Below are 113,310 nucleotides of genomic sequence, written 5' to 3' on the forward strand. Positions count from 1 at the left end.
TGCAGGCGCTTCTGCAGCAGCGTCAGTTCGAACAGGCTCATCGTCACCTGCGAGTCGGTGGCGTGGCCCATGCCGACGACCACGACCTGGCCGCCCTTGGCGGTGAGACCGAGTGCGGGGCCGATGATGTCGCCGGTGATCTCACCGACGGTGATGACGGTGACGTTGGCCATCTGGCCCCAGGTGATCTCGCCGATCACCGGTGCGGCCTCCTCGATCGATGCGAAGACGTGCGTCGCGCCGAACTCCTTGGCCTTCTGCCGCTTGAACTCGACCGGGTCGATCGCGACGACGAACCGCGCCCCGGCGTGTGCTGCGCCCTGGACGGAGTTGATGCCGACACCGCCGACACCGATGACGACCACGGTGTCGCCGAGCTTGGTGCCGCCGATTTCGGTGGCCGAACCCCAGCCGGTCGCGACACCGCAGCCGAGCAGTGCCGCTTTCTCGAGCGGGATGTCCTTCTCGATCTTGATGACCGACGCCTCGTTGACCGTGACGTACGGCGCGAACGTGCCGAGCAGGCACATCTGCAGAACCGGGTCGCCGTTCAGCGTCGCGCGGTAGGTCTTGTCGGAGATCGCCTGGCCGGTGAGCAGGCCGGCGCCCTCGTCGCAGATGTTCTGCATGCCTTTGGCGCAGGCCCGACAGCGGCCGCAGGCGGGGATGAACGCGAGGACGACGTGGTCGCCCTCCTCGAGACCCCGTACTCCCGGGCCCACCTTGGTGACCACGCCCGCGCCCTCGTGACCACCGAGGACCGGGAAGGACGGAAGCGGTGTCGCCCCCGAGCGCAGATGCTCGTCGGAATGGCACAGACCCGAGGCCGCGAGGCGGATCTGCACCTCACCTGCGACGGGATCGCCGAGATCGATCTCCTCGATCTCCCACGGCTGGTTGATTCCCTTGACGACTGCTGCCTTCGTCTTCACCCGGAGCCTCCTGAGCCGAAAGTGTGTGTGACGTGCGTCACGGCATTCAAACACTTATCGGACGTTAGAGCAACGGGTGCGGATCTCTTCCACAGGGGGCAGTTACCCGCTACATTGAGTAACAGACAACTTCTCGTGAAGGGCTTCAGCCATGATTCACGTCCGCCACAGCGCCGTCGCAGACATCCCCGTCGACCTCGCGTTCTCCTACGTCGACGACTACCGGAACGTCCCCGACTGGATGTTCGGGGTGACCCGCTTCCAACCCGTGGGCGAGCAGGTCTCCGGCCTCGGTGCCGTCTACGACTCGACCATGCGGATCGGCCCCAAGGATCTCGACTCGCGCGTGGAAGTCGTCGAATGGGAACGCAATCGCGTGATCGTCCTCGACTCGATCGCCGGATTCCGCGCCGCGTCGTCGTGGACCTTCACGGACCTCGGCGACGCGACGCGGCTCGACGTCGACTTCGGTTACCGGCTGCCCGGCGGGATCGCCGGCCGCACACTCGGCATGCTCATCGAACCGATTGTGGGAACGGCGATCCGGCAGACCGAGCACGCGTTGCGCACGCGGCTCGGTCAGCTCGTCTAGGACCGGAATCAGAAGTTGCCGCGCGCGGCCTGCTCCCGCTCGATCGCCTCGAACAGCGCCTTGAAGTTGCCCTTGCCGAAGCCGAGCGAGCCGTGGCGCTCGATCAGCTCGAAGAACACTGTCGGGCGGTCGCCGACGGGCTTGGTGAAGATCTGCAGCAGGTAGCCGTCCTCGTCGCGGTCGACCAGGATGCCCCGCTTCTTCAGTTCGTCGATCGGCACCCGGACCTCACCGATACGGGCGCGTAGCCCCGGATCGTCGTAGTACGCATCGGGAGTCGCGAGGAACTCGACGCCCTCCTCGCGCAACCGGTCGACCGCAGTGAGGATGTCGTTGGTCGCCAGGGCGAGATGCTGTGCGCCCGGTCCGCGGTAGAAGTCGAGGTACTCGTCGATCTGCGAACGCTTCTTCGCGATGGCGGGCTCGTTGAGCGGGAACTTCACGCGGTGGTTGCCGTTGCACACCACCTTGCTCATGAGCGCCGAGTAGTCGGTCGCGATGTCGTCGCCGATGAACTCCGCCATGTTCGTGAAACCCATGACGCGGTTGTAGAAGTCGACCCACTCGTCCATGCGTCCGAGTTCGACGTTGCCGACGACATGGTCGAGCGCCTGGAAGATGCGCTTGGGCGCACCCTCGCGCTTGCGGTAGGTCGAGGTGCGCTCGACGTAGCCGGGCAGGTACGGACCGTTGTAGCGCGACCGGTCGACGAGCGTGTGCCGCGTGTCGCCGTAGGTCGCGATGGCGCCGATGCGGACGACACCGTTCTCGTCGCTGATCTCGTAGGGCTCCTCGAGGACGGTCGCCCCCTGCTTCCGGGCGTGCTCGATGCACTTGTCGACATCCGGGACCTGCAGGGCGATGTCGACCACGCCGTCACCGTGGAGGCGGTGGTGCTCGATCAGCGGGCTGTCCGGATCCACCGCACCCTTGATCACGAATCGCACGGCGCCGCTGCGCAGTACGTAGGCGTGGTGGTCGCGGTTGCCGGTGGTGGGTCCGGAATAGGCGATGAGTTCCATGCCGTAGGCGGACTGGTAGTAGTGCGCCGTCTGCGTGGCGTTTCCGACCACCCACACCACGGCGTCCCAGCCGCTGACGGGGAAGGGATCCCGTTCGCTGTCGTACTCCACGAGACCGACCAGGCGCCGGAGCTCCTCGGCGTCGAGCTGAGCGAGTCGTTCGCTGTCGGTCAGGGTGTATTCCAGAGTCATCGCTGCAACCTCCTGCCGCTCACTGCGGCACAGTCGTTGTGTCGTGTGTCACCAGGAGAAACCCACCTGTCGGTGCGACGCAACGTCGCCTTCGGGAACTGGTCCGACTGACTGGAATCCGCCGGAATCCGCACGCTCACCTATACAATCGGACTAGTTTTCGGCGCTCGATGGGAAGGAACCGCGATGCGCGAGCCCGTGCAGCTGGACGAATTGGATTTCGCTCTCCTCGAGGCCCTGCACGCCGACCCGAAGATCGGCGCGCTCGAGCTGTCCCGTCGGTTGAAGGTCGCGCGCGCCACCGTCTCGGCCCGCCTGCGACGCCTCGAGGACACCGGGGTGATCGCTGGCTACGAACCCCGGATCAACCTCGCCGCAGCAGGTTTCGATGTACAGGCGTTCGTGACGATGGAGATCGTGCAGGGCGCGCTCGAAGACGTCACCGAGGTCCTCGAAGGCATCCCCGGTGTCCTCGAGGCGTTCGCCACCACCGGCGCGGGCGACGTCCTGTGCCGGATCGGAGCCGAATCACACCTCGGTCTCCAGCAGACCCTCATCGAGCTGAACCGCTCCTCGATCGTCGCGCGGTCCACGAGTGTGATGGTGCTGTCGGAAGTGGTGCACTACCGGGCGATGCCGCTGCTGCGCACCCTCGAGCCGGAACGATCCGCGAAGGCACCGGCCTACCGCCGCTGAACCGATCACGTCCACAATCCGTCTCCGACTAGCCGGATTGCACAGAAAAAAGCGCTCCGGGCATCCGGACCCTCCGCACGCTGCACAGTTCGATGAAGCACAGTTGCGCAGCATTTGTTACTGCCGTCACAGTCTTTCGCCATGAAGAACCTGCTGACGCGATTCGAAGAAAAAGCCCCCGAGATCGTCTTCGAGTGGCACGACACCGAGACCACCGCCCGGGGTTGGGTCGTCATCAACTCGCTGCGGGGCGGCGCGGCCGGCGGCGGCACCCGCATGCGCCGCGGCCTCGACCGGCGCGAGGTCGAGTCGCTGGCGAAGACCATGGAGATCAAGTTCACCGTCTCCGGACCTGCGATCGGCGGTGCCAAGTCCGGCATCGATTTCGATCCGTCCGACCCCCGCAAGGAAGGCGTGCTGCGCCGCTGGTTCGCGGCCGTCACTCCCCTGCTGCGGGCCTACTACGGCACCGGCGGCGACCTCAACGTCGACGAGATGAACGAGGTCGTTCCCCTCACCGAGTCCAACGGCTTGTGGCACCCGCAGGAAGGTGTCGTCAACGGACACTTCGGCAAGGACGAGCGCCAGCGCATCCAGCGGGTGGGCCAGCTGCGACTCGGCGTCGCGAAGGTTGTCGAGGACGCGCGGTTCACCCCTGCCACCAGCACGAAATACACTGTCGCCGATCTGATCACCGGTTACGGCGTCGCCGAGTCGGTCCGTCACCACCAGCTCGTCTATCGGGGCACCGACCTCGCCGGCAAACGCGTCGTGGTGCAGGGCTGGGGCAACGTCGGCGCCGCTGCTGCCTACTATCTCGCTCAGGCCGGCGCCTCGATCGTGGGCATCATCGACCGCGACGGCGGCATCCTCGCACCCGAGGGTCTCTCCTTCGATGAGGTCCGTACCCTGCTGCTCGAGCGCGACGGCAACGCCCTGCGCAGCGACCGCATGATCCCCTTCGACGAGGTGAACGACCGCATCTGGGATCTCGGAGCCGAGATCTTCCTCCCCTGCGCCGCGAGCCGCCTCGTCACCCGCGAGCAGGTCGACCGCATGGTCGCCGCGGGACTCGAGTCGATCGCTTCCGGCGCCAACGTTCCGTTCGCCGACGACGAGATCTTCTACGGCCCCACCTACGAGCACGCCGACAAGTCCGTCGCCGTGATCCCCGACTTCATCGCCAACTGCGGTATGGCCCGGGCTTTCGCCCAGCTCATGGAGGGCGACGTGGAGGTCTCCGACGCCGCGATCTTCGGCGATGTGTCCACCACCATCGAGACGGCACTGCGCCGCTGCCACGACCGGTCGACCGAGCTCACCGGGCTCGCCGCGACCGCCTTCGAGATCGCACTGGACCAGCTGGTCCCGGCCGGGGAGCGCATTGATGACTGACACCCTGGCCACGGCGACGACCAGCGCCCAGAGCACGGCCGGGACGACGACCGGCGCCCAGAGCACCGCCGGCCTGCATCGTGCCATGCGGCCCCGCCAGCTCGTCATGATGAGTCTCGGTGGCGCCATCGGGGCCGGCCTGTTCGTCGGGTCGGGGGCGGGTATCGCCGTCGCCGGCCCGGCGATCCTGATCTCGTTCCTGGTGGCGGCCGTTCTCGTCGTGTTCGTGATGCGCATGATGGGCGAGATGGCCGCGGCCAACCCCGCCAGCGGTGCGTTCTCCGAGCACACCGAGAACGCGCTGGGCCCTGTCGCGGGGCGGACCATCGGGTGGTTGTACTGGGTGCAGGTCATCATCGTGATCGCCGCGGAGGCCACCGGCGCCGCCGCGATCACCGCGGTGGCGCTGCCCGGCATCCCCCAGTGGGCGTCCGCGCTGTTCTACATGGTCGTGCTGACGGGCGTGAACCTGGTCGGCGTCCGCCGCTTCGGTGAGGTCGAATTCTGGTTCGCCGCAATCAAGATCGTCGCGATCGTCGGCTTCCTGGTGATCGGCATCGCGATGATCGCCGGGTGGATGCCCACCTTCGAGACGACCGGCTTCTCCAACCTCACGGCGCACGGCGGGTTCGCCCCCACCGGTATCGCCGGTATCGCCGCCGGCCTGCTCATCGTGGTCTTCGCGTTCGGTGGCACCGAGATCATCGCGATCGCCGCCGCGGAGACCGCCGATCCCCGTCGCAACGTGGGCCGCGCGGTGCGCACCCTGGTGTGGCGCATCCTCGTGTTCTACATCGGGTCGGTGCTCGTGATGGTGACGATCCTGCCGTGGACCTCTGAGGATCTCGCGACCGGTCCGTTCGTCGCCGTGCTGCAGGCCGGGGCCGTCCCGGGCGCCGCCGCGGTGATGACCGTGATCGTCGTGGTCGCGCTGCTCTCGTCGCTGAACGCGATGCTGTTCAGCGCTTCCCGGATGATCTTCTCGCTGTCGCACCGCGGATCGGCGCACCCCGTCTTCGGGCGGCTGTCGTCCAACGGCGTTCCCCGCAATGCGGTGCTCGCCTCGGTGGCGTTCGGCTTCGTCACGGTCGGACTGAACTATCTCTACCCCGACCGGGTGCTGCCGCTGCTGCTCAACGCCGTCGGCTCCACGATCCTGGTGCTGTGGACGTTCGTCGCGGTCTCGCACCTCGTGCTCCGTCGTCGCGCACGCCGCAACGGCACCGAGGATGCACTGCCGCTGAAGATGTGGGGCTTCCCGTACCTTTCGTACGCGACGCTCGGTCTGCTGGCCGGCATCGCGGTGCTCGCCCTGTTCGACACCGCTGCCCGCACGCAGCTGCTCGCGACCGGCGCGTTGACCGCAGCGATCGCCGGTACCTGCACGGTGCTGGCACGGCGACGCGCTGCGGCCGGGACGGCTCGGGTCGAGACGGTTCAGGAGCGCCAACCGTAGGGACGCGTGATTATCTCCATGAAGTGACCGGCGGGGTCGAGGAAGTAGGTTCCTCGACCCCCGTCGTTTCTGTTGATGCCGTGCGCCGACTGCCGGGGATCGGCCCAGTGTTCGATCTTCTGCTCGAGGATCCGGGCGTAGATCTCGTCGAACTCCTCCTCCGACACCAGAAATGCGTAGTGCTGCGGCGGATACTCCACATCCCGTGGCGGTTCGGCGAAATCGAGGGTGACGCCGTTGGCGAGTTCGACAGCGAGGAAGTGCCCGGCGGGCACCGGATCGGGCAGCCCGAACAGGGTGGTGAGGAAGTAGGCCGAATGCTGCTTGTCGTCGGCCGCGACGATGGTGTGGTTGAACGCAATACTCAAGGAGAACTCCTTGTGGTCCCGCGCCTCCATGCCTGACGCAGTCCGTCATCGACACGCGACGCTGCGTCCAGAGATACCTTCCGTGCCGGAGGGATGCAAGCGATGAGTTCTCCGCGCTTCCCGGGTCTGTACTCGGCGACAACCTTCGAAAGGGGACGACGATGAAGCTCACGGTGACGACCTTCGTATCGGCCGACGGTGTGGCCCAGGGACCGGGTGGCCCCGACGAGGACCGCAGCGACGGCTTCGACCGCGGCGGTTGGGTGGTGCCGCTGTTCGACGAGGACACCGGCAAGTTCATCGACGAGGTGTTCTCGAAGGTCGACGCATTCCTGCTGGGCCGGAACACCTACGACGTCTTCGCTGCGTCGTGGCCGAACTCCACCGATCCCGACGATCCGGTGGCCCGTGCCCTCAACACCCTCCCGAAGTATGTCGCCTCCACGACGCTCACCGACCCCGAGTGGCAGAACACGACCGTCCTCGAGGGCGACGTGCCCACCGCGGTCGCGGAACTGAAGAAGCAGCCGGGACGCGAACTGCAGGTGCACGGCAGCATCCGTCTCGTGCACACCCTCTTCGAACACGATCTCGTGGACGAGTACCGCCTCATCACGTTCCCGGTCGTCCTCGGTCAGGGGCGGCGGTTGTTCCCCACCGGGGGTCGCGATACGAAGTTCGATCTCGTCGAATCGCGCACCACCTCGTCCGGTATCGCCATCACCGTGTACCGGCCGGCCGGACGACCCGAGTACGGACTCGCCGAAGTCGAGTGACACGACACCAGGGCGCGGTCAGGAGTCCTGGCCGCGCTCCTCGCGTTGCGTGGCCTCGTAACCCGGTGTCCGATGAATCCCGTTACGTCACCGGCCTCACTCTCACCGTTGACGCCGGTAGTACGCTGAGCAATCGGGCGAGTGGCCGAGCGGGTTCTGTCGGGGAATCCGCTCGGCCACTCCGTTATTCCTCGTCGGGTACGAAGATGTCCTCGATTAGACGTCCGAACAGGCGCGCGATGCGGAACGCCAGCGGAAGGGAAGGGTCGAATCGTCCCTTCTCGATCGAGATGATCGTCTGTCGCGAGACGCCGAGTTCGTCGGCGAGCCTCTGCTGCGACCATCCGTTCTTCGCGCGCAGGGCCGCGAGCGAGTTGCGCACCCTCAGCCTTTCCGACGCTGCACGGCGTAGCGCACACCGAACGACGCGAAGGCCACGAGAATGACCGCCATCAGCGCGTGCAGACCCGCGACCTCGATCGGAGCGAACGCCAGAGCGGTACATCCCAGCCCCGTGACGAGAAGGATGTCGGTGAAAGCGCCCGAGGCGGCTTTCTCGTACCAGGACGCCTCGACCGAATCCTCCGGCCGGTCCGCGGCGCCTTCGAGGGTCGACCGATCGACGAGGAGCACCCACGACAGGCCGACCAGCGGAGACACTGTCGCCAACGCCACGGCGATACCCGAGACGACAGGATGCTCCGGCACCAGTTCGAGTGCTGCCCCCACCACTCCGAGTGCCCCCGCCGCCACCATGCCGAGGGCGATGGCCGGCGGTACGGCGGCGATCCACCGCGACCCCACCCGCACCTTGCCCCACTTGCTCCGCGCCACCGCCGAGCCGGCACTCCCGCCGTCCATCACCGCTCCCTTCACAGTAAAGCACGCTTTACATGTAAAGGTAACTTAACAGCGTTCTCGGCGCAGCGGAAACGAGGGGTTCCGTTCGGCCGGGCAGGTGTCATGATGGATCGAGCAGATCGAGACGCCACGAGGCGAAGGGACTGCCATGGGCCTCTACAACGATCACGTCGTACCGCGACTGGTGAACATCGCCTGCGCGCCGTCGTTCACCGAAGCGAACCGGAAACGAGTGTGCGCCGGCCTGAGCGGCCGCGTCGTCGAGATCGGATTCGGATCCGGTCTCAACGTTCCCTACTACCCCACCACCGTCGAGTCGGTCAGCGCCGTCGAACCCGCGGACCTCGGATGGAAGCTCGCACGTCCGCGCATCGAGGACTCCCCCGTGCACATCGAACGATCGGGTCTGGACGGTCAGTCACTCCCGTTCGAGGACAACACCTTCGACAGCGCACTGTCGACGTGGACCCTGTGCACCATCCCCGATGCCGACGCGGCTCTGCGCGAGGTACGTCGCGTCCTCGCACCGGGTGGCACCCTGCACTTCGTCGAACACGGACTCGCTCCGGACGAGAACGTCCGGCGGTGGCAGCACCGGCTCGAACCGGTCCAGAAGCGCGTCGCGGGTGGCTGCCATCTGACACGACAAATCGCCGACCTCGTCCGCGGTGCTGGGTTCGACATCCGCGAACTCGACACCTTCTACGAGGAGAAGACACCGAAGTTCCTCGGTGCCCTGTCTCTCGGAGTGGCGACACCGGCCACGTAGAGGTTGACAGCTACTACAGCGATCTTTGCATACCTCGGCGGACAGATGCGCGGTGTCGACATCGAGTATGTGTCCGCTATATCCGCGAAGATTGCATGCATGCCCTCGGACATTCTGCCACTCACCATACGCACGCTGCTGAAGCAACTCGACCTGGTCTGGCTCTTCACGGAACAACACGTGCTGCCACGGATCGACGAGGCTGCCGTGCACTGGGAGCCGTCGTCGAACTGCGTGGGCGTTCGACGGGTCGACGGGCGTCTCGTCGCCGACTGGCCGGACGAAACGGCCGAGGCCCTTCCCGAGCCCACGATTGCGTGGCTGCTCTGGCACATCGAGTGGTGGTGGACGAACACCGTGGCGGTCTGCAGTGGGGGAACTGCGGTCGGGCCGGACGCCTACGAGTGGTCCGGCTCGACCGACCGCATCCGGACTCTTCGCACTGAATGGGTGACGCTTCTCGAGAGTGCCGACATCGAGAAGACGATCGTCGGACTCATGCCCGAACCTTCACCTCTGTGGGAAGTAGCCGGGTGGGTCAACTTCGAACTGGCGAAGAATGTTTCGGAGATCAGTCAGGTGCTGACGCGGAAGGCGAATACGCCGGGTTGATACTTCCGGCGCTCACGCTGCGACGATGCCCGCGACCGGAATGCGCGCGTCGACCGCCTGCCGGAAGTTGATCATCGCGCGTTCGAGGTGGTCGCGGTTCGTCACGAGTACAGCGCCCGTGGCTCGCCGTTCGAGCAGAACGTCGTTGGTGAAGCGTGCGTTCTCGACGGTGGAGGTCGACTGCGATTCCTCGGTGATGCGTTCGGACGGGATGCCCCGCGCGACCAGCCAGTCCTTCATGGCCTGAGCTTCGGTGACGCCGTTGCGCGGGACGCCACCGGTGACGACAATCGGCGATTCCGGATAGCGTTGCGCTGCACGGAGAGCCGCTTCGAGCCGTTCTTCGAGCACGGGCCGGATCTTGCCGTCCTCGGTGAGTCCGGCCCCGAGCACGACGAGATGTGTACCCCGCGGGTTCAGGTCGAGCATCAACGGAAAATGCGGTGTCAGCTTCTCGAGCTCGGTGCACGCGATGATCAGCGCGTCGATGGTTCCCTGGCACAGCGGGGTGACGGACAGTGCACCGTTCACGAGGGTGTCGATTGCAGGAGTCGCGGCTGCCTGCCCCGTCGATACACCTACCGCGGCTGTGGCCGCGACTGCGGTCGCCACCACCGTGCGTCGCACAGCTCCCACGCGAGCCCCCTTCTTCCCGGATGTCGGCCGTGCCGCACTGTGCCATCTCGACGCGCACTTGTGGGAAGTTGGGGCTCGACGCGAAGAAGTCTCACCATATGCCGCGTCGGATTCGATGACGGCTGACAATCGGTTTTACATCCGCGCCGCCGTTCTATCCATGAACAAGCGCGACAATCGTTGCAAGAAACGCTATTCGGACGTATCGCTGCGTGCGGGTGTGGTGTGGGTCAGGACGCACTGCCACTTCCCGCCTCGCCTGACGAGCACGTCGGTGGTCCATTCGTCCGCGTCGAACTGCTCGCCCGCAAAGTGCGCAATGTTCGTCACCCGGGCCGTCAGGATCGCGGTGTCCCCGTGGACACGCACTCGAATCTCCCCGACCGTGTCCATCGCGGAATGGGTCAGCTCACCGGAGGCGACCAGCGACAGAAAGCGTCGGCCCGATTCCGTGCCGGATTCGGAGACCATCACCCAGTCGTCGTCCGTGAACTCGGCGATCCGCTCGGCGTCGTTGGACGACGATGGCCTCGGCCCACCCCCGGGCGAACGCGAGCAGTTCGGTCTCGACCTCGTCCTGGTTCGGATCGGACACGACGCCTCCCTCGGGTGCGCTTCCCATGCTCCCAGGGCAAGCAAGAGCAGAACGTGTGTTCGAGTTGACGACTTCGCACACCCGTGCGACCATCCCTCCACCGACCTGAAAACAGGTCGACCCCGGCAGGTGCGCCAACACCGGACCGGGGTCTGGGCACACGACAGAAGGAAGCTGTCATGCACCGTAGGGTGGAGTCTATCCACACGCCTTCGAGAGGCGTATTCCAGCAACGAGCCGCGAGCGCGTTCGTCCGCGCCGGCCGACACACACCCGCTCCCCCGGGTTCACGCCCGACGTCCTGACTTTCCAGCCCTCCGATCCACCGTGATCGGAGGGCTCGAGGCGTTTCACCTGCATCGTCGCGCACGAGGGCCGTTCCGGTAACCGAGGCGCGTCGACGCAGCTCGTCGCTCGTCTCCCACAGTCCGACGTCAGCGCACCGACGCTGCGAGCCGGGGCCGTTCCCTGTCTCGAAACCGACTGGGCACCAGTATCCCTCGTCTCCACAGCTGGTGGTGGAGCACCCGATCGTGCGGGTCGACACGAACGACCGGGTCCAGTGCGAGCCGCACGTCCTCCGCGACGTGGGGCTATCCGTGCTGGCCGAGACGGTCTATCGGGGCATGGCGACCGGGCAGCCTTGGGGAAGGGGACGACGACTCAGGGACCCGAAGGGTCTCCGATCGGTCGAGGGCAGCCGCCCGCAGGGCGCCCGATTCGTTCCCGATCGAATTCATCCTCGTTGCGCGAACCCCGGGTGGAGTGCTGTGATCGAAGCACGGGTCTACGGGAGGGGCCGACGTGACCGGCGTCGAAGAGTTCGAGAACCTGCGTCCACTGTTGTTCGCCATCGCCTACCGCATCCTCGGGAGCGTGACCGAAGCCGAGGACGCGGTGCAGGACACCTGGGTGCGATACGAAACCTCCGGCGCCGAACCGGATTCGGCCCGAGCATTCCTGTCCACCGTCGTCACCCGGGTATCGATCAACATGCTCGAATCGGCGCGGGCGCGGCGCGAACGATATGTGGGCGAATGGCTGCCGGAACCGATACTCGAGGAGCCCTACGACGATCCGGCGCGCTCGGCCGAACTGCGGGAATCGATCTCGACGGCAGCGCTGGTACTGCTCGAACGTCTCAGTCCGCTCGAACGCGCCGTCTTGGTGTTGCGCGAGGCATTCGGATTCGGTTTCTCGGAGATTGCCGAGATCGTCGACCGCTCCGAAGCGGCGTGCCGGCAGCTCGCGGTGCGGGCGCGACGCCACGTCGATCAAGGTTCGGCGCGGTTCGACACCGACCCGCAGGCGCACGAGCAACTCACCGCACGATTCCTCACGGCGTTCCAGGATGGCGACGTCGACGCCCTGCGCGATCTGCTGGCCGCCGATGTGCAGCTCGTCGCCGACAGCGGTGGCAAGGCACCGGCCATCCGCAAGATCGTGGTCGGTGGCGAGAAGGTCATGCGGTTGCTGGCCTCGTTCGTCTCGCCCATGGGCCAGCTCGGAATGTCGCTCGAATCCCGCGAGATCAACAGGCTCCCCGGCCTGATCGTGCGGGACGCCGAGGGTGCCATCGTGCAGGTCATGACGTTCGACGTGACGGACGGGAAGATCGGCGCGGTCCGGGTGATGATCAACCCGGACAAGCTCGCCCATCTGGGGCCAGTGGCCGATGTGCGGGTGCTCGCCCAGAAGCTCCGTGACCTGCAACGACCCTGAATTCTGCCAATTGTTCGGCGTGGCATGTCACAAACGACAAGGCTGTCCGGTCCTACATGACGAGGGCTCCCGACGGAGCCAACGAACGGATCGGAGAAGCCATGTTCAACACACGCCCCCGTGTCGTCGTCATCGGCGGTGGATATGCCGGAACGGTCGCTGCCAACCGCATGAGCAGGAAGGCTGCGGTCACCGTCATCAATCCGCGGCCGCACTTCGTCCAGCGAACCCGGTTGCACCAGTTCGCGGTCGGCAACCACCATGCATCCGGCGACTACCGCACACTTCTGGCGAAGGGAGTCGACCTTCTGGTCGATACCGTGACCCGCATCGAACCCGGTACGCGCACCGTCCATCTCGCATCCGGCGGAACGGTCGATTACGACTACCTCGTCTACGCCGTCGGAAGTACCGCCACGAGACGGTCCACCGTTCCTGGCGTCGAGGAATTCGCTTTCCCGGTGGCCGAATTCGAGTATGCCGAACGCCTGCAGTACGCGCTGAGCAGTCTCGAACCGGAAGCCGTCGTCACGGTCGTCGGTGCTGGGCTCACCGGGCTCGAAACAGCCGGCGAGCTGGCCGAACAGGGACGTCGCGTGCGCCTCGTGTGCAGCGGTGTCATCGGTCCGATGCTGTCCGAGAAGGCCCGTGCGGCAACCTACGAACGGCTCGCGGACCTGCGGGTCGAGATCATCGAGAACGCGCGCGTCACCCGCGTCGGACCCGACGGCTTCACGCTCGACGACGACACCGTCCTCGAGAGTGCGATCACCGTCTGGACCGCCGGATTCGGCGTTCCCGAATTGGCCCGCACGAGTGGTTTCAGGACGGATGAACTCGGCCGGATCCTCACCGACGAAACGATGACCAGCATCGACGACGACCGTGTGATCGCCGCCGGCGACTGCGCGGCACCGTCAGGAGAGCCGGTGCGGATGGCATGCCAGTCCGCCCTGCCCACCGGCCTGGCTGCGGCCGACACGGTTCTCAGCCGAATCGCCGGTGAAGAGCCCGCGAATCTCGATTTCGGGTTCAACGGCGTCGGTGTGAGCCTGGGCCGACACGTCGGCGTCGTCCAGTTCCACGAGCGGGACGACACCCCGAAGGAACAGGCATACTCCGGCCGAATCGCCTCGACCATCAAGGATCTCGGACTGAAGGCCGCGATGGCGGGCCTGCGGGTCGAGGCCCTACGGCCGGGAACGATGGGATTCCTCAGGGGCGGCCGGCATCCGTCGAACACCGCCACCACCGAGGATCTCTCCCGCACGGAGCAGCCGATGGCCTAACACCCGCTGAATTCACCCTCTTTCAGAACCGACAGCACTGGGTCGCCTTCACCGATCGATGCTCCCACCGAGGGAGTCTGGTCGACGACGACCCAGTTCCTGTCCCATACTTGCGCGCGTCCCTGACCGGTCGCGTCGACGCTCGTGGAGTAGAACACGCCGGCGGCCTGGATGGTGTCCTGTGCCGCTTGGAGATCCATGCACACGACGTTCGGCATCACGGCAACGGACGCCACAGCAGCGACCTGCGTGGTGGAAATCCTCGTTGCGGGAGCGGTCTCCGGAGCGACGGTCCGCGCCGTAGTGGCAGCCGACGTCGTCGATGGCGTGGTGGTCGTCGGTGCAGCGGCACGAGGAGCGGGTTGCGGGGTGGTGCTCGCGTCGTCCTTCGTGGGCGAGTCCAGCCCGTCCGAGATGTCGTTGATGATGCCCATGAAGACGAGCAGCCCGGCAACGGCAGCGGCGATAACGACTCCGCGGCGGATCCTCGCAGGCTTCGGCGGCGCAGGCGGCGGCGCCATCGCGGCCCGCACGTCCCCCGCCAGGAATGCGCGGTGACCGGCTTCGGCGCGGGCGGCGATCGCGTCCTGTTCGGCCTTGATCCGCTTGCGGCGGTCGCGCAGGGGCTTGCCCATCGCGAGATATCCCAGGCCGGCCGCGAATGCCACGAACAGGATCGCGTCGGCCACGTTGCCGTTGACTACTTCCACGATCGCCAGCCACAGCGTGATGGCGGCGAACATCCCCGCTACGACGCGCAGGTAGGGGACGACGAACTTCATGTTTCTCCTTCAACCCGACACCAGGCCCCGTGCGCCGCTGCTTTCCCGACCGCACACGCGCTGAATGCCCTCCTGAACTGGTGTCGGAGCGTCACCCCTCGTCGTTACCACGCCCAGTTGTCGATTTCGGTGGGTTGAGCCCCGGAATCCGGGGGCAGATCCACCCAAGTCGGCGAAGCGTCCCTGTGACGGTTGACACACCCTGTTCGTGAATGTAGTTTCATGAGAATTGAATACTCATTCACTCGCAGAGAATGACCGTTCGATAAGGCTCCTACCTGCAGCGATGAAGGGGATCCCATGACCGACTTCGAAGACATCACCTACGAGATCGACGGCGCAGCCGGCATCATCACGATCAACCGGCCCGAGCGCTACAACGCCTTCCGAGGCAAGACCGTCGAAGAACTGATCAAGGCGTTCCGCTCGGCCTGGGCCGACAGCCGCGTCTCGGCCATCATCCTCACCGGCGCCGGCGAGAAGGCCTTCTGCACCGGTGGCGACGTCAAGCAGCGCGCCGAGACCGGCGACTACGGCCCCACCGAGAGCGGCATGTTCGAGATCGGCTACCTCCACAAGCTCATCCGCGACATCCCCAAGCCGGTCATCGCCGCCGTCAACGGTGTCGCCGTCGGCGGCGGGCACGTCCTGCACGTGCTGTGCGACCTCACGATCGCGTCGGAGAACGCCCGATTCGGCCAGGCCGGACCCAAGGTCGGCTCGTTCGACGCCGGTTTCGGTTCGGCCTTCCTCGCCCGTGTCGTCGGCGAGAAGCGTGCACGAGAGATCTGGTACCTGTGCCGCCAGTACGATGCCGCCACAGCCGAGCGCTGGGGCCTCGTCAACTGGGTTGTCCCACAGGACAAGCTGCTCGACGAGGCCAAGGCCGTCGCCGCCGAGATCGCAGAGAAGAGCCCCACGGCCATCAAGTTCCTCAAGCAGTCCTTCAACGCCGACACCGACCACCAGGCCGGCCTGAGCAACCTCGCGATGTCGGCACTCGACCTGTTCGGCAAGTCCGACGAAGGACTCGAAGGAGCGAAGGCGTTCGCGGAGAAGCGTCCTGCCGACTTCGCGAAGTACGTCAAGGCCTGACCCGAGTTCCCCAGACCCGTAAGGACATCCCATGAGCAACATCGCACTGGTCACCGGCGCCGGATCCGGAATCGGCAAGGCCATCGCTCTCGGTTTCGCCGCGCAGGGTGATCGCGTCGTCGCCGCCGATCTCGACCTCGCAGCCGCCGAAGCCACCGCCAAGGAGTACCCCCAGCTGATCACGGCACTGCCGGTCGACATCTCGGACCGCGCCCAGGTCGACGAGCTCCGCGACCGCACCCATGCCGAGGTGGGCGTGCCCAACGTGATCGTCAACGCCGCCGGCTGGGACCGCACCGACCAGTTCCTGAACGCCACACCGGAGTTCGCCCAGAAGGTCGTCGCGATCAATTATCTCGGCCCGGTGAACATCTGCAGCGCTTTCCTGCCCGGCATCATCGACGCCGGAAACGGCGGTCGCGTGATCAACCTCGCCAGCGATGCAGGTCGCGTCGGCAGCTCCGGCGAATCCATCTACGCGGGTGCGAAGGGCGGCGTCATCGCCCTCACCAAGTCGCTCGCCCGCGAGATGGCCCGGCACAACATCAACGTCAACTGCGTGTGCCCCGGCCCCACCGACACCCCGCTGTTCCAGGCCCAGGAAGAGAAACTCAAAGCTGCTCTCATCAAGACCATTCCGTTCCGGCGGCTCGCGCGACCCGAAGAGGTCGCCGCACCCGTCCTGTTCTTCGCATCCGAGTCCGCATCGTTCATCACGGGCCAGGTGATCAGCGTCAGCGGCGGCCTCACCATGGCCGGCTGACCGACATCCTCAGGGGAGATCGAATCATGAGCGCGTCGTACAACGCCCGGGCCTACCGGGAGTACTTCGAGAACGACTTCACGTATCTCAACGGCTTCCGGCGCAACCTGGGACGGTACGGGAACCGCGTTGCCATCACCGATCCCGACACCGGAACCCGGTTGACCTACGCCGAACTCGGCGAACGCGTCGACCGAGTCGCCACAGGTCTGGCCGATGCAGGTGTGCAGGCCGGGGATGTCGTCGCCTACCAGCTGTTCAACAGTGTCGAATTCGCTGAGCTGTATCTCGCCACTCAGGCCGTGGGCGCGGTGGGTTCGCCGATCAACTTCCGGCTCGCCTCCGGCGAAACATCGTTCATTCTCGACAAGTCCGCACCCACGGTCTTCGTCTACGACACCGAGCTCACCCCGATGGTGACGGAGGCGCTGGAACGTTCGGCGCACACGCCGAAGGTGATCGTCGCGGTGGGTGACGGCGACCCGGTCTCCGTTCCCGGCGCCACCGTCGTGCGGTACCGGCACCTGGCGGCCGATCGGGTCGCGCTCCCGCCGCTGCACCGGACGGTGTGGGACGAGACCACCCGCCTCTATACCTCGGGCACCACCGGCATGCCGAAGGGTGTGCCGCTCAACAGCATGATCGAGATCTTCAGCGCGCACGACGTCATCATGCACTTCCCGTTGAGTCCCGAGGACAAGACGCTCAACATGACGCCGTGGTTCCACAGGGGCGGCCTGTACTCCGGAGGACCCAACCCGGTCTTCTACATCGGCGGAGAAGTGGTGCCGCTGCGCACCTTCGACGCCGACCGCGTCCTCGACCTCGTCGCCGAGCACGGCCTCACCTTCCTCATCGGAGCACCTACCAACCTCGCGATGCTCGCGACCGCGCAGGAGGCCCGTCCACGCGACCTGTCGTCGCTGCGCGGCATCGTCACGATGGGTGCGCCGCTCGAACGCGAAGCCGCACTGCGATACCAGCAGGTTCTCAACCCGCGGATCTTCAACGGCTACGGCAGCACCGAAGGGTTCTGGAACACCTTCCTTCGCCCCACCGATCTGCCCGAGCATGCCGGCACCGCGGGCCGAGCGTGCACCGACGACGACGTGCGCGTGGTCCACATCTACGAGGACCGACTCGCCCACCACGACGACGTCGTCGCCAAGGACGGCGAAGAGGTCGGAGAGGTGATCGTCCGCTCCCCCAAGGGTTCGAACGCCTACTTCGACTCCCCCGACCAGGAGAAGGCCAAGTTCAACAACGGATGGCTGCACATCGGCGACCTCGCGACGTGGGATGCCGGGGAGTTCGTCACCATCGTCGGACGCAAGGACGACATGCTCGTCTGCGGTGGGGAGAACGTCCATCCGGTGCAGGTCGAGGAAGCGCTCAACTCGCATCCGGGTGTGTCCGACTGCCTCGTCGTCGGCGTGCCCGACGAGCGCTGGGGACGCATCGTCGTCGCATACATCGTCGCCGGAAGTTCCGATGTCACGGCCGACACGCTCGACGCGCACTGCCGTGAGCATCCGATGCTCTCCACATTCAAGCGACCGCGTGCCTACCGGTTCGTCGAGTCGCTGCCGGTCTCTGCCACCGGAAAGAAACTGCACTACAAGGCAACCCGAACGGCAGCCGACGAGTTCGCCGCAGGATTGTTCACCGCACCCACCGACTCGAGGATCACCCGATGAATGCACGCCTCGAATACGAGACCGAGCACCAGCAGTTCCGGGAGGTCGCACGCGACTTCGTGCACAGCAAGATCACTCCCGTGCACGAGGACTGGGAGCACGCGAGCTGCCTCGACCGGTCGTTGTTCACCGAGGCCGGCAAACTCGGACTGCTCGCCTTCTCCGTCGACGAGAAGTACGGCGGTCCCGGTGTCGACGACTTCCGCTACAACGCCATCCTCATCGAGGAGGTCAACCGCGCCGGCAACGCCGCAGCCGGCATTGCGTTCTCCCTGCAGAACGACGTGGTGCTGCCCTACCTGACCGAGCTGACCGACGACGAACAGAAGGCGCGGTGGCTGCCCGGCGTCGTCCGCGGCGAGACGGTGCTGGGTATCGCCATGACCGAACCCGGCACCGGCAGTGACCTCACCGGCATCCGCACCTCCGCGGTGCGCGACGGCGACCACTACGTCGTCAACGGAGCCAAGACGTTCATCTCCAACGGTCAGAACGGCGACCTGTTCGTCGTCGCGACCCGCACCTCCGACGACCCGCACAAGGGTCTGACGCTGCTGGTCGTCGAGGCCGACACCCCCGGCTTCTCCCGCGGACGCAATCTCGAGAAGATCGGTCTGCACGCCCAGGACACCAGCGAGCTGACGTTCACCGACATGCGGGTGCCGGTCGCGAACCGGCTCGGCGACGAAGGTCGCGGCTTCTACCAGCTGGTGCACAACCTCCCGCAGGAACGGTTGTCGCTGTCCATCGGCGCGGTCGCAGCCGCCGAAGGCGTCCTCGCGCAGACCCTCGACTACGTCCGCGAACGGAAGGCCTTCGGGAAGCCGGTGTCGAGCTTCCAGAACACCCAGTTCGTGCTCGCCGAGCTGGCCACCGAGCTCGACATCGCCCGCACCTACCTCGACGATTGCATCGCCGAGCACGTGGCCGGGCAGCTCACCGCCGCCCGCGCCGCGCGCCTGAAGTGGTGGGCCACCGAACTGCAGGTGCGTGTCGCCGATCGTTGCCTGCAACTGCACGGCGGATACGGCTACATGCGCGAATACGGCGTCGCACGCGCTTTCGTCGACGCCCGCATCCAGACGATCTACGGCGGAACCACCGAGATCATGAAGACGATCGTCGCGAAGGATCTCGGGATCTGACGACCGTCCCAGCTGCACGATTCACACCGCTGAGCACTCGGTACTGTGAATCGGACCGAAAAGCGACGAGGAGCCCCTATGACCACCGACCACGATGCACTTCCCGTGGAAGAGGCCGTGCGGGCAGTTCGTACCAGTTCCCGCCGCAAGCAGGTCCTCGACGCCGCCGTGCAGGTCATGCAGCGCACCGGTTTCCACCAGATGTCGATGCAGGCGCTGGCCGACGAGGCCGGTGTCAGCGTCGGACTGATCTACAAGTATTTCGGCGGCAAGGAGGAGATCCTCCTCGCCACCATCGTCTCGATCCTCGACACCTTCCGCGACCAGATCGAACCTGCGATGGAGGCCGCCGGCGACGACCCGGTCGAACGGCTCGCCGCCGGCATCCGCCGCTACATCGAGATCGTCGACGAGAACCTCGACGCCACCGTCCTCACCTACCGGGAGAGCCGCACGCTCGACGCCGACGGTCGCGCCCGGATCAAGGAGCTGGAGGTCGAGACGTCGGCGCCGCTGCGCTCCGCCCTCGATGACGGTATCGCCGCCGGAATCATGGAGCCCATCGACGTCGACCTGATGGTGTTCGACATCCTGTTGCTCGCCCACGGGTGGGCGCTCAAGCACTGGCATTTCGGGTCCATCTACACCCTCGACGACTACATCCGACTCCAGACCCGGCTGGTGCTCAACACGACCCTGAAGGCGGAGCGGTGTGGGGAGTACGCGCACTTCCTCCGATAGGCACGTCGTGTGCGCCGCGCATGATGTGTGTCAAATATTGTGACACGCCACGTAGTGACCTTCCGCTATTTCGCGCAGCGACGGTTCCTCCGCCGTGCAACGGTCGGTCACCAGTGGGCACCGCGTGCGGAATCGGCAACCGGATGGTGGATCGAGGGGAGACGGAAGGTCTCCCTCGATGAGAGGTACCGCCTCGGATTCGCTGAGCAGAATGTCAGGATCGGGGATCGACGCCAGCAGCAACTGCGTATACGGATGCAACGCCAGGCGTTCCATCTCTCGGCTCGGCGCGATCTCGCACACCTTGCCGAGATACATGACCATGACTCGGTCGCTGATGTTCTTCACCACCGCCATGTTGTGGGCGATGAAGATCATCGTAAGCTCGAACTCAGCCTTGGCCTGCTCGAGGAGGTTGAGGATCTGGGCCTGCACCGAGACGTCCAGGCTGGACACGGGCTCATCGCAGATGAGAACCTTCGGCCTGAGCATCATGGCGCGCGCGATGCACACCCGCTGACACTGACCGCCCGAGAGCTCGCTCGGAAGCCGTTCCCACACCATGTCCGGATCGAGCCCGACCGATTGCAGCAGGTTCCGACCCGATCGATAGAGCCACTCGTTGTTGCGCTGGCCCCACATGCGGGCGCCCTCCGTGACGAGATGCTTGACCTTGCGGCGCGGATTGAGCGACGAGATCGGATCCTGCATGATCATCTGCATTTGCGCTCGAATCTTACGCAGCGCCGACGCGCTCAGCGTGGTCAGCTCGATTCCGTCGATCTCCACCCTGCCGGACTTCGGAGCCGGCAACTGCAGAACGGCGCGCCCGGCAGTGGACTTGCCGCAGCCCGATTCACCGACGATACCGAGCGTTTCGCCTTGGAGCAGGTCGAAGCTGATGTTCGAGACGGCATGTACCGTCTGTCCCCGCCCGACAGGGAACTCCACCACCATGTTCTCGACTGCGAGCACAGGGTTCTCGTTCTTGCGTAGGTGCGCAACACCACTACCGGCCATCAGATGGTCTCCACTTCGAGCTCGAGATCGTTGGTGTCGGCGGCTCCCGGCGCTCCGAGGTCGCTCACAGCCACACCGCCCAGAGGGAAATGGCAGGCCACTTCATGCGGGTGGCGGGCCCCGACGGTATCCGGAGTGGCGGTCAGGACCGGCGCCACCTCCCGGCAAGACTGCTGCACGTACTTGCACCGGGACGCGAAGGCACATCCCGTGGGTGGCTCGGTCATGTCCGGCAGGCCGCCGTCGATGGGCTCGAGGCGGGTGTGCGGTTCCTGGTCGAGGCGAGGCACTGCCGCCAGCAGGGCCTCGGTGTAAGGATGTCGCGGGCCGGCGAACAGCTCTCGGGTGGGTGCCATCTCGACGATCCGTCCCGCGTACATCACCGCAACCCGGTCCGTCTGTCCGGCAACAACTCCGAGGTCGTGGCTGACCAGGATAGTGGCCATCCCCAGTTCGGTGCGCAGCGAATCGAGCAGCTCGAGGATCTGCTTCTGGACGGTGACGTCCAGCGCGGTCGTCGGTTCGTCTGCAATGGTCAGCTTCGGGTCACACGCGAGTGCCATCGCAATGACCACGCGCTGGCGCATACCGCCTGACAACTCGTGCGGGTACTGGTCGATGCGCCGCGCAGGTTCGGGAATGCGCACCTTGCGCAGCAGTTCTATCGCGCGTTCGTTCGCCTGGATCTTGCCCAGGCCGAGGTGCGTGCGAAGGGACTCGGCGATATGGGTACCGATCCGCTTGAAGGGATTGAGTGCCGACATCGGGTCTTGGAACACCATCGCGATGTCCTTGCCCCACAGCTGCTGCTGCTCCTTACGGGTCAAAGCCTGCATGTCCCGGCCCATGAAGCGTACCTCACCTGTGACGGTCGTACCGCCACCACTCGATACCAAACCCATGATCGTCTGTCCCAGAACGGATTTACCCGATCCGGATTCACCGACGAGGCCGAGCGTCTCCCCGGCGTCGAGCTGCAAGGAGACTTGCTCGACCGCCCGGAGTTGCCCGCGCTTGGTGCGAAACCTGGTGGACACCTTGTCCACCGTCAGGATCTGTTCGTTACTGCTCACAATTTCACCTCCCGAGCGCCCCCGGTCTTCCTCTGAGCTTTCTCGCCGACCATATTGAACGAGAACACGGTCAAGAAAAGGAAGAAGCCGGGTACCAGCACGACGTACGGATACTGCTCGAAGACGTTCCCCTGCCCTTCGGAGATCATGTTGCCCCACGTCGGGGACGGTGGTTGAATGCCGAGCCCGAGGAAGCTCAGCGATGCTTCGGCAACGATCATTACCGAGATCATCACCATGCCGAGCGAGGCCAGCGGCAGTGCAACATTGGGCGCTATCTCACGGAGCATCACTCGCAGCTTGGTCGCTCCCATAGACCTTGCGGCAAGCACGAATTCGCGTTGAGAGTACACAAGGGTGTTCGCTCTGGCGATACGGACCATACTGGGAATTGCCAGTATGGCGAGAGCTAGCGCAATGTTTCGCAGATTCGGTTCGAGCACCGATGCGAGCGCGATCAGCAGGATCAGAGCTGGTACCGCGAGCAGCGAGTTCGTCATGACGCCGATGATGCGGTCGACATTGCCCCCGAAGTAGCCTGCGACGATGCCGATTGCTCCGCCGATGACCATACCGATCAGCACGGCTGCCACAGCAACGATGAGCGACGACCGGGCACCGTAGACGGAACGCGCGAGCAAGTCGAGACCAAAATTGTTGGTTCCTAATGGGTTGGACGAGAACAAGTTCGGTTCGGCATAGCTCTCGGCGGCGAGGGTCTTGGTAGTGTCCTCGTGCTCGGCCAGCGGTAGCAGTGGGGCGAACAGCGCCGCTGCGATGAGAGCCGCCAACCATACACAGGCCAGGACGAAGGTCAGGTCGAAGTCCGCGCCGAACCGGGCCAGCCCGAGCCGGCGCATCCCCATGTACAGCGCGACCAGTCCGACCACGAAGAGTACGGTCCGGACACCGATGATCAGTAGAGGCGCCAGACCGATTCCGGTGGCGACGACGCCCACCACGGTCAGAAACGCTCCGATCCGGTACAGGTTGCGGCGTTCCGCGAGATCGGACGCGTCCGCCAGTTTCTCTACGTTCGCGGCGTCGAGCACGCGGCCTGTGGTGGCCGGCATCTCGATTTCGTCGGTTGCGGTCTCAGACATGGGCTCGCCGGCTCCTTGGGTCGAGGTATCCGTAGGCGATATCGATGACGCCGTTGGCCACGACGTAGATGACGGCGATAACCAGCACCGCACCCTGCACCATCGGCATATCACCCTGCTGCGCCGCGCGGACGATGAGCGAACCCATCCCGGGCAACGAGAACAGCGTCTCGACGATAACGGTGCTGCCGATCATCGAACCGAGGACGACGCCGAGCATCGTGATCAGCGAGAACGACGACGGGCGCAACGCGTCGCTGAAGAGTAGCCGAGTGTTGGACATACCCTTCGCCTTGGCGACGAGGATGAACTTTTCCCCGAGCGTCATGACCAGGTCGCTGCGAAGAATTCGGGTGAACATCGCCATCTCCAGCAGGCTGATGGCGATCGCCGGAAGGATGGCGTGGTACAGGTTCTGCCCCAACCCCTCCGAGATGCGGACCCACTGGGACCGGGGGAACCATCCCAGGTGATTCACGGCCAGCATGATCAGCAGGAGACCGGACAGAAAACTCGGGATCGACAGCACACCGAATGTGCCGGCCCCGATCGCGCGATCGATCCAGTTGCCCTGGTGACGAGCGGAGTACACAGCCAACGGCACCGCGACGACGATCGCGATGACCAGGCCCATCAATGCCAGTTGGAGACTGACGGGCATTGCCTCACCGATGCTGTCGATGACCGGCCCCTGTGGGGGAACTATGGAAGTTCCGAGATCGCCCTGAAGCGCACCCGACAACCAGTGCCAGTACCGAGTCAAGAAGGGATCATCGAGGCCCATCTCGGCGCGCACCCGCGCATAGTCCTCGGGCGCATAGCCCTCACCGAGTATCGCGACCGACGGATCGCCGGGGATGAACGATACAAGAGCGAACGTGCCGAGGCTGACGATGCAGAGCACCACGACCAATTCGATCAACTTGTCGATCACTGTTCTCACCATCGCGTTATCCCCTCCTCACTGTATTCATGGGGTCCCAATTTCTGTGTTGGCATGACTTTGTGCCCACCACACGGAATCGCAGGTGATCAGGTTTTCCGAGCCGAACGAGCCCGGCTGTACCCGGCGTAATGCCGTGCGTTCCCGTTCGTACGGAGCGAAGTTCTTCCCGGCCGAGCAACTCCGGAAGTTGCAGCTGTGGTCGCTGTCACCGAGGCGATGTTCACTCATGGCCCCTACAACTATTGCACAGCCAAGCCTCGATTGTTACCGTCGCCACATCGAAAGTGGTGCGCCGAGGCCGGCAGAGCGGCAGAAGTAGAGACCACTGACGCGGTCAGGCCACGCGCGCCACTACCCGTCAGCTCAATCTTTCTCTGCGCGCGAAGTATTGCCCTCGACAGCCGGGTAACGCAACACACGCACCAACCCGGTGACGACGGTCCGGTCCGCACGCAGGCGGCTTCTCCTAGCTGGGCGTACCACCTTTCGCACCGACGAGCAGTGTTCCAAGAGCATGGAGGCAATCAGTGACGATCAAATACTCGAGGTTCGGCAGGCTCCTGTCGACCATGGCGGTGACCGCCGTCGTCCTGGCGGGTTGCGCCAACACGACCGCGGGCGAAGACGACCAGAGCGGACAAGCGGACTCCACCTCGGTGCCGCGTGGAGTCGTGGGCGACCAAGGCGATCCGGGGACACCCACCAAGGGTGGAACGCTGAGCTTCGCCTCGTACTCCCCTGTCACCAACCTGGACCCAGCGAAGACTCAGGGAGCGGGCCCCACCGGGGGCACCGAAATGGCAGCCGTTTACGACGTGCTCATGCGATACGACGCGGATTCGCAAACGTTCGTGCCTCAGATCGCGCAGTCTCTCGAAGAGAGCGCAGATCGGTCGACATGGACCTTGACGTTGCGGCCCGACGTACGGTTCAGCGACGGTACACCTTTCGATGCCGACGCGGTGGTTGCCAGCATCGAGCGATACAACGACAATCGAGGACTCTACTCACAGCTGTTCACCGAGATCGTCCAGAGCGTCACCGCGAAGGACTCCAGCAACGTCGAGTTCAAGCTGAACAGAGCATGGTCCAACTTTCCCGCCATCCTTTGCTACGGGCACGGCATGATCGTGGCGCCTTCCGCACAGCAGGGTGACACCTTCACGCCTATCGGCGCCGGACCCTTCAGCGTTGTCAAACTACTACCCCAGCAAGAACTCGAATTGAAAGCCCGGCCCGACTACTGGGGTGGGGAACCCAATCTCGACGGTCTGAAGTTTGTCGCCGTTGCCGGTGAGCAGGCAAAAATCGAGACACTGAGGACCGGTGGCGTACAGGCGATCTACCTCCGGAACGCCGCCACCGTCAATGCCGCGAAGGAAGAGTTTCCCGGATTCATCGAGGCTCACAGCCAAGCGATGATCGGACAGATCAACCAAGCACCAGGGCGTCCCGGCGCGGATCGACGGGTACGTCAGGCGATGGCCTATGCCCTCGACCCCACAGTCCTCAACCAGCGAGCCCGGGACGGACAAGGCATGCCCGGTACCGACCTGTTCCAGCCGTGGTCGCAATGGCACGGCGCGGAAACCGGCGTCACGCCCGAAGCCGCCAGGGCCGAGCAACTGGTCGACCAGGCGAAGAAGGATGGATTCGACGGCAAAGTCACCTACGTCAGCATCAACGACCCCGATGCCCAGAAGCTCGCATTGGCTATACAGGCACAACTCAATTCGGTCGGATTCGACACCTCGATCGAGTACACCAACAGCGCACCGGACATGATCCGGCGTGTCTACGTCGACCGTGACTTCGACCTTGCGCACGGCGCATACAATGCCTCCGACATCGACCCCGAGATCCGCATGTTCAATGCGATGCACAGCAAGGCGAACAACCTTGTGGGTCTTGCAGACCCGAAGGCCGACAGCCTCCTCGCTGCGCTACTGTCCGCTCCGGATGCCGAGACGAAGAAGCAGGCAATCAACGACATCCAGACGTATGTGAACGAGAAACAACCGTTCCTCGCATGGGGAGCCAGCAGTACCTACGTTGCGTGGTCCCCGAACGTCTTTCGAATGAATCCGTCGATCGACCACATCATGTTGTTCGACAAGGCGTTCATCCGCGACTGATCTCGAACATTCCCTCGGGATCTGACGGACGATGGGGCAATCCGGGCCTGACATTCGAGATGTACCGCTGCAGAGAATGATTCTGCTTTCGTAGGTGACGCAAGGACGCCCGGTCTCCTGCCTACCTCGATGGTTGATCACGCGCCCTTTGCCGAGCGGGCCGCGCTCGGGTAGTGACACACGACTACCCGAGCGCGGCCTTCTCGTCGAGAAGATGCCTGCAACCCCGGGTAGTTCGCCCTCCACCTCATGAGCACGCAGACCGTTGCGGCCGCCCGACTGACTCTGCGAGCCGACCGCATCTACCCCATGAGTACTGCCGGCACTGGCACGACAGGACAATTCGCAATCGATCAGCCGGCCGCATCTTCTCTCTTCGCCTGACTTTGCTCGAGAAGAGCCGTGTACTCCTCGAAAAGCTCGACGAGCAATAGGCGGCGAGCAGGGTCCATCGGGTCCAGCGTTTCTCGCATCACACGCCGGCGCTCCTCGACGAAGCGCCCGACGGCCGCCTCTCCGCTCGGGGTACATCGAAGGACGACGTACCTGCGGTTGGCGGGATCGGTATAGCGCTCGAGGAGCTGCATCTCAACCAGAGGGTTGATTGCGCGTGTGACTGTCGAGGGGTCGAGTCTCAGCTTCGCGGCAAGCTGATTCATGTGCATCTCGCCGTGTTGAGCCACCACTTCCAGAGCGTCGATCTGTGCGACGCCGAGTCCCTGACCATCCACCGTGTACAACTTTGTCTGGTTCCACTCCCGCCGCTTCGTATGCAGAAAACGGCGGGTCACGTCGATCAAGCGGTCTCCGATAACCGCGGGTTCACTCTCGGACTGCAAGTCGCCCCATACCGGCGTGGTGATCCGATCGGGCACGAGCTCCTCGGAGTTCGGCGGAACAGGCATTCTCGTATCTCCTCAACACGTCGACTCCCACGCCTCTTGCGTGCCATTCTACTGCATGCGCTCCCCATAGTGGCTCTCTGCAACTGTTGCATCTACAAGTCTTGTATGTGCATCGAATAGTCGTTAGCCTGGGCACACACCGCGATCACCCCACCGCCGCAGCGTGGGGGCCGGGCTCACGACAGGAAGGAGGCAGCGGGTGTATCTACGAATGTCGGAGAAGACCGACAAGCTGCGCCAGGAGCTTCGCCGGTACTTCGATCTCCTACTCACAGACGAGGTCCGTGCCGAACTCCGGACGGAAGGCGCGGCCGGTGGCCCGACCCGCAGCCGGGTATTGCGGCAGATGGGCAGCGACGGCTGGCTCGGTATCGGATGGCCGACGGGCTTCGGCGGTCAGGGCAAAGGGCCGGACGCGCAATATGTCCTCTTCGACGAGGCATATCGCGCCGGAGCACCGCTACCGATGGTCACGCTCACCACGGTAGCCCCGACACTCATGGCCAAGGGTTCGGAGGACCAGAAAGAGTACTTTCTTCCCCGAATTCTTCGCGGAGAACTGATATTTGCTATCGGTTACACGGAACCGGCCGCCGGCACCGACCTGGCATCGTTGCGCACACGCGCAGTTCGCGACGGTGACGAGTACGTCATCAATGGGAACAAGGTGTTCACGTCCGGAGCCGACGGCGCCGACTGGATCTGGCTTGCAGCCCGCACCGACCCGGAAGCGCCCAAACACAAGGGCATTTCGTTGATCCTCGTACCGACCAGTTCGAACGGGTTCTCGGCAACGCCGATACACACGGTCGGCGGAGGGACGACGACCGCGACCTATTACGACAATGTACGGGTTCCGGTCACGAACGTCGTGGGCCAGGAGAACCGCGGCTGGGAAATGATCACTACCCAACTGAATCACGAGCGCATCGGTCTCGCAGCACTCAGCGGCACGTGCGAAGGGATGCTCGAGGACACCATTGAATGGGCCCGATGCGCAAAGTCGCCGGACGAACGCGCGGTGATCGAACTCCCCTGGGTCGCAACCAAGCTTGCGGAAGCGTATGCCCGAGTACGGGCCATGCAATTGCTGAACTGGCAACTCGTGGACGCGACCGGAGATCGATCTGCACTTCCCGGAGACGCATCCGCCGCCAAAGTGTTTGCCACCGAAACCGCAGTCGACGTCTATCGCATGCTACTCGAAGTGCGTGGCTCGACCGCGATGCGCATCACGGAGCAACCATGGCGGAGCGACTCCGGACGACTCGCTCTATTGAATCTCTCTTCACAGATCAACACATTCGGCGGAGGCGTAGCAGAGATTCAACGAGAAATCGTTGCATGGAACCGACTTGGCATGGCACGGAGGACTCGATGACCGGGCGCAGCATGGACTTCTCGTTCGACGACCAACAACAGATCGTTCATGAGCTCGCAGTTTCGGTGTTCGCGAAGCACAGCACCGACAAGCGGGTTGCAGAACTCGAACGCGCCGGCCAGGCGTTCGACAGCGAACTATGGACTCGTTTGATCGACACGGGGCTGCTGGATGTCGCCCTGCCCGCCGAGATCGGCGGCGGTGGCCTGGGCACGGTAGGACTGGCGATTGTGCTGGAACAACAGGGCAGACATCTCAGCCGAGTCCCCCTCGTGTCCACGTCCACCGCCGCGTCTTCCCTAGCGGAATTCGGTGATGTAGACGTCCCGGTCCTGCCGTCGATCCGGGACGGTAGTGCCCGCATCGCAGTGGCCTTGTCCGATCCCTGGGGCAGCGTACGTGCCGAAAGGCATGACGATGGCTGGGTTCTGAACGGGAGCCTACCTCAGGTCTACATGGCGGGATCGTGCACACACGTCCTCGTTCTCGCTGACGACTCACAATGCACTCGAACATTTCTGTTGTCCCTCGAGTGCGACGGACTCGAGATCGACCGCTTCGAAGGCATGAGCCGTAACATCCACGCCTCCATAGACTTCAACTCTGTTCACGTCGAAGATCGCAATCTCGTCGGCCGCCGATCACACTCCGGAGACCCGGCACGGTGGATACGCACCCGGCTGCTGACCGGGATCGCGGCGCTCCAGTTGGGTCTGTGCGAAGAGGCAGTGAAGCGCACCGCGGAGTACACATCTACCAGGGAACAGTTCGGCCGGCCTTTGTCGACCAATCAAGGGGTGGCAATGCGGGTGGCCGACGCCTATATCGACACCGAAGCCATCCGGTTGACGATGTTGGACGCAGCCTGGCAACTCGACCAGGGTGAAGACGCAGCGACAGCCGCTCTGGTGGCGGCATGGTGGGCACGTGAAGGTGGTGTCCGTGTAGTGCACGCGACCCAGCACCTTCACGGCGGTATGGGCGCCGACGTCGACAACCACATCCATCGATTCTTTCTTTGGGTTCGAGAACTCGACATTGTCGCAGGGCCGGCGCCCGCCCTGCTCGACGAGCTCAGTGCCGTCCTCACCGCAGGGATCTGAAGATGACCGATCCCAGAATGGTAGCCACGAAAGGAGTTCTGTTGAATCACGATGCACCGTTGACCACGGCGGACTTGCTACGGAGGCGAGCGGCGGATGACCATTCCGCCCTTCTTTTCGAGGACTCGCAGTGGTCGTGGCGAGAGTTCGTCGCCGAATCGAGCCGACGAGCGCATTTGTTCCAGAACCTCCATGACCCTGACCGGCCCTTTCATATCGGCATCATGCTCGAGAACGTTCCCGACTACCTGTTCGCAATAGGCGGTGCTGCCTTCGCGGGCGGGACGGCGGTCGGCATCAATCTGACTCGAAACGGTGAGGAACTGGCCGCGGACATCCGCTACACCGATTGCGAGATGATCATCACCGACAGCGTTCTCGTAAGACGCCTGGAGGGTCTCGAACTCGGGCTCCGCCCGGACAAGATCATCCTGATCGATTCGTCGGAGTACAGCAGTCGACTCGACTCGTATCGAGACCACGGAATACCGGATGCTCCTGCAGCACATGACCCACAGACACAGTTGTTGCTACTCTTCACTTCCGGATCCACGGGAAATCCGAAGGCAGTAATTTGCTCGACGGGTCGATTTGCGCGCATCGCATCGCGTGCGCACATGAACCTCGGGCGCGAGGACGTCTCCTACAACGCCATGCCACTCTTTCACGGCAACGCACTCATGGCGTGTTGGTCGAATCCTCTGTACACCGGCGGAACATTTGCGCTGGCCCGAAAATTCTCGGCTTCGCGCTTCGTCGACGATCTTCTGAAGTTCAAGGCGACGTACTTCAATTATGTCGGCCGCGCTCTTGCGTATGTCCTGTCCCAACCCGAACGTCCCGAGGAGAAGCAAACCTTCCTCAAATTCGCATTCGGCACCGAAGCGTCGAAAGTCGACCGTGAGGAGTTCGAACGTCGCTTCGGAATAGTTCCCACGGAAAGCTACGGAGCCAGCGAAGGCGGTCTCGCGATCATCAGAACAGCGGACACGCCCGAAGATGCCTTAGGACGTCCCCGAGACGACATGAGGGCAGCAATCCTCGATCCGGAAACGCTCGAAGAATGCGCCCGCGCCAGATTCGATCGGAACGGTCGCCTCCTGAATGCAGACGAGGCCGTCGGCGAGATGGCGAACCTGACGGGCGCCCGACAATTCGAGGGCTATTACAAGAACCCCTCGGCTGCCGACGAACGTATCCGAGGAGATATTTTCCTGACCGGCGACCTCGGATACTGCGACGAGGACGGCTACTTCTATTTCGCGGGCAGGGCCGGGGAAAAGTTGCGGGTCGACAGCGAGAACTTTTCGGCTGCGCCGATAGAGCGCATCCTTTCACGCCACCCTCAGGTTGTTCTTGCAGCAGTGTATCCAGCTCCCGACGAACGGACGGGGGACCAGGTCATGGCGACACTGCAAGTCGCGGATCCCCGACGCTTCGACCCGGGGGAATTTGCTCAGTTCCTGGAGGACCAACCCGACCTCGGAACCAAGTGGGCTCCTAAATATGTCCGAATCGTCACCGATGTTCCCGTCACCGCAACGCGCAAGATCAACAAAGTGCAGTTGCGCAACGAATTGTGGTACGTGGACGATGTCATCTACTACCGGCCGTCCGCAGATCTGCAGTATCGACTTCTGACACAGAAAGATGTGGACAGAATATCGGCAGACTTCGACAAGAACAGTCGAGCCAACCTTCTCACAGCTCTGCACACATCCGATTATGCGCAGTCGAGGCGGAAATGATGGACCAAGATCGTATGGAAAAGGAAATACTCCTGATCATCAAGTCGGGCGACGCACGGATCGCGGTTGCGCGGGATCCGGTGAACCGACCCATGATCCACCATCTGTGTGACGCATTCGGAGACCGGAATCCGGTATATCTGAGCCGCAAAGCGGCGGAAAAAGCAGGGCACCCCGATGTCGTGGCTCCGCCCAGTGCGCTACAGGTGTGGAACATGCCCAACCCCGGCGAGACCGATGCGTCGCCTTCCAATGGTGTAGAACGTGTCTACAGCCTGTTACGTGAAGGCGGTTTCGCAAACGTGGTCGCAGTGAACTGCGTGCAGGAGTACGCGCGATACCTGGTTCCGGGCGATGTGCTGACCTGTGCCGAGAAGGTCGAACATCTGTCACCGCGGAAGTCGACGAAACTCGGTTCCGGCTATTTTGTCACGACTCTCACCACCTACACGAACCAGACAGAGCAATTTGTCGGTTCGATGCGTTTCCGAACATTGTGGTACACCAATGAACAAGGCAGAGAAGATGATTGATGCGCTCCGACCTCGTCCCCCGATCAATGGTGACAATCGGTTCTTCTACGACGAACTGAAGGCCGGGAGGGTTTCTGTTCAAGGGTGCAGCTCATGCGAAGAATTGCGCCACCCGCCAGTGCCCATGTGTCCCAGCTGCCACTCGTTGGACTGGTCGCCCAGACAGATGTCGGGCGAGGGCGAATTGATCAGCTACGTTGTAATGCATCATCCCATTGTGCCGCCTTTCCAGGACGGGTACATCGTTGCCTTGATCGAGTTCACCGAGGGTCCACGTTTGGTGATGAACCTGGAAGGAATCGCGGAAGACGACATCGAGATCGGCATGAAAGTCGAGGTAACCGCACATGCGGTAGACGACGAGTTGACATTGCCGATGGCGTCACCGTGCGCGTAGCCATCCGCCATCGAACCCGAATAGGAGTACTCCCGTGAAGAGCTACCGAGCCGGTGATCGTCTTCCCGCCTCCGACGTTCCCGTTACGACGTACCTCGTGATCGCCGGTGCCATTGCCACACGAGACTTCCAGCCTGTTCACCACGACCGCGATGCTGCCCTAGCGGCTGGCACGAAAGACATCTTCATGAACATTCTGACGACAAACGGCCTCGTGGGCCGGTATATCACCGACTGGGCGGGTCCCGAAGCGCGATTGAAGAAGCTCGATATCACCCTCGGAGCACCGAACTTTCCCGGCGACTGCCTGACATTCACAGGGCACATAGACGAGCTCTCAGAGGACGGAACGGCTCGCGTGTCGATAGAGGGTCGAAACGCCTCAGGGGTCCACGTGTCGGGAACTGCCGTGCTGGCCCTGGACAGTAGCGAAGTGACTGCACATGCATAGCATCGTCGACAAGACAGCGATCGCCGGCATCGGAGCTACCGAATTCTCCAAAGCATCGGGGCGTTCCGAGCTGCAACTTGCCCTCGAAGCATGCAAAGCGGCTCTCGATGACGCTGGGATTTCACCGCACGAAGTCGACGGTATGGTGACCTTCTCGATGGACACCAACCCGACGATCGAGGTGGCTCGCGGATTGGGGTGCAAGGAACTGTCCTACTTCAGTCTGGTCGACTACGGCGGCGGGGCCGCTGCAGGTACCGTGCTACATGCTGCGATGGCAGTCGCGACAGGCGCTGCCGAAACGGTTCTGTGTTACAGAGCGTTCAATGAACGATCCGGCAAGCGCTTCGGTAGAGCTATGAGCGTGGAGGGATTGGCACCGGACGCCCGGTCGGCGCACTTCGGTTGGTACGTCCCCCATGGGCTGGTCACCCCCGCGTCGTGGGTTGCGATGCTGGCTCGTCGTTACATGCATGTCTCCGGCGCGACCAGCGAGGACTTCGGACGCGTCGCGGTAGCCGACCGCCGCCATGCAGCGACGAACCCGAACGCATGGTTCTATGAAGCGCCCATCACATTGAAAGATCACCAATCCTCGCGGTGGATAGCCAAACCGCTGCATCTTCTGGACTGCTGCCAGGAGTCGGACGGTGGTCAAGCTTTCGTCATCACCAGTCTGGAACGGGCACGCGACCTCGTGTCCAAGCCGGCTGTCATCCGTTCCGCCGCACAGGGGTCGGGATACGACCAGCACTCGATGACGAGCTACTACCGAGCCGACAAGGACAGGTTCCTGCCCGAGATGGGCGTCGTGGGTAGACAGTTGTGGTCCGATACCGGGTTGGGCCCGAAGGACATTCAAACAGCGATCTTCTACGACCACTTCACACCGTTCGTGTTGTGCCAACTCGAAGAATTCGGCTTCTGCGAACGAGGGGATGCCAAGCATTTTGTTCGTGACGGTGAAATCGAACTCGGCGGCAGCCTCCCGATCAATACGCACGGAGGTCAATTGGGTGAGGCCTACATTCACGGCATGAACGGCATCGCGGAAGGTGTTCGGCAGGTTCGCGGGACGTCGGTGAACCAGGTCGACGGAGTAGAGAATGTGTTGGTAACTGCAGGTACCGGCGTTCCCACAAGCGCCCTGATTCTCGGAACCGACGAGTAGATCGACGTGTTTCTCCGCCGTGTCGTCGGCTGGTGGGTGCCGACGACACGGTCATCTGCACACGATTCCTTGCAGATGCATGAGGTCGACTGGTCGCACCACTTGTCATTCCGACCCGAATCCCGATGCCGGGCGGCCGAATACCTCACGCAGCATCGGCAGGAAGTGATCGATCGGCAGTGTCGGGTAGGCCGGGTCGAAGGACACCTGATCCCATTCGGCGCAGAAGTGGGCACAGGTATCGAAATAGGGAGAGCCACGGAATTTTTCGCGTGCATTGGTATCGAGCCCGAGCCGGTCCCAGTAGTGGTAACCCTGGAATATGCCGTGGTGCTGGACGACCCAGGTCGATTCCGCATCCAGGTATGGACGGACGATCGACGCTGCCAATTCTGCGTGATTCGCCGGGGCCATGGCGTCGCCGACGTCGTGCAGCAGGGCGGCCACGACCAGATCTGTTCTGGCGCCTTCGCGGAGAGCCCTGGAAGCCGTCTGCAGCGAGTGCTCATAGCGGTCGACCTGGTATCCCAGCGTCGGTCCTTTGAGGGAGTCGAGGAGGTCGATCATGGTGTCGACCAAGCGATCGTTGAGGAACTTCTTCGACTCGGTGAAGATGAGATCGATGTCCTCCTTCGTCGACTCGTCCATTCGAGTGAAGCTGACAACGCGGTTCGGCCGGCCGATCTCGGTCACAGGGATTCCCTAAGTTCGTAGGTGCAGTTACTTCGTGAGAGTTGCGGTGAGCTGTAACCCGGGCGGGCCTGGCGAGGCTGCATAAGGTTTGCCCACTCTCGAGGGGGCTTGAAAGGACTGACCACCCGACCTGTCTGGACACCTCGGACCGCTGAGTGAGATCTGCGAATGATCGCTTGTTCAAGGAAATGCCGGCGGAGGCGTCCATCGGGGCCAGGCCGGAACACAAGCGAAAACGAGGAAATCCGATGACCGGTTCGCAACTCTGGGCAGGAGTCGACGTCGGCAAAGAACACCACTGGATATACGTACTCGACACCTCCGGGACGGTGGTGCTGTCGCGGCGATGCGACAACGACGAAGCAACGATCCGTGCGGTGATCCGTTGCGATCCCGCCTCTCGCGTCTACTATCAGCGCAAACGTGCCGAAGGTAAGCGTCCCGTCCAGGCCACGATCTGCCTGGCTCGGTGGCGCGTGGACGTTCTCTACGCGCTGCTCCGCGACAACCGCACCTGGCAACCGACTGTGCCGGTCACCGCGGTGGCGGCTTGACAGGATCATTGAGAATCCTTTCCTTGGCGAATACAGCATTGCGGCCCACTGACGTGCGCTCTTCCTACTGCCGCCGCGACCCTGCCGCAACGGCTTTCCCTCTCATCGGGTCGAATTCTCGTGGCGACCGATCGCCGACACCGGTATATGGGCGCCGGTCGTCGGCACGGATTCTTCAGACACCAGGAACGCGGCGGTCCGGGCTACCAGGTCGGTTGTCACCCACGCGGACCGGTCCGCGTTCGGTTGCGAATTGCGGTTGGCGGGGGTGTCGATCACCGTGGGCAGCAAGGCGTTGACTCGTACTCCCTCGGCGCGGTACTCGGTGGCCAGCACGTCGACGAACGCGAGCAGTGCAGCCTTCGAGGTGATGTAGCCGGATGCTCCCGGGAACGGGGCGCGGGCAGCTGCGCTGGAGATACACACGATCGACCCGCCACCGTTCGCGATCATGTGCGGCAGCGCGGCCCGGCTGGCCAGGAATGTCGGGCGTACGTTCAGGCGTAGCTGTGCATCGAAATCCTCGACGCTGGTTTCGTGGACTCGTCCGCCCGTCGCAAAGCCACCGACCAAGTTCACCAACCCACGCAGTGGTGCGTCGGGCCGCGAGGCTGCCACCTCGACCGCGCGACCGACCGCTGCTTCGTCCAGCGGGTCGGCTCGGACCAGCTCCAGCTCGCTGTCGGCGAGCCCGGCCAGTCGTCGATCGGCGTCCCCGGAACGAGACGGCACCACCACGCGCCAGCCGTCGCGCAGCAGCCGTTCAACGACTGCCACTCCGAGACAGCCTGTCCCACCGGGAACGAGTGCGGTTCCGGATGAATTCATCCTGGCGCACCTTTGCCCGCCGACTCGAGGCGGCCGACGCTCGCCGCAACCTCGAGTTCCCCGGCGGCGAGCGCCGCCAGAGCCAGTTCTCGAACCTGCCCCTTGGCCAGCTTGCCTCCCGAGGATCGAGGTATCTCGTCGACGACGAGTAGATACTCGGGCAGGTACTCCTTGGTCATCCCGTGCTCGACCAGATGCGCGTTCAGGCCGGGAAGGGTCAGCCGGGCAGCGGAACTTCCGCTGATCACGGCGCAGAGCCGTTCACCGAAAACGTTGTCGGGAAGCCCCACGGCCACCGCCATCTCGACATTCGGGTGGGTCTCGATTTCCCGCTCCACATGAGCGGCGGAGATGTTCTTCCCTCCCCGGATGATGATTTCCGCCTTGCGGCCGACAACCGTGAGATAGCCGCTGTCGTCGATGGTGACCAGGTCTCCCATGAGCAACGAGCCGTCCGGTGCGTAGAGCTCGTCGTTGGCCGCCGGGTCGTCGTAGTACCCCATACTCAGAAGTGGCCCCGTCCCACCCGGCTGTCCCGGTCCGCCACTCGCGGTGATGTCCCGTCCCTCGGCGTCGTACAACCTAACGGTCATCGACGGCACTATCCGTCCCGCGGTCGTCAGCCGCTTCTCCCGAGGGTCCTTGGTCGTCGTGTAGCTGAACGCGCCACTCTCGTTGGATCCGAAGAACTGCAGCACAGTGGCGCCGGTCCGGTCCTCGAATCGCGCTGCATCGGCGTAAGGCACCGCCTCCCCGCCGGTGAACATGACCCTCAGAGACGAAAGGTCGACCTGTTCCGCCAGATCGGACGCAAGCAGCATGCGAAATTGCGTACTGACGCAGAACAGAACGGTTACCCGTTCTTCCTCGATCTTTCGCACCATCTCTTCGGCGGAGAAGCGAGGCAACAACACCGCGGGTGTCCCGAGCAAGGTCGGCGCGAAGTGGCTCGTCCACAGTCCGAATCCGAAGGGGGCAGGGACAGCTGCGAGGAAAACGTCGTCAGGCCCGAGTTCGCCGGCCTCGATGGCCAGCTGAGAGAAGTGCATCCAGCGATTCTGGAACTGCACCACACACTTCGGCAGGCCGGTGGTCCCCGAGGTGGAGTTGAGCATCGAGACATCGTCCGGGCCGAGGGCACGCGGACGCACGAGGTCGTGCGGGGCGAAATCGATAGGGACCTCACGCCAGCTCCCGGCATCGAACCGACGCAGCGTCTGCACCTGCCCGTTCCCGATGACGAAGTGTATGTGGACCGACAACCCGGCCGTGAGCAGGAGCTTCCCCAACTGCTCGATGTCGCGACCACGGTCGTCTGCCCTGGTGATCAACGCGACCGCACCGGAACGGCGGAGCAGGTGCGTGATCTCGGCGTCACCGGCACGTGCGCCGATGCCCATCGCCACGAGACCGGCACGCTCGGTTCCTACCAGCGCCGCGTGTACGTCGGCGGTGTCCGGAAGGAGCACTCCGACTCGCTCTCCAGGCTCGATCCCGGCGCCGACCAGTGCTGCCGCGATCGCGTCGGCGTAGACGTCGTAGTCGCGCCAACTCGTCCGGTCGATACCCGCGATGAAGGCCGGCGCGGCGGGAATCCTCTTTGCGTGGTCGGCCACCACTTGACCGAGCGAGCGCGTACCCCACCAACCGGCTTGTTTGTAACGCGCAGCCACCGCGTTGTCCATCGTTACCTCCCGGGCCCGAACTCATGATCGTGTCGGCCATCACATGACGGCCGGATCCCACGGTAACGCCTTCGTGGCGGGATTATCAAACAATTGATTGGCTTTCCAATCGATCGATTGATTCGGTCGACGGCAACCGCTACCGTAATGCTCATTCGTGATCCGCCTCACACCGCGGTGCCCACCGTGATCGGCCCACCCCCAATGGGCCCCGTCGGCCTCACCCGGACGAAATGCACTCCCCGCAAAAGAGATTGGACAGCATGGAAACCCTCGACTACGACGCCACCACTTCCGAGCCATCAGCCACCGACCACCTGCACTTTCACGAGGCCGGGGACGGTCATCCGCTCGTGCTGTTGCACGGGTCGGGCCCGGGAGTCTCCGGCTGGTCCAACTTCTCCAAGAACCTGCCGGTCTTCGCGCGCAACTTCCGCACCATCGTCGTCGACATGCCCGGTTTCGGTGCGAGTCCGGATATCGAGTACGACCGCCCGTACCCCGAACTCGCCGCGGAGTCGATGATCAGGTTGCTCGACGACCTCGGTATCGAAAAGGCCCACCTTCTCGGCAATTCCATGGGCGGATGGGTTGCGCTCGAGACGGCGGCGCTCGCACCCGAACGCGTCGAGCGCCTGGTGTTGATGGGCCCCGGCGGCCTGTACGCGCCGCTGCTCGGACCGATGATGAGCGAGGGCGCCCGATGTCTGAACGCGTTCCTCGTCGACCCCACCCGTGAGGCGCTCGAGGCCTGGGTCCACTCGATGGTCTACGACCCGGCGACGATCACACCGCAGTTGCTCGACGAACGCTGGAACAACGCCACCGCTCCCGGGGCTATCGAGCGGATGCGCGCGGTCATGGCGTCGCTGGCACTGCCCGGCAAGGCGCCGTTGTGGGCACGCACGGACGAGATCCCACACCGGACCCTGGTCACGTGGGGCCGCGACGACCGCATGCTGCAGCCGGACGGCGCCCTGTTCGCGCTCCGCCGCATGCCCAAGGCGGACCTGCACATCCTCGGCGAGTGCGGCCACTGGGCCCAGATCGAACGCAAGCACGACTTCGAGGCGCTCACCACCGACTTCCTCACCCGTTGATTCCCCTCTGACACCGAAGGAGTTTCCTCACATGGAGTTCCAACACACCGCACTGGACACCGCCCTCGCCGCAGGCGACCGCCTGAAGGCACTCGAGGCGGAGTGCACCGAGGAGCGCCGTCTCGCGGCGGACACCGCGAAAATCCTGCGCGACGCGGGCATCATGCGACTCATCCAACCCAAGCGTTACGGCGGGTTCGAAGCCGATCCGAGGGTCTTCAACACCGCGATGTACGAGCTCGCGCGGCTGTCAAGCTCGGCGGGCTGGGTCACCGGTGTCGTCGGCGTCCACTCCTGGCACCTGGGTCTGTTCGCGGATCAGGCACAGAAGGACGTGTGGGGAGAGAACCCCGACGCGTGGATCAGTTCGTCCTACAGTCCGGCCGGCACCGCCAAGATCGTGCCGGGCGGCTACGAACTGACCGGGCGGTGGGGATTCTCGTCGGGCAGCGACCACTGCGACTGGGTCTTCCTCGGTGCGATGGTCACCGACGAGCAGGGGAAGCGCACCGGGCAGCACATCCATCTGCTGCTCCCCCGCGCCGACTACACCATCGACGACGTCTGGTTCATGTCCGGGCTCGCCGGCACCGGCAGCAACGACATCGGCGTCGACGGCGCATTCGTGCCCGAACATCGCACGCACGACGTCGTCGACCTCTATGCGGAGCGCTATCCCGGGAATGAGGTGAACACCGCCGGACTCTTCCGGTTGCCCTGGTACACCCTGTTCGTCAACGCCGTCGCAGTGCCGTTGATCGGCATGGCCCGCCGAGTGATCGACGAAGCTGTCTCGATCCACAAGTCCCGCTTGATGACCGACGCGTCCAAGATGCCGCACGCGGCCACACTCGCACGCCTGACCGAGGCAGACTTCGAGGTCGACACCGCGTACCGGATCCTGCAGTCCGACCTCGCCGACGCCTTCGGCGCCGTCGAACGCGGTGAGCCGGTCTCGATGGCGATGCGTCAGCGCACCAAACGCGATCACATCGCGGCCGTCGGGCTCGCGGTCTCGGCGGCGGACAAGGCCTACCAGGTGGGTGGTCCACGGTCGATCGCGCTGTCGAGTGCCCTGCAATCCGTCTGGCGCGACGTCCACGCCGGCCAGCATCACGCCATCAACCTGCCGGACATCGTCAATTTCGAGTACGGCCGGTACATGCTCACCGGCGAACCCGGCAATCTCTACTGATCTCGAGGAGTACACAATGCCTGTTCTGTCACTGGGATACCTACGGCTCAACGTCGAGTCGGCGGAGCGGTGGAATACCTTCGTCCGCGATTTCATCGGCATGATGCCGGTCGACGGCCCGTTGCCGGACTCACTGCACTACCGCATGGACCACTACCCGCCGCGCCTGGTCGTCACCGAATCTGCCACGCCGGGACTCGAGGCCGTCGGCTTCGAGGTCCTCAACCGCTCCGACCTGAAGGATCTGGTGTCCCGGGTCGAGGCCGCGGGCATCGAAACCCGTGCCGGCACCCCCGAGGAGTGTGCGCTGCGGCAGGTCACGGGCTTCGCCACATTCGACGACCCGTCCGGCAACCGTGTGGAACTGTTCTACGGGCCGGTGCTGAGCCATCGGCGTGTGGAGCTTCCGCACGTGTCCGGCTTCGTCACCGGCGATCAGGGCATGGGACACGTCATCCTCAACTGTGTCGACACCGAAGCGGCCTACGAATTCTACGTAGGCGTACTGGGATTCGCCGAACGCAACTCGCTCGCGTTGCCCGGCGGCACCAGCTACTTCCTCGGCTGCAACGTGCGCCAGCACACGCTCGGACTCAATCCTGCCGCGGGCCCTGCGCTGCTGCACTTCATGGTGGAGACCGTCGACCTCGACGACGTGGGCAAGGCTCTCGATCGCGCCCACGATCTCGGAGTTCCTATGATGCAGTCGCTGGGCAAGCACACCAACGACCGGATGCTCTCGTTCTACACCTATTCCCCCGAGGGTCACGCCACCGAGATCGGATGGGGTGGTGAGCGAATCGAAGACGCGGCCCCGACCTACCGGATCACCGAGGGCGCGGTGTGGGGCCACCGGTACACGCCGCCGCCGGCGGGAGCGAAGGGTCTCCCGCAGTGACGCGCACCGTCGACGGCGGGGCGCCGGAGGGCGGCACCGCCGCCGTCGCGGAGGACACCCATCGGTGGACGCCCCGGTTGGTCGCGATTCTGATCCTCCTGATTCTCGTCAGCGAGATCATCCCGGTGTCCGCGGTCCTCGCGGGTACCGCATTGCCTGCCATCTCGGCCCAGTACGCGACGGCACAGGCCGGCTGGACCATGACGATCGCGTTCCTCACCGCGAGCATCGCGATGCCATTGGTAGGCAAGCTCGCGGACATGTACGGCAAGAAGCGCCTGTTGATGATCGTGCTCGCCATCACTCTCGTAGGCTCCCTGCTGTCCGCGGTCGCGTCGAGCTTCCCGATGTTCCTCCTCGGGCGGGCGCTGCAGGGTGCGATCTTCTCGGTCGCCTTCCTCTCCTATTCGCTGATTCGGGATGTCTTCCCGGAGAAGATCGTGCCGTTCGCGGTCAGTGTCACCGTGACCGGCACCGGTATCGTCGTCGTGCTGCAGCCGTTCCTCGCGGGTTGGCTCATCGACAATCACGGAGTCGCTGGCGCCTTCTGGTTCGTCACCGTCCTCACGGCGATACTGGCGGTCGCCGCACTGCTCGTGGTTCCGGAATGCCTGGTGCGGTCGACGGATTCGCGTCCCGATCTGGTAGGTGCGTTCTTGCTGGGCAGCTCGGTCGCTGCCGTTCTGGTCGCGGTGAGCTCGGCGCCGCAGTGGGGCTGGACCAGCCCCGGAACCCTCGGTCTGCTGGCAGTCGGGTGCGCGCTGTTCTCGGCCTGGATCGTGCAGGCGGGCCACGTCCCCGAGCCGCTGGTCGATCTGCAGCAATTGCGACGTCCGGCGCTGCTGTACACGGTGCTCGCCTCGGGCCTGGTTTACGGCGTCGGCACCACGGCCAGTTCGATCCTCGCGATCATGGCGATGACACCTCGCGAGACCGGCGGCGACTATGGATTCGGCATGACGGCCAGTGAGTTCGCGATCTTCGGCGTGATCAACGGAATCGGCATCGTCGTCGGCGGGTTGATCGTCGGGCTCACCGTACGGCGACTCGGAGCGAAGGCGCACATGGTCGCGGCGGCGGTCGCCATCGCGGTCGGCGCGCTGACGATGGGCCTCGGTCGGGGCGACGAACTGCTCGTGCTCACCGCGACCGGCCTGGCCCATCTCGGTGTGGGGCTCGCGGGCGCCGCGATCCCGAACCTCGTCATCGCGGCGGTGCCACCCGAACATCAGGTAGTCAGCTCCAGCCTCACCGAAGTGAGTCGCACGCTGATGGCGGGGGTCGGCACGACCGTGGTGTTCGTGATACTCAATGCGAACATTCAGGCGGTGGCCGATGGAATTCCGTTGTACGGGGGCATCGGCTTCCAGTGGGCCTACATGTTGATCGCCGCATGCGCACTGCTCGGTGGCCTGGTGGCAACGCAGCTGCCCGGAAGAAACGATGCACCATCGGTCTGCCCCCCGCGCAGCATCGGCACCGGACCCACCGCCCGAACGACCGAGTCTTGATCCTCATGGAGGGGTCAAGTCCCCAGAAGTGGTGTAGCGCTGCGTGACCCCGTAGGTCTCAGGCGCTGAGTGCAGGCATGGTGTCCGCTCTCATCTCGCTGTCGGTGTCGGTGACGGTGTTCAGACGGCATCGAGCCAGCACGTCGAAGCCGAGATAGCTTCGGCCTTCGAGCCATTCGTCGGTCTGTTCGGCGAGCACCGCACCGACCGGACGGACGATCGCGCCCCGATTCGGGAAGATCCCGACCGCGTCGGTGCGGCGCCGGATCTCCTTGTTCAGCCTCTCGGTGGGGTTGTTCGACCAGATCTGACTCCACACGTCCTTCGGAAAGGCGGTGAACGCCAGGATGTCCTCTCGGGCCTGCCCGAGATGCTCGGCCACCGCGGGGAGTTTGTCGTCGACGTAGTCGAGCAGCCGACCGAACTGGGCGTGCACCGACGTAGCATCGGGCTGGTCGTAGACTTCAGTGCTGCATCGCCTTCACCGCCGGCCACATGGTCTTCGGACAGATCGACATGAGATTGGCTGCGTAGTGCGTTCGGCAGCGTTGCCACACCGTGCCGGGCAGATTCGCCGCGATCGCCTCGCGCAGACCGACATGCGCATCGGAGGTCACCAGGCGGACCCCGCCCAGGCCTCGGGCGACCAGGTCGGCGAAGAACTCGTTCCATGCTGGTCCGGTCTCACTGGTGGCCACCCGCATACCGAGCACCTCACGGTGAGCGTCACCGTTCACACCCGTCGCCAGCAGCACGACGGCACCCACGACACGGCCGCCTTCGCGCACCTTCATCGTCAGCGCATCCGCAGCGACGAACGTGAACGGCCCTGCGGTGTCCAGGCGCCGATGCCGAAAATCGTCGACGATCTCGTCGAGCTCGGTGGCCATGCGCGAGACCTGCGACTTCGCTCCCCTAGCACTGCGTGCAGGGAGGTACCCCCAACGAGTCGATGCCGAGGGTCTTGACGAGCTTGTCCATCCGGCGGGGTCGAGACCTCGGCGAGGTAGCAGTCGGCAACCACGGTGATCAGGGCGGATTCGGCACGCTTACGGCGTTCGAGCAGCTATTCGGGAAAGTAGGTGCCCGTGCGCAGTTCGGGAATCGCGATGTCGACGGTGCCGACACGGGTATCGAGACTGCGGTGGCGGTAGCCGTTACGCCGGGTGGTGCGCTCAGATGAGCGCTGTCCCCATTCGGCGCCGACGACCGCGTCGGCGTCGGCCGAGAGCAGGGCGTTGATGATGGTCTGCAGCAACGTGCGCATCAGATCCTTCAGATGCTTCGGCCAAGGCCTCGCCAAGCAGGCCGGCGGGGTCGACAATGTTCGGTGCGGTCATCGTGATGCTCCGATCGAGAGTGCTGTGGAAGGTTCACTCGAAAGGATCACGCGGTGGCCGTGTCTCGTGGAGGCGAATCCGCCAACGAGACGAGGACCGCGTTACACCACTATCCGGGACTCAACTCATGGAGGATCCGCCGGGCGGGCGGTGCGCCGCGCCGTCGGCGAATGTTCGGGATGACAGCGGCCGATGTGGCACAGGTAAGCCGCGACGAACCATCCTGGTGGGCACCGAGGTGACAACCGTGGGCCACAGGTAAGTTGCCTAAATTTGGTAACTTTATTCATATGGATTACAGGGGCAGAAGGACGTGACAGCGGTACCTGCACAGGGACGGGACGGGAAATCGCAGAGTCCCGATCCGAGCAGCCTGCGCTGGCGGCGGCTGGCCGAGATGGTGGCAGACCAGATCCGCGAGCGCATCCTGCGCGGCGACCTGAACGAGGGGGACCTCCTGCCGAAGGAGGCCGAACTGCGCGAGCAGTACCCGGTGAACGTGCAGTCCCTGCGTGAAGCCCTGCGCATCCTCGAAGCCGAGGGTCTCGTCCGTGTCCGTCGCGGTAACCGGGGCGGAGCCGTCGTGCACCGACCCACCCCCGGAAATGTCGCATACAGCCTCTCGATGGTGCTCGCGATGTCGGGGACGGACATCGACGACGTCGGCCGCGCTCTCCACGAGGTCGAGCCGATGTGCGCGGCCCTGTGCGCGGAACGCGAAGACAGGAGCACCGAAGTGGTTCCGGTCCTTCGCGCGCTGCACGAGGAATCCCTCTCGAAGATCGACGATCTCGTTGCCGCGACCACGCTCTCGCGACGGTTTCACGAATCCGTGGTGCACCTGTGTGGAAACCGGTCGTTGATCGTGCTGGCGGGAGCCCTCGAAGCCCTGTGGTCGAGCCACGTGACGGGTTGGGCCAGCGAGCGAGCGAACCCGGAGAGCATCCCGCCGGCCGAACGAGCGCAGGCGTTGGCCGTGCACGGCCAAATCCTGCAGTGCATCGAGGACGGCGACGCCGCATCGGCGCGGGTGATCGCGGCCCGGCACCTCCGGGACGTACAAACCTATCCGCACGACCCGGAACGACCTGCCGTTGCCCTCGATCCCGCGGTCGCGCGGGACCGCTTGTTCTTCGGTTGAACGGGCCCGGCCGGACGGCCGGTCCCGTTCAGAATCCGGTCAGAAGCTGTTCGGGTCGTCGATCACGCTCTGTGGCACCGGATGACGGTACAGCTTGGACGCGTTCTCCCAGGTGATCTTGCGCAGCTCGTCGGCGGAGAGTCCCTTCATGGACTCGCTGACGACCTCCATGGTCCGCGGCCACAGGCTGTCGCTGTGCGGGTAATCCTCCTCCAGCAGGATGTGATCGATGCCGATCCGGTCGCGCAGCACCATCGTCGACGGGTCCTCCACGGCGCAGAACCAGAAGTTCCGCTTCAGCACGTCCGCGGGGGAGATGTCGATGCCGTCCCACGTGCCGTACATCGACGAATACGTGGTCATGTGGTCGAGGCGGTCGAGAAGTGCGGGAACCCAACCGATTCCACCTTCCGACATCACGATCTTGATGTTCGGGAAGCGTACCGGGATCTTCGAGAACAGCCAGTCGACGGTCGCGAACATGGCGTAACCGAAGAACAGTGTGCCGGACACGTCCGGCGGGGCGTCCTCCGACGTGCTCGGCGACGTGCTGGACGAGCCGATGTGCAGGTTGATGACGGTCTCGGTCTCCTCGCACGCCCGCATGATCGGATCCCAGTGACCCGAGTGCACGGACGGCAATCCCAAGGCATGAGGACCCTCGGAGAAGGTCACTGCCTTGAAGCCGCGCTCGGCGTTGCGGTAGATCTCCTGGGCACCGATCTCGGGATCGAGGAAGTAGGGGATCTGGCAGGGGATAATGCGGTCCGGGTACGGGCCCGCCCACTCCTCGAGGTGCCAGTCGTTGTAGGCGCGCGTCGCAGCGAGTGCCAGTTCCTGATCCTTGGTGCTGAGCTGCAGACGCTGGCCGGCGAATCCGGGGAGAAACGACGGGAAATTCAGGGACGCATACACACCCGAGAGATTCATGTCCTTGACACGGTGGTGGATGTCCCACGAACCGCGGCGCATGTCCTCGAAGCGCTGCGGGTCGAAACCCCACTCGTCGACCGGGCGTCCAACGACCGCGTTGAAGCCGACGTTCGGGATCTCCTTACCGTCGTACACCCAGATATCCGCACCGTCCCGGTGAATGACCTTGGGTGCCCGGTCGGCGAACTTCGCCGGCAGGCGACCCTCGAAGGTGCCCTTCGGCTCGACGATGTGGTCGTCGACGGAGATGAAGGGGAAGGGCCGGTGCGCCTTCTCCGGCTCGGGCAGGAAAGTCACCTTTCCCTTGACGTTCTGGGTGAAGTCGGTGTTGTGGATCAGTTCGTCGAGATTGGCCATCTCGCACACTCCTCAATTGTCGGGGGTCGGCGAATCCGGCTGCGCTACTCACGCAACCGTAAATGCTTGGGATACAGACGTTGTCAGTTGAGAACGTCGAGATCGGCTCGGACCAGCTTGCGAACGGCGCCGGCCCAGTAGACACCGGCCGCGCGCTCGACGAGCGCCTTCTGCATCGCGACGCGAATGCTTTTCTCGATCGGTAGTGGGTCCTTGCCGAGCAGCAGGATGTCATACGCCAACCGGCAGAACCGGTCGATCGAGGCCGCGCGGTAGACCGCGAGTTCGATCGTGTCGGCTGTTGTGATGATGCCGTGGCTGGCGAGGATGACGTTGTTACGATCGCCGATCTGGTCGGCGAGGCCCCGGCCGAGTTCGGCGTCGTTGATCTCGCCCCCGTACTCGTCGACCAGGGACAGGTCGTCGTCGTACAAACTGCCGGTCTGGTGCGCAATCATCGGCAGTACACCGACGGCGGCCAGCAAGGTCACGTAGTACGGGTGGTTGTGGATGACCACCCGGGCGTCAGGACGACGCCGATGCAGTTCGGTGTGGATGTGGTAGGCGGGCGTGACATCCCACTTTCCCTCGATCACAGCACCGTTCGCGTCCACGCGACACACGTCGGAGGCCTTGACCTCGTCCCACCACAACCCCCACGGGTTGATCAGGAGACTGTTGTCGTCCCGATCGGCCCAGGTGATGTGGCCGGCCATGTTTTCGCTGAAGCCGTCGTGCGCCAGGATCCGGAACGCGCAGGCGAGTTTCTGCTCATTGCTGAGTTCGACCCCGATCGGGGGCGTGGCACGCGGTCGCCACTCACCCATCGAATCGGGACCACCCCCGATCGCAGTCGATTCGTCGTACACAGTCACAGCGCCTCCAGGGGTGAGATTGGGGTCACAAAGTCGGACATGGCGAACTCTAACTTACAAAAGTTACGAATGTAAGCCGCCCTTCAGGCGATGCTCTCATCTTCGCGGACAACACCAGTGGGCCTCCACCCACGACCTGCGCAGGCCTGCATTCTTCCGGCCTACACCCACTCCGCCGAGCGGTCCGAATCGGTAGAGATTCACCCCCTACCCTAATGAACCGGGAACCAGCCAACCGCTTGATTGACATCGTTCGCGGATCGTCCTAGATTTGTGACGAGCGCCATACGGCACCCCGCCCCTCGGCGTTTCATGCCCCCGACCGCACTCCGAATACGGTCAGGTGCGAAGGCCGAGGGCCCCACGACGGCACTGTGTCCCTCGAACTGCCCTCGCACACCGCGCGCCTGCTCCTCCATCCCCTCAACCCCACAGCATGCTCCCGACAAGGAGAACCGGCATGACCGCTTCGCCAACGCAGAACGACCCCTCGGGAAGGCCGACGCCGCCGAGCCGGCCTCGGGCCAAAGGCCGCGCTCGGATGATCATGGCCGTCAACATGGGAAACACATTGGAGTGGTTCGACTGGACCGTGTTCGCGATCTTCGCGGTCTACTTCTCCAACCAGTTCTTCAACTCCACCAACGAGATATCGAACCTGCTGTCGACGATGGCGGTGTTCGCGGTCGGGTTCGTGATGCGCCCGATCGGCGGGCTGCTCTTCGGGCTGGTCGCCGATCGCCGCGGCCGCAAATTCGTCATGGTGCTGACTATGACCCTCGTCGCAGTATCGAGCGTCCTCATCGCGATCGCGCCCACCTACGAGCAGATCGGTGTGTTCGCATCGTTGTGGCTGCTCGTCGTCCGCTGCGTTCAGGGTGTCGCACACGGTGGTGAGCAGGGCGGTTCGTACACCTACATCGCCGAGGTGGCACGGCCGGACAACCGCGCGCTGTGGGGTACCACCGTCATCATGTCCACCGTCGGCGGAACGGTGCTCGCCACCCTCCTGGGCGCGTTGATGCGGACCGGGATCGACTCCCAAACGATGGCCGACTGGGGCTGGCGGATCCCGTTCCTGATCGGCGGTGCACTCGGCTTCTTCGCACTCTACCTGCGCCGTGGCCTCGAAGAATCCGAAGCCTTCACCGATCGGGCCGCCGAGGCCGTGAGCGCGGGGGCTCCGTCGTCGGTCCGCTCCGCGCTCCGCGACATCTGGGCGCAGCGCACCTCGATCCTGCGCGTCGTCCTCCTTGTCGGCGGCACATCGGTCTTCTCGTACACCTGGTCGGTGAACGCGCCCGCGTACGCCATCAGCTTCTACAACGTGAACGACAAACTGGCAATGTGGGCCGGCGTGGTCGCCAACGTCGTCTTCATCTTCGCTCTGCCGCTCGCGGCACTGCTGGCCGACCGGTTCGGACGTCGTCCCAACAACATCGTGTGGGGACTGCTGGTGGCCCTGCTCGCCTTCCCCCTGTCCGGCATGCTCGACGACTCGGCCGTCACCCTGGTCGTGGCGATGTCCCTGGCGCTCGTCATCCAGGCACTCGCGGCCAGTACGCAGGTCGCCTGGTTCGCCGAACTGTTCTCCACGAAGTCCCGCGCGGCGGGTACAGGAATCGCCGTGTCGCTCGCAGCCGCGATATTCGGAGGTACTGCGCCGTACCTCAATTCGTGGCTGACCTCCCGCGGCACGCCGGACCTGTTCACCTTATACGTCATCGTGCTCGCACTGGCTGTCGCCGCCGCCGCCTACTTCACTCAGGAGACCAAGGGCCTGGCCCTCACCGCGGAGAAAGACGCCCCAAACGAAACCACCGTCCGCTCTACCTGACCGCCGCGGGCCGACTCACACCGATCACCGACACCGACACCGACACCGAAAGAAACTGACATGGTCAACAACACCCGTACCGTCGAATTCTCCCGGATGGACGACGCCACCGCTGCGGAGATGGAACTGATCCGGGACGAGGCCGCCATCCATCGACGCGACCACTGGCTAGGGACGGTGGTGCGTCTGCTCGAGTCGATGAAGGGCTACACGTTCGGTTACCGCGTCGATCGCTACGAGCATTCGTTGCAATCCGCGACCCGCGCGCACCGGGAGGGCGCCCGTGTCGATATGGTGATCGCCGCACTGCTGCACGACATCGGCGACGATCTGTGCCCGGACAATCACAGTGAGGTCGCCGCCGCGATCCTGCGACCGGTACTCGACGACGAGGCGGTGTGGATTGTCAAGCACCACGGTGTCTTCCAAACCTACCACTACGGTGACAAGCTCGGCATTCCGACCGACAGTCGTGACCGGTACCGGGACTCGCCGTATTTCGACAGCTGTGCCCACTTCTGCGCAGCCTGGGACCAGGAGTCGTTCGACCCCGACTACGATTCGGAACCTCTCGAGTTCTTCATGCCGATGCTCGAGGAGGTCTTCTCCCGCCCACCACGCGCGTGGGGTGACCAGAACCTGGTGTGGTCGAAAGAACCCGTCGACGATCCCTCGGGCGGCAATGCCGCCGAGGGCGACATCCGAGCGTCTGCGGTCGAATCCGCAACGGCCGCATCGTCGAATTGATCGCATCATGAGAGTCAAGACCGTCGACGTATTCACCTGCCGGGAAATCCTGCGGATCCGGTCCGGAATCGAACAGTACGCGTTGCCGGAAGGGTTCGGTGAGTACTACTGGGCCGAACTCCTCAGGGACTGTTCCGAATCCGACGCCCTCGAAACCACCTGGGCGCATTACCGCACGAGCACAAGACCCTTGACCCCGGCAGACATCCTCGGGCAGGTCGAGTCGCGACGCGCGGCCCGGGTGGCAATGGTTGCGAGGGTCGCCGATGGTCTGCTCGGCGAACGTACACGGTTCAGCTGGACCGCAGAGCAGCTCGCCCAGTGGAAGTCCACCTTCGAAACCGAGATCGGCAGAGGAGCGGATGTCGAGGATGCGCGCGAGTGCGCGGACAACGACGTTTGCGGTGCAAGTGATTCAGGCGATGATGCCGCCGCAGAGATCGCTCGTCCGATAGCCCTGGCCCCTCCCCCTGCCGACTGTGCCACGCGACGACCCCATTCGGGAGCGAGGAACTCGTCGCCGCCACCCGCGGTAAACAGCCCTGACCCGCTGATAGCCTCGTGGCGGCACCTACACGAATCGTCCGCATACGAGAGGTAAACAGTGACAGCCAGCCGGCGTCAGATGATCCTGGCCGAATCGGCTCGGTTATTCTCCGAACGAGGGATCTCGGCCACCACGATCCGCGAGATCGCCGATGCGGTGGGCCTGAACTCCGGGACTTTGTATCATTACTTCGACTCCAAGGACGCAATCGTCTCCGAGATCCTGAGGAGTTTTCTGACAGACCTGGTAGGCAGTTACAAGAGCGCCTTGACCAGCACCGGAACGGCCCGCGACCGCCTCGAGCTCATGGTCCGGGTCTCCCTGAAAGTCGCAAACCAACACCCGTACGCTACGGAGATCTATCAGAACGAGTTCGACAACCTCGGTGCACTTCCCGAGTATGCGGAGATCGCCGGAGCCGTAGAGTCCTCCCACCGGGTGTGGTTCGATGTTGTCGATGAAGGCGTGCGTGGCGGTGAATTCAAGTCCGGTATCGACGTCTTCGAATTCCAGCGGATGATGCGAGAGTGCGTCTTCCAGTCGGTCCGGTGGCACCGGGACACGCTCGCCGCCGACATCGAATCTATAACGGCTACCGTCACGTCGGTGTTCCTCGATGGGTTCGCTCCGGAACGTACCGGCTCATCCGATGCGACGACGCCACCATCGTCGACGGATGCGCGGCGCGAACCGGTACCGGCTACGAGTACCGGTCCGGAGCCCCCCGCCGACGCACTGGACGGCCTTCGTTCCGAACTCGACGAACTGCGCTCCGACATGCGTGCCATGCAAAGCCTTATGAAGACGTTGTCCACAGAGCACGACACGACCGATGCCACCACTACCGAAGGTCCTACGGACAGGTAGAACCCTCGGCCCACACAGTCATCAGCCTCGACCAGCCCGTTCGATGGACCGGACGAACCGAGCACACGACTCGATCGAAGCGACGGAGACGCTGTGGTCGGGGTAGATCAAGGGCCAGGTATGACCTTGATCCGCAACCACTTCCAATGTGCAGGTGACATTCGACGTCGCGAGTGACGCGGCCAGCCCGAGTGCATCACCGACCAGTGCCTCGCTGCCGCCGACCTGGATCAGCGTGGGAGGGAAGCCCGCGTGGTCGGCCAACAACGGCGAGGCGAGCGGGTCGCTTGCAGGGGCACCCTGCAGGTAGTCCTCGCGCGCCGACTCCGCCGTCGTCAGCGGGAAGAAGACGTCGGGCGCGGTCTCGTAGAACGGCGACGAGCAGTGCAGGTCGAGCCACGGCGACAGCAGCATCAGCCCGTCGGGAGTGCGCAGACCGCCCGCCTTGGCGGCGACGATCACCGCAGCGCCGAGACCGGCGCCCGCCGAGTCACCGGCAAGGACGAGCGGTCCCTCCGCCGCGGACGTAAGTGCCTCGTAGACCGCGACGGCGTCGCGCAGACCGGCCGGGAACGGGTTCTCCGGCGCGAGCCGGTACCGCGGCAGGACGACAGTGGCTTCGGCACCCGCCGCGATCTTCGCCGCGTAGGCGTTGTATGCCTCCGGGCTGCCCATCCGGTATCCGCCGCCGTGCAGATAGAGGATGGTAGCCCGGTCGCCGGCCCGGACGGTCCGGCACGGCACACCCGCGAATTCCGCATCGCCCGCCGTCACTCCCAGCGCGGGGTCGATCTCGGTCGCGGCGAACATCGCGCGGCGTTCCAGCAACTGCGGGCTCGCCTGCGTACCGGTCCGCTCGGCGGGTAGCGCATCGTGCACTGTCGGCATGTCGTCTCCCCTGTGGTGTCTACAAACAGTGGTGTTCTACGAAAGGATGCTCACGAGTGGACTGTCTCGACGAGCTTGTCCGGGTGGCGGGCGGCGATCGTCCGGCGGATGCCCTCACGCCAATCCACCGTGCACGGCCCGGTGATGGAGGCACGCAGCGTGGTGTCCGCGATGGATCCGCGCAGCGTTCCCTCGATGGGAGCCACGTCGACGACGGGCTCGACCCCCATCAGCTCACCGGCGTAGGCTGCCCACTCCTGCACGCTCACCGGTTCATCGCCTCCCCAGTTGACGATGAGAGCAGGTGTGGAGGCCGCCTCGAGCAAGGCACCGACCTGGGTGTTGATGTCGTCCTCGTAGATCGGGCTGTACATGCACGGATCCCAGCGGGTGGTGATCGGCCGACCGTCGGCGATGGCGTCGACATGCATGGCCGGGAGTCCCCCGTTGGGGCCGTACGACGCGTTCATCCGAGCGATCGTCACCGGGACACCGAAGGCGCGGGCGGCGAACCGCGCGGTGGCCTCCTGGCTGATCTTCGACATCGAGTAGGTCGGGGTGTGGGTGCTGTTGCACTCGCCCAGCGGTGACTGTTCGGTGAACAGGTACATCGGGTCATCCTGCGGGCGGTAGACCGAATGGGTCGACATCACGAGTGCGCCTTGGGCGGACCGGCAGTGCTGCAGGAGAAGTCCGGTGCCTTCTGCGTTGGCGCGGATCGCGGCGTCGTAGTCCCATCCCGGAGCCAGGCTCGCCGCCAGATGTACGACGTACGTGAAATCCTCGGGTACACCGTCGAAGTCGCCGTTGCCGAGATCGCAGGTGACCGGGATGATTCCCGCGTCGGTCACCCGCTGCCGGTCGTCGGGCCGGCTGTACCGCGCCAGTCCCCACACCTCGTTCTCGGCCGCCAGCGTCCTCGCGATCGGGAACGCGATCTGCCCGGTCACCCCGGTCACCAGGATCTTCTCACCGCTCAACACGGGTCTCACCACAATTCGTCGGTGTACTTGTCCGTACCGACCACGGTCGGGACGAACGGCGATGCGAAGGTGACCTTGCCCGCACCCGACTTCTCGATATCCGTGGCGTAGTCGACGATGTGCTGCCAGCTCGCGGTCGGCTCGTCTTCGAGAAACAGCATCTGAAGGATGCGGTCGGTGGTTCCGCCGTCGTTGCCCATCTTCATCGGCACGTTGTGGTCGGAGGGCCAGGGCTTCATTCGCCAGCTGCTTATCAGATCGACGGCACCCTTGCCGACCAGGGTCTTGGCCGGTCCGTTGTCGATCATGTCGATCGCGGCGGCGCGGTCGAGGCCCTCTGCTGGTTCGATCATCACGGTGACAAGGCCGCCGTAATGGTGATCGTGTGCGAGTTCGAGGGGGACGCCGTCCTCCTGCGCAGAGACGGTCGAGTCCGGCAGGTACTGGCCGGTGTGGACGTGCTCACGCTCGGCGAAGCCGCGGCCGGCGGCGTACAGTTCGCCGACCTGCTTCTGCGCCCAAGCGTCTGCAACTTCCGCATCGGGCTCGTGTACCCAGTAGATCGCAAGGTACGAACCCTCCTCGGTCTTCGTCGCGACCGGTCCGGTCTCCGGGAAGCGCAGGTCCTTCAGAGCCTTCGTGGCGACCCAACGGCTGCCGGTGAACCAGCCCGGACCGACCATGCAGCCCGAGTAGCGGTGATCGCGCTCGTACCAGCGGTTGTACTCGACTTCGTGGCCGCGCGACGGATCCACCATGGTGAACAGTGCGTAGCCGAGTCGCACCGGAGTCAACGTCATTACTCTCTCCTACTTTCGTGAACCGGACGCACGGGCAGCCGAGAGGTCGGCTGCCCGCGGCCCTCGAGAATTCCTGCCGGTATGCCGCCGGCTCAGCGGGTCGCAGCGATGCCGTCGAAGGTGTCGTCCTCGCGCCACTTCTCGAGCATCTCGAAATATTCGTAGCCGGGTCCGTACAGACCGCCCGCAAGGGTGCTGCGCTTGTCGTCGACACGGCCCTCGTTGTTGTAGTGGCCCGGAGTGCACGAGAGGTTCCATTCCCGTCGCATCTCCGCGTGTTCGGCAATGGTCGCGTTCCAACCTGCCTCGGCCTCGGCGGTCGGTTCGATGGCCCGGATGTCTTCCTTCAGGCACTTGCCGACCATGTAGACCATGTGCCGGGCCTGGTTGTCGATAAGATTCGAGATGTTCGAAACCTGGGTCGACTGAACGAATCCCAGGAAGAACAAGTTCGGGAAGTCCTTGCTGAGGAAGCCGTGGTAGGTGCTGGCGCCCTCGGCGAACTTCTTCGACAGCCGGTTGCCGTCGCGGCCCAGCACGTCGTAGCCGGCCTTGTCGGTCCAGGTGCGTCCCTGCTGGAAGCCCGTCGCGTAGATGATGAGGTCGACCTCGTACTCGCGGTCGCCGACGACGATGCCCTTCTCGGTGATCCGGTCGATCGGCGTGGTGGAGGTGTCGACGATGTCGACTGATTCCTTGTTGAACACCGGAAGGAAGTCGTCGCTGAAGCCCGGCCGCTTGCACATGGTGCGGTAGTAGGTCTTGAGTTTGGCTGCTTTGGCCGGATCCTTGACGATGGCGTCGACCCGGTCGCGCAACATCTCGTTCCACTCGTAGTCCGAGCGCTCCATCGCGTCCATGTACTGCTCGAGGGTCGGTTCCGCACCGCCGGCCTCGTAGATCTTGCGCATCTGGTACTTCGCGAACTTGATCCAGCCGTCGTCGACGTCGCAGTCGACGGTGGCGCGGTCCATCGCGCACTTGTCGAAGGAGACACGACGCTCCTTCTGCCACCCTGCGGGCAGCGCCTTGAACCATTCGAGGTCGGTCGGGGCGTTCTCGCGGGGCGCGATCTGGCTGGGCGTGCGCTGGAAGACGACCAGCGACTTCGCATGCTCGGCCAGGTGCGGGATGGCCTGGATGCCGGTGGCACCGGTGCCGATGATGGCCACGCGCTTGTCGCGGAGACCGGTCAGATTTCCGGTGGTGTCGCCGCCGGTGTAGCCGTAGTCCCACCGACTGGTGTGGAAGCTGTGGCCGGCGAACTTCTCGATGCCCGGAATGCCGGGCAGCTGGGGGCGGCTGAACAGGCCGCTCTGCGTGGAGACGAAGCGGGCGCGGAACACATCGCCGCCGTCGGTGCGCACCGTCCACCGCGCGGTGTCCTCGTCCCATTCCATCTCGGTGACCCGGGTCTGGAACAGGGCGTGCTCGTACAGGCCGAACTGCGTGCAGAGGGACTGGGTGTAGGCGAAGATCTCGCTGCCGCGCGTGTATCGCTCGGTGGGGATGTACCCGGTCTCCTCGAGGTACGGCAGGTAGATGTACGACTCGATGTCGCAACGCACGCCCGGGTAACGGTTCCAGTACCAGGTGCCGCCGAAATCTGCTGCGACGTCCAGGATCTTGAAATTCGTGACACCGATCTTCTTCAGCTCGATGCCGGTACTGATGCCCATGAAGCCGGCGCCGATGACGAGCATGTCCAGGTCGGCGGTCTGCGGCGGCGTCGTGCGCGGACCGTCCGCGTGCGGGTCGGCGTCGTAGTCCGCGAACTTGCCTTCGAAGTCGATCGCCTGGAAGGTATCGGCACCGGTGTTCGGCAGGCGCTTGTCACGCTCTTCGGCGTACTTCGTGCGGAACCATTCGAGGTCGTCGACCTTGCGCTTGGGTTCCCAGAGGTGTGGATCGCGTGTGGTGTCGGGGGCGGTCATGAAAGTCCTTTGGTCGTGACTACGTCGGGATGTGCGGTCCGGCGATGGAGGAGGTTCGTCGGCCGTGACGCATTCAGCGATGTATCGAGGGGAAGCCGTGATCCGGCGCAGGTCCGGTCACCAGGGGGTACCGGCAGGGATGTGCATGAGCTCGACGCGGTTGCCGTCGGGGTCGGCGACGAACACGAACTGCGGTGCGGTCGGATCGCTCAGACCGGCGCGGGTCTCCGGCACCAGGGTGCCGCCGAATTCGCACAGCGCGTCGGCTGCGGCGTCGATGTCGTCCGCGAAGAACGACAGGTGGGTCATGCCCAGATGGTTACGCCGGGTGGGCGGGGTGCCGATCACGCCGGGCTGCCGGTAGGACAGCAGTTCGATGCGCAGGCCGTCTTTCTCCAGGAAGGACGAGGTGAGGCTGCACGGTGCATCCACTTCGGGGATCTGCTCGTCGATGTCGTATTCCATGATCTTGGTGAAACCCAGTCCGTCGCAGTAGAAGCGAAGACTCTTGGCGAGATCGGAGACACACAGTCCGACGTGGGAGGTGCGGTAGGTGTGTACGGCAGCTTCGGTGTTCGCAGTCATCCGGGGGTCCTGTTCGTGTGAGGGGGTTCGGTCAGCCGACGGCGACGGGGGTGACCGGGCTCGCCGTGCCGCCGGTGATCTTCAGCGCGCCGATGGTCAGCAGGAACTCGTAGCACCGGTCTGCGGCGAGTTCCGCGAGGTTCATGTTCTCGACCAGGTAGATGCCGTGCTCGACGAGCAGGATGATGTGTCCACCGAGGTAGACGTTCTGGTCGAAGGGGATGGGCTCGATCGCGGCGTTGTCGGAACCGACCAGCGCGACGTCCTTCTCGGCGAGGAAGGCGGCAGCTTCGAGGCCGATGCCCGGCTGCGGCATCATCTCGCTCTGGTTGACCAGGTAGTCCTCGAGCCATCCGGTGCGGATGAGCACCAGGTCGCCGGTCTGCAGTTCGACACCCTGGTCGTCCAACGCCTTCTGCAGGTCGTCGACGGTGATGACGTAGCCGGGCTCGAGCAGGTCGACACCCTTCGACGCCGCGACGTCGATGAGGACGCCGCGGCCGGCGATGCCGCCGACCTTGTCGATGCTGCACTTGGCCGCACCCGAGTACGGGGTGACCTGGTCGGCGGGGTAGCCGTTGTAGATCTTGTTCTCGGAGTACACATGGCACAGCGCGTCCATGTGCGTCGAGGTGTGCGACGGCATGACGAGCTGGTCCTCGTTGGCACCGACGCCGGGGACACCACCGTTGGCGAGGGCCATCGCCTCGTCCTGATGGTTGGTGAGGGTGAGGCGCTGCGGGATGCCGCGGTATTCGAGGTTCGGCACGCCCGATCGCTGGATCGGAATGCTGAGACTGTAGGTCTTGCCCGTCTTGGGCAGGCGGAGGGCGGCGAGGACCCGCTCCGGCGTGAGGTGGTTGAGGGCGCCCAGCTCGTCCGCTTCGCCCCAACGGCCCCAGTTCGACTTACGCGTGCTCAACATCGACTCCTCAACATCAGGTCCTCGGTAACGAGGTGCAGGGGTGGTTGTCGGTCGCTTTCGGGATATGCCGGACGACGAGCGAATCGGATTCGTGAGCGACGACATCTATCCGTACGACTTGTGACCGGACTCACTGTAGCCATCGGCTACGTTTGCGTCAACAACTCCGCCGAATTTTCGATTGCCTTCGATCCGGTCCGGAATATACCGATCACCTCGGCGGGCGGGCCCGCGAAATCGCGACGGCAGGTGAGCATTTAGGAACCCGACGGTTTCGTGCGGTGGAATCTTTCCGTTGACAATGTCGGATCGGTGTGAGCACGTCGGACCTGCCGGGGGGGGGACGACCGGCGTCAACCCGCCAGCGGCCGGAGGATCTGCTCCCCGAATCCCGCGACGAATTCCGACGCACTCTCGAGCGACCGGGCATCGGCATGCACACACAGGTGCGTGACACCGACCTCCGCCAGTTCGTCGGCGCGCTCGACGAACCGCATCACGGAGCGGGAGTCGGCGACATCGACCGGTGGGGCCTCCACCTGGATCGAGATCTGTGCCGAGTCCCGGCCGGCACGGAGCAGTTCGTCCCGCACGCGCCCCACGGCGCGACGCAGGCCGTCGACGCCCGTCATCGATGCCGTCCGAACGGAGGAGGTCATCTCCTCGGACCCGACGACCGGGCACCACCCCTCCCCCGCCGTCACCACCCGCCGGATCGCCGCACGACTGTTCCCACCGATCCACAGCGGTGGATGCGGTTGCTGCACAGTACCGTACAGACGCATCTCCCCCGTCCCGCCGAAACCGTTGCCGGTCACTGGTGTGGACGGCGACATCCAGATACGGCGCAGGGCGTCGATCGCTTCGTCGAACAGTGCGGCGCGATCGTCGAAGTTCACGCCCAGTGCCGCGAACTCCGACCGCAGGTATCCCGCCCCCACCCCGACGACCAGACGTCCCCCGGACAGCAGATCCAAGGTCGTCAACGCCTTGGCGGCGAGATACGGATTGCGGAAGGGCAACACGTAGAGGTTGGTCATCAACTTCAGCGACGTGGTGGCCGCAGCCGCATACGCCAGCGCAACCGCAGGCTCGAAGCTGTCGTGTCCGCCGGCGTCGAACCACTTCGCAGACGGTGCCGGATGATCGGCGAGACACAGTGCCTCGAAACCGTGATCCTCTGCGCCCCTGGCGATCCGGGCGAGCACGGCGCCCTCGCGGAAGCAGGGCTCCGCACCCGCGACGTCGCCGGGATACTCCAGAGTGAACTTCACTTCGGAGGAGAGTGCGTTACTGCGCGTCGGTGAAGTCGTAGTGCGACTCGTCCGGCTTCTCGCACAGCTCGTAGTACTTCTCGCCGTTCCACGGCGCGTTCATCTGCAGCCGACCGAACTCGTTGACGTAGTAGTTCTTCTCCATCGCCGAGTTCGGCATCAGGTAGATGAGCTTCTTGGCCTCTTCGTGCAACTGCTCGTTGTACTCGTCGAAGGCGTCCTTGCGGATGACCATCGACGCCCGGCCCTTCTCGAGCATCCCCACGATGCACTCGGCGATGTAGCCGGTCCAGACCTCGAACCACACCGGCAGACCCGCACCGCTGGCCACCGGCTGCGAGTTGGGGCCGTACAGCATGAACATGTTCGGGAAGCCGGGCACCGTCATGCCGAGGTGCGCCTGCGCACCCTGCGCGGTCCACACGTCCTCGAGGGTCACACCTCCGAGGCCGAAGTACTGTGTCGGCCAGATGTACTTCTCGGTCTGGAAACCGACCGCGGCGATGACGAGTTCCGTCTCGCGGGCCTCCCCGTCGGAGGTGACGATCGCCGTGTCGGTCATCCGCGCGATAGGGGTCGTGACGAGTTCGACGTTGTTTCTGGTCAGAGAGGCGTACCAGTTGTTGTCGACCACCGGACGTCTCGTCATCGGCGGGTAGTCCGGGACCAGCTTGTCGATGAGATCCTGTCGGCCGTCGACCTGTGCCGAAATGTAGCCGACCAGGATCTCGCGCAGCATGTCGTTGCGCTTGCTGATCTGCCCCCCGTTCGCGATCCACTCCGCGTCCGGCATGAGCACGTTGCGCAGGTCGATGGTGGCCAGGCCGGCGACGTACTTGTTCCAGTTCCAATAGAACGGCATCTTCTGGATCAGCCACTGCAGTTCGTCGGAGATCGGCACGCCGTAATTGGTTCGCGGCGAGATCCACTGCGGTGTGCGCTGATACACCGTCACGGATTCGGCCTTCTCGGCGATCTTCGACAGCAACTGCACACCCGTCGAGCCGTTGCCGATCACGGCGACCTTCTTGCCGGCGTACTCGACGTCCTCGTTCCACCGGGCGGTGTGCACGATCTGACCGGTGAAGTCGGAGACTCCCTCCACCGAGAGTTCACGCGGCGTCGCGAACACACCGCTGGCGGCGACGACAACGTTCGCCTCGACCTCGGTGACGGACTCCTCGCCCTGCACGGTCAGTGTCCAGCGCTGCGTCGGTTCGTCGAAGCGGGCTTGGGTGATGTCGGAGCCGAACCGGATGTGCTCGTACACGCCGTACTTGTGCGCCACGTGGTCGATGTACGCGCGCACGTCGGACTGTCGGGCGAAATACTCGGTCCACGGGTACTTCTTCTCGAAGGCGTACTCGTAGGTGAAGCTCACCGTGTCGACGCGTACGTCGGGATAGGTGTTGATGCTCCACACCCCGCCGACCTCGACGCGACGCTCGTAGATCGTGAACGGGACGCCGAGATTCGCCAGCTGCACACCCATGGCGATACCGGCGAAGCCGGCACCGACGATCGCGACGTGGTAACCCTCCGGAATCACCTTCTCCCCGTGCCATTGTGCCTGATAGGGCAGGTCGGAGAAGGCCGGGAGCTTGTGCCGCATGATCAGATCGTCGGGTGCGAGACTGCGGGCTTCCGCCATCTCGAGCAGCTCGACGATCTCGTCCCGCGACGGGACCGGCAGCGCCGACTCGTCCGGTTCGGTGAGCAGGTACTCGACGGCCTTCGCGCGGATGAGCGCGGTGTCCTCGTCGGAGAACACGATCGCGTCCGTCGTCGGGCCGAATGCGCGTTCGGGAGTGATCGCGGCGATCTCCGCGTCGCGGGTCGCCTGGTACAGCGCCATCCGCAACGCATTGGTGTCGGCGCACTCGACGGCGCGCTCTATGAAGCTACGTCCTGGCATGGGAACTTCCAATTCTCGGATTCGGGGGCGGGCACGGGGGCCGTGTCAGTCGACGGCCGCGCCGGACAGTGCCCGCTGGTCGATGACGGACTGCCGGAGATGCTGCTTACGGATCTTCATCGTCGGGGTCTTCGGCATCTCCGAGACGATCACGATGTCCTCGGGGAATTTCGCCGGCGAGATACCTGCCTCCCGGCAGTACGCACGGATCTCGTCGACGTCGAGATCGGCTGTACCCTCGTGCAGTTGCAGGACAGCGCAGATGCGCTCACCCGACCGGTCGTCGGGAAGGCCGATGACGGCGACGTCCGCGACGGCGGAATGCGCCGCAAGGACCTCTTCGATCTCGGTGGGGCTGATCGATTCGCCCTTGCGGATGATCAGATCCTTCTCCCGGCCGACGAGGACCAGATGACCCTCCGCCTCGAGCCTGCCGGTGTCGCCGGTGAACATCCAGCCGTCCGAGTCGAAGGGACGGATGATCTCGCCGTCGGCGCGGTATTCCTTGAACAACATCGGGCCGCGCAGCCACACCCGGCCCACCTCGCCGATGGGCAGCACGTCGTCCTCCTCGGTGCGGATCTGCACCTCGCACCCGAGCACCGGACGACCGGAGGTGGTGGCCAGTTGCTCGATGCTGTCGCTCATCCGCGCCGAGGTGATCATCGGGCATTCGGTCATGCCGTAGGCGTGCAGGATCGGGATGCCCATCTCGGTGAGCACGTCGCGGAACAGCTTCTCCGGCATGGGCGCTCCACCGCCGGTCAGCATGCGCAGGGTCGGCACCACGCGAGCGCCCGGATTCTTCCGCTGCTCCTCGAGCAACAGTGCGTAATGTGGGGTCGAACCACCGGTGATGGTCACGCCCGCACGACGCATCAGGTCCACGGCGGCACGCGGCTCGTAGACCTCCATGAGCGTCAACGACATGCCGGTGGTCAGCGAGGCGATCAGCAGGTCGGGCCCGCCGATGTGCGCGTACGGGAAGAAGATGGTGCCGACGTCCTCGGCCGACGCACCGATCGCATCGGCGAGGGAGACGCCGCCGGCGATGAGCGTGCCGTCCGTGTGGCAGACACCCTTGGGCGCCGACGTCGTTCCGGAGGTCGTGTAGATCCAGCGCACCTCCTCACGGCCGACCGGCGCGGGAGGAAGGCCGGCCGGGTCGCCGTCGGGCAGTTCGGAGGAGACGATCAGCAGGTTCAGGCGGTCACCGCTCGCCGCACGCAGCTCCTCGGCCATGGCGCCGTGGTCGAAGCCGCGGAACTCTCCCAGGGTGATCAGCCATTCCGACTCGCACTGGGCGACCATCGCCCCGACCTCGCGTGCCCGGTAGAGCGGGATGATCGGGTTCTGGGTCACGCCGAGACGCGACAGCGCCAGGCTGAGCACGACGGTCTCGATGCGCGTGGGCAGCTGCCAGCTCACCGTGGAACCGGGTTCGATGCCGCGGGCCAGCAGACCGGCCGCGACGCGTTCGGCCACGGAGACGACCTCGGCGAAGGTCATGCGGCGATCGTGCTCGTCGATGAGGGCGACGGCGTCGCCGGTGGTCTCGGCCCGCAGGGCCAGCAGATCCCACAGGGAGACTGCGTCGTTCGGCGCGATGTCCGAGTTCACGAGTTCTCCTCCTTCGTCTTCGAGGTGAGCGGGCCGGGCGTCAGGAGCGGATATCCGGTGCGCAACAGGGCATTCGCGTGCCCGTGCCAGTGGATGTCGAAGGCCGACTGCAGGGCCGCCTGCTGACCCATGATGTCGAGGGTCTGGTTGACGGCACGCTTGGCGGTGGCCAGTCCCCACGGATCCATCTGCGCGATCTCCCGCGCGAGGTCCATGGTCTGCGTGTCGAGTTCGTCGAGCGGGACGACGCGGTTCACCATGCCGGCGTCGAACGCCTCGGCCGCGGTGAGCTTCCGGGCGGTGAACAGCATCTCCTTGGCGCGACGAGCACCGAGTTCCCAGGTGTGCGCGTGGTATTCGACGCCACCGACACCGAACTTCACGACGGGGTCGCTGAAATAGGTGTTGTCGGCCGCGACGATCAGGTCGCACGGCCAGATGACGTTGAGAGCCCCGGCGACGCAGGCACCCTGGACCGCTGCGATCGACGGCTTCGGCACGTCGCGCCACTTGCGGGAGAAACCGAGATAGTGCTCGGTCTCCCAGCCGTAGGCGCTCTCGAGGGTCGTCTTGCCCTCTTTGAAGTACCCCGGGGCCACGGTCTTCAGGTCGTGGCCGGCGGAGAAGTTGTCGCCGTTGGCACGCACGACGATCACCTTGACGTCGTCGTCGCGGGCGGCCTCCTGCCAGCGGGCGTCGAGGTCCTGCAACAGCGATGCGTCCTGCGCGTTGTGCTGGTCCGGACGGTTCAGGCTGATGAGGGCGACGGCGTCGTCGACGCGGTAGTCGATGTAGCTCATCGGCCGGTCCCGGTGTAGATGCGGTCGAGAGCATCGACGATGTCGGCGTCGTTGCGTGCGGCAGAACCGAAATCGAACTGCCAGCGCTTGGCGGCGTCGGTGAACAGGTGCACGTTCGATTCGATCATGTATCCGATACCGGCGTGGACCTCGTGCGCCGAGTGGACGATCTCCTGCGCGGCCTTCGCCGCCTGCTTGCGCATCAGACCGATGTGCGGCTGCGGATCGAGACCGGCGTCGAGGGCGGCGGCTGCGGACCGGGCGTGCACCGAGGTGAAGTGCGCAGCGATCGCGAGGTCGGTGCACAGGTACTGCACCGCCTGGAAGCGTCCGATCGGTCCACCGAACTGGTGCCGCTGCTGCGCGTACAGCACAGTGATGTCGAGCAGCTTCAGCCCGGCACCGTAGAGCTGTGCCGCGCGCAGCACCGCGCCGCGCTGCTCTGCGACCTCGACGGCACGGTCGGCGTCGGCGCCGCGGGCCAGCACGGCACCGTCGGCCACCGGCACCTTGTCGAAGGTCACCGCGAACATCGGGTACCCGCCCATGTTCGGCATCGCCTCGACAGCAGTCGCGGAGCTCGCCTCCACCACCGCCACAACACTTTCCGAACCGGATGCGTACACGAGGAAGCTGTCGGCGTCGCCCGCGTGGTCCACGGCCAACGCGACCCCGTCGAGCGTGCCGTTCTCGTAGGTCACCGCCGAACCCCATTCGGGGGACGGGAACACCGGGACCACCACGGCCTCGCCGTTGCCGATGCGCTTGGCGAGGCCGATTGCCTCGTCGGTGCCGATCACCAGCGCGGTGTCGCGGGACATCGTCAGTTCGAGCAACGGAGTGGCGGCCAGCGCCCGTCCCGCCTCGACGAAGATGCCGGCGATCGTCGCGAGCGACGGGCTGTCGGCGTCAGCGCCGGTCGGGTCACCGAGCTGCAGCCAGCCGAGTTCGGCGAACTGCGCGACCTGGTCCGCGAACGGAACCGTGTTGGATCGGTCCTCCAGCGGCGAGTACCGCGCGAACACCGACTTGCTCACATCTGCGAGGGCAGCGAAGTCCTCGCCCCATGCCAATTCCATCTTCAGCTCCTATCGGGGCAGGCCGAGGCCCCGCGTCGCGAGCACCATCCGCTTGAGTTGGGACGTTCCGCCGGCGTGGTTGGCGAAGGACTGCCGGTACCACGCCTCGGGCTTTCCGTTGAGGGGGGCGTACGACGATCCCGACCGCAGCTGGCTGGTCGGGCCGAGCACCCGGTCGTAGATCTGCGCGAACAGCGGTTCGTACTCCTTGGCGGCGACCTGCTGGACGCCACCGCCCCACGGGGTCTGGCGGCCATGCGCGTTGTCGCCGATGATCTCGTAGGCGAGCAGACGCTGGGTCTGGACGATGCCGGCGAGTTCGGCCAGGTCGGCCTTCACGTGCGGGTCGTCGAGCTTGCCGGGGATCGCCTTGCAGTACTCGAGCAGGTCGCGCAGCCGCGCTTCCTGCATCGCGTAGATCGGTTCGACCGTCCCCGACGCGTAGAAGGCACGCATGATGTACTGCCAGCCCTTGCCCTCCTCGCCGATCAGCGAGGACGCCGGCACGCGGACATGGTCGAGGAAGGTGCTGGACTGGACGCCGCCGCCGTAGTTGCGCATCGGGTGCAGGGTGACGCCGGGGCTGTTCAGGTCGACGACGAAGATGCTGACGCCGGCGCTCAGGCTCGCCTCGGGGTCGGTGCGGGCGGCCACGTACAGCACGTCCGACATCGGTCCCCAGGAGGTGAATGCCTTCTCGCCGGTGATGACCCAGTCGTCACCGTCCTTGACGGCCTTGGTCCGCAGGGAGCCGAGGTCGGAACCGGCACCGGGTTCGGTCAGACCCTCGGCCCAGAGGGTGCGCATGTTGGCGATGTCGGGCAGCAGCCGCTTCTTCTGTTCCTCGGTGCCACCCACCAGGATGGTGCCGGCGGCAAGGAAGATGCCGACAGAGTTGATCAGAGGGGCGTCGGCCGCGTACAGCTCCTCGAGGAAGATCTGATTGAAGATCGGGGTCAACCCCTTGCCGCCGTATTCCTTCGGCCAGGTCAGGCCGATCCATCCCTTGGCGGCGATCTTCTTGCTGAATTCGACGGCGATGGACCATTGTTCGGGCGCGTCGTCGAACTCGGGATTGAAGGCGTGTTCCTTCGGCAGCTCGGCGTCGAGGAACTCCCGGATCTCGGCGCGCCAGGCCTCGTGCTCTTCTGTCAGGGTCGGTCTCATGAGGCGTTTCCTGCCTGGAATTCGTCGGTACCCGCGGTCTGCTCGGCGTCACCGCTGCCGAGGTGACCTTCGGGGTAGAAGCGGCGGGCCCACTGACGGATGTCGCGGAAGCCCGCAGCCTCGGCGGTCGCGAGACCCGGGGGCTCGGTGTAGCGCTGGTGCTCCCAGATGGCGATGTCGGCCTTCAGCTGTCCGACGGCGTTCCGCTGTCGCTTGGCCACTCGGGTCTCGTCCTCGCCGTCCTCCTTGCTCGCCCACGCGGAGAACCGCACGATCGAGTGCTCGTCGTCGACGGGAGTGACCGCGGTCAGCGAGCAGATGGAGCCGACGCCGTCGGCGTGGGAGAAACCGAGCCCGAGGCCGAGGAGCGAAGCGCGGGTACGGCCTTCGACGAGTTCGTACGCACCGTCGGCACCGCGGCGCTTGAAGTTCAGGGCCAGCTCGGTCTTGAAATCGATGTCGCCGAACTCGCGGTGGACGACGGTGGGAAGTTCGTCGGCGCGGTGGACGTACTTGAAGTGCGCGAAGTCGACGCCGTTCTCGGCGGCGTACTGCGGGTGGATCGGCAGTTCGTCGCTCTGGAAACAGCCGGCCTCCCCCAGTTCGTGGTAGTCGTCCGCCGTACCGCAGGTGGGGAACAGGTCGAAGATGCTGGGAACGTCGTACAGGGGGTCGCGTCCCTCGACGTCGTGCCAGATGTACATGATCCCGTCGCGCTCGACGGTCGACCAGGTACCGATCCTGCGAACCCGGTTCGTGGCCTTCTGGTACGGGATGCAGGTGTTGCGACCTTCCGGGCTCCACTGCCAGCCGTGGAAGGGACATCGGATGTCGTCGCCGGCCACCGTGCCACCGTGGCCCATGTGAGCGCCGAGGTGCTCGCAGTACGCGTTGAGAACCACCAGACGGCCGCTCTCGGTGCGGTAGGCGACGAGGTCGTGGCCGAAGTACCGCAGCGGCTTGACGTCGCCGACCTGGATGTCGGTGGACCAACCGATCTGGAACCACCCCGTCGGCTTCATCGATAAGGCCATGGGTGACATTTCATCCTCCTGAAATGTTGCAACAGAAGCTCTTTCGGCACCTGCGCGGAAGACTTTCCACGACGAGGGCGTTCACGGATCGCAATCGACGGGCATGCGTGGGCACACCTGCTTCACCCGGCGTCCGAGCAGATTCTCTCTGCCCGATCGCCGAGGTCACTGCAACCCCGTGTCGTGACTGGCATCACTGTAGCCATTGGCTACGCTTGCGTCAACAAGTCGAGGAACTTGCGTCGTTTCACCAGTTGGAGGCGGTGTCGACGCCATGCTTGACGGCCGGACCCGCCGGCCATAGCATCACCGACATCGATACAGGTGCCACCGCGGTGGCCCCGGATTTCCCACCACCCCTTCGTTTCCCACCCGCATCCCGCCGTGCTTCCGCGTACCGCCCGAGTGGGTTCCATCGACAGCGAGGTCGAGAATTGAAAGCGATCGTCTTCGACGGCACCGTCAACAAGCTGGTCGACGGTGTCACCGTCCGCGACCCCGGCCCCGGTGAAGTCCAGGTCCGCATCGTCGCGAGCGGCCTGTGCCAGAGCGACCTGAGCGTCGTCAACGGCAAGATCCCCTTCCCCACACCCGTCATCCTCGGACACGAGGGCGCCGGCATCGTCGAGGCCGTCGGGCCCGGCGTGAGCACGCCCGCCGTCGGCGACCACGTCGTGCTGTCGACGCTCGCGACCTGCGGTCAGTGCACCGCATGCACCTCCGGACGTCCGACGATGTGCCGCGCTTCGTTCGGCAACCGGGAGACCCCCTTCGAGCTCGACGGCACCCCGATCCACAACTACGCAGCGCTGTCGACCTTCACCGAGCGCATCGTCGTCAAGGCCGGGCAGGCAGTGCCGATCTCGAAGGAGGTTCCGCTGTCGACGGCGTGCCTCATCGGTTGCGCGGTGCTCACCGGCGCCGGAGCGGTGTTCAACCGTGCTCGTGTCGCTCCCGGCGACTCGGTGGTCGTCATCGGCGCCGGTGGCATCGGCCTCAACGTCATCCAGGCCGCCCGCATCGCCGGGGCCACGACGATCGTCGCCATCGACACGAACCCCGACAAGGAGGCGAAGACCAGCCTGTTCGGCGCGACCCACTTCGTCGACGCGACCGCCGGCGACACCGTTGCCGCGATCCGGGAGCTCACCGACGGCGGTGCCGCCCACGTCTTCGACTGCGTCGGCGGGGAGGCCATCACCAGCCAGGCGATGGAGATGCTCGACTGGGGCGGGCAACTGATCATGCTCGGTGTCGCCGGGCCCGAGGCCAAGCTGTCGGTGCCGGCCACCACCTTCTACATGGACCGCTCGGTGCTGGGATGCCGCTACGGTTCGTCACGTCCGGGCGCGGACATCCCGAAGTACGTGGAGATGTACCGGTCCGGCCGACTCCTCCTCGACGAGCTCGTCACCAAGACCTACGAGCTGGAGAGCTTCGAGTCCCTCGTGGACGACGCCCGTAACGGAAGGCTCGACCGCGGTGTGCTGCTGATGCCGTCCTGACAACGCCCTCTCGACGGAACAGGCGGACGATCCCTTCGGGGGCCGTCCGCCTGTTCTTGCGTTTTCTCTTCGGTCAGCGGTCCGGCCGAGCGGCGTAGACGAGCAACTTGAGCAGGTCGCTGACCTCTCGGCGCAGGTCGTCGCGGCTGCGCCACCGGTTGTCGGAGAGCTCGATCATGTACGGCTCGTACAGATCCCACACCGAGCCGATGACACCGACCAGCGCCGCCAGCACGCTCGGATCGAACTCGCCCCGGATCTGCGGCGGGGTGGGGTTCTTCCACAGCGCCTCGATGTGTTGGCGGTATCCACGCGACCGCGCTTCGCCGAGCAGCCGGTCCGGCTCGATGCCCTCAAAGATCGACCACATCAGCATCCGGCCGAACTGACCGGCGTCGAGGTCTGCGCCGATGGAGTTGTCGATCGCGTCGTAGGCATCCTTCTCCGCGGTCAGGCGGTCGCCGCCGTAGCCGACCAGCAATTCCATCACCGCCACCAGCAGGTTCTCCTTGGTGCGGTAGAAACGGTGGATCAATCCGTACGACACGTCCGCCTCGGCAGCGACCTCCCGGAGCGTCACCTTCGCAGGGCCTTTACGCGCGAAGAGATCCGCGGCGGCGCGAAGGATGGCCTCCTGCGCTCCGGACGCCCCTGGCCGGGTGGGTCTCCACTCGGCGACCTTCTTCTCCGCGATTTCGGGGTCGGGCTCGGCCTGCAGCGCAGGATGTTCCTCGATCGAGCCGGTCGTGCAGGTGCCGGCCAGCCGCAGCGCGTCGTCCTTGGTCTCGGGGTCGAGCAGCAACTCGGCGGGAGTGCGATCGAATCCGTCGACCTTCGTGATCGCCCACAGGGCGATGGCAGCAGGTTCGATGTCCTCGTCGAAGACCGCGAGGAACTCGGGGACCTCGGGATGGATCGTGTGGGTCTCGGAGTCGAACTGCCACACCGGAAAGAGCGTCACCCCGTCGCCTGCATATCCGAGCATCTTCCGGCTCCGGACACGCTTGTTGATCGCCTGACGACTGATATCCAGGAAGCTCGCCACCTGTGGCGTGGTCCAGACGTCGTCGGCGAAGGCGGCGGTCTCACTGAGGTGCTCCATATGGCGCAGACCCTATCATGATCGGCGACAGCGGGATTCGCGTGACGAATCCGCTCGCCGGTGCAGACGGCGACCGATCGGTGTTCCGATGTCGCATCCCATCTTTGCGAATCTCCGACGCCCTGTCATCCTGCTCGGCGGAACAACATGCCGACACATATTGACGCAATCGTAGCCAATGGCTACTGTGACGGCAGTCACTGGGTCGGCGGTGGCTCGGTGCGACCGCGTCACCGCCACATCGATGCCGGAAACCCGGACGCTGCTCCGAATAGGAGACGCATACGCCTCCGCCCGATGCGGAGGCATCGACGTCTGCGCGGTCCGCTCACGAGACCGCCCGCACCGAGTCGGAGCCGAACTTTCCCGGTGGACACACACCGGAGGACACAACCGAACAGGATCGATATGAACTCACCCGAGATCGCGCCGTCACCGAGCGTGGCCCGCAGGGCATCGCTCGCAGGCTTCTTCGGAACTGCCGTCGAGGCCTACGACTTCATGGTCTTCACCTTCCTCATCGCCTACCTGTCGCCTCTGTTCTTTCCCAGCGACAACCCCGCGGCCGGAGTCCTGAGCACGCTCGCGGTTCTCGGTACCGGATTCCTCGCACGCCCCATCGGCGGCATCGTCTTCGGCCGGATCGGTGACCGGTACGGCCGTCGTTTCGCTCTGATCGTCACGATCTCCGGAATGGGCGGGGCAACCATCCTCATGGGCCTGTTGCCGACGCATGCCACCGTCGGAATCCTGGCCCCGGTCCTGCTCGTACTCACCCGCATGCTGCAGGGCTTCTTCGCCGGCGGCGAGCAGATGGGTTCGGCCACCTTCGTTGCCGAGCACGCCTCCGCCAAGAACTACGGCATCCTGAGCGCGATGACCCCGGTGGGATTCGCATTCGGTGGCGCTCTCGCTCCCCTGGCCGTCGCACTCACCACCACCCTGACGTCCGAGGAGACGATGGCGAACTGGGGTTGGCGGATTCCGCTCCTCATGTCGCTGCCGTTGATGCTGTACGTGCTGTATCTGCGCAAGCGTCTGGAGGAATCGCCCGATTTCCAGGAACTCGCCGGTGCGCACAAGGTCCAGTCCTCCCCCGTGCGTTCGGTCGTCACGCGGTACCCCGCGACCCTGCTCCGGGTGATCGCACTCAGCACCTCGGTCCTCGCGATCGGGTATGTGGTTCCGGCGTACATGCCGTTGTTCCTGCAGCAGCAGGTCGATATGGCACCGGGCGTCACCGCCTGGATCGCTACCGCCGGATCGACCTTCGCCGTCGTCATCGGTTTCGGTGCCGGCTTCCTGATCGACAGGGCCGGTCGCAGGAACACCATGGTCATCGGCCTGGGCATCATCCTGGTCTCGATGTTCCCGATCATGTACTTCATGAAGGCCACCGGCGGAAACCTGATCGTCACCGCCGGCGGGCACATGCTCCTCGTCGGCCTGGCCGGCGCATCCGCCGTCCCCGTCTACGCGACGCTCACGTCGGCATTCCCCGCCGCGGTCCGCTACACGGGCGCTGCCATCGGATTCGGTCTCGGCTCGGCGATCGGTGGAGGCCTCGGCCCCTATCTCGCAGGGAAGTTCACCGCGATCACGGGCAATCCCTACGCCGCCTCCGGCGTCGTCGGCGCTGCAGCCCTCCTGGGCATCGTGGTGATCGCCACCATGCCGAACAGCAACAGCAGCGCTGCACCCGAAGCCTCGCTCATCACGGGCGACGCCGAATCCGTCGACGCGGACCCGGTCGAGGAGCCTGCCCCGGCTCCGAAGATGGTCTGACACGTACCGATCGTGGCCCCGATGCATCCGTACGCATCGGGGCCACGCCCATGACTCCACGGCCTCGAGGCCGCCTGTCCTCTCGATCGGAGTACACATGCCCCAGGATTCCGCACCGTCGCACGGCTCCGCCGACAGCGACCGAATCATCGACTACCGCAGTCGATTCGACCTCTCACAACGCCGCTATCTTGTACTCGGCGGCGGGCAGGGAATGGGACGGCAGGTCTCCCACGCCCTCGCCCAGCTCGGTGCCGAGGTGATCGTCGTCGACGTGGACCGGGCCCGTGCCGACGCGGTGCGCACCGAGATCGGCTCCCGGGCCACCTCGGAGCAGGTCGATGCCACCGACAACGCCGAGATGGCCGCATTGGCCGAGCGGGTCGGTGAGCTCGACGGTGTCGTCGACGTCATCGGCATGGCGCGCTACGGCTCCCTTCTCGACATCAGCGACGAGGACTGGAGCTGGGAGGAGTCCATCGTCCTGCGTCACGCGGTGCTCGCGCTGCGGCATTTCGGTCGTCGGCTGCGCGACCGCGGCGAAGGGTCCGTCACGTTCGTCTCGTCGGTCTCCGGTATCGGCAGTTCTCCGGTGCACGCCGCCTACGGTGTCTACAAGGCAGCACTCGGCTCATTGGTCAGGTCCGCGTCGATCGAATTGGGGCCGTACGGTGTTCGCGTCAATGCCGTGGCTCCCGGGTTCGTCGTCACACCGCGGATCTCGGCAGTGCTCGACTCCGACGCACTCGAGAATACCCGCACCCAGATTCCGCTCCAGAGGTTGACGCTGCCGGCCGACGTCGCCAGCGCTCTGACCTTCCTCGTGAGCGACCTGGCCCGGACGATCACCGGCCAGGTGATGATCGTGGACGGCGGGGCTACCAACAAATACCCGTACGACATGTCGGCTTTCTGAGTCGATACGAGCCTGCTTTGGAAAACGTCACGATTGATGGTTGACGAGAAAGTAGCCAATGGCTACAGTTCTCTCAGCCCCAGTGATCGCGGTCACGTCACACAATTCCGGTTGCGATCGACCGGAGCACTCGTTCCTAGCGCACAAGGAGAGGAATCGATGTCCTACGCCGTCGATCCCGAATACCGGCCGATGATGGGATTCCTCCCCGAACTCGACGTCGCCGACGCCGAGAAGGCGCGCGCAGTCATCCGGTCCATGAGGACCGAAGATCCGATGACGGCCGTACCCGCAGGCGTCGCAGTGCACCACCGGACCGCGCCCGCAACCGACGGATCGAACATCGGCCTCGTCGTGTTCGAACCGGAAGACCGTACCGCGCAACCACTCCCGTGCGTCGTCTACTTTCACGGCGGCGGGTTCGTCTTCGGCGACGCCGCAACCGACGTCCGGGTTCCGTCGGCACTGGCCGCGAGCCTGGATGCGGTGGTGGTCTCCGTCGACTATCGACTCGCTCCGGAACACCCCTTCCCCACACCGTTCGACGACGCGTTCGACGCCCTGACCTGGGTCGCCGGCGACAACGACCTGGGGATCGACCCGACCCGGATCGTCCTCGCCGGAATCAGCGCCGGCGCCGGACTCGCCGCGGCGGTCGCGCTCGAGGCCCGCGACACCGGTGGTCCCGCGGTGATATTTCAGGCGCTGGACTCCCCCGTCCTCGACGACCGCCTGCTCACGACCTCTGCCACCGAGTACATCGATTCCCCGTTGTGGAACCGGCAGAACGGAATCGACAGCTGGCACCACTATCTGGGGGCCGACGCCGACCGGACCGCCACCTCGGCATACGCCGCCCCAGCACGGGCCACCGACCTCAGCGGCTTGCCCCCGGCGTACATCGCGGTCACCTCCTTCGATCCGCTCCGCGACGAGGGGATCGACTACGCCCAGCGGTTGACGCAGGCCGGCGTGGCCACCGAACTGCATCTCTACCCCGGAACCTTCCACGGATCGTCTGGAGTGTTCCCGCAGGCTGCGATCTCCCAGCGGATCGACGCCGACTACATCGCCGCCATCCGGCGAGCACTGACCAGCTGACCCACGAGCATCCCGGAATCGGAGAATCATGCCGCACCGCTTCGAAGGAAAGGTCGCGATCGTCACCGGTGGCGCACGCGGACAGGGCGAACGGATCGTCCGGACACTCGCGCGCGAAGGTTGCTCGGTCGTGATCGGTGACGTCCTCGACGACCTGGCGAAGACCGTCGCCGACGACCTCGGAGACTCCGTCGTCCACACCCACCTCGACGTGACCTCCCCGGAGGACTGGGCCGTCACTGTCGCCCTCGCGACCTCGGCCTTCGGCGGCCTCGACGTCCTCGTCAACAACGCGGCGATCTACCGCAAGCAACTCCTCGAGGACGAGACCGTCGCCGACCTCGACAAGGTCCTCGCCGTCAACCTGCGCGGACCGTTCCTCGGCATCCAGTCCGTCGCCCCCGCGATGCGCGCCCGCGGTGGCGGTTCGATCGTGAACGTCTCGTCGCTCGCCGGAACGACGTCCTATGCCGGGCACGGCTCGTACAGCATGTCGAAGTGGGCGCTGCGCGGACTGACACGGACCGCAGCGATCGAGCTCGAACCGTCGAAGATTCGGGTGAATGCGGTGCTGCCCGGCAACCTCCGCACCGACATGTCGCCGACCACCGGCTCCCCCGAGGCCCCGACCGGCCTCAAGCGCCAGGCCGACCCGCAGGAGACCGCCAACGTCGTGGTCTTCCTCGCCTCGGACGACGCGTCTTTCGTCAACGGCACCGACATCGTCGCAGACGGCGGCTCCCTGCTCGGGTAGCGGTCCCCACCCCCGAATTCCTCAGCAGGCCGCCTCGCGCCGCTGAAGGAGATCCGATCCTTGGAGGAGCATGTCCACCTCGACCCCGGAAGCCGGCCGTACCGCCGAACGCTTCGACATCGTCGTCATCGGCGCGGGCTTCAGCGGAATGTATGCGCTTCACCGTCTCCGTCAGCAGGGCCGTCTGGCCGTGTGCCTGGAGGCAGGCGACGGCGTGGGCGGCACTTGGTACTGGAACCGCTACCCCGGCGCCCGCGTGGACATCGAGTCCATGCAGTACTCGTACTCCTTCGACGACGATCTCCAGCAGGAATGGTCGTGGTCGGAGCACTTCTCGCCGCAACCGGACCTCGAGGCATACGCGAACCATGTCGCCGATCGCTTCGGCCTGCGTGAGGACATCCGCTTCGAGACCCGCGTCGACGAACTGACCTTCGACGAGTCCGCCGACGAATGGCATGTCGGTACCGCCTCCGGCGACCGCTTCGTTGCCCGGCACGTGATCGCGGCGACCGGCAGCCTCGACGTCTCGAACGTCCCGGACTGGCCCGGGCTGGATCGCTTCCGCGGCGAGGCGTACCACACCTCGCGGTGGCCCAAGGAGGGCGTCGACCTCACCGGCAAGCGCGTCGGTCTGATCGGTACCGGTTCCACGGGCATCCAGATCACCCCCGAGGTCGCTGCGGTCGCGGAGCACCTCACGGTCTTCCAGCGGACCCCGAACTTCAGCCTTCCCTCGCGCAACCGGAAACTGGATCCGGAATACCAGCAGGAGTGGAAGGCCAACTATCCCGAGCGACGCAAGCAGATCCTCGGCACCCACGGCGCGGTGCTCATGAGCAATGTCGCCGAGCAGCGTTCGATCTTCGACTACATCGAAGAAGAACGCGAAGAGGTCATGGAGCGGGCGTGGAACGCCCGGAACGGACTCGAGTTCATCCGGACGTTCACCGATACCTCCAGCGATCCGAAGGCGAACGAGATCCTCGCCGAGTTCGTGCGCAACAAGATCCGGTCCATGGTCCACGACCCGGAGACCGCAGAGCTCCTGTGCCCGAAGACCTATCCGATCGGCGGTAAGCGGATCTGCATCGACTCGGGCTATTACGAGACCTTCAACCGCGACAACGTGAGCCTGGTCGACGTACGGACCCATCCCATCGAGGAGGTCACCGAGTCGGGTCTTCGCACCAGCGAGTCCGAATACGACCTCGACGTGATCATCTTCGCCACCGGCTTCGACGCGATGACCGGTTCGATGTTGCGGATGAACGTGACCGGCGTCGAGGGAGCGCGACTCGCCGATCACTGGGCCGACGGACCGAGGACCGTCTTCGGTCTGATGACGGCCGGATTCCCGAACCTGTTCATGGTGCACGGCCCCGGCAGCCCCTCCGTCCTGGCGCAGATGATCACCACGGGTGAGTGGCAGGTGGACTGGATCCTGCGGACCATCGATCATCTCGAGGAGAACGAGATCTCCCGCTTCGGCGCCACCCCCGCGCAGGAGAGCGAGTGGGCGGCCGAAGTAGACACCACTGCCTCGCGCACGATGCATTCCCGCACCGACTCCTGGTACACGGGTGCGAACATCCCCGGCAAGCCGCGGGCCCTGCTGATGTATGTCGGTGGTTTCCAACGCTATTCCGACTGGTGCACCCGCGCCGCGGACGAGGGGTACACGGGGTTCGAGAAGAAGCAGCACGTACCCCTGTCCTGAGTCCGGATTCCTGATCACACAGTCGAATTCACGAGAACAACGTAGTCAACGGAGAGCGCAGGCGACCGAGAGTGAGCACCTTGCAGACCGTCGGTGTCGGATACGAACTGACCGTCATCGACGTCATCGAAGAGACCCCGGATTCGAAGTCGATCGTCCTGCGCACGCCGGAGAACTCTCGTGAACTGTTCGCGTACCGGCCCGGCCAGTTCCTGACCGTCCGGATACCGAGCGACCGCACCGGACATGTCGCCCGGTCGTACTCGCTGTCGAGCGCTCCCGGCATCGACGACGAATTGAAGGTCACCGTCAAACGCACCTCCGGCGGATACGGTTCGAACTGGTTGTGCGACAACGTCGAACCGGGCAATTCCCTCACCGTTCTGCCGCCCTCGGGCCGCTTCACGCCGGCGGATTTCACGAGCGATTTCCTGCTGTTCGCGGCAGGGAGCGGCATCACGCCGATCATCTCGATCCTGAAGACGGCCCTGCTCCGGTCCGATCGGTCGGTCGTTCTCATCTACGCCAATCGCGACCGCAAGTCGGTGATCTTCCACCGCGAACTCGAGGACTACGCCGCGAAGTTCGACGACCGCCTGACGATCCACTACTGGTTCGACGACGTGCACGGCATCCCTTCACGCGAGAGGTTCGCGGCACTGGCGGCGGAGCACACCACACGGGAGGTGTTCGTCTGTGGCCCCGGCCCGTTCATGGACGGCGTCGCCGAAGGGGTGCGAGCGGCAGATGTTCCCGCTGAGCGCTTCCATCAGGAAGTGTTCGTCTCGCTTTCGGGCGACCCCTTCGAAGCACCGGCGCCGCTCGTCGACGACGATCCCGCCTCTGCGGTGGAGACGGTCGTGCACCTGGACGGCGAGTCGCATCGGTTCGAGTGGCCGAGCGGCAACACTCTCGTCGATGTACTGCTCGACCGCGGTGTCGACGTGCCGTTCTCCTGCCGATCGGGTGAGTGCGGATCCTGCGCGTGCACAGTGGTTTCGGGGAAGGTCGTGATGGAGAAGTCGGACATCCTCGACCCATCGGATATCGCCGAGGGGTACATCCTCGGATGCCAGGCACGTCCCGACTCGGGTCCGATCGAGATCGAGTTCTGACCCCGTTCACTCGACGGGCCGGATGTGTTGACGCTGTCGCAGCCAAAGGCTACAGTGATCCCCATCACGGCCCGTTCGAGTGAGATCTGTTCTATACCAATATTTTCCGTCGCGAATCGATCTCCGGACACCACGGTCCGGTCGAATTCCGCGCCGCGGCCGTGAACAAGAGTCGTAGACCTCCTCCAGAAAAGAGACAGCGTTGACTCGGTTGTTCGACACCCATCGGCTCGGCGGACTCGTCCTCGACAATCGTCTCGTGATGGCGCCCATGACACGGGCACGGTGCATCGACACCATCCCCACCGCGGAGACGGCGGAGTACTACCGCCAGCGGGCGACCGCCGGACTGATCGTCACCGAAGGCACACCGATATCCCCGGAAGCGCAAGGCTACGTATACGTCCCGGGAATCTGGTCGCCGGCGCAGGTCGCCGGATGGCGCACGGTCACCGACGCCGTCCACAGTGAGGACGGGCGGATCTTCGCCCAGCTCTGGCACGTCGGCCGGTTGTCGCACGCCTCCCTCCAGCCGGACGGCGGACAACCCGTCAGCGCAGGCGCCGTGCCCGCTCCGGAGAGCAAGATCTTCGCGCTCGACGACGACGGGAACGTCGGCTTCGTCGACGTCGGTGATCCCCGCCCGCTGAGCACCGAGGAAGTCGGCCGCGTGGTCGACGACTTCGCCCGTGCAGCAACCAATGCCGAGGTGGCCGGCTTCGACGGTGTCGAGTTGCACGGCGCCAACGGCTACCTGTTCGAACAGTTCCTCAACCCCGCGACCAACACCCGATCCGACCGGTACGGCGGCTCCTACACCGATCGCGCCCGGTTCCTGCTCGAGACGGTCGACGCCGTGATCGACGTCCTCGGCTCCGCCCGCGTCGGGATCCGGCTCTCCCCGTTCAGCGAACTGTTCGACATGCCCGCCTATCCCGAGGCCGCAGAGACCTATCTGTACCTGGCCTCGGAACTGTCGCGCCGTAACCTCGCCTACATCCACCTCATCGACCAGCGGCCTGCCGGCGGTCGGCTTCTCGACATCGACTTCCTCACGGCCTTCCGTGCCCGGTTCCGGGGAACGATCATCCTCGCCGGCGGAATGACCCAGAAGCACGCCGACGAACTGTTCGAACGGGACCTGATCGACCTCGCCGCTTTCGGGCAACCGTTCATCGCGAACCCCGACCTCGTCGCACGCCTGCAGAACGGGTGGCCGCTGACGGCACCGGACCCGAACACCTACTACGGCGGGGGCGCCGAAGGCTACCTCGACTATCCGCGATTCACCCCGGCGCGCGTGTGACGCGGCAGATACATCACACGCGCGCCGTCAACACCAGAAGGGATCTCCATCGATGACCGAAACGACGTCGACCCCCACCCGGTGGCGTGGCCTCGACCTGGGCACCCGAGTGGTCGGCTACGACGAGCGCGACGCCGTCCTGTACGCGCTGGCGGTCGGCGCCCGCGCCACCGACCTCGACCTGGTCTTCGAGGACCGGCTCCGCGTCCTGCCCACCTTCGCCCTGACCCTGGCACAGTGGGCACCCGATGCGCTGGGCGCACTCGGGGCGTTCGACACGAAGACCGCTCTCCACGGCTCCCAGAGTCTCGACGTGCTCGCTCCCCTGCCCCGGTCCGGCGAGATCTCGATGTCGGCGCGAGTCGGCGAGGTCTGGGACAAGGGCCGCGCCGCGGTCTTCGAGGTGGTCGTCGAGAGCGACTACTTCGTGGCCACCTGGTCGCTGTTCGCCCCCGGCGCGGGCGGATTCGGTGGCGATCGCGGCCCGTCGGCGCCGTCCGCACCCGAGGGGGACCCGACCGTCGTCGGCACTCTGACGACCGATCCCGATCAGGCCGCTCTCTACCGCCTGACCGGCGACCGGCACCACATCCACATCGATCCCGACGCCGCAGCACGCATCGGGCAGCCGCGTCCGATCCTGCACGGCCTGTGCACCCTCGCTGCGACCACCCTGCCTCTCGCAGACCTGCTCGGCGCCCACCCGGCCGACCTGAAGACCCTGTCCGGCCGGTTCGCGGCACCCGTCTTCCCGGGCGACACCGCGCAGGTCCGTGCCTGGGGCGACGCGACCGGCGCGCGCTTCGACGTCACCACCGACGGCGGTGCCGTCTTGAACGGTGGACACGCGTCCTTCGCCTGAGCCCGACCCTACCCACCCCCGTTCCGAACGGAGCACCATGACGAGCACACGCCGCTTCGAAGGCAAGATCGCTTTCATCACCGGAGCCGCCCGCGGCCAGGGCCGCGCCGAAGCCGTCCGGCTCGCGAGCGAGGGCGCCGACATCATCGCCGTCGACATCTGCAAGCCCCTCGAATACCCCGCCTATCCCGGCGCCACCCCCGACGATCTGGCCGTCACCGTCAAGGAGGTCGAAGCGCTCGGCCGGCGCATCGTCGCCCGCGAGGTAGACGTCCGCGACTTCGACGCGCTCCAGCAGGCGCTCTCGGAGGGCGTCGCCGAACTCGGCGGCCTCGACGTCGTCGTCGCCAATGCCGGTGTCTGCACCGCCGCCACCACCTGGGAGCACGCCCTCGAGCAGTGGAAGGAGACCATCGACATCAACCTGACCGGGGTCTTCCACACCGTCAAGGCGGCCGTGCCGATCCTGCTCGAGCAGGGCCGCGGCGGCTCCATCGTCATGACGAGCTCGGTGGCGGGCTTGCGCGGGCTGCCGTTCGTCGCCGCATACTCGGCCAGCAAGCACGGAGTCGTCGGCCTGTGCAAGACCCTGGCCAACGAACTCGGACAGCACCGCATCCGCGTCAACACCGTTCACCCCGCCGGGGTGACCACCGACATGCAGCCCGTCGAGATGCAGCAGATGATCGCCGACCACGCCGCCACCCTCGGTCCGATCTTCATGAACGCCCTGCCCGACGAGGCGACCGACGCGGAGGACATCGCCGGAACCGTCGCCTGGCTGCTGTCCGACGAAGCCCGTCACATCACCGGAGCTCAGATTCCGGTCGACCTGGGAACCCTCATCCGCTGACCTTCGGAGGAACGATGACCGAACTGTCCATCCCCGCATACGATTCTGCTACCACCGTTCGCTCTGCCACGGTCGAGATCGACGCACCCGCGAGCGTCGTCTGGGAGGTCCTCACCGACCTCGACAACTATCCGAGCTGGAACCCCTTCTGCATCGCGGTGGAATCGACGCTGGAAATCGGTGCGCCCGTGAACATGACGCTGGCCGACTACTCGGGAGCCACGGAGACCTTCCCGTACACCGAATACGTCTGTGCCGTGGTGCCGGAACGCCTGCTGTCGTGGGAACTCCGTCCCACCGAACTCTCCGCGCAGGCCGCGCGACGCGATCAGGTGATCGAACCGATCGACGAGAACCGGTGCCGCTACTACTCCACCGACGCCTTCCTCGGCGAGGAAGCACACCAGATCATGGCCGACAGCGGTGCGTGGGTGAAGCGGGCGTTCGACGACACCGCCGTCGCACTGAAGAAGCGCAGCGAAACGCTGCACGCCGAGCGCACCCTCGGTTCGCCCACCGCCTGACATTTCCACTTCCCGGCACCACCATCCGAAAGGCCGACATGGCACACCGTATGCAGGACAAGATCGTCATCATCACCGGCGCTTCCTCCGGTCTCGGCCGGGCGACCGCCGAACTGATGACCGCCGAAGGCGCTCGCGTGGTCATGGCGGACATCAGCCAGGAGGCGGGTGAGGCCGCAGCGCAGGAGATCGGCGCCGACTTCGTCCGCACCGACGTCGGCAACCCCGTCGAGGTCGACGCTCTCGTCAGCGGGACCGTCGCCCGATACGGACGACTCGACGTGATGTGCAACAACGCCGGAGTCCACGCTGCCGGCCCGCTTCTCGACACGACGAACGACGACTTCGAGCGTGTGGTCGCCGTGAACTTCGCCGGCATCTTCTACGGCACGCGAGCGGCAGGTCGCGTCATGGCGGAGCAGGGATCCGGCGTCATCGTCAATACGGCCTCGAACGGCGGTTACCTGCCCACCGAGGGTATGGCCGTCTACTGCGGCACGAAGGCGGCCGTGGTCGCGATGTCCAAGGCGTGCGCACTCGAGCTCGCACCCAAAGGTGTTCGCGTGAACACGATCTCGCCGGGCACCATGCTGAGCGGCATGGTGCCGGACGTGGAGGGCATCGTCGACGTCCTCGACAAACTCCAGCCCATCGGATACGCCGCGAAACCCTCCCAGATGGCCACAGGAATCCTGTACCTCGCCTCGGACGACGCGAACTACGTCACCGGGCACGATCTGATCGTCGACGGTGGGGCCACTGCCGGTCGGGTCGCTCTCGGAGTCTGACATCCCACATGCGGAACTCCGCGAAGGGAGCGGGTCGATGAATCGATTCGAGAACAAGGTGGCGCTGGTGACCGGCGCCGCGAGCGGGATCGGCCGTGCGGTCGCGGAACGCATCGCTGCCGAAGGTGGGGCCGTGGTCGTCGCCGATATCCAGGACGACCACGGCACCGCCGTGGCGCAGTCGATCGTGGACGGGGGCGGTCGAGCCGTCTACCGGCACCTGGACGTCTCCTCCGAAACGGAGTGGCAGGAGACGATCGCCGAAACGGTCGACACCTTCGGGGGCCTCGGGATCCTGGTGAACAACGCCGGAATCGCTCACCCGGACCTGATCGAGGACACCGACACGGAGCTCTACGCCCGGGTCATCGCGGTGACGCAGACCAGCGTCTTCCTCGGTCAGCGTGCGGCGAGCTCCGCGCTGAAGGCGTCCGGCTACGGTTCGGTCGTCAACGTCAGTTCGATGTTCGGCGTCGTCGGAGGCTTCGGATCCGCTCCGGCGTACGCGGCCGCGAAGGGCGCGGTGCGGACGCTGTCCAAGAACACGGCCGTCGCCTGGGCGTCGGAAGGTGTCCGGGTGAACTCGGTGCACCCGGGTTTCATCGACACCCCCACCCTCGGCGATCAGGGACGCGAGCGGATGACCGCACTGACACCGATGGGTAGGCTCGGCACCTCGGACGAAGTGGCCGGCCTCATCGCGTTCCTGGCGAGCGACGAAGCGTCGTTCGTCACCGGTGGGGAATTCCTCGTGGACGGCGGCTATACCGCGCAGTAATCAGCAGGTCCTCGATGCAGCGGAGCGCGAAATGGTCACAGGCGCGCGTTATTGCGCGCTCCGATGACCGATTCCCGCTCCGCTGTCGGGTTCGGTGAGCGCGGGGTCCCGCGAGGTGTCCTTCAACGCCACCCCCGACGCCCCCAACTGCCGCGCCCCGTTCACGAGGGCCGCTACGACGCGCGCCGCGTGCTCGTAGGTCATCCCGCCGGGCGGATGGATGTTCGACACGCAGTTGCGTTCGGCGTCACTGCGTCCCGGCCTCGGGTGGTGCGTCAGGTACACGCCGACACTGTCGGCCACCGACAGGCCGGGACGTTCGCCGATGATCACGAGCATCGTCGTGACGCCGAGCCGCTCACCGATACGGTCGCCCAGCGCGACGCGGGCCTGCGTCGCGATCACCGGTGACGCCACGGTCAGCCCCGGCAGGGCAGCGACGATCGCCGCGAGCAGATCGGGTCCGTGGGCGTCGAGAGCGGTGGACGACAACCCGTCGCACAGCGCGATGCCGAGATCGGCCTCCGTTCGCGGCAGCATGGTTCCCTCGGCGAGCTGCCGGCCGAGGTCGGGGCGACGCAGATACGTACTGCGATCTCCTGCTGCGCTTTCCACGATCAACTGCTCACCGAGCCCGAGATCACGAACCCGCTGAGCCAAGGAATGCACATCGAGCGGGACGTGCACGGCGTCGCGCGCCTCGGCATGGGCCGCCACGAATTCCAGATGACGGCGTGTCGGGATGCTGTTCCCGGTGCGTCCCAGTCCGATCCGGGCCTGGGTGTGCCGACGCAGTTCGTCCCACAGGTCGCTCACAGGGCACCTCCGAGTGCGCGCAGCGGGGACGTGCCGACGTCCACCGGCAGGATGCGACCGACGTCGTCCGCCATACCCTGCCTGCGTAGCCAGTCCTCGAACTCCGGTGCCGGTCGCAGATCGGCGGCCTCCCGGACGTACAGCGCGTCGTGGAACGACAGCGACTGGTAGCCGAGCATCACGTCGTCGGCACCGGGCACCGTGATGACGAATGCTGTTCCGGCAACGGCCAACAGGGTGAGCAGGGTGTCCATGTCGTCCTGGTCGGCCTCGGCATGGTTGGTGTAGCAGACGTCGACGCCCATCGGCAGGCCGAGAAGTTTGCCGCAGAACTGGTCTTCGAGCCCGGCGCGGATGATCTGCTTGCCGTCGTACAGATATTCCGGTCCGATGAACCCGACGACCGTGTTGACGAGCAGCGGTTCGAACTCGCGCGCAACGGCATACGCGCGCGCTTCGAGAGTCTGCTGATCCACCGGCCTGCCCCCGGTGCCGAGATGGGTTCCCGACGACAACGCCGAACCCTGCCCCGTCTCGAAGTACATGACGTTGTTACCGACGGTCCCCCGTCGCAGCGACCTGCCGGCCTCGTTGCCCTCCCGCAGCACTGCGAGGTCCACACCGAAGCTGCGGTTGGCGCCCTCGGTGCCGGCGACGGACTGGAACACCAGGTCGACCGGCGCGTCCTTCTCGATCAGATCGATCGTGGTGGTGACGTGGGTCAGCACGCACGACTGGGTGGGGATCTCGAATCGTTGCCGGATCTCGTCGAGCAGGTGCAGCAGGTCGGACACCGCGTGCGGTGAGTCGCTCGCCGGATTGATGCCGACCACCGCGTCGCCGCAGCCCATCAGCAGACCGTCGAGGACGGACGCGGCGACCCCACGAGGATCGTCGACGGGATGGTTCGGTTGCAGGCGCGTCGCGAGCCGGCCGGGCAACCCGATGGTCGTGCGGAACGCGCTGGTCACCGTCGCAGCGCGGGAGACCGCGATGAGGTCCTGGTTGCGCATGACCTTGCTGGTCGCTGCGACCATCTCCGGGGTGAGTCCCGGCGAGAGTGCCGCGAGCACGTCGGCGGAGTCCGGTCGGGCCGCGACCTCCAGCAGGTGGTCGCGCAGCTCCCCGACGGTCATGTGCGAGACCGGGGCGAAGGCCGTCGCGTCGTGGGTATCGACGATCAGCCTGGTGACCTCGTCGGTCTCGTACGGCACGACCGCCTCGGTGAGGAAGATGGTCAGCGGGAGGTCGGCGAGGGCCAGCTGTGCCGCGGCACGTTCGGCATCCGAAGTGGCAGCGCATCCGGCGAGTTCATCGCCCGAGCGGCGGGGGGAGGCCTTCCCGAGCAGATCGACGAGGCCGTCGAACTCGTAACCGGTTCCGCCGAGCTGTTGTCGGTAGATCGTCATCGAGGCCTCCCGCGCAGGACCGGTTCGACGGATGTGAGCACGCAGTGGAGTGCAGCATTCCACTTTTTCGCCGTCGTGTCCGGCGAGTGTCGCGAACGAAACGCCGCTGGTCGTCGGTTTCTGGGTCCACAACGCAGAAGTGAGGCTCACAACCCTGGTGGTCGACCATGAGGGTTGTGAGCCTCACTTTTCGGTTGTCTACCTAGCCCCGCTGGTACCAGACGTTCGTCACCCGCTGCGCCATGTGCCGCATCCCCGCAGCGGTGGGATGCAGAGCCTTCGCCAGCGACTGCGACTGCCGTCCCTCGTACCAGCGCTGCTCGGAGGGTGCACACGCATCGTGTCCTTCCGAGCCGGACATGACGTCCACGAACTCGGCACCGGCCTCACCGGCAGACCGGGCGAGTACTCGGTTCATCCGCACGAAGAAGTTCGTCACGAAGGAGGCGTCGGCATCGCTGGTGGGGATGTTGGGCCAGCAGCCCCGGTTGCCGAAGACACCGCCGTGCCCGACCAGCAGAACCCGTGCGCGCGGTGCGCGTTGCTGGACGGCGGTCAGTGTCGCGGTGACCTTCGGTCCGAGTGCACTCAGGGCGGCGTCCATGCGCGACGTGGTGCCCGGATCGGTGCGGCAGTGCGCGTCGCCGCCCGGAAGCTCGGTGTAGCAGGCCGAGACGAGCCCCGACCAGCCGACATCGTTGCCGCCGATACTCAGCGTGACGAGATTCGTGTCCGGCGGGAGCGAATCGATCTGCGGCGGGACCGATCCGGTCGACGTCTGTTGCGGGACGGACGTGATGTGCTCGGTGCGCGCACCCGAACACGCGACGTTGACGAAGCTGACGGTCTGCAGCGAACCTGCGACGAGGTTCGGATAGCCCGCGTCCGCGCGGGCGCATCCGCTGAGCATCGCCGCTGCGTCGAGGTAGGGTCCGGCGGCGCGCGAGTCGCCGAGCGCGACGTATCGGATGCCCTGCTCGTTACCCGGGTCGCTCATCGCGGACACCGGCCACACCATCGATGCAGCTGCCATGCCGGCGACGATCCCGGCTCGCACAATCGTCTTCATCCAGACCTCCGGCAGCGTGGTTCTCCCTGGGCATGAGATCGGCACGAATTACAAACGCGTTACGAGCAGCGGGTGAAGATCACGGATGAAGCTCGCATGCACGTCCTCTCACCACCGCATTTTGTTTACTTCCCCCTCCGAACGGCTACCGTCCCCCTGTGACCGTCCACAAAGTTCTCGACGGCCGCTACGAGCTGAGCGGTCTGCTCGGCGTCGGCGGCAGCGGCGAGATCCACGACGGTCGGGACACCCGCCTCCACCGGCCCGTCGCGGTCAAACTGCTCGGACGGGAGGTCGGCAGCAGACCGGACGTACGACGTCGTTTCGAGGTCGAGGCCCGGGCCGCCGCGGCCCTGAACCACCCTCGCATCGTCGCCGTGTACGACACGGGTGAACACGACGGACGTCCCTACATCGTTATGGAACGGCTCCCCGGGCGGACCCTCGCCGACGACATCGCCCGCGGTCCCCTACCCGACGATCGGGTGCGTACGGTGCTCACCGGAATTCTCGAGGCCCTCGTCGCCGCACACGGGGCGGGGATCCTCCACCGGGACATCAAGCCGGCGAACGTGCTCATCGCAGAGAACGGCGAGATCAAGGTCGCCGACTTCGGTATCGCGAAGAGCGTCGGCGACGACCTCACCCACACCGGTGAACTCGTGGGGACCGTCGCCTATCTGAGCCCGGACCGCATCACCGGTCACCCCGCGTCCGTGACGGACGATCTGTACGCGGTCGGGGTCGTCGGCTACGAGTCCCTGTGCGGGCGGAGGCCGTTCGCCGAGGACAACATCCTCGCGCTGGCACGGGCCATCACGCACGACCGTCCGCGGCCACTCGCCGATCTCCGCCCGGATGCCCATCCGGGGCTCGTCGCAGTGATCGAACGGGCCATGGCACGAGAGCCTTCCGACCGGTTCCGCAGTGCGCACGAGATGCTCGCGGCATTGCAGAATTCCGACGGATACCGCGCCGCGACAGCCCTCCTGCCGGCGAGTGAGATCGGCGGGCCGACGGCCACCGCGGGCACGGACCGTTCCCGTGGAGTTCTCGTCGCGGCGAGTCTGACGCTGGTCGGGGCGCTCGCCGTGGGCGGTCTCGCGCTCGGATTCGGGCGGGGCGATTCCCCGCCGGCGGCCACACCCGAGACCCGGACGCCCGGCATGTCGGCATCGACGCCCGAGCGGGTACCGGCCACCACCGAGCTTCCTGCGACCCCCGAATCGACGATCGTCCCGGCGCGCACAGCGGACGAGACCGCCGTGGTTCCGCCCGTCGTGCCCGCTCCGGAGACCGCTCCCGTCGCACCGCCTGCGGATGCCGGGCCCACGAGGTCCGAATCCGAGTCCCGCGGGAACAGCGGACCCGGCAACAACAACGGGAACGGCAATTCGCGGGGGAACAGCGGCAACCACGACGACAACAACGGAAACGGGAACGGGAACAGCGGCAACGGGAACAGCGGCCGCGGTAACGGGTGAGGTCGCTCAGCTCGAGGCGCGCACCACGAGTTCGACGGGAAGTCGCGCCGATTCCGTTTCTCCGTTTTGCACGAGTTCGAGGAGCCGCTCGATGGCGGTCACCCCGATGTCGTGCGCGGGCGACCGCACGGTGGTGAGCGGAACCGGCAGCTGCGCCACGACGGGGATGTCGTTGTAACCGACCACGGCGAGATCGTCCGGGATGGACAGACCCAGGTCGCGGGCGACACCGAGGATGCCGATGGCGATGGTGTCGCTGACCGCGAAGATCGCTCGGGGACGATCGGGGCGATCCAGCAGCGCACGCGCGGCCTCCACACCCCCGGCGACGTCGAAGCTCGACCGCACGATCCGTTCGGGCGGCAGTGCCACCGATGCTTCCTTCAGGGTGTCGACGAAGCCGTCACGCCGGTCGCGGGCGGTGCTGGCATGGTCGGGGCCGGCGATGATCGCCAGGTCGTCGTAGCTGCGGTCGAGCAGGTGTCGGGCGGCCAGTGCTCCACCCCGGTAGTCGTCGCCCACCACGAACGGCAAGCCTGCGTCGGCGTGCCGGGTGACCGCGAGGATGGGCAGCGATCCGAGCGCCAGCGACTCGACGAACGGGCGACCCGGGAGGTGCATGCTGCTCAGCAGCAGACCGTCGACCTGCCGGCCCACGAGCAGCGCGATGGCGCGACGTTGCGCCTCGAGGTCGTCGGGTGGGCTCGACAGCAGTACCGAGTAGCCCGCTTTCGTGGCGGCTTCCTCGATGCCCTGGTAGGTCGTGGCGACCACGCCGTCGGTGAGTCGCGGCATGACGACACCGAGGGTCGTGGTCTTGCGGGTCCGCAGGCTCGCCGCCCACAGGTTGGGGCGATATCCCAGTTGGGCCGCGACCTCCCGCACCCGCAGGGCCGAGTCCGACCAGCCGTCGACCGGTTCGGGCTGGCGCAGCACGCGGGATGCCGTCGAGACGTGGACACCGGCGCGCTCGGCGATCTCCTTGAGCGTCGGGGCGCGGTCGGGACGGGGCATGCGGCTCTCCTGCTTGTGCGGCATCGAGTTCGTGTTCCGGGTTGACGTGCCCGGAGCATGCCTTTAGCGTAGGCCATGCAATCGATCGTGCAAACGTTCTCGCAATCGTTCTGACAAACGTTTCCTCGACCACCGGAGAAGGCCATGTCCAACGCTCAGTCGCTCACCCAGCTGTTCGCCCTCGACTCCCTGCTCGAGCAGGAGGAGATCGACATCCGCGACACCGTCCGCAAGTTCGGTAACGAGCGCATCCGCCCGCACGTGGCCCAGTGGTTCGAGGAAGCGAAGCTCCCGGCACGCGAGCTCGCCAAGGAACTCGGACAGCTGGGCGTGCTCGGCATGCACCTCGACGGCTACGGCTGCGCCGGCATGAGCGCCACCGCCTACGGCCTGGCCTGTCTCGAACTCGAGGCCGTCGACTCCGGCATCCGCAGCCTCGTGTCCGTGCAGGGCTCGCTGGCGATGTTCTCCATCCACCACTGGGGCAGCGAAGAGCAGAAGCAGGAATGGCTCCCCCGCATGGCCGCCGGCGAGGCCATCGGCTGCTTCGGCCTGACCGAGCCCGACTTCGGCTCCAACCCCGCCGGGATGCGCACCAACGCCAAGCGCGACGGCGACGACTGGATCCTCAACGGCACCAAGATGTGGATCACCAACGGCTCGATCGCCGACGTCGCCGTCGTCTGGGCGCAAACCGACCTCGAAGAAGGCGCCAAGGGCATCCGCGGCTTCGTCGTCCCCACCGACACCCCCGGTTTCTCCGCCCCGGAGATCCACTCCAAGCTGTCCCTGCGCGCCTCGGTCACCTCGGAACTCGTCCTCGACGGCGTGCGCCTGCCCGCCTCGGCGATGATGCCGAAGGCCAAGGGCCTGCGCGGACCGCTGACCTCCCTCGGCGAGGCCCGCTTCGGCATCGTCTTCGGTGCCATCGGCGCCGCCCGCGACTGCCTCGAGACCGCCATCGAGTACTCGCAGTCCCGCGAGGTGTTCGACAAGCCGCTCGCCGGCTACCAGCTCACCCAGGCCAAGATCGCCGACATGGCGCTCGAGGTCGGCAAGGGCCACCTGCTCGCCTACCACCTCGGCCGCATCAAGGACCGCGGCGAGATCGCCCCGGAGCAGGTCAGCCTCGGCAAGCTCAACAACGTGCGCGAGGCCATCGCGATTGCCCGCGAGTGCCGGACCATCCTCGGCGCCAACGGCATCACGCTCGAGTACCCCGTCATCCGTCACGCCAACAACCTCGAATCGGTGCTGACCTACGAGGGCACCTCCGAGGTCCACCAGCTGACCATCGGCAAGGCGCTGACCGGCGAGGCGGCTTTCCGGTGACCACCCTTCCCGGTGCGCTCGAGGGGCTGGTGATCGCCGACTTCGGTCGCGTGCTCGCCGGCCCCTACGCCACCATGCTGCTCGCCGACCTCGGGGCGGAGGTCGTCAAGATCGAACGCCCCGGCTTCGGGGACGACACCCGGCACTGGGGCCCGCCCTGGGTCGGCGACGAGTCGACCTACTTCCTCGGCGTCAACCGCAACAAGAAGTCGGTGGCCATCGACCTGACCACCGACGAAGGACTCGGGCAGGCACGCGATCTCGTCGCCCGCGCCGATGTCGTCGTCGAGAACTTCCTGCCCGGCACGATGACTCGGCTCGGGCTCGGATACGAACAGGTCCGGGAACTCAACCCCGGCATCGTCTACACCTCGATCACCGGCTTCGGCGGGCACAACAATCTGCCCGGCTACGACCTGCTCATCCAGGCCGTCGGCGGTCTGATGAGCATCACCGGGCCCGACCCGGCGACACCCACCAAGGTCGGTGTGGCCGTGGTCGACGTCATCACCGGAATGCACGCTGCGGTAGGAATTCTCGCCGCACTTCGGCACCGCGACCGCACCGGCGAGGGCCAGCGTGTCGAGGTGAACCTGCTGTCATCTCTGCTGTCGGCGCTGGCGAACCAGTCGTCCGGCTATGTCGCGGCGGGTGTGGTGCCGAAGGCCATGGGCAACCGTCATCCGAGCATCGCGCCCTACGAGGTGTTCCACACCGCCGATCGACCGTTCGTCCTCGCCGTCGGCAACGATCGTCAATTCGCCTCGCTGGTCGAGGTTCTCGGCGCTCCCGAACTCGCCTCCGACGACCGGTTCACCACGAACACCGCCCGTGTCGCGAACCGGGAGGAACTGACGAAGATCGTCGACGAGTTGCTCTCGGCCAAGACGGCCGACGAGTGGTTCGACGCCCTGACCGCAGCCCGGGTGCCGTGCGGTCCGCTCAACGACATCGCCGACGCGGTCGCGCTTGCCGAACGACTCGGCCTGTCGCCGGTGGTGTCGATCGACGATCCCGAGCGGGACGCTCCGCTGCGCCAGATCGCCAACCCGATCCGGCTCAGCGCCACCCCCGCGACCTACCGCACGCCGCCCCCGCGGTTGCCGTAGACGGACGCTCTCGTCAGTCGGGGCTCTGTTCCTTCAGAGTGTGCGCGACGAGAGCGTTGGCGTGCCCGTGGCCCATGCCGTGTTCCTCTTTGAGCCAGTTCACCAGCTCCATGTGCTTGCCGAGATCCGACGCGCGGATCATGGTCTTCCACTCCTCGATCGGGCGCCCGTACTTCTGCTCGATCGACGGGAAATACGACTCGGGTCCCTTGACCTTCTCGCTCATGCCGGAAGGCTAGCCGGGGCGACCGACAAGTTCCGTCCGATCCGCTGAAAACGACCGCGGCGCCGCAGTCCCGGATGGGACGCGGCGCCGCGGAGGTACGGAAGTGGATCAGGCCTTCGGGCCACCGGCCACGTAGATGACCTGACCGGACACGAAGCCCGCGCCCTCGGACGCGAGGAACGATGCGGTGTGGGCGATGTCGTCGACCTCGCCGATGCGGCCGACCGGGATGTCGGCCGCGACGTTCGACTTGAAGTCGTCGAACGACACGCCGAGACGCTCGGCGGTCGCGGCGGTCATCTCGGTGGCGATGAAGCCCGGCGCGATGGCGTTGGCGGTGACACCGAACTTGCCCAGCTCGATCGCGAGGGTCTTCGTGAAGCCCTGCATGCCGGCCTTGGCAGCGGAGTAGTTGACCTGGCCGCGGTTGCCGAGCGCCGAGGTGCTCGAGAGGTTGACGATGCGACCGAACTTGGCGTCGACCATGTAGCTCTGGACGGCACGCGTCATGAGGAAGGCGCCGCGCAGGTGCACGTTCATGACGGCGTCCCAGTCCTCGACCGTCATCTTGAACAGCAGGTTGTCGCGCGTGATGCCGGCGTTGTTGATCAGGACGGTGGGCTCGCCGAGTTCGGTGGCGACCTTCTCGACGGCAGCCGCGACGGACTTCTCGTCGGAGACGTCGGCACCCACAGCAAGCGCCTTACCACCGGCGGACTCGATGGCCGAAACGGTGTCCTTGCAGGCGGATTCGTCGAGGTCGAGGACGGCGACCTGGTAGCCGTCGCCGGCGAGCCGCTTGGCGACGGCTGCGCCGATGCCGCGTGCGGCTCCGGTGACGATGGCAGTGCGGGGCTGTGTGCTCATAGCGTTCCTCCGTAGGGGGATGGGTGGTGCCGTCAGGTGATGGTGAGTCCGCCGTCCACGGCGATTGTCTGACCGGTGACGTAGGCGGCGGCGTCGGACGCCAGCCAGACCGCGGTGGCCGCGATCTCCTCGGCATCCCCGGTCCGGCCGAGGATGATTCGCTGCTTCATCGAGTCGAGGTAGCCGGGCTGGTACTCGTCCGTCATCTCCGTGTGGAAGAAGCCGGGTGCGATGGCGTTGACGCGGATTCCCTTGCGCGCTCCCCACTGCTGGGCCAGGTCGCGCGTGAGGCCGATGACGCCCGCCTTGCTGGCCGAGTACGCGGCCTGCGGCAGGCCGGCCGTGGTGAGACCGAGGACCGACGAGATGTTGACGATCGAGCTACCGGGCTGCATCACACGGCCGACGGCCTGTGCCGCCCAATAGGATCCGTTCAGGTTGATGTCGATGACCTGCCGGAACTGCTCGGGGGTCTCCTTGGTCGCCGGGACGGCGGTGCCGATACCGGCATTGTTGATGAGGATGTCCACCCGGCCGAGCTGCTCGACCGCGTGATCGACCATGCGCTGCGCCTGTTCGGGATCGGCGATGTCGGTCTCGACCGTGACGGCCTGCCGTCCGGCCTCCCGGACCAGCGCGGCGGTCTCCTCGAGACGGTCGACGCGGCGTGCGGCGAGCACGACGTCGGCCCCTGCCTCGGCCAGCCCTCGGGCGAATGCGACACCGAGGCCCGAAGAGGCACCGGTGACGATGGCAACGCGGCCGTCGAGACGGAAGCGGTCGAGCACGGACATACGTCATCTCCTCGCTGTGACGGGGCCTACAGGAACTGTATAGCCGACCGCCTTCTCATCCACCAAACAGCCTGTATCCAATTTGATTGGACAGCACTGCCTTTCAGAGCCAGGTCCTATTCTTCTCTTCGGCGGATCCTATGTTGCCGCAGGCATTGCAGCGCGGAGAGGACCCCGCGTCGCACCCACCGTTACCAAGTCGATAAGCACTGGCTTATTTCTAAGCGCTCGCTTATCGTGCGATGCCGTAGCGGGCTTGTCAACACCAACCGGACAGAACGGAAGCGCCCTCGTGAGTGATGCATGGGACGACGTCGTCGGCGGATCCAAGGCCGCTGCTCGCATCCGCACGGCCGCGATAGAAGAGTTCGCGGAGCACGGCTACGGCGGCACCACGACGCGCCGGATCGCGGCGCGACTCGGCATGAGTCCCGCCGCGATGTATCCGCACTACGCGTCCAAGGAGGAGCTGCTCTTCGCCATTGCCTACGAGGGCCACGCGCTCGCCCTGCAGGTCGTCGAGAGCGCCGACCGTCCCGATGCCGAGCCGTCCGATCGGCTCGCATCCGTCATCGGGCGCTTCGCCGCCTGGCAGGCGGAGAACCACCGGTGGAGCCGGGTGATCCAGTACGAACTGGCCGCACTCGACCGCGAGCACTACCGCACGATCGTCGGACTACGACGGCAGACCACGCAGGTCGTGCGCGGTGTCGTCGACGCCGGCCACGTCTCGGGCAAGTTCACCCTCCCGGATGCCGAAGGTGTCACTCTCGCGCTGATGTCGCTCTGCGTCGACGTGTGCCGCTGGTACCCCTCGGGCCGCTACGACGACGCCGCGACGATCAGCGACCTGTATGCCGATCTTGCCCTGCGTCTGGTCGGTGCCGTGCGTTAACATCGTCGCCACCATCGGATCGGGGGGATCTACGTGGGCAGGGGGATATCGCGCCGCCGTCGGCTCCTCGAGACGCGAGAGCATCGGAGGGGGAGCTGTCGTCCATGTCCACGAATGACAACGTCGTCGACCGACTACTGGTGTCGCTCGGGGTCGACGCCCCGGTCCCCGATTCCGTCTCCCGCCGGCAGTCCAACTACGACGCGCTCGCCGCGCGCATCGACGCGGGAGTCGATCCCGAATACATCGCAGCGTTCGAGAACTTCCACGGCATGGAGCATGCCGACATCCACCGGCTCGCCCAGAGCATCAATCCCGTCGCGATGACAACCCTGGCCACCGAATGGGCCGAACTCGGAAAGGGTTTCAGCCTCACCGTCGCATGGGGAACGCTGATGATCCGCAAACTCATCGGCCAGCACTGGGAGGGTCCGGCGGCCGAGGCCGCGATGGACGCGACGGTGCGATTCGGCGAATCCGCCCAACAGTTGTCCGATGCTGCACGCGCGACGTCCGAGAAACTCCGCATCGCCGCCGATGTCGGCGAGCGGGTGCGAGCGTCCGTGCCTCCACCCACGGTGAACACGTCGTCGGTCCTGTACGCGCTCGATCCCGTCGCGGGTGCTGCTGCCGCCCGGCAGGAGGAAGCCGTTCGCGCCCAGGCCGTGCGGGTGATGGAAGCTCTCTACAAGCCGTACTACCGCGATTCCGGCACGGCGGTTCCGGTCCTGCCCTCCCCGTATGCCGCCACGACGAGTCGTGCCACCGAGGCATTCGTTCCCCAGGGTTACGGCACACCGAGTGTCGGCGGCGCCCGGACTGCCGGCGACCCGACGGGAATGCCGAGCGGGGACGGAGAACGCCCGGGTGGGCAGACCGCCACGGACGCGGAGAACCGTACGGATGCATCGACGTCCGGTGAAGGTACGGACGGCCGGTCGACAGGTTCCGATTCGGCAGGTGGCGAGGGTTCGAACGATCCTGCGGCGACCACTCCTGCATCCACCTCCCCGGCAGCGAGCGGCGCCCTCGGAAGCCCGACCGGTCAGTCGTACGGTTCCCCTTCCGTCGGGTCGGGCGGTGGTCTACCGGGTGCCGGTGGCGTCGGCTCGGCCGGCGGGTCATCGCCCGCGGTAGGTCCCGCTCCGCTCGTCGCGGGAGCCGCACCCACCGGCGGTGCTGCCGGCCAGCCCGGTGCCGCCGCGACTCGCGGTGCCGGTGTCCGCCCGTTCGGCATGATGCCCGGCATGGCCCCCGCCTCGTCCCGCGGCGATGAACAGGACAAACGCGCGGCCGGTTATCTCGTCACCGGCGAGAACGGGAACGAACTGATCGGGTCGCTGCCCGACACCGCCCCGCCGGTTCTGGGGGCCTGAGCGCTGTGGACCGGTATCTGACACCCGATCGATTCCTGGCGTCGTGGACCGCTGCGGGTGGCGACGAGTTCCCCTTCCCTCTGCGCTATCGCACCTCGGCGATGTGGGAGGACGAGCACGCCGCGAACCTGCAGGCCGCTCGCGCGTGGCTGCACGAGACTCCCGACCCTGCCCTCGACGATGCGATGCGGATCCTGCTGACCGGGGAGGTCGCGGTGGAGGTCTACGGCCGCTCCACCGACCCGACCTGCGAAGTCTTCGTCCGCGCGGCCGCGACCGACGAGCAGGCCGTCCTTGCCCATCAGGCTCCCGGCGCGGGCGACATCCGCATCACCACGACCACCGATCTCGCGGGTGCGATCGTCGGACACCTGCCGGTCGTGGCAGCGGGCCGCGAACCGGCACGCACCGCGCCGAGCCGGGATGTGCTCGAGCCGGCCGAGTTCGGCGCTGTCCGTCGTCCGGCGGGTGGCACGTACGCAGAGTCGTTGCGCCGGTTGCTGCGTCGCGAACGCTCGGCCACCGGCAGCATCCGCATCCTGCGGTACTCGAATCCGGGGTACGCGCCCGTCGCCGACATCGGCTGGTTCGACGTCGTGGGCGACGGCCGGTACCTCTTCCTCCCTGGCCCTGACCTCCGCGTCGCGCCGGGCACCGTCGACGCATTCGTCCGGGAACTGTCGGCGCAGCTGTCCCGGGTGCGCAAGCCGCCGCACGAGGATCGGAGCGGCGTCCTGCGACGGCAGTGATCCCTTCCCGAACCGGCCGTTCGTCTAGGCTGGCGACATGACGGACCGGGACCGCACACCCGACGGCAGGCCGCAGAACGCGCGTCCGCGCGACGCCCTGGGGCGTCCGTTGCCGCCGGGCGAAGAAGGCGTCGAACGTGTTCCCGAAGACATCGATCTGGATGTCGAGGAGACCATCGCCGAAGGTCAGCGTCTCCTCGACCACGGTTTTCCGTTCCATGCCCACGAGGTCTTCGAGGCGATGTGGAAGAAGGCGCCGCCCGAGGAACGTCCCCTCTGGCAGGGCCTCGCCCAGCTCGCCGTGGGGCTGACGCATCTGCTCCGGGGCAACCCCACCGGCGCGGCGTCGCTGTTGAAGCAGGGACAGGCGCGGGTGCGGCACTACGAGGACGAACCGCCGCACCGGCTCGACATCGACGGCCTGGCGAGCTGGGCCGATCATCTGCTCACCGAGATCGCTCGTGACGAACCGATCCCCGCTCCCCCGACCCCGCGCCTGAGGATGCCCTGATGCCGACACTTCCCATGTTCCCGCTCGGCACCGCACTGCTTCCTGGATCCGACCTGCCGTTGCGCATCTTCGAGCCGAGATATCAGCAGCTCGTCCAGGACTGCACGGCATCGCCGGACGGCCCCCGCTTCGGAGTCGTCCTCATCGCCCGAGGACACGAGGTGGGCGGAGGCGAGCAGCGACACGACGTCGGTACTGTCGCGCGGATCATGGTCGACACCGAGGTCGGTGCGGGTCGCCGTGAACTCGAATGTATTGCGGAAGAACGCATTCGCATCACCCGCTGGCTTCCCGACGACCCCTATCCCCTCGCCGAGGTGGAGCCCTGGCCCGACACCGATTCGGGGCCGGTGGATTTCGCCGCGATCACCGGGCCGATGGGCCGACTGTACGGGGTGCTCGACCGTCTCACCGGTGGCCGGGCTCCACTGCCTCCCGCCACTACCGAGTTGCCGGAGGATCCCGGGGCGCGACTGTTCGCGCTCGCCCGGTACGTGCCGATGGGGGAAGCGGACCGCTATGCGGTTCTCGCCGCGCCGGGTCCGGCCGAACGCATGTCCGTGCTGCTCGAAGCGATCTCCACCGCAGTCGATCTCGCGGAATGGAAGTTGAAGGGCTGAGACGCGTGCGCCCGCCCGGTGAGTGGGAGTATCGCCCTTCTGGTCCCATGGTTGCAGGCTAGGGTCCGGGACACCGTTCGTCCCCGACCGGAAGGCATCCTGATGGACACCGTCGAACAACGGTTGGCCCGGCTCGAAGCTCTCGAAGAGATCAGGATGCTCAAGCATCGCTACTTCCGGGCGTGCGATGCCAAGGACCCGGACGCGATGCGCAGGTGCTTCGTCGCGCAGGGCGCCGACATCTACTACGGACCGGCGCTGGGTAGCTTCGACGACGCCGACGCCCTGGTCGACATCTACTCCCGGATCGCTCTCGAACGGGTCGACGACCGCTACGTCGTGCTCGACATGCATCACGGCATGCATCCGAGCATTCACCTGACCGGGCCCGACACCGCGACCGCCGCCTGGACGCTGCGGTTCCGGCAGGTGGATCTGCGTACGCGCACCGAACGGGTCACCGCGCTCGACTACGACGACGACTACGTGGTCGAGAACGGCGAATGGAAGATCTCCCGCTGCCACGTGAAGGTGCTGTGGTCGATCCAGCGGGCTCTCACCGACGACGTGGAAGTGGTGCAGTGATGGCAGAAGCCAAGGTTGCGCTGGTCACCGGCGCGAGTCGCAGCGTGGGCAAGGGCATCGCGTGCGCGCTCGGCTCCGACGGCTGGACCGTCTACGTCACCGCGCGCGGTCCCGTCGGTGTCGACGGACCGCTCGACCACACCGCGGCGGAGGTCACCGAACGCGGCGGACGAGGTATCGCCGTGCAGTGCGACCACCGCGACGACGCACAGATTCACGAGCTGTTCGGCCGGATCGCCGACGAGCAGGACTCCCGCCTCGACCTGCTCGTCAACAACGTGTGGGCGTCACCGCCGGGGTTCGCAGGTTTCTCCGAACCGTTCTGGAAACGCCCGATCGGCGACTGGGACAGCCTGATCGGCGTCGGTCTCCGCGCGCACTACGTCGCCTCCGTCGAGGCCGCGCAGCTGATGGTGCCACGCACCAACGGGACGATCGTCAACATCTCGTCGTTCGGCACCCGCGGGTACCTGCATTCGGTGCTGTACGGCATGTCGAAGGCCGGCCTGGACAAGATGGCCGCCGACATGGCCGTCGAACTCCGGGGCACCGGGGTGACCGCCCTGTCGCTGTGGCCGGGACTGGTGAAGAACGAAGCCATGCTCGCCCGAGGCATCGACAACTTCGAGGGCTTCTCGTTGGCCAACGCCGAGACACCGGAGTTCATCGGACGGGTGATCGTCGCGCTCACAGCCGACCCCGAGGTGAACGCGCGCAGCGGCCGCACCCTCATCACCGCCGAGACCGCACTCGACTACGGCATCGTGGACGTCGAAGGCAACCAACCCGATTCACACCGGGACATCTTCGGGGGCGGGCCGTTGTTCTGACGACGACCGCGGCGTCGGGAGTCGAAACTCGGGGGATGTTGTGTGCGTCGAATTCGCGAAAGTCGCACACAACCTCCCCTTCGATCGGGCGGCCCGGAGGAGGGGTGGTCAGAGCACCCTCGGAAGTCGTGTATGGTTGGACATGCAACGCGGGGTGGAGCAGCTCGGTAGCTCGCTGGGCTCATAACCCAGAGGTCGCAGGTTCGAATCCTGTCCCCGCTACCACCGACCGGCCCGGACTCACACGAGTCCGGGCCGGTTCTTTTGTGTCTGCCCCTCGGCCTCGGTACCGCTCCCCCGGCAGCGCTCACCGAGTACATTTCGCCACAGAGTCTCTGCAGAGCGGGAGGGTGTGATGGCCAAGCGCGCAACCGTCGCCGATCGTCCACGAACTCCCCGCTGGCTCCGGCCCACGATCGTCGGTGTTCTGCTGGCCGTCGCCTTCTATCAGATGTCGGGTTGGCTCTTCCACAATCTGAAGGGCTTCCTCGGCCTGTTGTTCCTGGCGTGGTTGTTCAGCATCACCATCGAACCGATCGTCGACCGCCTCGAGCGGTTCGGGATGCGTCGCGGCGCCGGGACCGGTCTCGTGCTGTTCTCCCTGATCCTGCTCACCGTCGGGTTCTTCGCGGTGTTCGGCACGCTCCTGTTCGAACAGATCGCTCAGTTGCTCACCACACTGCCGGACGCGCTCACGCGCATCACCGATTGGGCGAACCGCACCTTCGACACGAACTTCAAGACGGGGGACGAGCTGTTCAAGATCACGCCCGACACGGTTCGTGATCTCGCGCAACGGTTCACGCCCGGTGTCCTCGGCGTCCTCAGCACTCTGGTCGGTGCCCTGTTCCAGATCCTGACGATGCTGCTGTTCGTCTTCTACATGTCGGCCGAGGGGCCGAAGATGCGCCGGACGATCGCGAGCTGGTTCCCGGCCCGGCAGCAGCAGCTGATCGCGAACGTGTGGGAGACCTCGGTGGAGAAGGCCGGCGGCTACGTCGTCTCCCGATTGATCCTCGCCGCCGCCGCGTCGATCTTCACCGGAATCTTCTTCCTCATCATCGGAGTTCCGTACTGGCTGCCCCTCGCGATCTGGACCGGGGTGGTCTCGCAGTTCATCCCGACCCTCGGTACCTATCTGGCGATCGGGCTCCCCGCGCTCATCGCCGCGGTGCAGCATCCGCTCGACGGCGTGTGGGTGATCGCCTTCGGCACGGTCTATCAGCAGATCGAGAACTATGTGCTCCACCCGCGCATCACGGCCCGCACGGTGTCGATCCACCCGGCGGTGGCGTTCGGTTCGGTGATCGTCGGTGCCACACTGTTCGGCCCGGTGGGGGCGCTGGTGTCCGTGCCGGTGGTGGCGATCCTGCAGGCGCTCGCCGAGTCGTTCGGGCATCGCTACGAACTGATCCCGGAGGTGGGCGGGGAGGAACCGGAGCCCGACGCCCCGGAGCTCACGGCCGACAACGACGACTACGACTGAGAGGGCCGGGCACGAGATCTACTCGCGCCCGGCCCTGTCACTGTCCGATCAGACGATCAGCTTCGCCGCCGTCGCTGCGACGACGTCCTCGGTGGTCACACCGGGCGCCGTCTCGACGAGCTTCAATCCCTCTTCGGTGACGTCGATGACCGCGAGGTCGGTGATGATGCGCTGCACGCATCCACGACCGGTGAGCGGCAGCACGCACTCCTCGAGGATCTTCGGATCACCCTTCTTGGTGACGTGATCCATCATCACGATGACGCGCTTGGCGCCGTGGACGAGGTCCATCGCGCCACCCATGCCCTTGACCATCGCGCCGGGCACCATCCAGTTGGCGATGTCGCCCTTGGCGGAGACCTGCATCGCGCCGAGGACGGCGACGTCGATCTGGCCGCCGCGGATCATGCCGAACGACTGCGCCGAGTCGAAGTACGACGCACCGGGAATCGCGGTGATGGTCTCCTTGCCGGCGTTGATGAGCTCGGGGTCGAGTTCGTCCTCGGTCGGGTACGGGCCGACGCCGAGCACACCGTTCTCGGAGTGCAGGATGACCTCGACGCCGGGCTCGAGATAGTTCGGCACGAGGGTGGGCATGCCGATTCCGAGGTTGACGTACTGGCCGTCCTCGAGTTCCTTGGCGACGCGTGCCGCCATCTCCTCGCGGGTCAGCCCCTTCTTCGTTGCCTGTGTCATGAGCGCACCGTCCGGTTCTCGATGCCGACCTCGACGGGGCCGACGTGTACGACACGCTGCACGTGGATGCCGGGCGTGTGGATTTCGTTGGGGTCGAGTTCGCCGGGTTCGACGAGGTGCTCGACCTGCGCGATCGTGATGCGACCCGAGGCGGCGGCCGGCGGGTTGAAGTTGCGGGCGCTCGCGCGGTAGACGAGGTTGCCGTGGCGGTCGCCCTTCCAGGCGTGCACGAGTGCGTAGTCGGCGACGATGCCGCGTTCGAGCACGTAGGTCTCGCCGTCGAACTCTCGGGTCTCCTTCGGCTGCGACGCGAGGGCGATGCCGCCGTGACCGTCGTAGCGCAGCGGGAGTCCACCCTCCTCGACGGCCGTGCCGACGCCGGCCGGGGTGAAGAAGGCGGGGATGCCCGCGCCACCGGCGCGCAGGCGCTCGGCGAGCGTGCCCTGCGGGGTGAGCTCGACTTCGAGTTCGCCGGCGAGGTACTGGCGTGCGAACTCCTTGTTGGAGCCGACGTACGACGAGATGGTGCGGCGGATGCGGCCCTTCTCGAGCAGCAGGCCGAGCCCGAAGCCGTCGGTACCGCAGTTGTTGCTGACGGTCTCGAGGTCGGTGGCGCCCTGTTCGAGCAACGCGTTGATGAGGATCTCGGGGATGCCGACCAGGCCGAACCCTCCGACGGCGATCGTGACGCCGTCGGGGATGTCGGCTACGGCCTCGGCGGCGGAGGCAACGACTTTGTCCATGTGTGCCACGATACCCTCAGGTGTACGTCATGTGAACTCCCGTCCGCAATGCGAACAAATTCGCGTAGGATCGTTGCGAGCGCAGAACTGCCGCATTAGCCTGTTCGCATAGCGTCCATCCGTCCACATAGCGAACGTCTCGGATCGGAGGTCCGTGTCTCCCTCATCCCCCGACGCCGGGCATCGGGGCCCGCTGTTCGATCCCGTCTTCGGCGCGGACGAACTCGGCGTCGCCCTATCGGATCGCGCGTGGATCGGCGCCCTGCTCGACGTAGAGGTCGCACTGACCCGAGCGGCCGCCGCACTCGGCCGCGTCGAGAACACCCACGCCGACGCCGTCGCGACAGCCGCGGCTTCCCTCGCCGAGGAACTCGATCCCGCCGACCTGGGTCGACGCTCCGCGGCGGGCGGCAACGCCGTCATCCCTCTGGTCTCCCTGCTGCGCGAGCGCGCCGACGCCCCCGCGCGGGCCGTGCACGTCGGCGCGACCAGCCAGGACGTGCTCGACACCGCGCTGATGCTGCTCGCCCGCCGCGCCGGAGGAATCGCCCTGGCGAACCTGCGCTCCGCGGCCGACGGCGCAGCCCGTCTCGCCGCCACCCATCGCGAGACACCGATGGTCGCGCGCACGCTCGGTCAGCAGGCGCTGCCCACCACCTTCGGTGCACTCGCAGCCGGCTGGCTCCTGTCCCTCGACGACGCCGTCGTCGAATTCGACCGCGTCCTGTCCACCCTGCCCGCCCAGTACGGCGGGGCCGCCGGCACGCTTGCCGCCGTCCATCCCGACGGCTTCGCGTTCGCCGACACCGTCGCCGACCTGCTCGGACTCGCGCGTCCCGTCGCCCCGTGGCACACCGCACGCACCCCGATCACGACACTCGCGGGCACACTCGGTGTCGCCGCAGGTGCGGTCGCGAAGCCCGCCACCGACGTCGTACTCATGGCGAGCACCGAGTTCGGTGAGGTGAGCGAGGATGCGCCCGGCGGGTCGTCGGCCATGCCGCACAAGCGCAATCCCGTCGCGGCGATCACCGCGCGTGCCGCCGCCCGGCGCGTTCCCGGTCTCGTCTCGACGATCCTGTCGTCGACCGATCACGAGTTCCAGCGCGCTGCCGGTGCCTGGCACGCCGAATGGGAGACGCTCGCCGACATCCTGCGCCTCACCGGCGGTGCCGCGCACCAGCTCTCGACGAGCCTGAACGGCCTGCACGTCCACACCGACGCGCTCGACCGCAATCTCGCGCTCACCGGAGGGGCGATCCTCGCCGAGAAGGTCACGGCCGCACTCGCCGAACACACCGACGACGCACGCTCGATCGTCACCGATGCGGCGGTCGCCGGCAGGTCGCTCGACGAGGATCCCGCCATCACCGCACATCTCGACCCGCAGGACGTGCGCGAACTTCTCGATCCCACGCGCTATCTCGGCCATGCCACCGACATCGTCGACCGCGTTCTCGCCCGTCACGACAGCACGAACCGAACCACAGGAGATGCCCGATGACCGTCACGCTCAACTACGAACAGTACGGCGACCCCACGAAGCCGACCGTCCTGTTCCTCGGTTCGCTCGGTTCGGACCTGTCGATGTGGGGACCGCAGATCCACGCCCTGGCGACCGACTGGAACGTCGTCGCGGCCGACCATCGTGGGCACGGCGCGTCGCCCGCGCCGTCCGGTCCCTACACGATCGAGGAACTCACCGGCGACGTCGTCGCACTGCTCGATTCGCTCGAACTCGACGCCGTGCACTACGTCGGCCTGTCGCTCGGCGGTGCCGTCGGACAGTGGCTCGCGGCGCGCCACCCCGAGCGCGTGCGCACGCTGACGCTGCTGTGCACCTCGCCGGCCTTCCAGCCCGCCCAGCCCTGGTACGACCGGGCCGCATCGGTCCGCAACGACGGGCTCGCCTCTATCGCCGATTCGATCGTATCGCGCTGGTTCACTCCCGAACTGGCCGAACACGATCCGGAGCTCGTCGCCCGCCACGTCGAGATGGTGAAGGGCACCACCGACGAGGGGTACGCCGCGTGCTGCGAGGCACTGGCGACCTGGGACGGCCGTCCCGACCTGGCCCGGATCGTCGCGCCCACGCTGGTGATCGCCGGGGAGCAGGATCCGGCCACCCCGCCGTCGACGATGCAGCAGCTGGCCGACGGGATCGCCGACTCGGACTTCCACGTCCTCTCTCCCGGCGCACACCTCGTCAATGTGGAGCAGGCGGGACGGGTCACGAAGCTGATCCGCGAACACATCTCGTCGCGTGCCACGCCGTCCGCCGCGCACCGCACCGCGGCGTTCGAGGAAGGCCTGCGGGTGCGTCGTTCCGTCCTCGGCGACGCGCACGTCGACCGGTCCATCGAGTCGGCCACCGAATTCACCCGGCCCTTCCAGGATTTCATCACCCGCACCGCGTGGGGCGATATCTGGGCGCGCCCGGGTCTGGACCATCGCACCCGCCGGCTGCTGACCCTCGCGATCCTCACCGCGGTCGGCAACGAGCACGAACTCGACATGCACATCCGCGCCGCCCTGCGCGCCGGGATCGACCCCGACGATCTTGTCGAGGTCTTCCTGCACACCGCGGTCTACGCGGGTGTCCCCAACAGCAACCGGGCGTTCGCGCTCGGCAAGCAGGCACTCGCCGACACCGAGGGAGGTGCGGGATCGTGAGCACTCCCGACGTCACCGCCCCCGAGGTCGCTCGCGAAAACCCCGGAGCGTCACCCGACTACGTGCAGTCGCTGGCTCGTGGCCTGTCGGTCATCAAGGCCTTCGGCGCACACGCCCAGCGGCAGTCGCTCTCCGACGTCGCCCGCGCGACCGGTCTCACCCGCGCCACCGCGCGCCGATTCCTGCTGACACTCATCGAACTCGGTTACGTCCGCACCGACGGATCCCAGTTCTGGCTCACCCCACGGGTGCTCGAACTCGGCTACAGCTACCTGTCGGCGCTGACGCTGCCCGAAGTCGCGCGACCGCATCTCGAGGCGCTCGCCGAGAAGGTCAAGGAATCGACCTCGGTCTCGGTGCTCGACGGCACCGACGTCGTCTACGTCGCACGAGTTCCGGTCAGCCGCATCATGACCGTCACCATCACCCTCGGTACCCGTTTCCCCGCCTACGCGACCTCCATGGGACGCGTGTTGCTCGCCGGCCTGAACGACGACGAACTCGACGCCTACCTCGCGCGCGCCGAGTTCGCGCCCATCACCGGCAACACCGTCACCACCGCCGACGAACTGCGCGCCGAGATCGCCACGGTGCGACGCAACGGGTACTGCGTCGTCGACCAGGAACTCGAAGAGGGCCTGCGCTCGCTCGCCGCACCCATCCGCGACGCATCGGGAACCGTTGTGGCGTCGGTGAATCTCTCGACCCACGCGGCCCGCTACCGGATGGAGACCGTGCACGACGAGCTCGTCCCGGCGGTGCTCGCCACCGCCGGTGCGATCTCCACGGATCTCGCCCGCACCCAGACCCACCAGTGAACAATCCCGATCGAGGTACATCATGACCGACGTAGTGATCTGCGAACCCCTGCGCACCCCGGTGGGCAGGTTCGGCGGCGTCCTGAAGGACATCGCCCCCGAGGATCTCGCGGCCACCGTCATCCGCGAACTCGTCGCACGCACCGGCATCACCGGTTCCGACATCGACGACGTCTTCCTCGGCCAGGCCTCCCCCAACGGTGAGGCCCCCGCCCTCGGCCGCGTCGCCGCCCTCAACGCCGGTCTCGGCGTGGACGTTCCGGGCCTGCAGGTCGACCGCCGCTGCGGCTCGGGTCTGCAGGCGATCGTGCAGGCCGTCATGCAGGTGCAGACCGGCGCCAGCGACCTGATCCTCGCCGGCGGCGCAGAGTCGATGAGCCAGGCCGAGTTCTACGCCACCGGAATGCGCTGGGGCGTCAAGGGTGAAGCCGTCGCCCTGTCCGATCGGCTCGCCCGTGCCCGCGTCACCGCCGGTGGCCGCGACTTCCCCGTGCCCGGCGGCATGATCGAGACCGCCGAGAACCTGCGCGCCGAGTTCTCCATCAGCCGTGAGGACCAGGACGCCCTGGCCGTGCAGTCGCACCAGCGGGCCGTCGCCGCGCAGAAGAACGGCGTGTTCGCGCAGGAGATCGTGCCCGTGAGCGTGCCGCAGCGCAAGGGTGATCCGCTCGTCGTCGACACCGACGAACACCCCCGCGCCGACACCTCGATGGAAACCCTCGCCAAGCTGCGCCCGATCCGCGGCAAGGTCGATCCCGATTCGACCGTCACCGCCGGCAACGCCAGCGGCCAGAACGACGGTGCCGCCCTCGCGATCGTCACCACCGCCGAGAAGGCGGCGAAGCTCGGTCTGCGTCCGCTCGCCCGCCTCGCCAGCTGGGCGGTGGCCGGTGTGCCGCCGCGCACCATGGGTATCGGCCCGGTGCCCGCCAGCGAGAAGGCCTTCGGCCGCCTCGGACTGACGCTCGCCGACATGGACGTCATCGAACTCAACGAGGCGTTCGCCGCCCAGGCCCTCGCTGTCACCCGCTCGTGGGGCATCGAGGCCGACGACCCGCGCCTGAATCCCAACGGCTCCGGCATCTCCCTCGGACACCCGGTCGGCGCGACCGGCGGACGCATCCTCGCCACCCTGCTGCGCGAACTCGACCGCCGTGAGGGTCGCTACGGACTCGAGACGATGTGCATCGGCGGCGGCCAGGGACTCGCCGCTGTGTTCGAGCGCATCGCCTGACGGCGAATGACGGCGTTCGAGCGCATCGCCTGACGGCGAATGACGGCGTTCGAGCGCATCGCCTGACGGCGAATGACGGCATTCGAACGCATCGCCTGATGTGACCTACGGTGCTCGCGACGCGATCCCCGTCGCGAGCACCGTACAGTCCGTACGCTCGTGATCATGAGCGATGTACAGATAACTCCACCCACCGAAGCCCCTGCTCCGCCCACGACACGAGCCCGGACCCTCGCGCGTTATCTGCTGGCCGCCTCACTCGTCTTCGCCGGGCTGAGCCATCTCTTCTGGGCCCGCAAGGACTTCCAGGCCCAGGTCCCCGATTGGGTGCCGATGGACAAGGACGGCGTGGTCATGGCATCCGGCGGTGTCGAGATCATGCTCGGCGCCGGACTCGCCGTGGCGAACCGCGACCGCGTCCGCGTCGGCCGCTTCACCGCACTGTTCTTCGCCGCCGTCTTCCCGGGCAACATCGCCCAGTATCTCGGCAAGCGCAGCGCCTTCGGTCTCGACACCGACCGTAAGCGACTGATCCGCTTGTTCTTCCAGCCCGTGCTCATCCTGTGGGCCCTGTGGTCCACCGGAACCCCCCGACGCTGACGCGGCCGGCGCCGGAGGGCGGACCGGTGTCCGTCACTCCGGCGCGACCCGCACGAGCATCTTTCCGAAGTTCTTTCCTTCGAGCATGCCGATGAACGCCTCCGGGGCGTTCTCGAGTCCGTCGACGATGTCCTCGCGGTACGCGAGCTTTCCGTCGCGGACCCATGCCGAGGCCTCACGCAGGAAGTCGCCGTACATCTCCTTCACGAACTCGCTCTGGATGAAGCCGCGGATCGTGAGGCTCTTGGTGAGGATCGAATTGAACAGTCCCGGAAGGCGGTCCTTACGGTCCAGATCCGCGCCGTTGTACTGCGCGACCAGACCGCACACCGGGATCCGCGCATAGGTGTTGAGCAACGGCCACACCGCTTCCTGCACGGGGCCGCCGACGTTCTCGAAGTACACGTCGATGCCGTCGGGAACCGCCTCGGCCAGCTTGTCGGCGAAGTTCGGGTCGCGATGGTCGATCGCCGCGTCGAAACCGAACTCCTCGATCAGTGCGCGGCACTTCTCCGGGCCACCGGCGATTCCCACCGCGCGGGCGCCCTTCAGCTTCGCAATCTGCCCCACCGCCGATCCCACCGGCCCGGTGGCGGCAGCGACGACGACGGTCTCGCCCTCCTTCGGCTGTCCGATCTTCAGGAGCCCGGAATAGGCTGTGAAGCCGGGCATTCCGAGCACGCCCACCGCGGTGGAGATCGGTGCGGCCTGCGGATCGAGCTTGCGGACGGTGGAACCGTCGAGGACGGCGTGCGACTGCCAGCCGGCTCCGGCCAGCACGTAGTCGCCCGGCTCGAGACCCTCGTACCGCGATTCGACGACCTGGCCCACCGTTCCGGCGACCATCACGTCCCCGAGTTCGACGTGCGCGGCATACGACTTCGCGGTGCTCATCCGACCGCGCATGTACGGGTCGAGGGACAGGTAGACGACGCGCAGGAGGATCTGGCCGTCGCCGACCTCCGGCAGCTCCACGGTCTCGAATCGGAAGTTGTCGGCGGTGGGCGCCCCCTCCGGGCGCGACGCGAGAACGATGCGGGTGCTCTGACTCGTCGTGGCTTCACTCATGCCGACAGTGTGCCGCACGCGCAGGTGTCCTGAACGCTGCGCGCGGGCACCCCGGCAGGCACGATATCGGGCCGGAGACGCTCCCGATCAGGCGCTGCGCTGTACCTGTCCGCGAGGCACCTGGTAGTTCGAGAACAGCTGCGAGTGGATGACCTCGGTGAAGGACGGTCCGTCCTGCTCCACGCGGGCAGGACGGCGAGTGGACGAAGCGGTGCGCGAGGCACCCATCTGCGACGTGGAGCGGATCGCCATGTCGATCTCCTCTCGGAAGGCGGGGAGAGGTGGCCACCGGCACCGTACAGAAGGTGCAAATCGGGTGAGCGACCCCTTGGGAGATACATATACCCCGTCGATGCCCGATATGCACCTGTCGATTTCGGCGCGCCGCACACCGCCGTGTCGGGAGCCTCGGGAAGCTACCCGTCGATCTCGTGACCGTCGGAGGCGGGAAGCACCCGGATGGGCGCGCTCGTGGCCGAGTTCGATGCCTCCACCCGACCGCTCAACGTCGCGGCCGGATCACAGGCCCGCACGGTGATCGTGCGAGAACCTCCGGGAGGCAGGTGGAACCAGGAATCCTGCAGGTCACCGCCGGTGACGTCGAGGTGCACGTACTGCGCCACACCCTCGGTCCGCACCTCCACGCTCCACCCGTCCGGGACGGGTCGAGCGGTCGCCGCGAGACCGATTCCGCGCTCGACGGGCCGTGCCGGACCACCCACGAGATGCACCGACTCCGCCAGCACCGCACCGGTGGGATCCACCAGCCGGGCGGTCGCGGTGTCGAAGGTGCGCGGCCCGAATCGATACGCAAAATTGACATCGGAGAAACCGCCCGTCACCGACGCCCAGGAGAACACCCGGCTCTCGTGTGGGGCGAGATGCAGCGGCACGGACGCGTCCACCGGCACCGCACCCGAGGGGGTGTGGGCCTGCAACTGCAAAGTCACGTCGAGAACGTCGGCGGTGTCGTTGATGGCGTCCACCCGCAGGCCGTCGAGGCCGTCGTCGGCGAGGAGGACGGTGACGGGCGCGAACACCCGGGCCAGCACCCACCACGGCGCCTTCGGGTTCCCGTCGGCGTCGAGCACACCCCATCCGGCACCCGGCTGCAGGTCGCGGGCGGACAGGATCAGGGCACCGCGACATCCGGATCCGGATCGTCGCCAGTACTGCAGTACCTCGGTGAACGCTTCGCAGCTCGCTGCCCGTCCGAGCGCGAGATACCGCGCGGGGTCGGCCCACCGCATCTCGGCGGGGTCGACCCCGAAGATCGTGCGCACATAGTGGTCTCGTACGTCCTCGAAGTCCCACGACGCGCCGTTGTCGCGCGGCACAGCCGCCTTCCACCGCGGATGGTGACCGGCGACATTCACACTGCCGAACTCGGCCTCGATCGCCGTGTCGGAGGGCGGGATCGAGAACGCGAGGCATTCGGCGGCGAAGCGCACGCCGGCGGCACGCACGTCGCTGAGTGGACGGCGGTAACCCCCGACGCCGAAGTAGTGCGCCACACCCGAGCCCACCGCGATCGGCAGTGTGTCGCTCCCCGGGGGCGCGGAGGGTGACGACGACACCCATACCGTGCCCGGTAGCTCGCGGTCGACGATCGCAGGCAACCAGTCGTCGAGCGCCGGGATGGATGCCTCCGTCAGACCGAGCATGGCCGGTTGCTGCTCGGTTTCGCTGCCCCCGCACATCACGACGGGTGCCGGGTTCCCGCCCCATCGACGCGCCAGCGCACGGACCTCGTCCTCGAGCAGCGCGCGGAACAGCGGATCGTCGGGCGGATCGGTGGTGGCGAGCATGACGTCCTGCCACACCATGATGCCCAGTTCCGCACACGCGGAGTAGAACTCGTCGTCCTCGTAAACCATCGTGCCGGGGATGCGGATCGTGTCCACGCCCGCCGACACGCAGCGTTCGAGGATGCGCCGCGTTCCGGCCGGGTCGTTCAGCGCGATCGGGTCGGTCGGTGTCCACACCAGTCCGCGGCAGAAGACGTCGATGTCGTTGATCCGCAAGCCGAATCCGTCGCCCGAAATCTGCTCCACCGATCGGAAACCGATGGCGCCCAATTCCATCCGATGCCCGTCCAAAAGGAGTTGGGCTGCATACAGGTTCGGGTCGCCGTAGGTATGCGGCCACCACCGTTTCACCTCGGGGAGCGTCACCTGCATGTGCACGCGTGCTGTCCCGTCGGCTCCGTATTCGGGCCGGGCGTGGGCCGTCGACCCTCCGATCTCCACAGCGACTTCGGAGACTGCAGCGCCGGCCAACACGAGGTCGACGTCGACGATCCCGTCGGATCCGCGCACACGCGTTCGTATCTCACGTTCCAGCACGAGGGGTTCACCGGAATCGACGAGACGCACGGGACGCCACGGTCCGACCGGCGCCGGAGCTCCCGCGTAGACCGGGGCACGCCCGAGCATCGTGGTGCGGAACCACCGCAATCCCTGAGCCGACACGAGCGACGAGCGCCACCGTCCGCGTGGTCGACGCTTGCGGAGAGCAGCGTCGAGCGAGGCGCACCGGATCGCGATCCGCGTCGTCGACGGCAGGTAGTCGAGGACGACGGTCAGCGGCACGACCATCGATTCCGACGTCGCGACGAGGGTGCCGTCGACCCACACCTCCGCGAGGGTCGCGAGCCCGTCGAAGGTCAGACGCCACGGTCCGTCGCCGGACACCTCGACATCGGTGACGAACCACCAGTCGTCGCTGTCGGGTGACGACGCCCGGGCCGCCGCGACTCCGTCGGCCTCCCGGATCGCGCCTGCCGCCGTCCCGGGTATGCGGACCGGCAGCCAACAACCGTCCTCCGGTAGATCACCGGGATTCTCGACCGACCCGGGAGCGACACGGAGACAACGCCATCGGGAATCGTGCAGGACATCCATGTGCGCCGAACCCCGTCACCGCACACCGGCGGCGCGGACGACGGTCGCCATGGCGTCCTCCCAGGCATCGGCCATTGCCGTCAGTTGGTCGCCGGGGTCGACGCTGCGGCCGCGTGCCGCGCGCGCCATCCGGAACTGCACGCTCTTCGCGCCCTCGGCGACCGCGCGGAAGCCGTCGGCGGCGGCAGCCGCACCGGGATATCCGCGACCGTCCATGTAGATGCTCACGTCCGCGGCGAGTTCGGCGGTGGCACCGCACTGGCGGAGCACGCCGAACGTCCACGGATGGAAGACATCCATTCCGCCGGTGCGGATCGGGTCGACGTCGGCGAGTACCCGCTTGCCGAGTTCGCGCACCGGATTCGAGCCGGCGCGCATGCGCAGGTGCCGGAGCACCACCGAGTCGAAGGCATCGCACTGCGGTGGCACCGCATCGAGACGGACCTGTTCGAGATAGGGAGGCCAGGTGGGCACGGGCACGTCGAGGCCGAACACTCCGCGGAAGTCCTCACCGGTGAGGACGTGATAGCCGCTGTTGTGGAAGTACTCGAGCGTCTCGGTGTCCCGGTCGATGAGATTGGGCACGATCGTCGTCTTCGAACGACTCTCCCGGTATCCGGTTCCCTCGGTGTCGGGCAACCAGAAGGCGTCCACCTCGATCGTCGACAGCAGGCCGGCGGCGGCGTTGTCCTCGAGGTGGTCCACCGGGCGGCGCCAGACGTTCATCTCCGCGACGTCGATCCCGTAGAGCGCGAACAGATCCTCGGGGCGGAACTTGAGGAAGGTCCACTGGGCGCCGTCGAACCGGGCCGAGAACGCGCACGCCGCCGCGGGGACCGGGTCGTGGCCGAGCGAATGCAGCACCTCGACCCACAGGTCGACGTAGCAGTTGGTCTCGGTCCAGATCCGGTCGGCAGCGTGCACGAAGTGCGGTGAGTACCCGTCGACGCGGACGTCGATGAGCCGATCGCTCACGGGAACATCCTGTCGCGTACCGCAGCGGGCCAGCGGTCGACGTCGAGTCCGTGGGTCCGCAGCAGCGCCAGGGCGATCCGCTCCATGCCGAATCCGACACACGCGCTGTGCGCGACTTCGCCGTCGGCGGTGCGGATCTCGAAGGTCTCGCCGAAGTGTTCGCGGTGGCAGTTGCACGAGACCACGGCGGTGCCGTCGTCGAGGTCGCCGTAGAGCCGGACGGTCAGCTCGGTCTTGAGGTTCTCGGTGCGCTGGTTGACGGCCAGCATGCGCCCGGCCCGCCCGAAGAAGGGGTCGTTGGCAGGCACGGCGGTCGCGTCGAGACCTAGCGAGTCGAGCACCTCGAGTCCTCGCTCCACCCAGGAATCACGATGCTGCGCAGCGTCGTTCTCGGTGCCGATGCGCACGAACTCGTGCATCCGGAAGGCCTGCATGCGAGCCGGGTCGACTGCCGGTTCGTGCCGGAAACAGTAGCCGAGGACGTCGAGCAGTTCGCCGTCCTCGCGCAGTGTGCCGGTGTACCGCGAGTAGGCGGGATGGCATGCGGCGGAGACGAGCACGGTGTCGGCGGGTTCGAGCCACGGATCCCACGCCTCGCCCCGCGACCGCGCGGCGAGCAGTTCGGCGTGCTCGGTGTTGCTGCCCGCGAAGGTGTTCACCGCTCCGGTCAGGTGCGGGAACGAGGCGATGTAGTCGGTGCGCTCGAAGCTCGTCCGCGGGAAGACCGGAGGGAAGCGCAGGCGCGTCGCGGCCCGGCCCGGACCCGCCGCAATCACTACGCGGTCGATGCCGTCGACGATGTCCTCGAAGACACCCGACCGTCCGTAGAGTCCCGGAACACCGGTCTCCACGAGCAGTTCGGCCTCGAGCAACTGCTGCCGGAAGTCGAGGCGGGCGCGCTCGAGCTCGGACAGCTCGTCGGTTGCGGTCCTGGTAGTGGCTGTACTTGTCACAGCGTCCCCCGGTAGGCGATCGACAACTGGGCCGAGTTGTTCATGATGCGGTCGTTGTTGACCATCACGGCGGCGCCGTGCGCGTCGCGCAGGTGACGGCCGAGCGAGTACTGCGAGTCCTCGCGGTATCCGGCGATCCCGCAGATGAGCATCGCGCGGTTCACCAGATCCACGACGAGCGTGGACGCGGTGACCTTGAGGTTGTTCATGGCGAGCGAGAAACCCATGCCCGACATCGATTCCTCCTGCGCCGACGCGGCGGCGTCGAACCGGGCGGCCGACGCGGCGACGAGATCGGAGAATTGCTGGTGCACGGCGGCTGCTTCGGCGAGTCGCAGCGCACCGGGCGGCGTGACGCCCGGGCTGCGGCGGGCCGCCGACCGCACGAACGAGCGGGCCTTCTCCATCGCCGCGTCGGCGATTCCGAGCCACACCGCCGACCACACACTGTGCGAGACGGGAAGCATGGTGCGCGACGAGATCTCGGCGTAGGCCGTGCCGACGACGCGATCGGCGGACGTCGTGGCGGTGAGGACGAAGCCGGGGCTGCACGTGCCGCGCAGTCCGAGGGTGTCCCAACTGCCGGTGGGCTCGAGGGTCACGTCGTCGCGTCGGCACACGACGAGCACCTGGTCGCTGGGCGGGCTGTCGGCGGTGCGACGCGCGGTCACCAGGATCGCGTCGGCGTACTCGCCGTACGAGATGACCGGTGCGTTCTTCGTCAGCGTGACGGTGTCGCCGTCGCGGGCGACGGCGCAGACACTGCTGCGCACGTCGCCGCCGGTGCCGAGTTCGGTGGTCGCCGAAGCGATCAGGTAGTCGTTCGCCACCGCTTCGGCGACGAAGGCGGCCACACCCGGGGCGGAGTGATGCACCAGCGACAGGATCTGCGTCTGGTGCATCGCGAAGATCATCGCGGTGGAGGCGCAGTACCGGCCGAGGATGCGGGCGACGGCGCACAGCTCACCGAGGGACGCGCCCTCCCCACCCTGGTCGACGGGGACGGCACAGTTCAGCAGTTTGTGGGCGCGCAGCGCGTCGACGGCCTCGTGCGGGAACCGACCCTCACGATCCACGTCGGCGGCCGCGGGACCGGCGCTCTCGCGTCCGACGAGTTCGGCACGGGCGAGCAGTGACAGCCCGGCGTTCTCCGCGACGGTGAGCGGCACGGATGTCGACGTCACGCGACGCCCAGTTCCGTCAACGCCGACCTGATGGCGCCGACGCTCGCGAAGGTGCTCTTGCGCAGCAGTTCGTCGGGGAATTCCACGTCGAAGGCGTCCTCGAGGGCGAGCATCACGTTCACACTGGCGTGCGATGTCAGGCCGAGCTCGTAGAGGTCGGCGGCGGGATCGAGCGCAGTGCTGTCGACCGACAGCTTCGCGTGCTCACCGAGGACCTTGCGGATCACCTGCTCCGTCATGGGTGTTCTCCAGTTTCTGCTTCGTCGACGCGGGTCGCCACGACCGTCGCGATGGCGTATTCGGGCTCGTGGGAGATCGAGACCTGTATGTCGGTCACCTGTTCATCTCGCGCCAGGGCGGCCGCGTTACCGGCCAGTACGACAGTGCATCCGCCCCAGTCCGCGCGGCGGATCTCGATGGCCTGCCAGGGAACCGCGTGCTCGCGCGGACGCAGGACCTTCATGACGGCTTCCTTCGCGGCGAAGCGCGCCGCGAGGCGTTGGGCGCGACCCGGTCCGGTGCATACGTCCAGCTCGTGCGGGGTGAACACGCGCTGCAGGTAGCGGTCGCCGAAGCGATCGATGCTCGACGCGATGTCGCGGACGGTGACGACATCGCAGCCGACACGTGTCGTCGCGACGCGGGGGCCGCTGCCATCGTTCATGGGTCACTCCTCGGGATGCGCTGCACACGCTAGCCGCAGGTCGGCCGATCTACACCACTCGAACGGCTCTGGCTCGCAGGACATCCCGGAAATCACCCCGACTTTCACCCGCCGGTCGCGGCAGTTCGCGCGGTGACCCGGGACTCGCTACCGCAACACGCCGCGTCGATCCCGGCTCGGCGCGCGAACGACGAAAGGCCCCGGCCGGGTGGTCGGGGCCTTTCGGGGGTCTGGAGTTATGCGGACGTCCGCACGGGTTCCTTGTCGCTCTTCGGCTCGTCCTTCGCTGCCGGCTCCTTCTTCT

The 113,310-nt window shown here is 65.9% G+C and carries 110 protein-coding genes, 1 tRNA gene and 3 pseudogenes (2 of these 114 running past the window's edge); 63 read left to right on the plus strand and 51 right to left on the minus strand.

The annotated features are described in order from the left end of the window. A protein-coding gene (locus tag AC0LPE_RS21735) for an NDMA-dependent alcohol dehydrogenase (protein ID WP_006554686.1) crosses the window boundary here: on the minus strand, window positions 1-932 show its 5' portion. It extends 196 nt beyond the left edge of the window; the window shows 932 of its 1,128 coding nt (coding positions 1-932); the start codon lies at window positions 930-932; its stop codon lies beyond the left edge, outside the window. 151 nt (window positions 933-1,083) lie between these two features. Here AC0LPE_RS21735 and AC0LPE_RS21740 point away from each other — a divergent pair, with 151 nt between their 5' ends. After that, a complete protein-coding gene (locus AC0LPE_RS21740; protein ID WP_430716701.1) occupies window positions 1,084-1,524 on the plus strand; it encodes an SRPBCC family protein in 441 nt (146 codons plus the stop codon). A gap of 8 nt (window positions 1,525-1,532) precedes the next feature. On the opposite strand, the gene hppD is transcribed toward AC0LPE_RS21740, so the two are convergent. Then, complete coding sequence (gene hppD, locus AC0LPE_RS21745; RefSeq protein ID WP_490605212.1) at window positions 1,533-2,738, minus strand: 4-hydroxyphenylpyruvate dioxygenase; 1,206 nt, start codon at window positions 2,736-2,738, stop codon at window positions 1,533-1,535. Window positions 2,739-2,924: 186 nt separating this feature from the next. On the opposite strand from hppD, the gene AC0LPE_RS21750 reads away from it, so the two are divergent. The 3 genes from AC0LPE_RS21750 (at window position 2,925) to AC0LPE_RS21760 (ending at window position 6,285) form a co-directional block, all read left to right on the plus strand. Beyond that, window positions 2,925-3,434: an Lrp/AsnC family transcriptional regulator gene (locus tag AC0LPE_RS21750; protein WP_059382783.1), complete on the plus strand. Its 510-nt coding sequence runs from the start codon at window positions 2,925-2,927 to the stop codon at window positions 3,432-3,434. 141 nt (window positions 3,435-3,575) lie between these two features. Beyond that, on the plus strand, window positions 3,576-4,829 hold the full coding sequence (locus AC0LPE_RS21755) for a Glu/Leu/Phe/Val dehydrogenase dimerization domain-containing protein (protein ID WP_006554690.1): 1,254 nt from the start codon (window positions 3,576-3,578) through the stop codon (window positions 4,827-4,829). Beyond that, complete coding sequence (locus tag AC0LPE_RS21760; protein ID WP_490605213.1) at window positions 4,822-6,285, plus strand: amino acid permease; 1,464 nt, start codon at window positions 4,822-4,824, stop codon at window positions 6,283-6,285. Before AC0LPE_RS21755 ends, AC0LPE_RS21760 begins: the two co-directional genes overlap by 8 nt. Here the strand turns inward: AC0LPE_RS21760 and AC0LPE_RS21765 are convergent. Continuing rightward, complete coding sequence (locus AC0LPE_RS21765) at window positions 6,267-6,683, minus strand: VOC family protein (protein WP_490605214.1); 417 nt, start codon at window positions 6,681-6,683, stop codon at window positions 6,267-6,269. The two genes, AC0LPE_RS21760 and AC0LPE_RS21765, sit on opposite strands and share 19 nt — an antisense overlap. Window positions 6,684-6,814: 131 nt before the next feature. Between AC0LPE_RS21765 and AC0LPE_RS21770 the strand changes: the two genes are divergently transcribed. Continuing rightward, window positions 6,815-7,429, plus strand: coding sequence for a dihydrofolate reductase family protein (locus AC0LPE_RS21770; protein WP_258260944.1), 615 nt, complete (start codon window positions 6,815-6,817; stop codon window positions 7,427-7,429). A gap of 184 nt (window positions 7,430-7,613) precedes the next feature. Here AC0LPE_RS21770 and AC0LPE_RS21775 read toward each other — a convergent pair whose 3' ends face one another. Both AC0LPE_RS21775 and AC0LPE_RS21780 read right to left on the minus strand, forming a co-directional pair. Then, on the minus strand, window positions 7,614-7,811 hold the full coding sequence (locus AC0LPE_RS21775; protein ID WP_085470075.1) for a helix-turn-helix transcriptional regulator: 198 nt from the start codon (window positions 7,809-7,811) through the stop codon (window positions 7,614-7,616). Window positions 7,812-7,813: 2 nt separating this feature from the next. Continuing rightward, window positions 7,814-8,290, minus strand: coding sequence for a hypothetical protein (locus AC0LPE_RS21780; RefSeq protein ID WP_423657962.1), 477 nt, complete (start codon window positions 8,288-8,290; stop codon window positions 7,814-7,816). Window positions 8,291-8,438: 148 nt separating this feature from the next. Here AC0LPE_RS21780 and AC0LPE_RS21785 point away from each other — a divergent pair, with 148 nt between their 5' ends. Beyond that, on the plus strand, window positions 8,439-9,059 hold the full coding sequence (locus tag AC0LPE_RS21785) for a class I SAM-dependent methyltransferase (RefSeq protein WP_230824964.1): 621 nt from the start codon (window positions 8,439-8,441) through the stop codon (window positions 9,057-9,059). A gap of 45 nt (window positions 9,060-9,104) precedes the next feature. Further along, the gene (locus AC0LPE_RS21790) at window positions 9,105-9,671 is read left to right on the plus strand and encodes a DinB family protein (RefSeq protein ID WP_490605215.1); all 567 of its coding nucleotides are present in this window, start codon (window positions 9,105-9,107) and stop codon (window positions 9,669-9,671) included. Between the two features lie 12 nt (window positions 9,672-9,683). Here the strand turns inward: AC0LPE_RS21790 and AC0LPE_RS21795 are convergent, their stop codons facing one another. Both AC0LPE_RS21795 and AC0LPE_RS21800 read right to left on the minus strand, forming a co-directional pair. Beyond that, window positions 9,684-10,298 carry a YdcF family protein gene (locus AC0LPE_RS21795; protein WP_490606390.1) on the minus strand — a complete coding sequence of 205 codons (615 nt, stop codon included), beginning with the start codon at window positions 10,296-10,298 and terminating at the stop codon, window positions 9,684-9,686. Window positions 10,299-10,499: 201 nt separating this feature from the next. After that, window positions 10,500-10,778: a nuclear transport factor 2 family protein gene (locus tag AC0LPE_RS21800; protein ID WP_490605216.1), complete on the minus strand. Its 279-nt coding sequence runs from the start codon at window positions 10,776-10,778 to the stop codon at window positions 10,500-10,502. 928 nt (window positions 10,779-11,706) lie between these two features. Here AC0LPE_RS21800 and AC0LPE_RS21805 point away from each other — a divergent pair. After that, complete coding sequence (locus AC0LPE_RS21805) at window positions 11,707-12,624, plus strand: RNA polymerase sigma-70 factor (RefSeq protein WP_490605217.1); 918 nt, start codon at window positions 11,707-11,709, stop codon at window positions 12,622-12,624. Window positions 12,625-12,725: 101 nt separating this feature from the next. Continuing rightward, a complete protein-coding gene (locus AC0LPE_RS21810; protein WP_490605218.1) occupies window positions 12,726-13,913 on the plus strand; it encodes an NAD(P)/FAD-dependent oxidoreductase in 1,188 nt (395 codons plus the stop codon). Here AC0LPE_RS21810 and AC0LPE_RS21815 read toward each other — a convergent pair. Continuing rightward, window positions 13,910-14,695: a PASTA domain-containing protein gene (locus AC0LPE_RS21815; protein ID WP_490605219.1), complete on the minus strand. Its 786-nt coding sequence runs from the start codon at window positions 14,693-14,695 to the stop codon at window positions 13,910-13,912. The genes AC0LPE_RS21810 and AC0LPE_RS21815 overlap by 4 nt on opposite strands. 300 nt (window positions 14,696-14,995) lie before the next feature. Between AC0LPE_RS21815 and AC0LPE_RS21820 the strand changes: the two genes are divergently transcribed. The 5 genes from AC0LPE_RS21820 (at window position 14,996) to AC0LPE_RS21840 (ending at window position 20,136) form a co-directional block, all read left to right on the plus strand. Then, window positions 14,996-15,790 (plus strand): enoyl-CoA hydratase-related protein, encoded by a 795-nt coding sequence (locus tag AC0LPE_RS21820; protein WP_016694125.1) that lies wholly within the window; start codon window positions 14,996-14,998, stop codon window positions 15,788-15,790. A gap of 31 nt (window positions 15,791-15,821) precedes the next feature. Continuing rightward, window positions 15,822-16,553: an SDR family NAD(P)-dependent oxidoreductase gene (locus AC0LPE_RS21825; protein ID WP_465862723.1), complete on the plus strand. Its 732-nt coding sequence runs from the start codon at window positions 15,822-15,824 to the stop codon at window positions 16,551-16,553. A 26-nt stretch (window positions 16,554-16,579) separates the two neighbouring features. Continuing rightward, window positions 16,580-18,250, plus strand: a complete 1,671-nt coding sequence (locus AC0LPE_RS21830; protein WP_490605220.1) for a class I adenylate-forming enzyme family protein — start codon at window positions 16,580-16,582, stop codon at window positions 18,248-18,250. Next, window positions 18,247-19,395: an acyl-CoA dehydrogenase family protein gene (locus tag AC0LPE_RS21835; protein WP_490605221.1), complete on the plus strand. Its 1,149-nt coding sequence runs from the start codon at window positions 18,247-18,249 to the stop codon at window positions 19,393-19,395. Before AC0LPE_RS21830 ends, AC0LPE_RS21835 begins: the two co-directional genes overlap by 4 nt. A gap of 78 nt (window positions 19,396-19,473) precedes the next feature. Continuing rightward, window positions 19,474-20,136: a TetR family transcriptional regulator gene (locus tag AC0LPE_RS21840; RefSeq protein WP_160874549.1), complete on the plus strand. Its 663-nt coding sequence runs from the start codon at window positions 19,474-19,476 to the stop codon at window positions 20,134-20,136. A 30-nt stretch (window positions 20,137-20,166) separates the two neighbouring features. Here the strand turns inward: AC0LPE_RS21840 and AC0LPE_RS21845 are convergent, their stop codons facing one another. Genes AC0LPE_RS21845 through AC0LPE_RS21860 form a run of 4 tightly spaced genes read right to left on the minus strand, consistent with a single transcriptional unit; the run spans window position 20,167 to window position 24,266 of the window. Beyond that, window positions 20,167-21,156 (minus strand): ABC transporter ATP-binding protein, encoded by a 990-nt coding sequence (locus AC0LPE_RS21845; RefSeq protein ID WP_490605222.1) that lies wholly within the window; start codon window positions 21,154-21,156, stop codon window positions 20,167-20,169. Next, the gene (locus AC0LPE_RS21850) at window positions 21,156-22,229 is read right to left on the minus strand and encodes an ABC transporter ATP-binding protein (RefSeq protein WP_490605223.1); all 1,074 of its coding nucleotides are present in this window, start codon (window positions 22,227-22,229) and stop codon (window positions 21,156-21,158) included. Before AC0LPE_RS21850 ends, AC0LPE_RS21845 begins: the two co-directional genes overlap by 1 nt. Next, window positions 22,226-23,332: an ABC transporter permease subunit gene (locus tag AC0LPE_RS21855; protein WP_160874555.1), complete on the minus strand. Its 1,107-nt coding sequence runs from the start codon at window positions 23,330-23,332 to the stop codon at window positions 22,226-22,228. The genes AC0LPE_RS21850 and AC0LPE_RS21855 overlap by 4 nt, the downstream gene beginning before the upstream one ends. Further along, on the minus strand, window positions 23,325-24,266 hold the full coding sequence (locus tag AC0LPE_RS21860; protein WP_337199994.1) for an ABC transporter permease: 942 nt from the start codon (window positions 24,264-24,266) through the stop codon (window positions 23,325-23,327). The genes AC0LPE_RS21855 and AC0LPE_RS21860 overlap by 8 nt, the downstream gene beginning before the upstream one ends. Window positions 24,267-24,805: 539 nt before the next feature. On the opposite strand from AC0LPE_RS21860, the gene AC0LPE_RS21865 reads away from it, so the two are divergent. After that, window positions 24,806-26,413 (plus strand): ABC transporter substrate-binding protein, encoded by a 1,608-nt coding sequence (locus AC0LPE_RS21865; RefSeq protein WP_490605224.1) that lies wholly within the window; start codon window positions 24,806-24,808, stop codon window positions 26,411-26,413. A gap of 353 nt (window positions 26,414-26,766) precedes the next feature. On the opposite strand, the gene AC0LPE_RS21870 is transcribed toward AC0LPE_RS21865, so the two are convergent. After that, entirely contained in the window at window positions 26,767-27,318 is a 552-nt protein-coding gene (locus AC0LPE_RS21870; RefSeq protein WP_230824686.1) for a MarR family winged helix-turn-helix transcriptional regulator, read from the minus strand. Between the two features lie 199 nt (window positions 27,319-27,517). Here AC0LPE_RS21870 and AC0LPE_RS21875 point away from each other — a divergent pair, with 199 nt between their 5' ends. Genes AC0LPE_RS21875 through AC0LPE_RS21905 form a run of 7 tightly spaced genes read left to right on the plus strand, consistent with a single transcriptional unit; the run spans window position 27,518 to window position 34,102 of the window. Beyond that, on the plus strand, window positions 27,518-28,699 hold the full coding sequence (locus tag AC0LPE_RS21875; RefSeq protein WP_230824688.1) for an acyl-CoA dehydrogenase family protein: 1,182 nt from the start codon (window positions 27,518-27,520) through the stop codon (window positions 28,697-28,699). Further along, window positions 28,696-29,802 (plus strand): acyl-CoA dehydrogenase family protein, encoded by a 1,107-nt coding sequence (locus AC0LPE_RS21880; protein ID WP_490605225.1) that lies wholly within the window; start codon window positions 28,696-28,698, stop codon window positions 29,800-29,802. Before AC0LPE_RS21875 ends, AC0LPE_RS21880 begins: the two co-directional genes overlap by 4 nt. A 2-nt stretch (window positions 29,803-29,804) precedes the next feature. Continuing rightward, window positions 29,805-31,550: an AMP-binding protein gene (locus AC0LPE_RS21885; protein ID WP_230824690.1), complete on the plus strand. Its 1,746-nt coding sequence runs from the start codon at window positions 29,805-29,807 to the stop codon at window positions 31,548-31,550. Then, window positions 31,547-32,083, plus strand: coding sequence for an FAS1-like dehydratase domain-containing protein (locus AC0LPE_RS21890; protein WP_230824692.1), 537 nt, complete (start codon window positions 31,547-31,549; stop codon window positions 32,081-32,083). Before AC0LPE_RS21885 ends, AC0LPE_RS21890 begins: the two co-directional genes overlap by 4 nt. Beyond that, window positions 32,058-32,480, plus strand: a complete 423-nt coding sequence (locus tag AC0LPE_RS21895) for a Zn-ribbon domain-containing OB-fold protein (protein ID WP_160874567.1) — start codon at window positions 32,058-32,060, stop codon at window positions 32,478-32,480. The genes AC0LPE_RS21890 and AC0LPE_RS21895 overlap by 26 nt, the downstream gene beginning before the upstream one ends. A gap of 34 nt (window positions 32,481-32,514) precedes the next feature. After that, entirely contained in the window at window positions 32,515-32,931 is a 417-nt protein-coding gene (locus AC0LPE_RS21900; RefSeq protein ID WP_160874569.1) for a MaoC family dehydratase, read from the plus strand. Next, complete coding sequence (locus AC0LPE_RS21905; protein WP_160874571.1) at window positions 32,924-34,102, plus strand: lipid-transfer protein; 1,179 nt, start codon at window positions 32,924-32,926, stop codon at window positions 34,100-34,102. The genes AC0LPE_RS21900 and AC0LPE_RS21905 overlap by 8 nt, the downstream gene beginning before the upstream one ends. A 105-nt stretch (window positions 34,103-34,207) precedes the next feature. Here the strand turns inward: AC0LPE_RS21905 and AC0LPE_RS21910 are convergent, their stop codons facing one another. Next, window positions 34,208-34,795 carry an HD domain-containing protein gene (locus tag AC0LPE_RS21910; protein WP_337200005.1) on the minus strand — a complete coding sequence of 196 codons (588 nt, stop codon included), beginning with the start codon at window positions 34,793-34,795 and terminating at the stop codon, window positions 34,208-34,210. A 248-nt stretch (window positions 34,796-35,043) separates the two neighbouring features. Between AC0LPE_RS21910 and AC0LPE_RS21915 the strand changes: the two are divergent. After that, a pseudogene (locus AC0LPE_RS21915) lies at window positions 35,044-35,127 on the plus strand (hypothetical protein); the annotation flags it as partial. A 47-nt stretch (window positions 35,128-35,174) separates the two neighbouring features. Then, a pseudogene (locus AC0LPE_RS21920) lies at window positions 35,175-35,349 on the plus strand (IS110 family transposase); the annotation flags it as partial. A gap of 102 nt (window positions 35,350-35,451) precedes the next feature. Here the strand turns inward: AC0LPE_RS21920 and AC0LPE_RS21925 are convergent. Together AC0LPE_RS21925 and AC0LPE_RS21930 are read right to left on the minus strand one after the other, a co-directional pair. Then, entirely contained in the window at window positions 35,452-36,177 is a 726-nt protein-coding gene (locus tag AC0LPE_RS21925) for an SDR family NAD(P)-dependent oxidoreductase (RefSeq protein WP_160874573.1), read from the minus strand. Continuing rightward, entirely contained in the window at window positions 36,174-37,862 is a 1,689-nt protein-coding gene (locus tag AC0LPE_RS21930) for a class I adenylate-forming enzyme family protein (protein ID WP_443208831.1), read from the minus strand. The genes AC0LPE_RS21925 and AC0LPE_RS21930 overlap by 4 nt, the downstream gene beginning before the upstream one ends. Before the next feature lie 263 nt (window positions 37,863-38,125). Here AC0LPE_RS21930 and AC0LPE_RS21935 point away from each other — a divergent pair, with 263 nt between their 5' ends. The 4 genes from AC0LPE_RS21935 to AC0LPE_RS21950 are packed head-to-tail and all read left to right on the plus strand — an operon-like array spanning window position 38,126 to window position 42,566. After that, on the plus strand, window positions 38,126-38,962 hold the full coding sequence (locus tag AC0LPE_RS21935) for an alpha/beta fold hydrolase (protein ID WP_443208830.1): 837 nt from the start codon (window positions 38,126-38,128) through the stop codon (window positions 38,960-38,962). Window positions 38,963-38,993: 31 nt separating this feature from the next. Next, window positions 38,994-40,157 carry an acyl-CoA dehydrogenase family protein gene (locus AC0LPE_RS21940; protein ID WP_160874579.1) on the plus strand — a complete coding sequence of 388 codons (1,164 nt, stop codon included), beginning with the start codon at window positions 38,994-38,996 and terminating at the stop codon, window positions 40,155-40,157. A 16-nt stretch (window positions 40,158-40,173) separates the two neighbouring features. After that, window positions 40,174-41,055 (plus strand): VOC family protein, encoded by an 882-nt coding sequence (locus tag AC0LPE_RS21945; protein ID WP_443208829.1) that lies wholly within the window; start codon window positions 40,174-40,176, stop codon window positions 41,053-41,055. Beyond that, window positions 41,052-42,566 (plus strand): MFS transporter, encoded by a 1,515-nt coding sequence (locus tag AC0LPE_RS21950; RefSeq protein ID WP_490605226.1) that lies wholly within the window; start codon window positions 41,052-41,054, stop codon window positions 42,564-42,566. The genes AC0LPE_RS21945 and AC0LPE_RS21950 overlap by 4 nt, the downstream gene beginning before the upstream one ends. Before the next feature lie 58 nt (window positions 42,567-42,624). Here AC0LPE_RS21950 and AC0LPE_RS21955 read toward each other — a convergent pair. Continuing rightward, window positions 42,625-43,906: pseudogene (locus tag AC0LPE_RS21955) on the minus strand (IS256 family transposase). Window positions 43,907-44,219: 313 nt separating this feature from the next. Between AC0LPE_RS21955 and AC0LPE_RS21960 the strand changes: the two are divergent. Then, complete coding sequence (locus AC0LPE_RS21960; protein ID WP_160874585.1) at window positions 44,220-45,047, plus strand: GntR family transcriptional regulator; 828 nt, start codon at window positions 44,220-44,222, stop codon at window positions 45,045-45,047. Window positions 45,048-45,086: 39 nt separating this feature from the next. Here the strand turns inward: AC0LPE_RS21960 and AC0LPE_RS21965 are convergent, their stop codons facing one another. Together AC0LPE_RS21965 and AC0LPE_RS21970 are read right to left on the minus strand one after the other, a co-directional pair. After that, window positions 45,087-46,337: an amidohydrolase family protein gene (locus AC0LPE_RS21965; protein ID WP_160874587.1), complete on the minus strand. Its 1,251-nt coding sequence runs from the start codon at window positions 46,335-46,337 to the stop codon at window positions 45,087-45,089. Between the two features lie 83 nt (window positions 46,338-46,420). Continuing rightward, the gene (locus tag AC0LPE_RS21970) at window positions 46,421-47,164 is read right to left on the minus strand and encodes a class II aldolase/adducin family protein (protein WP_160874703.1); all 744 of its coding nucleotides are present in this window, start codon (window positions 47,162-47,164) and stop codon (window positions 46,421-46,423) included. Window positions 47,165-47,771: 607 nt separating this feature from the next. Here AC0LPE_RS21970 and AC0LPE_RS21975 point away from each other — a divergent pair. From AC0LPE_RS21975 to AC0LPE_RS21990, 4 genes are read left to right on the plus strand one after another with little or no spacing between them, the layout of a single operon-like run. Next, complete coding sequence (locus AC0LPE_RS21975) at window positions 47,772-49,049, plus strand: MFS transporter (protein ID WP_490605227.1); 1,278 nt, start codon at window positions 47,772-47,774, stop codon at window positions 49,047-49,049. Between the two features lie 60 nt (window positions 49,050-49,109). Next, the gene (locus AC0LPE_RS21980) at window positions 49,110-49,796 is read left to right on the plus strand and encodes an HD domain-containing protein (RefSeq protein ID WP_443208825.1); all 687 of its coding nucleotides are present in this window, start codon (window positions 49,110-49,112) and stop codon (window positions 49,794-49,796) included. Window positions 49,797-49,803: 7 nt separating this feature from the next. Next, window positions 49,804-50,397 (plus strand): hypothetical protein, encoded by a 594-nt coding sequence (locus AC0LPE_RS21985; protein ID WP_490605228.1) that lies wholly within the window; start codon window positions 49,804-49,806, stop codon window positions 50,395-50,397. A 24-nt stretch (window positions 50,398-50,421) separates the two neighbouring features. Next, window positions 50,422-51,210: a TetR family transcriptional regulator gene (locus tag AC0LPE_RS21990; protein ID WP_160874589.1), complete on the plus strand. Its 789-nt coding sequence runs from the start codon at window positions 50,422-50,424 to the stop codon at window positions 51,208-51,210. Window positions 51,211-51,231: 21 nt separating this feature from the next. Here AC0LPE_RS21990 and AC0LPE_RS21995 read toward each other — a convergent pair whose 3' ends face one another. From AC0LPE_RS21995 to AC0LPE_RS22055, 13 genes are all read right to left on the minus strand, one after another. Continuing rightward, window positions 51,232-52,098 (minus strand): alpha/beta hydrolase, encoded by an 867-nt coding sequence (locus AC0LPE_RS21995; protein WP_490605229.1) that lies wholly within the window; start codon window positions 52,096-52,098, stop codon window positions 51,232-51,234. Window positions 52,099-52,148: 50 nt separating this feature from the next. Then, window positions 52,149-53,081 carry an NAD-dependent epimerase/dehydratase family protein gene (locus tag AC0LPE_RS22000; protein WP_160874707.1) on the minus strand — a complete coding sequence of 311 codons (933 nt, stop codon included), beginning with the start codon at window positions 53,079-53,081 and terminating at the stop codon, window positions 52,149-52,151. A 5-nt stretch (window positions 53,082-53,086) separates the two neighbouring features. After that, window positions 53,087-53,881 (minus strand): hypothetical protein, encoded by a 795-nt coding sequence (locus AC0LPE_RS22005; RefSeq protein ID WP_490605230.1) that lies wholly within the window; start codon window positions 53,879-53,881, stop codon window positions 53,087-53,089. Window positions 53,882-53,973: 92 nt separating this feature from the next. Beyond that, window positions 53,974-55,815 (minus strand): NAD(P)-binding domain-containing protein, encoded by a 1,842-nt coding sequence (locus AC0LPE_RS22010; RefSeq protein WP_160874595.1) that lies wholly within the window; start codon window positions 55,813-55,815, stop codon window positions 53,974-53,976. Window positions 55,816-55,932: 117 nt separating this feature from the next. Continuing rightward, the gene (locus AC0LPE_RS22015) at window positions 55,933-56,400 is read right to left on the minus strand and encodes a VOC family protein (protein WP_160874597.1); all 468 of its coding nucleotides are present in this window, start codon (window positions 56,398-56,400) and stop codon (window positions 55,933-55,935) included. Between the two features lie 31 nt (window positions 56,401-56,431). Continuing rightward, window positions 56,432-57,325 (minus strand): cyclase family protein, encoded by an 894-nt coding sequence (locus AC0LPE_RS22020; RefSeq protein WP_490605231.1) that lies wholly within the window; start codon window positions 57,323-57,325, stop codon window positions 56,432-56,434. Window positions 57,326-57,678: 353 nt separating this feature from the next. Next, window positions 57,679-58,599, minus strand: coding sequence for a TIGR03619 family F420-dependent LLM class oxidoreductase (locus AC0LPE_RS22025; RefSeq protein WP_490605232.1), 921 nt, complete (start codon window positions 58,597-58,599; stop codon window positions 57,679-57,681). 16 nt (window positions 58,600-58,615) lie between these two features. After that, complete coding sequence (locus AC0LPE_RS22030) at window positions 58,616-60,514, minus strand: flavin-containing monooxygenase (protein ID WP_490605233.1); 1,899 nt, start codon at window positions 60,512-60,514, stop codon at window positions 58,616-58,618. A gap of 45 nt (window positions 60,515-60,559) precedes the next feature. Next, window positions 60,560-62,134: a class I adenylate-forming enzyme family protein gene (locus AC0LPE_RS22035; protein ID WP_218775636.1), complete on the minus strand. Its 1,575-nt coding sequence runs from the start codon at window positions 62,132-62,134 to the stop codon at window positions 60,560-60,562. Continuing rightward, the gene (locus AC0LPE_RS22040; protein ID WP_490605234.1) at window positions 62,131-62,934 is read right to left on the minus strand and encodes an enoyl-CoA hydratase; all 804 of its coding nucleotides are present in this window, start codon (window positions 62,932-62,934) and stop codon (window positions 62,131-62,133) included. The genes AC0LPE_RS22035 and AC0LPE_RS22040 overlap by 4 nt, the downstream gene beginning before the upstream one ends. Further along, window positions 62,931-64,013: an acyl-CoA dehydrogenase family protein gene (locus AC0LPE_RS22045; RefSeq protein ID WP_490605235.1), complete on the minus strand. Its 1,083-nt coding sequence runs from the start codon at window positions 64,011-64,013 to the stop codon at window positions 62,931-62,933. The genes AC0LPE_RS22040 and AC0LPE_RS22045 overlap by 4 nt, the downstream gene beginning before the upstream one ends. Before the next feature lie 9 nt (window positions 64,014-64,022). After that, on the minus strand, window positions 64,023-65,180 hold the full coding sequence (locus AC0LPE_RS22050) for an acyl-CoA dehydrogenase family protein (protein WP_160874609.1): 1,158 nt from the start codon (window positions 65,178-65,180) through the stop codon (window positions 64,023-64,025). After that, window positions 65,177-66,214, minus strand: a complete 1,038-nt coding sequence (locus AC0LPE_RS22055; protein WP_490605236.1) for a Rieske 2Fe-2S domain-containing protein — start codon at window positions 66,212-66,214, stop codon at window positions 65,177-65,179. Before AC0LPE_RS22055 ends, AC0LPE_RS22050 begins: the two co-directional genes overlap by 4 nt. 434 nt (window positions 66,215-66,648) lie before the next feature. Between AC0LPE_RS22055 and AC0LPE_RS22060 the strand changes: the two genes are divergently transcribed. Further along, on the plus strand, window positions 66,649-67,719 hold the full coding sequence (locus AC0LPE_RS22060; RefSeq protein ID WP_490605237.1) for a Zn-dependent alcohol dehydrogenase: 1,071 nt from the start codon (window positions 66,649-66,651) through the stop codon (window positions 67,717-67,719). Window positions 67,720-67,792: 73 nt separating this feature from the next. Here AC0LPE_RS22060 and AC0LPE_RS22065 read toward each other — a convergent pair whose 3' ends face one another. Beyond that, on the minus strand, window positions 67,793-68,821 hold the full coding sequence (locus AC0LPE_RS22065) for a TetR/AcrR family transcriptional regulator (protein ID WP_490605238.1): 1,029 nt from the start codon (window positions 68,819-68,821) through the stop codon (window positions 67,793-67,795). A gap of 408 nt (window positions 68,822-69,229) precedes the next feature. Here AC0LPE_RS22065 and AC0LPE_RS22070 point away from each other — a divergent pair, with 408 nt between their 5' ends. From AC0LPE_RS22070 to AC0LPE_RS22125, 12 genes are all read left to right on the plus strand, one after another. Continuing rightward, window positions 69,230-70,606 carry an MFS transporter gene (locus tag AC0LPE_RS22070; RefSeq protein WP_490605239.1) on the plus strand — a complete coding sequence of 459 codons (1,377 nt, stop codon included), beginning with the start codon at window positions 69,230-69,232 and terminating at the stop codon, window positions 70,604-70,606. Window positions 70,607-70,703: 97 nt separating this feature from the next. After that, window positions 70,704-71,522 (plus strand): SDR family NAD(P)-dependent oxidoreductase, encoded by an 819-nt coding sequence (locus AC0LPE_RS22075; RefSeq protein WP_443209097.1) that lies wholly within the window; start codon window positions 70,704-70,706, stop codon window positions 71,520-71,522. Between the two features lie 159 nt (window positions 71,523-71,681). Beyond that, window positions 71,682-72,623, plus strand: a complete 942-nt coding sequence (locus tag AC0LPE_RS22080; protein WP_085470399.1) for an alpha/beta hydrolase — start codon at window positions 71,682-71,684, stop codon at window positions 72,621-72,623. A 28-nt stretch (window positions 72,624-72,651) separates the two neighbouring features. Continuing rightward, entirely contained in the window at window positions 72,652-73,377 is a 726-nt protein-coding gene (locus AC0LPE_RS22085; protein WP_085470400.1) for an SDR family NAD(P)-dependent oxidoreductase, read from the plus strand. Window positions 73,378-73,447: 70 nt separating this feature from the next. After that, window positions 73,448-75,097: a flavin-containing monooxygenase gene (locus AC0LPE_RS22090; protein WP_443209098.1), complete on the plus strand. Its 1,650-nt coding sequence runs from the start codon at window positions 73,448-73,450 to the stop codon at window positions 75,095-75,097. A 71-nt stretch (window positions 75,098-75,168) separates the two neighbouring features. Beyond that, window positions 75,169-76,212, plus strand: coding sequence for a 2Fe-2S iron-sulfur cluster-binding protein (locus tag AC0LPE_RS22095; protein WP_490605240.1), 1,044 nt, complete (start codon window positions 75,169-75,171; stop codon window positions 76,210-76,212). Between the two features lie 202 nt (window positions 76,213-76,414). Continuing rightward, a complete protein-coding gene (locus tag AC0LPE_RS22100; RefSeq protein WP_228525525.1) occupies window positions 76,415-77,518 on the plus strand; it encodes an alkene reductase in 1,104 nt (367 codons plus the stop codon). 52 nt (window positions 77,519-77,570) lie between these two features. Continuing rightward, complete coding sequence (locus tag AC0LPE_RS22105; RefSeq protein ID WP_085470403.1) at window positions 77,571-78,380, plus strand: MaoC/PaaZ C-terminal domain-containing protein; 810 nt, start codon at window positions 77,571-77,573, stop codon at window positions 78,378-78,380. Window positions 78,381-78,417: 37 nt separating this feature from the next. Beyond that, window positions 78,418-79,233: a mycofactocin-coupled SDR family oxidoreductase gene (locus AC0LPE_RS22110; RefSeq protein WP_443209099.1), complete on the plus strand. Its 816-nt coding sequence runs from the start codon at window positions 78,418-78,420 to the stop codon at window positions 79,231-79,233. Window positions 79,234-79,247: 14 nt separating this feature from the next. Then, window positions 79,248-79,757, plus strand: coding sequence for an SRPBCC domain-containing protein (locus tag AC0LPE_RS22115; RefSeq protein WP_490605241.1), 510 nt, complete (start codon window positions 79,248-79,250; stop codon window positions 79,755-79,757). A 38-nt stretch (window positions 79,758-79,795) separates the two neighbouring features. Next, entirely contained in the window at window positions 79,796-80,545 is a 750-nt protein-coding gene (locus AC0LPE_RS22120; protein ID WP_443209100.1) for an SDR family NAD(P)-dependent oxidoreductase, read from the plus strand. Between the two features lie 37 nt (window positions 80,546-80,582). After that, window positions 80,583-81,323 carry an SDR family NAD(P)-dependent oxidoreductase gene (locus AC0LPE_RS22125; RefSeq protein WP_490605242.1) on the plus strand — a complete coding sequence of 247 codons (741 nt, stop codon included), beginning with the start codon at window positions 80,583-80,585 and terminating at the stop codon, window positions 81,321-81,323. A gap of 48 nt (window positions 81,324-81,371) precedes the next feature. Here AC0LPE_RS22125 and eutC read toward each other — a convergent pair whose 3' ends face one another. The 3 genes from eutC to AC0LPE_RS22140 all read right to left on the minus strand — a co-directional run bounded on the left by eutC (window position 81,372) and on the right by AC0LPE_RS22140 (window position 84,617). Further along, on the minus strand, window positions 81,372-82,139 hold the full coding sequence (eutC, locus tag AC0LPE_RS22130; RefSeq protein ID WP_490605243.1) for an ethanolamine ammonia-lyase subunit EutC: 768 nt from the start codon (window positions 82,137-82,139) through the stop codon (window positions 81,372-81,374). Beyond that, window positions 82,136-83,548, minus strand: a complete 1,413-nt coding sequence (locus AC0LPE_RS22135; RefSeq protein ID WP_490605244.1) for an ethanolamine ammonia-lyase subunit EutB — start codon at window positions 83,546-83,548, stop codon at window positions 82,136-82,138. Before AC0LPE_RS22135 ends, eutC begins: the two co-directional genes overlap by 4 nt. 202 nt (window positions 83,549-83,750) lie before the next feature. Next, on the minus strand, window positions 83,751-84,617 hold the full coding sequence (locus AC0LPE_RS22140; RefSeq protein ID WP_490605245.1) for an SGNH/GDSL hydrolase family protein: 867 nt from the start codon (window positions 84,615-84,617) through the stop codon (window positions 83,751-83,753). A gap of 158 nt (window positions 84,618-84,775) precedes the next feature. Here AC0LPE_RS22140 and AC0LPE_RS22145 point away from each other — a divergent pair, with 158 nt between their 5' ends. Further along, window positions 84,776-86,101 carry a serine/threonine-protein kinase gene (locus AC0LPE_RS22145; protein WP_423657941.1) on the plus strand — a complete coding sequence of 442 codons (1,326 nt, stop codon included), beginning with the start codon at window positions 84,776-84,778 and terminating at the stop codon, window positions 86,099-86,101. Window positions 86,102-86,107: 6 nt separating this feature from the next. Here the strand turns inward: AC0LPE_RS22145 and AC0LPE_RS22150 are convergent, their stop codons facing one another. Then, entirely contained in the window at window positions 86,108-87,115 is a 1,008-nt protein-coding gene (locus tag AC0LPE_RS22150; RefSeq protein ID WP_490605246.1) for a LacI family DNA-binding transcriptional regulator, read from the minus strand. Between the two features lie 144 nt (window positions 87,116-87,259). On the opposite strand from AC0LPE_RS22150, the gene AC0LPE_RS22155 reads away from it, so the two are divergent. Both AC0LPE_RS22155 and AC0LPE_RS22160 read left to right on the plus strand, forming a co-directional pair. Then, on the plus strand, window positions 87,260-88,447 hold the full coding sequence (locus tag AC0LPE_RS22155; protein WP_016695852.1) for an acyl-CoA dehydrogenase family protein: 1,188 nt from the start codon (window positions 87,260-87,262) through the stop codon (window positions 88,445-88,447). Beyond that, a complete protein-coding gene (locus AC0LPE_RS22160; RefSeq protein ID WP_490605247.1) occupies window positions 88,444-89,556 on the plus strand; it encodes a CaiB/BaiF CoA transferase family protein in 1,113 nt (370 codons plus the stop codon). Before AC0LPE_RS22155 ends, AC0LPE_RS22160 begins: the two co-directional genes overlap by 4 nt. Window positions 89,557-89,569: 13 nt before the next feature. On the opposite strand, the gene AC0LPE_RS22165 is transcribed toward AC0LPE_RS22160, so the two are convergent. From AC0LPE_RS22165 to AC0LPE_RS22175, 3 genes are all read right to left on the minus strand, one after another. Further along, window positions 89,570-89,782 carry a DUF4287 domain-containing protein gene (locus AC0LPE_RS22165; protein WP_016931585.1) on the minus strand — a complete coding sequence of 71 codons (213 nt, stop codon included), beginning with the start codon at window positions 89,780-89,782 and terminating at the stop codon, window positions 89,570-89,572. Window positions 89,783-89,890: 108 nt separating this feature from the next. Further along, window positions 89,891-90,649 (minus strand): 3-oxoacyl-ACP reductase FabG, encoded by a 759-nt coding sequence (gene fabG, locus AC0LPE_RS22170; protein WP_490605248.1) that lies wholly within the window; start codon window positions 90,647-90,649, stop codon window positions 89,891-89,893. A gap of 32 nt (window positions 90,650-90,681) precedes the next feature. Beyond that, window positions 90,682-91,443, minus strand: a complete 762-nt coding sequence (locus AC0LPE_RS22175) for an SDR family NAD(P)-dependent oxidoreductase (RefSeq protein WP_230824747.1) — start codon at window positions 91,441-91,443, stop codon at window positions 90,682-90,684. Window positions 91,444-91,735: 292 nt separating this feature from the next. Between AC0LPE_RS22175 and AC0LPE_RS22180 the strand changes: the two genes are divergently transcribed. From AC0LPE_RS22180 to AC0LPE_RS22220, 9 genes are all read left to right on the plus strand, one after another. Further along, window positions 91,736-92,338, plus strand: a complete 603-nt coding sequence (locus tag AC0LPE_RS22180; protein ID WP_490605249.1) for a TetR/AcrR family transcriptional regulator — start codon at window positions 91,736-91,738, stop codon at window positions 92,336-92,338. A gap of 104 nt (window positions 92,339-92,442) precedes the next feature. Then, entirely contained in the window at window positions 92,443-93,714 is a 1,272-nt protein-coding gene (locus AC0LPE_RS22185) for a PPE domain-containing protein (protein WP_490605250.1), read from the plus strand. Window positions 93,715-93,719: 5 nt separating this feature from the next. Beyond that, window positions 93,720-94,463 (plus strand): ESX secretion-associated protein EspG, encoded by a 744-nt coding sequence (locus AC0LPE_RS22190; RefSeq protein ID WP_490605251.1) that lies wholly within the window; start codon window positions 93,720-93,722, stop codon window positions 94,461-94,463. A gap of 37 nt (window positions 94,464-94,500) precedes the next feature. Then, window positions 94,501-94,974 (plus strand): DUF309 domain-containing protein, encoded by a 474-nt coding sequence (locus AC0LPE_RS22195; RefSeq protein WP_443209988.1) that lies wholly within the window; start codon window positions 94,501-94,503, stop codon window positions 94,972-94,974. Beyond that, window positions 94,974-95,594, plus strand: a complete 621-nt coding sequence (locus tag AC0LPE_RS22200; protein WP_490605252.1) for an LON peptidase substrate-binding domain-containing protein — start codon at window positions 94,974-94,976, stop codon at window positions 95,592-95,594. The genes AC0LPE_RS22195 and AC0LPE_RS22200 overlap by 1 nt, the downstream gene beginning before the upstream one ends. A gap of 102 nt (window positions 95,595-95,696) precedes the next feature. Further along, window positions 95,697-96,179, plus strand: coding sequence for a nuclear transport factor 2 family protein (locus AC0LPE_RS22205; RefSeq protein ID WP_490605253.1), 483 nt, complete (start codon window positions 95,697-95,699; stop codon window positions 96,177-96,179). After that, window positions 96,179-97,009 (plus strand): SDR family NAD(P)-dependent oxidoreductase, encoded by an 831-nt coding sequence (locus AC0LPE_RS22210; RefSeq protein ID WP_490605254.1) that lies wholly within the window; start codon window positions 96,179-96,181, stop codon window positions 97,007-97,009. Before AC0LPE_RS22205 ends, AC0LPE_RS22210 begins: the two co-directional genes overlap by 1 nt. A gap of 148 nt (window positions 97,010-97,157) precedes the next feature. After that, a tRNA-Met gene (locus AC0LPE_RS22215) sits at window positions 97,158-97,234 on the plus strand. Window positions 97,235-97,364: 130 nt separating this feature from the next. Continuing rightward, window positions 97,365-98,495 (plus strand): AI-2E family transporter, encoded by a 1,131-nt coding sequence (locus AC0LPE_RS22220; protein ID WP_490605255.1) that lies wholly within the window; start codon window positions 97,365-97,367, stop codon window positions 98,493-98,495. Window positions 98,496-98,543: 48 nt separating this feature from the next. Here AC0LPE_RS22220 and AC0LPE_RS22225 read toward each other — a convergent pair whose 3' ends face one another. Next, on the minus strand, window positions 98,544-99,191 hold the full coding sequence (locus AC0LPE_RS22225) for a CoA transferase subunit B (protein WP_088898027.1): 648 nt from the start codon (window positions 99,189-99,191) through the stop codon (window positions 98,544-98,546). Continuing rightward, on the minus strand, window positions 99,188-99,934 hold the full coding sequence (locus AC0LPE_RS22230; protein ID WP_016695872.1) for a CoA transferase subunit A: 747 nt from the start codon (window positions 99,932-99,934) through the stop codon (window positions 99,188-99,190). The genes AC0LPE_RS22225 and AC0LPE_RS22230 overlap by 4 nt, the downstream gene beginning before the upstream one ends. A gap of 154 nt (window positions 99,935-100,088) precedes the next feature. On the opposite strand from AC0LPE_RS22230, the gene pcaB reads away from it, so the two are divergent. From pcaB to AC0LPE_RS22255, 5 genes are all read left to right on the plus strand, one after another. After that, a complete protein-coding gene (pcaB, locus tag AC0LPE_RS22235; protein WP_088898028.1) occupies window positions 100,089-101,438 on the plus strand; it encodes a 3-carboxy-cis,cis-muconate cycloisomerase in 1,350 nt (449 codons plus the stop codon). After that, the gene (gene pcaDC / locus AC0LPE_RS22240; RefSeq protein WP_423657922.1) at window positions 101,435-102,607 is read left to right on the plus strand and encodes a bifunctional 3-oxoadipate enol-lactonase/4-carboxymuconolactone decarboxylase PcaDC; all 1,173 of its coding nucleotides are present in this window, start codon (window positions 101,435-101,437) and stop codon (window positions 102,605-102,607) included. Before pcaB ends, pcaDC begins: the two co-directional genes overlap by 4 nt. After that, window positions 102,604-103,425, plus strand: a complete 822-nt coding sequence (locus AC0LPE_RS22245) for an IclR family transcriptional regulator domain-containing protein (protein ID WP_088898030.1) — start codon at window positions 102,604-102,606, stop codon at window positions 103,423-103,425. Before pcaDC ends, AC0LPE_RS22245 begins: the two co-directional genes overlap by 4 nt. Before the next feature lie 22 nt (window positions 103,426-103,447). Beyond that, on the plus strand, window positions 103,448-104,659 hold the full coding sequence (locus AC0LPE_RS22250; RefSeq protein WP_088898031.1) for an acetyl-CoA C-acetyltransferase: 1,212 nt from the start codon (window positions 103,448-103,450) through the stop codon (window positions 104,657-104,659). 165 nt (window positions 104,660-104,824) lie between these two features. Next, complete coding sequence (locus AC0LPE_RS22255) at window positions 104,825-105,259, plus strand: DoxX family protein (protein ID WP_172414935.1); 435 nt, start codon at window positions 104,825-104,827, stop codon at window positions 105,257-105,259. 33 nt (window positions 105,260-105,292) lie between these two features. Here the strand turns inward: AC0LPE_RS22255 and AC0LPE_RS22260 are convergent, their stop codons facing one another. From AC0LPE_RS22260 to AC0LPE_RS22300, 9 genes are all read right to left on the minus strand, one after another. Continuing rightward, window positions 105,293-106,327 (minus strand): NADPH-dependent curcumin/dihydrocurcumin reductase, encoded by a 1,035-nt coding sequence (locus AC0LPE_RS22260; protein ID WP_016695878.1) that lies wholly within the window; start codon window positions 106,325-106,327, stop codon window positions 105,293-105,295. Window positions 106,328-106,414: 87 nt separating this feature from the next. Then, window positions 106,415-106,579, minus strand: a complete 165-nt coding sequence (locus AC0LPE_RS22265) for a hypothetical protein (protein ID WP_016695879.1) — start codon at window positions 106,577-106,579, stop codon at window positions 106,415-106,417. Between the two features lie 164 nt (window positions 106,580-106,743). Then, a complete protein-coding gene (locus tag AC0LPE_RS22270) occupies window positions 106,744-109,230 on the minus strand; it encodes a glycoside hydrolase family 2 protein (protein ID WP_490605256.1) in 2,487 nt (828 codons plus the stop codon). Window positions 109,231-109,245: 15 nt separating this feature from the next. Next, complete coding sequence (locus tag AC0LPE_RS22275; protein ID WP_088898034.1) at window positions 109,246-110,205, minus strand: DUF1839 family protein; 960 nt, start codon at window positions 110,203-110,205, stop codon at window positions 109,246-109,248. Beyond that, window positions 110,202-111,158, minus strand: a complete 957-nt coding sequence (locus AC0LPE_RS22280; protein ID WP_088898035.1) for an amino acid--[acyl-carrier-protein] ligase — start codon at window positions 111,156-111,158, stop codon at window positions 110,202-110,204. The genes AC0LPE_RS22275 and AC0LPE_RS22280 overlap by 4 nt, the downstream gene beginning before the upstream one ends. Then, window positions 111,155-112,342: an acyl-CoA dehydrogenase family protein gene (locus tag AC0LPE_RS22285; RefSeq protein ID WP_490605257.1), complete on the minus strand. Its 1,188-nt coding sequence runs from the start codon at window positions 112,340-112,342 to the stop codon at window positions 111,155-111,157. The genes AC0LPE_RS22280 and AC0LPE_RS22285 overlap by 4 nt, the downstream gene beginning before the upstream one ends. Further along, a complete protein-coding gene (locus tag AC0LPE_RS22290; protein ID WP_024102340.1) occupies window positions 112,339-112,581 on the minus strand; it encodes an acyl carrier protein in 243 nt (80 codons plus the stop codon). The genes AC0LPE_RS22285 and AC0LPE_RS22290 overlap by 4 nt, the downstream gene beginning before the upstream one ends. Then, complete coding sequence (gene acpS / locus AC0LPE_RS22295) at window positions 112,578-113,006, minus strand: holo-ACP synthase (protein ID WP_088898037.1); 429 nt, start codon at window positions 113,004-113,006, stop codon at window positions 112,578-112,580. Before acpS ends, AC0LPE_RS22290 begins: the two co-directional genes overlap by 4 nt. Window positions 113,007-113,242: 236 nt before the next feature. Beyond that, window positions 113,243-113,310, minus strand: the final stretch of a protein-coding gene (locus AC0LPE_RS22300; protein WP_059382795.1) for an NAD(P)/FAD-dependent oxidoreductase. The gene runs 1,306 nt beyond the window's last position; only the last 68 of its 1,374 coding nucleotides appear in the window; its start codon lies beyond the right edge, outside the window; the stop codon is at window positions 113,243-113,245.

This window comes from Rhodococcus sp. S3, assembly GCF_058211795.1.

Coding starts and splice junctions, on each gene's coding strand:
- AC0LPE_RS21880 (WP_490605225.1), top strand. CDS start 28,696: ATGACCGGGCGCAGCATGGACTTCTCGTTCGACGACCAACAACAGATC.
- AC0LPE_RS22010 (WP_160874595.1), bottom strand. CDS start 55,815: ATGACCGCCCCCGACACCACACGCGATCCACACCTCTGGGAACCCAAG.
- AC0LPE_RS22270 (WP_490605256.1), bottom strand. CDS start 109,230: ATGGATGTCCTGCACGATTCCCGATGGCGTTGTCTCCGTGTCGCTCCC.
- AC0LPE_RS21810 (WP_490605218.1), top strand. CDS start 12,726: ATGTTCAACACACGCCCCCGTGTCGTCGTCATCGGCGGTGGATATGCC.
- AC0LPE_RS21965 (WP_160874587.1), bottom strand. CDS start 46,337: ATGGCCAATCTCGACGAACTGATCCACAACACCGACTTCACCCAGAAC.
- AC0LPE_RS22125 (WP_490605242.1), top strand. CDS start 80,583: ATGAATCGATTCGAGAACAAGGTGGCGCTGGTGACCGGCGCCGCGAGC.
- AC0LPE_RS22265 (WP_016695879.1), bottom strand. CDS start 106,579: ATGGCGATCCGCTCCACGTCGCAGATGGGTGCCTCGCGCACCGCTTCG.
- AC0LPE_RS21845 (WP_490605222.1), bottom strand. CDS start 21,156: ATGGCCGGTAGTGGTGTTGCGCACCTACGCAAGAACGAGAACCCTGTG.
- AC0LPE_RS21895 (WP_160874567.1), top strand. CDS start 32,058: ATGAACAAGGCAGAGAAGATGATTGATGCGCTCCGACCTCGTCCCCCG.
- AC0LPE_RS22085 (WP_085470400.1), top strand. CDS start 72,652: ATGCCGCACCGCTTCGAAGGAAAGGTCGCGATCGTCACCGGTGGCGCA.
- AC0LPE_RS22105 (WP_085470403.1), top strand. CDS start 77,571: ATGACCGAAACGACGTCGACCCCCACCCGGTGGCGTGGCCTCGACCTG.
- AC0LPE_RS21770 (WP_258260944.1), top strand. CDS start 6,815: ATGAAGCTCACGGTGACGACCTTCGTATCGGCCGACGGTGTGGCCCAG.
- AC0LPE_RS21825 (WP_465862723.1), top strand. CDS start 15,822: ATGAGCAACATCGCACTGGTCACCGGCGCCGGATCCGGAATCGGCAAG.
- AC0LPE_RS21980 (WP_443208825.1), top strand. CDS start 49,110: ATGGTCAACAACACCCGTACCGTCGAATTCTCCCGGATGGACGACGCC.
- AC0LPE_RS21765 (WP_490605214.1), bottom strand. CDS start 6,683: ATGGAGGCGCGGGACCACAAGGAGTTCTCCTTGAGTATTGCGTTCAAC.
- AC0LPE_RS22070 (WP_490605239.1), top strand. CDS start 69,230: ATGAACTCACCCGAGATCGCGCCGTCACCGAGCGTGGCCCGCAGGGCA.
- pcaDC (WP_423657922.1), top strand. CDS start 101,435: ATGACCGTCACGCTCAACTACGAACAGTACGGCGACCCCACGAAGCCG.
- AC0LPE_RS21970 (WP_160874703.1), bottom strand. CDS start 47,164: ATGGGTGAGTGGCGACCGCGTGCCACGCCCCCGATCGGGGTCGAACTC.
- AC0LPE_RS21855 (WP_160874555.1), bottom strand. CDS start 23,332: ATGTCTGAGACCGCAACCGACGAAATCGAGATGCCGGCCACCACAGGC.
- AC0LPE_RS22020 (WP_490605231.1), bottom strand. CDS start 57,325: ATGTTGAGCACGCGTAAGTCGAACTGGGGCCGTTGGGGCGAAGCGGAC.
- AC0LPE_RS22260 (WP_016695878.1), bottom strand. CDS start 106,327: ATGAGTGAAGCCACGACGAGTCAGAGCACCCGCATCGTTCTCGCGTCG.
- AC0LPE_RS22155 (WP_016695852.1), top strand. CDS start 87,260: ATGTCCAACGCTCAGTCGCTCACCCAGCTGTTCGCCCTCGACTCCCTG.
- AC0LPE_RS22195 (WP_443209988.1), top strand. CDS start 94,501: ATGACGGACCGGGACCGCACACCCGACGGCAGGCCGCAGAACGCGCGT.
- AC0LPE_RS22185 (WP_490605250.1), top strand. CDS start 92,443: ATGTCCACGAATGACAACGTCGTCGACCGACTACTGGTGTCGCTCGGG.
- AC0LPE_RS21750 (WP_059382783.1), top strand. CDS start 2,925: ATGCGCGAGCCCGTGCAGCTGGACGAATTGGATTTCGCTCTCCTCGAG.
- AC0LPE_RS22250 (WP_088898031.1), top strand. CDS start 103,448: ATGACCGACGTAGTGATCTGCGAACCCCTGCGCACCCCGGTGGGCAGG.
- AC0LPE_RS21870 (WP_230824686.1), bottom strand. CDS start 27,318: ATGCCTGTTCCGCCGAACTCCGAGGAGCTCGTGCCCGATCGGATCACC.
- AC0LPE_RS21740 (WP_430716701.1), top strand. CDS start 1,084: ATGATTCACGTCCGCCACAGCGCCGTCGCAGACATCCCCGTCGACCTC.
- AC0LPE_RS21940 (WP_160874579.1), top strand. CDS start 38,994: ATGGAGTTCCAACACACCGCACTGGACACCGCCCTCGCCGCAGGCGAC.
- AC0LPE_RS22075 (WP_443209097.1), top strand. CDS start 70,704: ATGCCCCAGGATTCCGCACCGTCGCACGGCTCCGCCGACAGCGACCGA.
- AC0LPE_RS21755 (WP_006554690.1), top strand. CDS start 3,576: ATGAAGAACCTGCTGACGCGATTCGAAGAAAAAGCCCCCGAGATCGTC.
- AC0LPE_RS22175 (WP_230824747.1), bottom strand. CDS start 91,443: ATGTCCGTGCTCGACCGCTTCCGTCTCGACGGCCGCGTTGCCATCGTC.
- AC0LPE_RS22030 (WP_490605233.1), bottom strand. CDS start 60,514: ATGCCAGGACGTAGCTTCATAGAGCGCGCCGTCGAGTGCGCCGACACC.
- AC0LPE_RS21780 (WP_423657962.1), bottom strand. CDS start 8,290: ATGGACGGCGGGAGTGCCGGCTCGGCGGTGGCGCGGAGCAAGTGGGGC.
- AC0LPE_RS21800 (WP_490605216.1), bottom strand. CDS start 10,778: ATGGTCTCCGAATCCGGCACGGAATCGGGCCGACGCTTTCTGTCGCTG.
- AC0LPE_RS21760 (WP_490605213.1), top strand. CDS start 4,822: ATGACTGACACCCTGGCCACGGCGACGACCAGCGCCCAGAGCACGGCC.
- AC0LPE_RS22205 (WP_490605253.1), top strand. CDS start 95,697: ATGGACACCGTCGAACAACGGTTGGCCCGGCTCGAAGCTCTCGAAGAG.
- AC0LPE_RS22220 (WP_490605255.1), top strand. CDS start 97,365: ATGGCCAAGCGCGCAACCGTCGCCGATCGTCCACGAACTCCCCGCTGG.
- AC0LPE_RS21790 (WP_490605215.1), top strand. CDS start 9,105: ATGCGCGGTGTCGACATCGAGTATGTGTCCGCTATATCCGCGAAGATT.
- AC0LPE_RS22045 (WP_490605235.1), bottom strand. CDS start 64,013: ATGGAATTGGCATGGGGCGAGGACTTCGCTGCCCTCGCAGATGTGAGC.
- AC0LPE_RS22080 (WP_085470399.1), top strand. CDS start 71,682: ATGTCCTACGCCGTCGATCCCGAATACCGGCCGATGATGGGATTCCTC.
- AC0LPE_RS22115 (WP_490605241.1), top strand. CDS start 79,248: ATGACCGAACTGTCCATCCCCGCATACGATTCTGCTACCACCGTTCGC.
- AC0LPE_RS22225 (WP_088898027.1), bottom strand. CDS start 99,191: ATGACACAGGCAACGAAGAAGGGGCTGACCCGCGAGGAGATGGCGGCA.
- AC0LPE_RS22110 (WP_443209099.1), top strand. CDS start 78,418: ATGACGAGCACACGCCGCTTCGAAGGCAAGATCGCTTTCATCACCGGA.
- AC0LPE_RS22040 (WP_490605234.1), bottom strand. CDS start 62,934: ATGAGCTACATCGACTACCGCGTCGACGACGCCGTCGCCCTCATCAGC.
- AC0LPE_RS22055 (WP_490605236.1), bottom strand. CDS start 66,214: ATGGCCTTATCGATGAAGCCGACGGGGTGGTTCCAGATCGGTTGGTCC.
- AC0LPE_RS21840 (WP_160874549.1), top strand. CDS start 19,474: ATGACCACCGACCACGATGCACTTCCCGTGGAAGAGGCCGTGCGGGCA.
- AC0LPE_RS21835 (WP_490605221.1), top strand. CDS start 18,247: ATGAATGCACGCCTCGAATACGAGACCGAGCACCAGCAGTTCCGGGAG.
- hppD (WP_490605212.1), bottom strand. CDS start 2,738: ATGACTCTGGAATACACCCTGACCGACAGCGAACGACTCGCTCAGCTC.
- AC0LPE_RS22065 (WP_490605238.1), bottom strand. CDS start 68,821: ATGGAGCACCTCAGTGAGACCGCCGCCTTCGCCGACGACGTCTGGACC.
- AC0LPE_RS21930 (WP_443208831.1), bottom strand. CDS start 37,862: ATGGACAACGCGGTGGCTGCGCGTTACAAACAAGCCGGTTGGTGGGGT.
- AC0LPE_RS22290 (WP_024102340.1), bottom strand. CDS start 112,581: ATGACGGAGCAGGTGATCCGCAAGGTCCTCGGTGAGCACGCGAAGCTG.
- AC0LPE_RS21945 (WP_443208829.1), top strand. CDS start 40,174: ATGCCTGTTCTGTCACTGGGATACCTACGGCTCAACGTCGAGTCGGCG.
- AC0LPE_RS21925 (WP_160874573.1), bottom strand. CDS start 36,177: ATGAATTCATCCGGAACCGCACTCGTTCCCGGTGGGACAGGCTGTCTC.
- AC0LPE_RS21990 (WP_160874589.1), top strand. CDS start 50,422: ATGATCCTGGCCGAATCGGCTCGGTTATTCTCCGAACGAGGGATCTCG.
- AC0LPE_RS22210 (WP_490605254.1), top strand. CDS start 96,179: ATGGCAGAAGCCAAGGTTGCGCTGGTCACCGGCGCGAGTCGCAGCGTG.
- AC0LPE_RS21985 (WP_490605228.1), top strand. CDS start 49,804: ATGAGAGTCAAGACCGTCGACGTATTCACCTGCCGGGAAATCCTGCGG.
- AC0LPE_RS22005 (WP_490605230.1), bottom strand. CDS start 53,881: ATGACGTTGACTCCGGTGCGACTCGGCTACGCACTGTTCACCATGGTG.
- AC0LPE_RS22090 (WP_443209098.1), top strand. CDS start 73,448: ATGTCCACCTCGACCCCGGAAGCCGGCCGTACCGCCGAACGCTTCGAC.
- AC0LPE_RS22120 (WP_443209100.1), top strand. CDS start 79,796: ATGGCACACCGTATGCAGGACAAGATCGTCATCATCACCGGCGCTTCC.
- AC0LPE_RS22135 (WP_490605244.1), bottom strand. CDS start 83,548: ATGACGATCTACCGACAACAGCTCGGCGGAACCGGTTACGAGTTCGAC.
- AC0LPE_RS22230 (WP_016695872.1), bottom strand. CDS start 99,934: ATGGACAAAGTCGTTGCCTCCGCCGCCGAGGCCGTAGCCGACATCCCC.
- AC0LPE_RS21885 (WP_230824690.1), top strand. CDS start 29,805: ATGACCGATCCCAGAATGGTAGCCACGAAAGGAGTTCTGTTGAATCAC.
- AC0LPE_RS22140 (WP_490605245.1), bottom strand. CDS start 84,617: ATGAAGACGATTGTGCGAGCCGGGATCGTCGCCGGCATGGCAGCTGCA.
- AC0LPE_RS22050 (WP_160874609.1), bottom strand. CDS start 65,180: ATGAGACCGACCCTGACAGAAGAGCACGAGGCCTGGCGCGCCGAGATC.
- AC0LPE_RS22255 (WP_172414935.1), top strand. CDS start 104,825: ATGAGCGATGTACAGATAACTCCACCCACCGAAGCCCCTGCTCCGCCC.
- AC0LPE_RS22200 (WP_490605252.1), top strand. CDS start 94,974: ATGCCGACACTTCCCATGTTCCCGCTCGGCACCGCACTGCTTCCTGGA.
- AC0LPE_RS21905 (WP_160874571.1), top strand. CDS start 32,924: ATGCATAGCATCGTCGACAAGACAGCGATCGCCGGCATCGGAGCTACC.
- AC0LPE_RS21890 (WP_230824692.1), top strand. CDS start 31,547: ATGATGGACCAAGATCGTATGGAAAAGGAAATACTCCTGATCATCAAG.
- AC0LPE_RS21815 (WP_490605219.1), bottom strand. CDS start 14,695: ATGAAGTTCGTCGTCCCCTACCTGCGCGTCGTAGCGGGGATGTTCGCC.
- AC0LPE_RS22165 (WP_016931585.1), bottom strand. CDS start 89,782: ATGAGCGAGAAGGTCAAGGGACCCGAGTCGTATTTCCCGTCGATCGAG.
- AC0LPE_RS21935 (WP_443208830.1), top strand. CDS start 38,126: ATGGAAACCCTCGACTACGACGCCACCACTTCCGAGCCATCAGCCACC.
- AC0LPE_RS22150 (WP_490605246.1), bottom strand. CDS start 87,115: ATGCCCCGTCCCGACCGCGCCCCGACGCTCAAGGAGATCGCCGAGCGC.
- AC0LPE_RS21785 (WP_230824964.1), top strand. CDS start 8,439: ATGGGCCTCTACAACGATCACGTCGTACCGCGACTGGTGAACATCGCC.
- AC0LPE_RS21975 (WP_490605227.1), top strand. CDS start 47,772: ATGGGAAACACATTGGAGTGGTTCGACTGGACCGTGTTCGCGATCTTC.
- AC0LPE_RS21995 (WP_490605229.1), bottom strand. CDS start 52,098: ATGCCGACAGTGCACGATGCGCTACCCGCCGAGCGGACCGGTACGCAG.
- AC0LPE_RS21830 (WP_490605220.1), top strand. CDS start 16,580: ATGAGCGCGTCGTACAACGCCCGGGCCTACCGGGAGTACTTCGAGAAC.
- AC0LPE_RS22015 (WP_160874597.1), bottom strand. CDS start 56,400: ATGACTGCGAACACCGAAGCTGCCGTACACACCTACCGCACCTCCCAC.
- fabG (WP_490605248.1), bottom strand. CDS start 90,649: ATGAGCACACAGCCCCGCACTGCCATCGTCACCGGAGCCGCACGCGGC.
- acpS (WP_088898037.1), bottom strand. CDS start 113,006: ATGAACGATGGCAGCGGCCCCCGCGTCGCGACGACACGTGTCGGCTGC.
- AC0LPE_RS21820 (WP_016694125.1), top strand. CDS start 14,996: ATGACCGACTTCGAAGACATCACCTACGAGATCGACGGCGCAGCCGGC.